Source organism: Lysinibacillus sp. FSL M8-0134, assembly GCF_038069745.1.
In the GTDB taxonomy this organism is placed as follows: Bacteria; Bacillota; Bacilli; order Bacillales_A; family Planococcaceae; genus Lysinibacillus; species Lysinibacillus irui.
Map to the genome: position 1 here is coordinate 403,700 of NZ_JBBPAJ010000001.1, position 115,343 is coordinate 519,042.

Sequence of the window (115,343 nt, forward strand, 5' to 3'; positions counted from 1 at the left end):
GCAAGCTAAAGTCGCGATCAATCAGGGTGTTGAGGTAGATTTAGCTACCGGATTAAAAATTGAATCACTTGCATATAGTGCATTGATCCCAACAGAAGACCGATTAGAGGGCTTGCTGGCTTTCCAAGAAAAGCGAACACCACAATATTCAGGGAAATAAAGCACTAAAACATATTTCGGTGTAATTGATTGGGCAAAGGGAGGAATAAACATGAGCAATATCTCGACTGAAAATACACCACCTACAATGAAAGACAAAATTTTAACAGGTGGTTTACCAAAATATCATGATAAAAATGCACAACAAGGCAAGCTATTTGTACGTGAACGTCTTGAACTATTACTAGACGATGGTCTTCAATCAGAGGATGGACTTTATGCAAACTGTTTGGCAGGAGATTTGCCGGCAGATGGTGTTGTTACTGGTATTGGTAAAATACATGGACGCACAGTTTGTGTGTTAGCCAATGATTCTACTATTAAAGCAGGCTCTTGGGGAAAACGCACTGTTGAAAAAATGATTCGCATTCAAGAAACTGCTGAAAAGCTAAATTGTCCATTATTATATTTAGTTGATTCAGCAGGTGCACGTATTACAGATCAGTTAGAAATGTTCCCAGGACGTAGAGGCGCGGGGCGCATTTTCTACAACCAAGTAAAGCTGTCAGGAAAAGTTCCGCAAATTTGCTTATTGTTTGGACCTTCTGCAGCAGGTGGTGCTTATATTCCTGCATTTTGTGATATTGTTGTCATGGTGGAAGGCAATGCTTCAATGTATTTAGGCTCTCCTCGAATGGCTGAAATGGTGATCGGTGAGAAAGTAGATTTAGAAACAATGGGTGGCGCAAAAATGCACTGTTCAGTCTCGGGCTGTGGAGATGTGCTTGTCAAAACAGAACAAGAGGCTATTGCTTATGCTCGAAAATACTTAGGCTATTTCCCTAATAACTACGCAGAACGAAGCAAAGTAGAGGTACCTAAACCACCCGCTTCATTTGATAAATCTATTGAGGAATTAATCCCTGAAAATCAAAATGTTCCTTTCGATATGTATAAATTAATTGATCGAATTATCGATCAAGATTCGTTTTGTGAGGTAAAGAAATTATTTGCACCTGAACTAATTACAGGTCTTGCACGAATTAATGGGCAATCAGTAGGCATAATCGCTAACCAACCTCGCGTTAAGGGAGGCGTGCTATTCCATGACTCGGCTGATAAAGCAGCAAAATTCATCTCACTTTGTGACGCATTTAATATTCCCCTGTTATTCCTAGCAGACGTTCCTGGCTTCATGATAGGTACACAGGTAGAGAAAGCAGGAATTATCCGTCATGGTGCAAAAATGATTTTTGCTATGAGTGAAGCAACTGTTCCTAAGCTAACGGTCATTGTTCGTAAAGCATATGGGGCAGGTTTATACGCAATGGCAGGTCCAGCATTTGAACCAGATTGCTGTATTGCATTATCTAATGCGCAAATTGCCGTAATGGGGCCAGAAGCAGCGGTCAATGCTGTTTATGCTAATAAAATCGCAGAGCTTCCGAAAGAAGAGCAAGCAAGCTTTATTGCCGAAAAGCGTAAAGAGTACCAAGAGGAAATAGATGTGTATCGTTTAGCATCAGAGCTCATTATCGATGATGTAATTGAGCCGAATGATTTACGCAAAGTACTAGAAAATCGCTTAGAGCTTTATATGTCAAAATACTTATTATTCTCACAGCGTAAGCATGGGGTAAATCCAGTATAACCATATACTTAATTGAAGGGCTGTCTCCGCTATTAGGGGCAGCTTTTTCAATGTTAATTTTTTCAGCTACTTGCATGGTGTAGAGTAGCATATTAAAATATGAAAAGGAATAAAGGGAAGTGGGTGTTAAGCTTGTCTAAAAACAACATAACGGATGTTCAGGGTAATGCTAAGCTCCCATTACCATATCGAGATGTCATTGATACATATTATTTGCCATTAAAGGTCACGGGTTGGATTTTATTTAGTATTTATTCATTTATAGCTTTTTATAAGTTAGTCATTGATCGCTTAGTAAATGTCGTAGTTGTTTTATTTAAGGGTGATTATTCTATAGGTGATTTAGGCTTGTTTGATTATAGTAGCTGGCGATTAACTACGAATTTTGTTCCCTTTGAAACGATTCTCCGCTATATAAACTATTCTCAATATTTTAATTGGGATATCATAATCGTAAATCTTCTTGGTAACTTATTAATTTTTACTCCAATGGGCTTTTTATTGCCATTATTATCGAAGAAATTTCGAAAAGCATGGGTCATTATTTGTTTGGGCTTTTTCGCAAGTCTATCAGTAGAAACCATACAATTTATTTTTACGGTTGGCTCTGCTGATATTGATGATTTAATTTTGAATACAATTGGTGCATGGTTTGGTTATTTAGCTTATAAGGGCATATTGATTAGACCAAAAAAGTGAGAAAAACAGTCCTGTTTTAAGGGCTGTTTTTTATATTGGTGAAAACTTTACTGAAATAGAAATGAAAATTGTCAATGAATAAAGGTCTTTATACCTAATGAAAAAAATAATTAATATCTCTTTAGGTGGTTAGTAGTCATTTCTACTTGAATTTAATAATGAAAATTCCGATAATGAGTGTACAGAAACTGTTCAGATGGTATAGATATAGTGTTAGAAGATATGTTCATATCTAGTATCTTATTGGCATATGAAAATAGAAGGGCGAGGTGAAAACTATGAAAATATTGAATTCTATGGAGCAAGACAGAGTTTCATCGCAATATAATCGTAAAAAGATCTTGCAACGAAAAGAGGCTGGAGACGCCTATCGAAAAAATGCCATGTATTTTCAGCCAAAGAAAAATCCATTATTGCTGGAGCTTGAAAATTTACTTTTAGGGCGTACAGATCAAGACTTATATGAGCAACAACAAGAAAAGGCAAAAGAAGTAACGCCTCAACAGCAAGCAATAATGGAAGATTTACAACAAACCGAAGCTTATGTACGTGCACATGAGCATGCCTATAAAGCAGGGGCTACTGATAACATTGATTCTTCTGCTGTATCCAATCTAGAGCAAAATGACACATTACAAATTTTAGAGCAGGTACGACATGCAGCATTAGCACCGACAGAGCCTTCACCGCAAGATTTACGTGTGGTACAAAGTGTCAACGCGCAAATACAGCAAATGTTAAATAATTCGCATTCTGCAGATGACATAATAGAAGAAGGTGAGCCATCTTTTGTACGTGACATGATTGAGGTAAAGGTTCCTGAACGTTTCTCCAAGGAATTGAATTTGGACCCATTTGCAGATACAATTTTCGGTAAGAACTATGAGATTGCATTTAAGTTGAGAACATTCAAACAGGCCTCAGAAAAATATGTAGCTCACGTTCAAATGACGAAAAATGGCTATCGTCCAGATAAGGATCCTATGTTCTCTTTGATAGCCTGATGCTGTAGATAGGAGATTATTGACATGGCAAAGGCAAAGCATGCGAAAACAAACGCAATTCGATTATTAGAACAACAAAAAATCCATTTCGATGTGATTGAATATGAAATTGGAGACGGTCAGGTTGATGGTGTCTCTGTTGCTGAGAAAATTGGTCAGCCTGTTGCTCGTGTGTTTAAAACACTAGTAGCAAAGGCAAGCGCACAAAAGCTTTTTGTATTTGTCATTCCAGTGGCTGAAGAGCTGGATTTAAAAGCTGCTGCAAAGGTAGTTGGGGAAAAGAAAATCGAAATGCTCGCAGTAAAAGATTTACTTGGCTATACCGGCTATGTTCGTGGTGGATGTTCCCCAGTAGGAATGAAGAAATTATACCCAACAGTCATTGACGATTCCGCACAAGAGCAAGGTAGTATTATTGTGAGTGCAGGGAAAATAGGCATGCAAATCCATGTTCAGTTAGAGGATTTAATAACTGTTACAAAGGCGCAGCTTGCTCCAATTACAACTACCCATGCGTAAGAAAATGGGTAGTTATTTTTATGTATGATTAATACTACAGCATAAGCAAGAACTCTCTATTTTCATAGAAAATATGATACAGTAGTGCAATATCATACATAGAGAGAAGGGTACGAAATGCGGAAAATAATGGGGTGGCGTTGGGCATTCTTTATTGGAGGCTTAATTGTAATGTCACTTGGCATCACAATGTCCATAAAAGGGAAAATTGTTGGTACAAGCCCTTGGGATGTCTTGCATGTTGGATTATTTCAAAACTTTGGGCTAAGTATTGGGACATGGTCAATTTTAACAGGGCTTTTTATAGTTGCTTCAACATCTATTGTGTTGCGCGAATGGCCCAAAATAGGCACTTGGTTAAATATGCTGTTAATTGGCTCATTTATTGATGTATTTAACTGGCTATTGCCGTCAACAGATGTTTACAGTCTTCAGATTACATATTTTATCATTGGTTTATTTGTTTTAAGCTTCGGCTGTGGTATGTATATTGCGCCAAATATGGGGGCAGGTCCACGTGATACCTTAATGATGATCCTTGTTGAAAAGTTTGGTGGATCCATTAAAACAGCTAGAATGGGTATCGAGGTTTTGGTGACAATTGTAGGCTGGCTTCTAGGTGGGCCGGTAGGAGTGGGCACGGTATTAATTGCTTTAACTTCAGGCTATATTGTGCAGTATTCATTACCATATTGTCGTAAGCTTTTAATGAAATGTATTGGGAATATAGAGGGTATGAAGCCATTCTATTAAATTAAGAAGCTACTTTTATCTGTCAGGGAGAAGAGTAGCTTTTCATCTTTTTTAGCGTTCTTTCATATAATGCAGGGCAGAAGCTAAAGGAGGAACGACATTTGAATGGAAATGTAACATATTATTTTGGACACGCATTGACTGGGCAAGGTGTGAAACATTTATATAAAGAGATGATGGAAGAAGCGGAGCTTGTTTATTTTTTGCAAGGCGCGCCAACTTTTAAAGGGTCAGAACTGTTAAAAGAGCTAGGTTATTTTTATGTTAAACAAGGCTTTGCAGTCGAGTGGTTTAAGCACGCTTTATTAGAGGAGGTTGTTGAAGCCGTTTATGTAAAGGGCTGTAATAGACTTTTTGTATGGGCCTCTGAATGGAACATTGAGCCAACGCTGCTCGGTACAAAGCATCGTGTATTATCCTTTTATGATTGTTTAGAGGATGTGCAGCTTGAAAAGGTTGGTGAACAGCTAGCTACGGCAATGGAGGAGCGAGCAACATGGCGTGATAAATGTATTGCAAAGCTAAATCATGCAATCAAGCTTCATGATGATTGGGAGGTTGTCACGCAAAGCTGTATGAATTGGCAGGCATTGAATGAACAAGTGGAAAATTTAAAGACAGAGGTATTCCAATCCATTGTCTTAAATAAAACAGGCATGAGGACACATCGTTTACTTGGAACATTAACTCCTAGAGGTGCCGAAAATACAGTTGAAAGTATTACAAAGGGCATCACGACTAGATTGATGATTAAAGGCAAGCCTGGTACAGGTAAATCTTCATTAATGAAGAGCTTAGCTGATGAAGCGAATGCGAGGGGACTTGATGCACAAATCGTCTGGTGTGGTTTGGATGCAGGATCAGTAGATATGGTCATTATTCCAGAATTGAATTTTTGTATCTTTGATAGTACAGAGCCCCATGTCTTTAATCCAGAGGATGGTCGATTAGGGGATAAAATCTTTGATATTGGGCAACATTGTGCACTTTCTGATGAGGCTGAAACGGCCATTGATTTAGTACGTACCCAATATAAAGAAGCGATACAGGATGCGATGGGGCATTCAAAGCGGTATGCAGAAGCAGAATATACTGTTCGCCGGCTATTTGATAATTGTCTATCAGCATCATTATGGCGTGAGAGAACAGCGCCACTATTCGAAAGATTAACAAAGTAATTTAGCTAATGGCTTGCATGTGCTAAACTAGGAGCTAGAACAGTTTTCCTAGGAAAGGATGATACGCTTGTCAAAAGTATTGAATGCATTTTTAGATGAAAACCTACAAGCCTTACATGAACAAGGCTTATACAATGAAATTGATCCAGTAGAGGGCGCAAATGGCCCAATTATTCAGGTTCGTGGCAAAAATCTTGTTAACTTATCCTCTAACAACTATCTTGGATTAGCAACTAATGAAGAATTAAAGCGTATTGCCAAAGAGACAATTGAACAATACGGTGTTGGAGCAGGTGCTGTTCGTACAATCAACGGGACACTTGATCTACACGTTAAATTAGAAGAAAAGCTTGCTGAATTTAAAGGAACAGAAGCGGCTATTTCCTATCAATCAGGCTTTAATTGTAATATGGCAGCCATTTCAGCTGTCATGGATAAAAATGATGCAATTCTTTCTGATCAATTAAACCATGCATCTATTATCGATGGTTGTCGCTTATCAAAGGCAAAAATCATCGCGTTTAATCACTCTGATATGGATGATTTACGTGCTAAGGCAAAAGCGGCGAAAGAATCAGGATTATACAATAAGATTATGGTCATTACAGATGGTGTCTTCTCAATGGATGGTGATATTGCTAAATTACCTGAAATTGTGGAAATTGCTAAGGAATTTGATTTAATTACGTATGTCGATGATGCCCACGGTTCAGGTGTAACAGGAAAAGGGAAAGGAACTGTGAAGCATTTTGGATTAGAAAAAGAAATCGACTTCCAAATTGGTACACTGTCAAAAGCCATTGGTGTTGTGGGTGGCTATGTTGCGGGTAAGAAAAATTTAATTGATTGGTTAAAAGTACGCTCACGTCCATTTTTATTTTCTACAGCATTACCGCCAGGCGATGTAGCAGCGATTACAGCAGCTGTACAAATGCTAATTGATTCCACTGAGCTTCACGATAAGCTTTGGGATAATGGTAACTATTTAAAGGCCGGTTTAGAGAAGCTTGGCTTTAATATCGGTGAGTCTGAAACACCAATTACACCTTGTATCATTGGGGATGAAAAGCTGACACAGGAGTTTTCAAAACGTTTATTCGAAGAGGGCGTTTATGCAAAATCAATTGTCTTCCCAACTGTTCCTAAAGGTACAGGACGTGTTCGTAATATGCCAACAGCTGCACATACAAAAGAAATGCTTGATGATGCGATTGCAATATATGAAAAAGTTGGTCGTGAGTTAGGCGTTATTCAATAAGAAAAAGGCTTCCTCTGAGATGGGGAAGCCTTTTTTTATCAGTTTAACTGGACAGATGGTAAAAATGAGAAATCACTTTATTTCGAGCCAATAATTTTTGCTGCTCTTAACTGTTGCATGTCTTCATCGGTAATATTCAAAGCTCGTAATATTTCTTCATTATGTTGTCCTAAAGTAGGAGCTGCACTTGTTAGCTGACCAGGTGTTTGTGAGAACTTAGCTGGGAAGCCTAATGTACGCATTGGTCCTGCAGTTGGATGGTCATAGGACAAGACCATGCCTCGCTCTAAAATATGTGGATCATTCAATGTTTGATCATAGGAGTAGATAGGACTTGAAGGTACACCATGTTTATCTAAAAGTGCTAGCCAGTAAGTCGCTTTATGCTTCACTAATTCGCTCTCAATTTCTTTCTCTAGTACTTTCACATGTTGAGCACGAGAATAGTTAGTAGCAAAGAGAGGATTGTTTAACCAATCAGGTCGGTTGACAACCTTAGTCGCAAAAATCTCCCACAGCTTTTGATTACCTGCACCTACTAAAATATAGTCATCCTGTGTTTTGAAGCCTTGATAAGGAGCCGAAACACGATGAGCAGTGCCTGTCCGTTCGGGTAACACGCCTTGTCCAAAGTAAGCAGCCGCCTCCCAAACAGTCCATGCAAGTCCGGACTCTACTAAAGAGACATCTATATATTGCCCCTCACCACTGCGCAGCTTATAAATATAAGCCATCAAAATCGATTGTAATGCTGTTTGAGCAGCAGCAATATCATTGACGGCAAAGCCTACTTTTACAGGTCGGCCTTCCGCTTCGCCAGTCATATGCATTAAGCCACTTAATCCTTGGGCCATAATGTCATAGCCACCTTTTTGGCTATAAGGACCTGTTTGACCATAACCTGAAATGGAGCAATAAATAAGGCCAGGGTTGATGTTCTTTAAAGTGTCATAATCAATGCCAAGCTTTTTCGTGACACCAGGTCGATAGTTTTCTACAAGGACATCTACAGATTGAATAAGCTCTTTGAATAATGCTAGTCCCTCAGCCGTTTTTAAATTGATACAAACGCCTTTTTTATTGCGATTGACCATCATATACATATGGCTTTCTTCACTAATAAAAGGACCCATTGTACGTGTATCGTCGCCATTAGGATATTTTTCGATTTTGATTACTTCCGCGCCCATATCTGCTAGGACCATTGTGCAATAAGGACCAGCTAATACTTGGGATAAATCAACAACTCTTATTCCCTTTAATGCCTGTTTCATTTATCTTCAGTCCCATCAATTTTGACTAATGTGATGTTACGTAACCCCTTGACTGAGGTCACACCAGCTAACGCGATGGAAACCTTTAGCTCATCATAAAGATTGGTCATCACTTTCTCGACACCTTGTTGTCCATTAAGAGCTAGTCCATAAACAAATGGACGTCCAATCGCAACAGCATCTGCACCTAAAGCAAGTGCTTTTAGTGCGTCCATACCACGGTACACACCGCTATCTAAAATAATCGGAATTTGTCCATTTACTGTCTCCACAATAGCAGGAAGGGCATCCAGAGAACCGATCACACCATCTAGTTGACGACCACCATGGTTGGAAACAATGATGCCATCGATGCCATTGTCGATTGCTAACCTTGCATCTTCAGCATGTAAAATTCCTTTCAATAATATTGGAAGATTAGTGCGTCGCTTTAACTCTCGAACATGTTCCCAATTGAGTGTGGGGTGGAAGACATTTTGCAGAACCCCCTGTACATAGGACTCAAATGAATCATCAGGCAATGAGGCAGTAAAAACAGGATCATTCATATAATTTCCTTTTGCATAGCCTAGCTTTAGTGGTGAAAATTGGTTGCGCACATCTTCTTCTCGCCAGCCAAGCATTACCGTATCAATCGTTAAAACGATTGCTTCAAATCCAGCTGCCTCTGCTCGTGCAGCCATACTATACGCAATTGCCTCATTTGTAGACCAATACAATTGGAACCATTTTGTTGCTGTTGGAGCAGCTTCGGCAACTTCCTCAAGCGCATAAGTGGAAACTGTACTTTGAATATATGGAATATTTAAATGTTGGGCAGCACGGACAACGGCAAGCTCTCCCTCATCGTGAACCATACCATTCATGCCAACTGGAGCAAAAAGCAATGGAGTTGGATAGGTTTTACCAAACAAATGAATCGACGTATCAACATTAGAGACATCATTTAAAAAGCGGGGTACAATGGAGTATTTTTTAAACGCTGCACGATTGTTGTGTAAAGTTTGTTCACCCCCAGCACCTGAACGTATATAGCCGAAGGGTCCAGCTGCTATTTTTTCTGCAACAGCCTTTTCTAGGTCAGCAAAGCAAATGGGAAAGGGGGCTTGTGCAGTAATATTCTTTAACAGTAGATCGCCATCAGTCGTGTTTGTCATCGTAACTACCTCACTTATTTATTGAAAATAGGCTTTCTTTTGTGTAAAAAGGCTTGAATGCCTTCGTTATAATCGTCTGAACTAAATGAATTAAGAACGGTTTGGGCCAGCTCTTCGTTCTCTTCGTTTTCACCATCTACAATCGCCTGAATGATTTTTTTAATGCCTGCATTTGCAACGGATGATTTACTTAATAGATGCTCTGCAAAATGCAATGTGGCATTTTCAATATCCTCTGGCTCATGTAAGGCTGTGATTAAACCAATGCTTTTTCCTTCTTCCGCTGTAAATATGTTGGCTGTATATAAAATTTCCTTTGCCTTGGCGACACCCACAATATTGATTAAGCGTTTAGTGCTTTCAAGATTATAGACAATACCAATATTAGCTGCCGTAATACCAAGCTTACTATTCGGTGTGGCCAATCTAAAATCACATGCGTTTGCTAACTCTAAGCCACCGCCAATCGCTAAGCCCTGAATCATTGCAATGGTAGGGTGCGGAAATTTATAAAGGGCATCAATGGCTTTTAAAGCTATCTCGTTATAGGCTTTGGCATTGTCAGCAGCATAACGAATATCTAAAAACTCACTAATATCTGCACCTGATGAAAAGGCAACTTCATTGATACCGCGAACAATTAATAGCTTAATAGAAGGATCTGTACGTAACTGCTCAAGCTGGTCTACTATGGCCTGAAACATCGCCCTCGATAAAGAATTACGTTTATCAGGGCGATTTAACACTAACGTTGCGATATAGCCGTTTTTTTCTACGTAAATTTCAGTTGTCATCGTCATTCTCCTAGTCTTTCTTTAATTTCGCAGCAAAGCGGTTGCCGATGGATTGTATGCTTTGAACAAGGATGATTAAGATAAAGACAGTGGCATACATAACATCAACCTCATAGCGTAAATGACCATAACGGTAGGCAAGGTCACCTAATCCCCCTGCCCCCACCATTCCAGCCATTGCCGTAGCGCCAATTAAGCCAATTGTGGCAATCGTTAAGCCTAAAATAATCGATGGGCGTGCTTCACGTAATAGGACATGCCAAATAATATGGCGACGTTTTATGCCCATTGCTGTATAAGCTTCTACCACACCTGAATCCACCTCTAAAAGAGCAGATTCCATTAAGCGTGCAATATAAGGAGCTGTATAAACAACTAGTGGGACTATAACACCTTTAACACCAATCGTTGTACCAACAATTAATTTGGTAAATGGTAAGATGAAGAATAATAAAATGATAAATGGAACAGAACGAATAATATTGATGATGAGATTAAAAAGCTGATAGATAATTTTATTTTCAAAGGATTGACCTGGTCGTGTTAAAACGATTAATAGCCCTAAGGGAATACCAATTAGAATGGAGAAGAGTAGCGAAATTCCGACCATTTGGAATGTTTCGATAATTGATTTTCCAATGACATCTGACCAATCTGAAAAGAAGCTTTGAATACTACTCATTGAATTCGCCTCCTAATTCTTCTACCGCAACACCATTTTCTGTAAAATAGGTTAGGGCCTTTTGGACGATATGGGTTTCTCCATGTAAATGCACCACGATATTCCCAACAATGCCGTTTTTTAATTCAATAATATTAGCTGTTAAAATATTCGGTTGCACATCGTACACCTTCGTGACTTCTGCTAGTAATGGCTTACCCGTACTATCACCAAGGAATGTTAAACGAATGACACTTCCAGAAACGTTTAACTGCTCAATGAGTGAAGGGGATAAATTACGCTGAGAAATTGTATTTAAAAACTTTCTAGTAGTAAGGTGCTTCGGTTTTGCAAAAAGCTTAATAGCAGTACCAAACTCCACGACCTTACCTGATTCGAGAACAGATACCTCATCACATATTTTCTGAATGACATTCATTTCATGTGTGATGAGTAGGATCGTAATGCCTAACTCGCGGTTAATTTTTAACAACAATTCAAGGATGGCCTCGGTCGTTTCAGGATCGAGTGCACTTGTTGCCTCGTCACTAAGTAAAATCTCTGGCTCTTGTGCTAAGGCACGTGCAATAGCAACTCGTTGCTTTTGCCCACCAGAAAGTTGATTAGGATAGCTATCCAGTTTCTCTGTTAATCCTACAATTTCGGCGTATTTTGCTACACGGTTTTTTACTTCCTTGTCGTTATAGCCTAGTAGTTTTAAAGGCACAGCAATATTGTTGTAAACTGTTGCAGTTTTTAATAGATTAAAATGTTGGAAAATCATTCCTATTTTTTGTCGTGTTTGACGTAATTCATTTAGCGAAAGGGCTGTAATGTCCACATTGTCTATCAGTACTTTTCCCGAAGTAGGACGTTCCAGTAAATTGACACATCGAATAAGTGTACTTTTACCAGCACCACTATAGCCGATAACCCCATGAATTTGTCCCTTTTTCACATGAAGATTGATTCCATCCACAGCTTTAATGATCCCTTTTTTCGTCTTAAATTCTTTCGATATATTTTGTAATTGAATCATACGATATTGCTCCTTTCTCGTCCTTCTAAAAGTGAGAATCTGCTCATTTTCTCATGAGGAATACGGCAGATTCTTCTGCTAATAGAAGCATATTACCAGCTAGGAATCACAGAACCTTTGAATTCTTCTTCAATGAATTGACGTACTTCCTCAGATTGGTAAGCCTCAACAAACTTTTTAATGGTTGGGTCGTTTTCATTTTCAGCACGTACTACAATGTAATTCACGTATGGTGAGTCAGTAGATTCTAATAGAATAGAGTCTTCTTTAGGATTAATGCCGGCTTCTAGTGCGAAGTTTGTATTAATGGCTGCTACATCTACTTCACTAAGCTGTTTAGGAATTTGAGCCGCCTCTAGTTCAATGAACTGTAAATTCTTTTTATTTTCTTCAACGTCACGGATAGAGGCTGTTAAGTCTGCACCATCCTTTAGCTTAATATAGCCAGCTTCTTGTAAAACAAAGAGGGCACGGGCCCCATTTGTTGGGTCGTTCGGTAAGCCAAATGTGGCACCATCAGGAATATCATCAAATGATTTATATTTTTCAGAGTAAATACCCATTGGATTTAAAATAGTTTTGCCTACTGGTACTAAATCTGTATCGTGATCTTTATTAAATGTGTCCAAGAAAGGCTCATGTTGGTAGCTGTTTGCATCGAGATCGCCTTCAGCTAACGATGTATTTGGTAAAACATAATCAGAAAACGACTTTAGCTCAACTTCTAAGCCTTTTTCTTTTGCTACTTTAGCTGCTACTTCTGCAATTTGCTCGTGTGGGCCAGAAGTGACACCAACGACGATTTTATTTTCATCGATTGCCTCAGCTTGACCTTTACTATCTTCTTTAGAGCCACAGCCGGCTAGAGCTGCTACTAATGTAAGACTTGCTAAACCTACTAAAAATTTATTTTTCTTTTTCATGAAAATGACCTCCAAAATGTTTTTATCGGTTTTTTGAAAATAAAAAAACTCTCTTACAAACTAAGAGAGGCTCATGAAAAAGATGTCCTCTCTTATCTATCAAACGAAATTCGTTTGCAGGATTTAGCACCTTCCTTTTAAAAAGGAGGTTGCCGAGCTTCATAGGGCCAGTCCCTCAGCTACTCTTGATAAGAGATTTATAATATTTTTTTGTAATTCCGATAGAACTAATATAATTTATGGGGTATAGTAAGTCAATAAATATTTTTAAAATTTTTTATATTATTATAATTTTTTGTTATGAAAGAGGGAGAACAATGTCTGTAAGAGTAAATTATGGAATTGGTTCATTTGGCAAGGTTATTAGTGCTCGTATTCTAATGGGAACAGACATCATGGAAGGAATTGAGGCGCTCTGTGAGGAGAATCATATAGAGTCTGCTACAATTGTAAGTTGTATTGGGAGCTTCCAAAAAAGTAGCTTTGTTTATTTAGTACCTGATGAAACATCGCACATTAAAGTCCGTTTTAGTGAAGTCATTGAAAAAGAGGGACCACTCGAATTTATTCAAGGATCTGGTGTTGTCTGTAAACGAGATGGAGGATATGAAACACATTTCCATGGTTCGATGAGTGATCAATGGGGTGTAGTATCAGGGGGACACTTTCTGAAAGGTAGAAATCCCGTTATTACAGCGGACATTGTACTGGCTGAGATTCAAGACGTTCAGCATATTCGTAGATTGGATGAAGAAACAGGACATATACAATTTTATCCGCTAGAGCAAGGTTTAGAGCTACCAAGAAAAATCGAAAAATAGCATGCCCTGTAGAGAATGTATGCTACAGGACATAGTAGTATTAAGCGGTAAATAATTGTAATTGTTCAATTCTGTGAATGGCTTCACGTAAGCGTTCCTCGCTGACAAGTAAGCCAACACGTATATACCCTTCGCCATATTGACCGAAGCCATTGCCTGCGGCTACTGCAATATCAGCTTTTTCTAGCAATAAATCAGCAAATTGTTCACTAGTGTAGCCTACAGGTACAGGAAGCCAAGCAAAAAAGGAGCCCTTCGGAGCCGTAACTTGCCAGCCAATTCTTTGAGCTTCTTCAATTAATACATTTCGACGACGCTCATAAGTAGCCCTTAGTTCATCTGCACATTCTTGAGAAGCTGTTAGTGCCGCTGCTGCTGCTTGCTGAATTGCAGGGAATTGACTACAAAACAAATGATCTTGAATGAGATTAATAGCCGCAATAATATCGGCGTTACCAACGGCGAAGCCTATACGCCAGCCAGCCATATTAAAGGTTTTCGAAAGTGTATACATTTCAATACCAATGTCTTTTGCACCCTCTGCCTGTAGGAAGCTAATAGGTTTATTGCCATCAAATCCTATTGCTCCATAAGCAAAATCATGTGATACGATAATATTATGTTCCTTGGCAAAGCGAACAGTCTCTTCGAAAAATGCCAGTGTTGCTGTACCACCTGTAGGGTTATTCGGGTAATTTAAATAAAGTAGCTTGGCTTTTTCTTTCACTTCATTAGGTAATGCATGATAATCAGGTAAGAAATTATTTTCAGCAAAAAGTGGCATAACCTCAAAATTTACATCACCTAATACTACACCTGATAAGTAGTCTGGATAGCCTGGGTCCGGTAATAGCATGGTATCACCAGGGTTTAATACGGCTAGAGGTAGCTCAACAAGACCTATTTTTGTTCCGCCAAGAATTGCTACCTCCGTGTCGGGATTTATATCAACATTATATTCCCGTTTGTAAAAATTGGCAGCTGCCTGGCGTAATTCGGCGATACCACGAAACGGCGAATATTTGTGATTTTGAGGATTGTCTGCTGCTTCCTGTAATGCTTGAATGATGTGAGGTGGCGTCGGTTGGTCGGGATTACCTTGCCCGAGATTGATGACATCACGTCCCTCCTCTAGGGCACTGTTTACTTTTTGGACGAGTGCCGCAAAAAATTGGGGAGGTAGTTGCTGTAGTTTTTTAGAGAATTCCATGCATGATCACCTTTTTCAGAATATAATAATTATTATTGAAGAATATGAAGCAAATAGTATTACTTTTTCTGTTAATTGTCTAGAGGAGGAATAGATATGAAAATAGGTTGTATTCAATTAAACGTTGGCTTTGGCAAAGTAGAAGAAAATTTTGCACGAGCAGAAAACAAGATTCGAGAAGCGGCACAACAAGGTGCAGAAATCATTGTGCTACCTGAAATGTGGAATACAGGCTATGCACTAGAGAAATTGCCTGACTTAGCAGATGTCAATGGTGAGCGAACAAAAGCCTTTTTGGCACACTTAGCGAAGGAACTTGGTGTACATATTGTAGGTGGCTCCGTATCAATAAAAAAAGGCGATAAATTTTATAATACGATGTATACATTTGATTGCCAAGGAGAGCTTGTAGGGGAATATAGTAAGGCCCATCTTTTCCGTTTAATGGACGAGCATCTTTATTTAGAAGCAGGGGATGAAATGAATCGTTTTGCTTTAGGAGATATTGAGGCTGCTGGTGTCATTTGCTATGATATTCGTTTCCCTGAATGGTTACGTGCCCACGCCTTACAAGGAGCAAAGGTATTATTTGTACCAGCACAGTGGCCGACACCAAGGATTGATCATTGGAAAACGCTACTACAGGCTCGTGCGATTGAGAACCAATGTTTTGTCATCGCAGTTAATCGTATTTCAAAAAAGGTAGAAAACTTTAATGGGCAATCTATGATTATTCAGCCTTGGGGTGAAGTACTTTGGATTGGTGCTGAAGATGAAGAAGTAGCGGTCATTGATGTAGACTTTTCTATTGTCGATGAAGTACGCGGAAGAATCCCAGTTTATGACGATCGTAGACCTGGACTATATCAGGATGTTGTTGTGAAAGGGTAGTGAAGAGGTACGCTCAAAAGGAAAGACAACCTGCTGAGCGTGCCTACTTTTTTAGACCTTCTCCTCAATTAATGAATTTGCCAATAGCATAAACTCAAGTGTGATGCGGTTATGTCCTTTCATAAAATTTTTACCTAATAAACCTTCAAGCTTTTTTAATCGGTGATAGAGGGTTTGACGAACAATAAACAACTGATTGGCTGTTTGTTGTTTGGAGCCATTTGTTTGTAAATACACCTGTAATGTTTCGAGTAGCTTACTATTATATTTTTTATCGTACTCAATCACTGGCTGAAGATAGTCGTAAATTACTTCCTGTAAATTCACCTGCATTTGTAGCTTATAAATTAAATGATATAAATGCAGATCATCATAAAAAAAGGAGGAAGTTTGTACTTTACGGCAAATATATAAGGTTTCTATGGCTGTTTGATAGCTTTTTGGAATTTCCTCTACGTTACAAACGACTTTCCCAACGGCTACTTGAAAGCCTTGTGTCTGTTGCTTCTTATAAAAATCAGTTTTAGGAAGTGTAGAAAAGATGTTATTTAATATGTCACGAGTTGCTTTGCTGTCTTTTGTATGAAGTAAAATAAAAATAACATAGCTCTTTCTTTCAAATAAAAATGGGATGAAGCCATGCTGTTCAAAGAGATTTCGATAATAGAGTTTACTATAGACGATATCTTCCTGTGCTTTCGGCAATGTATGGGGAGAGGCTAAAATAAAAACAGTTCCACTAGATTGTTGATAGCTTGAGTAATGTGTATCAATAAATTTAAAGATTTCCTCCTTAGAAAGTTTTTGATCAATCCAATCTGCTAAAATGGTTGCATCCTCTATATTCTTCTTTTCCTCGATATAGAATTCCCGCATTAATAGTTGCGCTAATGCCGTTGCTGTACGATCTAATATTAATAATTCAAATTCTGAGAATAGCCCATCTTCTCTATAGAGTGTTAGGTCTGCATAATGTTCATCAAAGATGAAAATAGGCTCATGTTTAAATTGTGGTGCAGATTTGTGCAATGTTTCTAATTGCTGCCGTTTTTTGTGTCCCATATTAGGATAAAAGATAGGCTCTCGCTCTTTAATAGCAAACATGATTTGTGTCTTTAATTCGTTATACATATTTTGCAAAATATCGTCTGTGTTCTGTCCTAAGACTGCATTTTTGTTCAATGCCTGTGAGTAAGATTCTAGCGAAGAAATGAGTAAATATTGCTTATTGATAATTTGGCTATGTAAATCCTGTGTAATGCGAACAAAAGGAACTGCCTCATGAAAAACAATAATGGGAAACTGATGATAGTTAGCAAGTGCTATGATTGCTTCAGGAACTGTTTGAATATAGGAGCCATACTCAATACAGAGAGCGGCACATTTTTTTTGAATAAGGGCTTCTACAAATGCCGCAAAATCCTCAATGCTATGCTGTAGACTAATTCCTGTTGTTAATACTAGTTCTTCACCGACCAAAAAATCATCAACTTGCACGATTTCAAGAACATGTACCCATTTGACAATCCTTGATAATCCCTCGTAACCTGCTACAACCTCTGCCTTTTGAAAATATTTATTTTCCAAAACATCTAGTACTTTTAGTTGAAATGGACTCAATTTAGCTCCTCCTTTTGACATGATTAAATTAAAATGATTCTCTATAATTTCTGTTTAATGTTGTATATTTTCTTATAAAATAGCAATTATTTTATTTTAAGAATATTTAGTCTATTTTACATTATGTTTAAAACATATGTATAGAATTTTACAGTTTGTCTATTACTTCAACGTTATGAAACATGTAAGATTTTTGTAAGCGATCAAGTAATCTAATAAAAGAGGTGACAGATATGGAGCAACAAACGCATTTACAAAGAGGGTTAAAAAAGCGGCATATGACGATGATTGCTATTGCCGGAGTAATCGGTGCAGGACTGTTTATGGGAAGTGGCTCGGTTATTAATTTAGCTGGTCCTGGGGCAATTTTATCGTATATATTCGCAGGAATTATCGTTGTGTTAGTTATGCGTATGCTGGGTGAGATGGCGGCTGTCAATCCAACGAGTGGGTCGTTTGCACACTATGCACATGAAGCCATTGGTCCATGGGCAGGCTTTATGATTGGTTGGCTGTACTGGTTTTTCTGGGTTATTGCCATTGCATTAGAGGCAACAGCAGCGGCAGCAATTATTCAGTATTGGTATGATGGGATTCCTTTATGGTTATTAAGTCTGTTGTTAACCGTAGCACTTACTTTAACAAATGTTGTTTCTGTCAAAGCCTTTGGTGAATTTGAGTATTGGTTCTCTCTTATTAAGGTTGCAAGTATAGTAGTGTTCCTCGGTCTTGGAGCATTTATTATTTTTGGCATTGCACCAAACTTTAATGCAGTAGGCATGACCAATTTAGTAGGGCAAGGTGGTTTTTTACCAAATGGTTTTGGTGCTGTGTTAATGGGTGTTGTTATCGTCATTTTTTCTTTCATGGGAACAGAGATCGTGGCTATCGCTGCTGGGGAATCAGATGAACCTTTAGCGGCCGTAACGAAAGCAACCAATTCCATTACTTGGCGTATTTTAATTTTCTATGTCGGCTCTATAGCGGTTGTTGTGACACTTTTACCTTGGCATTCTTCAGATATTTTAACAAGTCCTTATGTAGCGGTTCTCGATTATATTGGGATTCCTGCTGCCGCACAAATCATGAATTTTGTTGTTTTAACAGCTGTGTTATCATGCTTAAATTCAGCGCTTTATGCAACTTCACGAATGGTATTTTCTCTAGCGGAGAAAGGGGAGGCCCCAAAAGCATTTTTAAAATTAAATAAAAAAGGTGCTCCTGTAAATGCCATTTTAGCAGCAACATTTTTCTCTTATATTGCAGTTATTATGAATTATGTTTCTCCAGATAAAGTTTTTATGTTTTTACTAAGTTCTTGTAGTGCTATAACGCTCATTCTTTATTTAATCATTGCTTTTTCACAATTAAAAATGCGACGGAAGATTGAACAGGAAAACCCGGAGCTATTAAAGGTGAAAATGTGGTTATTCCCTTATTTAACGTATTTCACAATACTAGCAACAACGGCTTTATTAATTGCGATGTTCTTTATAGAGTCTATGCGCTCGCAAATTTTATTCACATGTGTTGTCGTTGCAGTTGTGATGATTTTCTATATGCTTACGCAAAAGAAAAAGACAGTTAAACAAGCCGATGAATCAAGCTCTATTTTCAGCAAGGAAGAGTTTGATTTTGAACAATAATACGATGAAGGAGTGGTCTCATTATGACAGTTCAGCAAGAAATGAAAACGCTAACACATTTTATTAACGGTGAAGAGGTAGCCGGTACAAGTGGTCGATTCACAGAAGTGTATAACCCATCCACAGGTGAGGTCATTGCAAGAGTACCTCTTGCTTCAAAAGATGAAGTAAAGCATGCTATTCAGCTTGCAAAAGAGGCCTTCCCAGCATGGAAAAAGACATCAATAGGTAAACGAGTAGAAGTGCTACATCGTTTCCGTCAATTGTTAGTAGAAAGACAGGATAAGCTAATCAATATGATTTGTCAGGAAAGTGGTAAAACAAGGGAAGATGCAAAAGGTGAGATTGTTCGTGGTATTGAATCAGTTGATATGGCAATCAGTGCACCCCAAATGCTAAAAGGGGAGTATTCCGTCAATGTAGGTGGAAATATTAATGCTTTTTCTGCCAAATCGCCACTCGGCGTAGTAGCAACCATTGCACCATTTAATTTCCCTGTTATGGTACCACTTGCTATTACAAGTATGGCAGTTGCTGTAGGGAATGCCGTTATATTAAAGCCGTCTGAGCGCGTTCCTATTTCTGCCTTATATTTAAGCCAATTATGGAAAGAGGCAGGACTTCCAGATGGTATTTGGACAGTGGTTAATGGAGATAAAGAGGCAGTCGATGAACTATTAGAAAACAAAGAGATTCAAGCAATTTCATTTGTTGGGTCAACGCCTGTTGCTGAATATATCTATCAAACTGGAACAAAACACAATAAACGAGTTGCAGCATTTGGCGGTGGAAAGAATTTCATGATTGTTATGCCAGATGCCAACTTAGAACAAACAGCCAATGCCTTTTTAGGAGCCGCATATGGTGCAGCCTCTCAGCGCTGTATGGCTATTTCAGGTGCACTTGTTGTAGGTAAGGATACGGAACAACGTTTTACAGAAATATTGAAACATAAAATATCTCAACTTAAGGTAGGGCCATATACAGAGCAAGATGTCGACTTTGGCCCAGTCATTACTAAACAATCGAAGGAAACAATTATACGTTATATCGATGGGGCAGTCACTGAAGGAGCAAATCTTGTCATCGACGGTAGACATCCAAAAGTATGCGAAACGTCTAATGGTTTTTATCTTGGTCCAACACTACTGAACAATGTGACACCAGAAATGACGATCTTTAAAGAAGAGGTTTTTGGACCAGCGCGTATTGTAGTAGGTGTAGATACATTACAAGAAGCGATTGATCTCATAAATGACCATGAACTTGGTAATGGTGTAACCATGTTTACAAGCAGTGGAGCAGCAGCACGTAGATTCCAAGAAGAAATAGAAGTTGGCATGGTAGGGGTTAATGTACCAATACCAATTCCTGTTGGCTATCACAACTTTGGGGGATGGAAACGCTCTAAATTTGGTGAGGGGCATATGTTTGGACCAGATCAAGCGAGATTCTTTACAAAAGCAAAAACCATTTCTGAACGCTGGCCAGATGAAACTGAGGATACAACAAGTTCCTTTGCATTCCCAAGCAATAACGACGCGAAAAGCTAATGCAGTGAAAATAATAAGGAGGGGTGTTTGGCTATGACGCAGACAAATCTTAAAAGTGATGTATTAACAAAGGATGAGCAATATGTATGGCATTCAATGAAACCGTACAATCCACAAGCCACATATGTAGTGGAGAAATCTGATGGTGCCAGAATTATTGATACAGATGGTGTGGAATATATTGATGCGATGGCTGGGCTATGGTGTGTCAATGTTGGCTATGGACGTAAAGAATTAGCCGATGCTGCACATGAGCAAATGATGAAAAATGCGTATGCTCCGTTATCCCAGGGGCATTTGCCAGCAGTCGAACTAGCCGAAAAGCTAAATGACATGCTTGGTGGAGATTACGTTATTTTCTTCTCTAATAGCGGTTCAGAGGCGAATGAAACAGCTTTTAAAATTGCTCGACAATACCACCAGCAAAAGGGACAAAGCTCTCGCTATAAAATTGTCTCTCGCTACCGTGCTTATCATGGGAACTCATTCGGTGCATTAGCGGCAACAGGGCAGGCGGAGCGCAAATATAAATATGAGCCACTATCACCTGGGTTTATCCATGTTGCACCACCTGATCAATATCGCGAGTATGAAAGTGATACTATTGCCCCATTAGATTTAGCGAGTGTAAAGGCTGTAGACAAAACGATGACATGGGAGCTAGGCGATACCATTGCCGCCATGATCTTAGAGCCCATTATTACAGGTGGCGGTGTTATTATGCCACCGGAAAACTATTTAAAAGGCATTGAGGCAGTATGTAAAAAACACGGTGCTTTAATGATTGTCGATGAAGTTATTTGTGGCTTCGGTCGTACAGGGAAGCCTTTTGGATTTATGAATTATGGAGTAAAGCCAGATATTATTACGATGGCTAAAGGAATTACAAGTGCCTACTTACCACTATCTGCTACTGCGGTAAAACGCGAAATTTATGAGGCGTTTACAGGTTCTGATGCATACGGCTATTTCCGCCATGTGAATACATTTGGCGGCTCCCCAGTGGCATGTGCAGTAGCATTGAAGAATATTGAAATTCTTGAACAAGAAGCATTGTTCGAGCGATCCAAAGAAGTGGGCGCTGCCACATTACAATCTTTACAACAAGAATTGCAGCATCATTCAAATGTTGGAGATGTGCGAGGAAAAGGCTTATTGATTGGGATTGAATTAGTTGTTGATAAAGTCTCGAAAGATCCTTTACCGGTGGAAAAGGTGAATACTGTCATTGCGAAATGTAAAGAGCAAGGGGTCATCATTGGGAAAAATGGGGCAACCGTTGCAGGGTTTAATAATGTTTTAACATTATCTCCACCACTTAATATTTCAAAAGAAGATCTGGAACGCATACTTGAGGTTGTTGTGGATAGTATAAATCAGCTGTAAAGCATGTTGATAAGGTTCTGAAAGTCTTAGAATAAGGGCTTTTAGAACCTTTATTGCAAAATTTCGTAACAAGGAAGAGCATTAGACACATTATTATAGCTCAATATTAATAATTAGAAAATTTAGAAAATGATTAAAATAATGCTAGAAAAAATGTATTTTGTGGTTTATAGTTGTTAAAAATAATTAATTTTCTGATAATTATGCGTAAAAAGGATCCTGGAAGGGAATATTTTTTTGTTTACTTATTTTCAGTGGTGGAATAAATATATTTTGTTGTTTGAACTATAGTTTCTGATGAATAGCAATTGTGTATGTTGAGAAAGTAATGTCTTTCTCTAATTGAATTGTTTAATCGTAATGAAAGTATAGTTTATTTTTTTATCTATTTATTTTCATCAGTGGAGAAAATAAATGATTCTAGTAATTATATTTCTTAATTCTAATTTTAAGGAATATTTTTATATATTTTTACAAAGGGAGTAGATGAGATGAATTATGTTAAAAAATTGGTTTTTGTAATTCTATGTACGTTGCTTTTAGCAGCATGCACAGAGAAAGACAATTCTAATGCATCAAATACTGGGGACAAATCTACAACAGAATCAGGCGCAGCGAGTTCGAAAAATGAACTAATAATTGCTGTAAATGAAAACTTTATTTCCATGGATCCGCATAACACAGGAGATACAAATTCGGGTTCTGTACAAGAGACAATGTTAGAAGGTTTACTTGGCTTCGATGCTGATGGAAAAATTATTAAGGTTTTGGCTAATGATTATTCAATTAGTGAGGATGCTTTGGAGTATACATTTAAGCTACAAGAAGGAGTCACTTTCCATGATGGGGAGCAATTTAATGCAGAGGCTGCAAAAGCCAACATTGAACGAATCATGAAAGATGAAAGTTTACGTTTGTATTCACGTGGTTTTAGCTTAATCAATAAAGTTGAAATTTTAGGGGAATACGAAATTAAAGTTACATTAAAAGAACCATATGGGCCAATGATTACTCGTTTTGGAGTTGCTAAAATGATCAGTCCTAAAATGATTAAAGATAATTCTAAAGATATTCCGAAGAAGCCTGTTGGTACAGGTCCTTATAAATTTGTTGAATGGGTACAAGGAGACCATCTAACGATTGAAAAATTTGACGGCTATTGGGGTGGCGGTGATCGTGTTTCTAAAATTACGTATAAACCAGTACCAGAAAACGGGTCACGTGTGGCGATGCTAAAAGCTGGAGATGCACAGGCAATCTATCCAGTGCCAGCCCAAAATATCGATGAGCTTTCTAACAATAAAGAGCTAGAAATTAACAAGGTTCCTTCTACAATTGCTCATTATGTTTCCTTGAATACGTATAAAAAACCTTTAAATGATATTAAAGTACGACAAGCATTTAATTATGCTGTGGACAAAGATGCTTATTTAAAAGTGGTGAATGCAGGGTTGGGATTACCACTAGACTCCATTATTCCGTCCAAAACGGTTTATTATAAACAGCAAAAACTGTATGAACACAATATAGAAAAAGCAAAGGCTTTGTTGGCTGAGGCTGGCTATCCAGATGGCTTCGATATTGAAATCTGGGGAAATACGAACTCAGATACGATGAAAGGAATGCAGTTTATTCAACAACAATTAGGTCAAATTGGTGTAAAAGTTGAGATTAAATCAATGGAAGAAGGTACTTTGTCAGATGAAATCTACGGTGCACAAACACCAGATGATGCCAAATTGCAAATGTGGTATGTAAGTTGGTCAGCCTATGCTTCTGATATTACAAATGCAACAAAACCTCTTTTCCATAGCGTATCATTCCCACCAAATGGTGCAAACACAGCCTATTACAATAACACTGAGGCGGATCAATTAATGGATGAAGCGAATTCTATTTCGGATGTAGATCGCCAAGCTGAATTATATGAAAAATTACAGGAAATCGTTTACCAAGATACGCCTTGGATTTTCTTAGGGGTAGATGAGGTTGTATATGGTGTACGTTCCAATGTCAGTGGTGTGGTAGTAAACCCAACAGGTGGACTGGATGTGAAAAACGCAAAAGTTGAGTGAGGCTAAAAATAAAAGGAATTGATGTTGGTCAATTCCTTTCTTACAACAAAGAAAGGAGGAAGTCGTCGTGTGGAAATATATAGCTAGAAGAATAGTTGAAATGATACCAATATTAATAGTCATTTCAATCTTAACCTTCTTATTTATTCATTTAATACCGGGAGATCCTGCACGGTTAGTAGCGGGTAAGGATGCCACGATAGAGGATGTTGAAAATGTACGACATGAATTGGGTCTTGATAAGCCAATTCTTAAACAATATGTAGATTATATGAAAAATCTAATGACGGGTGAGCTTGGCACATCCTTAACAACTGGATTACCTGTGATAGATATGTTTAAGACAAGGTTTATGCCTTCTCTCCACCTTACGTTTCTCTCCATGTTTTGGGCTACTTTAATGGGTTTAATGATTGGCGTTTTTTCTGCCATCAATAAAAATAAATGGCCTGATTATTTTGGAATGGTGACGGCGGTTTCTGGTATTTCAATTCCTGGATTTTGGTTGGGGCTATTGTTGATTCAACTATTTTCTGTACAACTAGGCTTATTCCCGACAGGTGGATTGGATGGCTACTCTAGTTATATTTTGCCTTCCTTGACTCTAGGTGCAGGCATTATGTCGATGATCGCTCGATTTACGCGTTCTTCTATGCTTGAAACGCTACAAGCTGATTTTATAAGAACAGGGAGAGCCAAAGGCTTAAAGGAACATTCCGTGATTGTAACGCATGCTTTACGAAATTCCTTAATTTCTGTTGTGACGGTAGCAGGTTTACAATTTGGATTTCTACTAGGGGGGTCAGTGGTAGTAGAAACGGTATTTAGTTTTCCAGGAATGGGACGTCTGCTAATCGATTCTATTGCATTTCGAGACTACCCTGTCATTCAGTCAGCACTGCTGTTATTTGCATTTGAATTTATAGTTGTGAATTTAATCGTTGATGTGCTTTATACCGTGTTAAATCCAAAAATCCAATTAGATTCTTAAGGGAGGGAACAGAATGACTTCACCAACTACTGTGCAAAATAGCCAAGTGCAAAAAATACAAAGGAAATACTCTCCTCTTAAAGAATTTTGGAAGTCTTTTAAAAAACAAAAGGCCGCGTTGCTCGCAAGTGTCTTTATAGGATTATTAATTGTAATTGCTATTATTGGCCCTTATATTGCACCCTATGATCCATTTGAACCTAATTATGATGCTTTATTAGAGGGACCGAGTGCCAGTCATTTAGCGGGGACGGACGAATATGGGAGAGATATTTTTAGTCGATTATTAGTGGGGGCAAAAATATCCTTAATGGTGAGCTTTAGTGCCGTATTTTTAGGCTTAATACTAGGGACTATTTTAGGATTAATTAGCGGTTACTTTGGTGGTTGGATAGACAAAATAATCATGCGTAGCTGTGACGTATTGTTTTCATTTCCTGATTTACTATTAGCCATTGCAATTGTCGCATTACTTGGCCCTGGTATTAATAATGTCATCATTGCTGTCATGATCTTTAGTGTTCCATCCTTTGCACGATTAGTTCGAGGCGCTACATTGAATGCGAAAGAAAATGTATATGTTGAAGCAGCTCAATCCATGGGGGCTTCACATGTAAGGGTGCTGTGGAAACATATCTTCCCCGAAACAATTAGTGAATTAATCATTTTTGTCACAATGCGTATAGGAACAGCAATTTTAGCAGCTTCTGGTTTAAGTTTTTTAGGCTTGGGTGCAAGTCCAGAAATGCCAGAGTGGGGAGTAATGTTAAGTAGTGGGCGTGACTATTTAGGGACATCTTCTCATGTAGTCATCATGCCAGGGATTGCAATATTTTTAACAGTACTAGCATTTAACTTAATAGGTGATGGATTACGAGATGTATTAGATCCAAAAATTAAAAATAATTAAGGAGAATGCCTATGACAGAACATGTATTGCGAGTAAATGACTTAGAAACGTCCTTTACGCGCGATAAAACAGAAATCAAAATCTTAAGGGGTGTCAACTTTTCAATCCGTAAAGGAGAAATAGTAGGCTTAGTTGGAGAATCAGGTAGTGGCAAAAGCTTAACATCATTATCCATCATGCAATTATTCCACGGTACAACAGGTAAAATCGTGAATGGTTCTATTCATTTTAATGGAGAAGATTTAACGAAGATGTCCGAATCAGAAATACGCAAAATTCGTGGGAAGCAAATGGCGATGATTTTCCAAGAACCTATGACATCTTTAAATCCTGTTTTAAAGATTGGCAAGCAGTTAATGGAGGCAATTGAAATGCATTTGAAGCTGCCTAAAAGTGAAAGTAAACACCACGCCATTCAAATGTTAAAGAGTGTTGGCATAGGCAGAGCGGAGGAAATCATTCACGAATATCCACATCAACTATCAGGAGGAATGCGACAACGTGTAATGATAGCAATGGCAATGGCCTGTCATCCTATGCTACTTATTGCTGATGAACCAACTACTGCACTTGATGTTACGATACAAGCTCAGATTTTAGAGCTAATGAAAAAACTAAAGGAAGAAAATGAGACTGCTATTTTATTGATCACACATGATTTAGGTGTTGTTGCAGAAATGTGCGATAAAGTAGTTGTTATGTATGCGGGGCAGGTGGTAGAAGAAGCAGATGTCTTTGAGTTATTTGCTAGCCCTAAGCATCCTTATACAGAAGGATTAATTGCATCAGTTCCGAAAATTGGTGATAAAAAAGAAATATTGGATTCTATCAATGGCCAAGTGCCATCTCCGCAAAATATGCCGGAAGGTTGTAAATTTGCTCCACGATGTGATCAAGCGATGTCTATATGTCATCAAGAGAACCCACCAACTTTGAAAATTTCAGCTACACATAAATGTAGCTGTTGGTTATATGCGAAAAAGGATGTGGAAGTAAATGCCTAACAGTATTTTAAAAGTGGAAAATTTAAAAAAAAGCTTTCAGATAGCTGGTGGATTATTTCAAAAAAAACAACATGTAAATGCTGTTATAGATGTTTCATTTGAAATTGAAGAGGGTACGACATTTAGTCTCGTTGGGGAAAGTGGTTGTGGAAAATCTACTACAGGTAGGTTAATTACTCGATTGATTGCGCCGACAAGTGGAAGTATTGTCGTGGAAGGGAGAGAGGTAGCTACTGCAAAGCAATCCGACCTAAAGCATTTAAGACAAAAAGTTCAAATGATTTTTCAAGATCCTTATGCTTCTTTAAACCCGAGAATGAAGGTAAAAGAATTAGTTGGGGAGCCTTTAGAAATCCATACAAAACTTTCGAAAGTAGAGCGTGAAAAACTAGTACTCGAAATGCTAGAAGTGGTTGGATTGAATGCAGATCATGCTGATCGATACGCACATGAGTTCAGTGGTGGACAAAGACAGCGATTGGGCATTGCACGTGCTTTAATAACAAAACCAAAACTAATTATTGCTGATGAGCCTGTTTCTGCATTGGATGTGTCCATACAATCGCAAATCTTGAATCTATTAAAACAATTACAGCAAGAGTTTAATATATCGTATCTCTTTATTTCTCATGACTTAAGTGTTGTAGAACATATTAGTCATTATATTGGTGTGATGTATTTAGGAACGATTGTAGAAATTGGACGAAAAGAAACTATATTTAATGATCCTAAGCATCCTTATACACAAGCACTCATTGCTTCCGTACCAATCGCAGATCCAACAAAAAGAAAAAAGAAGAAAGTTTTAATAGGTGATATTCCAAATCCTAAAAATCCGCCAAGTGGTTGTACTTTCCATACAAGGTGCCCCTTTGCATCGGATATATGTAAACAAGCTATTCCGCAAATGAAAAAAATTAACGAAGAGCAAAGTGTTGCATGTCACTTTGTCAATTAATGGAGAGGTGTTCATAAATGAAGGTAGGATTAAGCACATACAGTATGGTAAAAAAAATGAAACAGGGAGAAATGAATGTTCTGGATGTTTTGCAATGGGTAGCTGACAACGGAGGACAGCATGTAGAATTAGTGCCTTATGAATTTACCGTTGTAGATAACTATGAACTGGCATCTAAAATTAAAGAAAAAGCAGCGGAGCTTGGTTTAGAACTGTCTGCCTATTCGTTACCTGCAAACTTTATTCATGACACAGAGGAAGCTTTTTTAGATGAAGTGGAACGCTTGAAGAAACATGTTGATGTAGTTCATCATATGGGCATTAAAATTATGCGTCATGACGTTACGCTCTTTACTTTACCAAAGGAACAGACAACCATTCATTATTACAATGAACACTTTGATGAAATGGTTAAAGGTTGTCAGTTGATTGCAGATTATGCGAAACAATTTGATATTACAACTACAATTGAAAATCATGGCTTCAATGTTCAAACAAGTGATCGTGTACAACAAATAATTCATGCGGTCAACAGAGATAACTTTAAAACAACTTTAGATATAGGGAACTTTTTATGTATTGATGAGGAACCATTAATCGGTGTTATGAAAAATATTTCCTATGCTGCTACAGTGCATTTTAAAGATTTTTATATTCGTCCTTATTATGAAAATCCAGGCGATGGTGAATGGTTCCGTACAGTTCATAACAATTACATCAGGGGAGCTATCGTGGGGCATGGGGATATAAATATTCGAGAAATTATAAAACTTGTAAAAGGCTACGGATATGATGGTTATATTACAGTGGAGTTTGAGGGTATGGAAGATTGCGAAGTTGGTTCGAAAATAGGGATGGATAATGTTTGTCGCTTATGGGATGAATGTAAGCTCTAAAGGGGGAAAAACATGGAGAAGTTAAAAGTTTGTGTAATAGGTACAGGTTCTATTTCGGATTATCATTTAGGATCCTATATGAAAAATCCATCGGTTGAGTTATATGGTGTATATGACGCTTCAATTGAACGGGGCAAAGCGAAAGCAGCTCAATTTGGAGCAACCCACGTTTTCTCTTCAAAAGAAGAATTATTTGCAGACAAAAATGTAGATGCTGTAAGTATTTGTACATGGAATAATACACATGCCGAATTGGCGATTCTTGCGTTAGAAAATGACTTACATGTTCTTATAGAAAAGCCGCTATCAATGACCTATGCTGAGGCTTTAAATATCCAAAAGGTTGCAGAAAAACATAGTAAAGTATTACAAGTCGGCTATGTAAGACGTTTTGCAACGAATAGTAAAGTGCTGAAACAGTTCATTGATGATAATAAATTGGGCGATATTTATTATGCTAAAGCTTCTTGCCTTAGAAGATTAGGCAACCCGGGGGGATGGTTTGCAGAGATTGAAAAATCTGGTGGCGGTCCATTAATTGATCTTGGAGTACATGTTATTGATATATGTTGGTATTTAATGGGCAGACCAAAGGTAAAACGTATAACAGGTCATACCTACAATCAATTAGGAAATAGAAATCATATTGAAAATTTATCCTTTTATAAGGCTGCAGATTATGATGCTACTAAAAATACAGTAGAAGATTTAGCAAATGCCCTTATTACATTTGAAAATGGGGCATCATTAATGGTTGATGTATCCTATACACTTCATTCAATAAAAGATGAAATAAGTATAAAACTTTATGGGACAAATGGTGGGGCAGAGTTAGAACCTGAATTGAAAATTGTAAGCGAAGAACATAACACCATTTTAAATATTCATCCTCAAATTAACGATTTAACCTTTGATTTTGTCACAGCTTTTCAAAATGAAATCAATACGTTTGTTGATTGCTGCCTTAATCAATATGATTCAGTTGCACCAGTGGAGGATGGGGTAGAAATTATGAAAATTTTAGAGGGTATTTATATTTCTGCAATGCAAGGAAAGGAAGTCGTTTATTAAAATGGTGAAATTGAACAATAAAATTGGAGTAATTGTAGATAGCTTTCGATTGCCTGTTCGTGATGGGTTGTTAAAAGCGAAAGAGATTGGTGCTCAAGGTGTACAGATGTATGCAGTTTCAGGGGAACTAGATCCAGATCATTTGAACGCTGAACAAAGACTAGAATTAAAGCAATACATTTTAGATTTAGGGCTTGAAATATCTGCATTATGTGGTGATTTAGGAGGACACGGCTTTCAAAATAAAGATGAGAATGTCTGGAAAATAAAAAAATCAAAGGAAATTATGCAATTAGCTAAAGATCTGGGCACGTCAATCGTAACGACCCATATCGGTATCATCCCTGAAGATGAAAATGACCCAATCTATCAAACAATGCTTGAAGCCTGTGAAGAATTAGGGCAATTTGCTACATCATTAGATGCTTACTTTGCGATTGAAACAGGACCAGAAACGAGTAAAACATTAAAAAATTTTCTAGACAAACTATCTACAGATGGTGTATCGGTCAATTTTGATCCTGCCAATATGGTAATGGTAACGAATGATGATCCTGTAGCTGGAGTTAAGCTTTTAAGGAATTACATCGTACATACACATGTGAAGGATGGTATTCAATTGCAGAAAACAAATCCAAAAGATGTGTACGGGTACTTAGGATACGATTCCGGAACATCTCATGATAAAATAGAAGAAATGGTGGAAAATGGAGAGTTTTTCCGAGAACTACCATTAGGTCATGGAGATGTCAATTTCGAGCTATATTTCTCAGCTTTACAAGAAGTAGGATACAGTGGCTATTTAACTATTGAACGAGAAGTGAAATCAAATCCCGAAAAAGACATCAGAGAAGCTGTACATTTCATAGAAAAGTTTAAATAGGGGTTGAATCTAATTTGAAGAAGCAAGATCAAGTACAAATGAGAAGACAAAATAAATATATTGTGCTTGACGCAATAAGGCAGATGGCTCCAATATCAAGAATTCAGTTATCAAAATATACAAAAATGAGTCCTACGACAATTACTCGTATTGTGCAAGAGCTAGAATCTGAAGGCTATATTCTTGAAGGGGTATCAGAAGAAACAGCAATTGGTAGACGTCCCACGTTAATTCATATGCGTGAAGATGCTTTATATACAATAGGGATAGAAATTGATTGTTTTACCATTCGAATCGGTATATTAGATTTTTTAGGGAAGCTTATTGCATTTCAGGAAGTCAAATGTAGCATCAAGCATCGATATGAAGAAGCTATATTTTTACTAAAGCGGTCCATAGCTAATATAATGACAGAATACCAGGTTCCTCAGGATAAATTATTAGGAATTGGAATAGGTATTCCAGGTGTAATCAATAACGAGGAAGGCATAATCGTTTCTTCTGAGCAATTGAAGTGGGAAAACTGTCATATAGGAGTTGATTTAAATGGAATATTTGGTTGTGAAGTCATCGTAGATAATGAATTAAAAATGCAAATCATTTCCGAAATTGGGGATATATATACTCCGAACTATTCAAATTGCATCTTAGTAGGTATTGGGTCGGGTATTGGAGCGTCCATATTACTTAATGGAGAAGTATATCGTGGGATTCAAAATAAGGCAGGGGAAATAAGTCATATAACGATTAACCCCTTTGGTGAAATGTGTCACTGTGGTAAGAGGGGATGCTTATCAATGTATATTTCTGAAGTTACCTTGCTAAAGAGAACTCCTAAAAATCTTAATATTCAATCAATTGATGAGATTTTACAGTGTGTTGATCAAGGTGAGCAATGGGCAGTAGATATTCAACAAGATGTAGCCACTTTTCTAGCCATTGCAATCAATAATTTAGTTTGCTTATACGAACCAGAGGCTGTCATCGTAAGCGGGGAAATTATTGAGCACAATATAACATTTCAAAAACTTCTTATTGAAAAATGTAAACAGTATATATGGAAAGAACTACAACCTCATTTTGATTTGCAGTTTTCAAATCAATTAAAAGAGGGGGTTGTCAAAGGAGCGGCATTACAAGCACAAAAGCAGCTTCTGTCTGTTTAAAAAGAAAGGTTGGTTGATTCGTGGCTTACTCAGAATTTTTGAAGGAGTATCGTTCAGGGTTAATGGAAAATGTGCATTATGGACAAATGAGTGCTGTGAATCTAATAAAGGAAGAATTCATTTCTATTGGTCAAGATTATGATCCTGTGTATTTTCGTTCTGCAGCAAAACCATTTCAAGCCATTCCCATTTTCATGACTGATTTTATAGAAAAGTACGAGATAACTTCCACAGAAAGTGCATTATTTTTAGCCTCGCAAAGAGGCGAAATATATCATCAAGAAGCGCTAGTCTCATTATTAGGAAAGATCCCCGTTAGTGAAAGTGACTTAATTTGTGCTCCATCATATCCATTAAATGAAGAACCAAAAACAGTTTATATTCAACAGGGACATGAGAAGAGGAAACTATTTCATAATTGTGCGGGTAAGCATTTAGGATTTTTAACTGCCTGTTTAGCAAACGGCTTTGATTTCGAGCAATACTGTCATCCGGATCATCCTTTGCAGCAAATGATTAAAAAATATATTGCTTATTTAGGTGAATATGATGAGAGTAAAATTCGTACAGGTATAGATGGTTGCGGTGCACCAATTTTTGCGATTCCACTAAAAAATATGGCTATAGCCTATTTAAAGCTAGCACGACCTGAATTAATTGAAGATCAAAAAATCCGGGAAGCGGTTGTCAAGCTTACGGCAGTAATGAATCAAGAAAATCATATCATTGCAGCACAAAATTTTATTTGTACGGCTCTATTAAAAGACCCGAATATTGTGGCGAAGGGCGGAGCACAGGGCGTATACTGTTTTGCATTGCGAAATGAAGGATTAAGTTTCGCCTTGAAAATTATGAATGGCTCAGAAAGTCCGTGGCCAAATGTAATTGCTTCGATATTGGAACAAATACAGTATAAAAATCAAGAAACCATTGAGCGTATTAAAGCATTGTCCCCTTCATTTGTGCGAAACGACGCAGGGTATCAGGTTGGAGAAATTGTTTCTACAATTAAAATTATATAGAGGTGAAGCTACTTGTATGTTTTAGCAATCGACGGTGGTGGAACAAAAACAATTGCGACCGTTTCTACATTAAAAGGGAAAGTTATGGCGCTTGCTGAAACAGGTAAAAGCAATCCCACTTCAATGACATTAGAGCAATTTACACATACCATAACAGAACTGATAAATAAATTAAAAAGTCAACAGCCTCATTATTTTCAGCAAATTTCAAAATGTCATGCTGGACTGTCTGGTGTGACAGAAAATAATAATGAGGAAACGGCACAGACTTTATTAGAATCACTCTTACCAGAAGGCTGTCAACTCTCATTGTCGAATGATGGTTTAAACGCACTGTATGCTGGGACATTGGGACAACCTGGGATTGTTCAGATTTCTGGTACAGGTGCAATTACATTAAGTATAGATTCTTCTGGAAGAATTGAACGAACGGCAGGATGGGGTTACATTTTTGATGATGAAGGCAGTGGCTATGATATTGGTATTCGTACATTAAAAGCGGTATTTAAGGCATTTGATAATAGAGGCCCTAAAACTATCCTAACAGAGGCGGTATTAGAGTATTTTCAAGTTCAATCCGTCCCAAAAATAATTGAAATTGTTTATGGGGAAGGACATCCACGAGATATAATTTCCCCTTTAAGTAAAATTGCAATTGAATGTACTGAACTTGGTGACAAAGTAGCAAATACAATAATTGATCAAGTGTGCCATGTTTTTTACAAAAGTATAGATGCTTGTTATAAAAAAAATCCGTTTTCTGCTAAACGTGTCAAAGTAGTGCTCGCTGGTGGAGTTTTTCATGAGTTGACGCTATTTACTAGAAAATTAACTGCTATTGATAAAAAGTATAGCAACCATTATGATTTCATAGGAGCTTACAGCATACCGGTGGGTGGCGCAGCATTAGCAGCATTGCAATTACCTATAAATGAAGCTAAGTTATTTATTGATCAATATAATGAAAGTATCCAGGAGTTCTTGGGCTAATGAACAAATTGTAAATCCCCCTTTAATCGAGCAAGTAGAGAGTGTAAGGATTCTCTCTCTACTTGCATTTTATTAGTTCTCCTAATCCTCTACCTTAAACATATAACCCTTATAAGATTTATGAATAATCATGACGATTCCCATAAGCATGAAATTCGATAACAATGAACTACCACCATAACTTAAAAATGGTAAGGTTACACCTGTGACAGGCAGGAGACCAATCGTCATACCAATATTTTGAGTAATTTGGAAGGCTAGTAAGCTGGAAATCCCTGCGCCCATTAAAGTCATAAAGGGGTCCTTCGCTTCTACTGTAATAAGAACAATACGGTAAATAACGAAAAATAGTAGGGCAATCACAAAGGCTCCACCCATAAAACCCAACTCCTCCGCTATGGCAGAAAATATAAAATCGGTGTGCTTTTCAGGTACATAGACATTGTTGTTGAGATAACCCTTGCCTGCTAATTCCCCAGATCCGATGGCTAAAAAGCCTTGGCGAACTTGAAAAGATGAATCTGTATATTCATAGGGCTGAAGCCATCCATAAATCCTAGAAACTTGGTGTCCTGACAAGGAACCTAAAATTTTCTCTGTAAAAAATTCATTAAATCTGACATAGAGCACTAAGATAGTACTAATTATCACTAATGGGATGGCAGTAAAAATGACAAGAAGCTTTTTTTGAATACCTGAAAAGAAGATCATTGGTAAGATCATTGCCATATACAACATTACCATTCCTGTATCGGGTTGTTTATAAACAAGAAGGGTAGGAGGAAGGACAATAAGCCCGATTTTTATGAGTAGCCATAGATCGGCTAGATAAGAGGGGCGTACATTTTTCTCTTGATGTGCAATAATGACCTTACTCACAACAATTAAAAAGGCGAACTTTAAAAATTCTGATGGCTGGAGAGAGCCTAAAAACGGTATTTGATACCAAGATTTAGCTTGATTGATGGTCCTAGCTATACTCTCTGGTGCAATGATTAGTCCAGCCGTTAATAGTACTATCAATCCATAAAATGGCCAGCCAATCCTTTTTAATTGTTCAATATCAAGTAGGGAAATTCCAAACATGATAAAAAAACCAATAAAATAAAATATAAATTGCTTAATAATGAAGGAACTAGAATATTGAGCGAAGTTGACACTACTAGAATGGACAAAAAGGCAGCTAATACCACCTAGCAGAAGAAGACTTACTATTAAACTACCGTCCAATCTCTTGAGTTGCGACAAATGTAACACCTCCATTCTCTATATACTATAAACGTTGGGAATGCATGGAAGGTTTCAGGAAGTGAATTGGTGTTATTTAGAATCAATAGTATGAAATAAAAAGTATATTAAAATGCTTATATAGAACTATCGAATGGGCAAAAACTCTTAATTCTTCGCGTAATCTTTACAAAAACATAACACTGGCTTTATATCCTCATACTATTATTATTGGTAAGAGTTGGAGAAGGAGCCAAGGATCATGCATTTTTTTCGTTTCATAAAGGTGAAGGACAAGTTACTTGTACTCATGATTGTTTGTGTATTATCGAATGTATTGCTAGGTGTGTTTAGTGTAGATTATTTGAGGAAGATGTCGTGGCATGCAAGTGAGAGTTACACACAGGGACTTGTCCCAATTAGTTTGCTAAATGAGCTTGAAGAATCACAGCGTCAACTAGACTTTATAGTAGATGCTAAGGGTGATTATCAAGAAATGACTGTCGTTTTAAAAGACATGACTATGCCTATTGAGCAACTAGATAGCCAGGAAATCGATAAAAAAATGAGTCATCAGATCAAAAAATATAAAGCTTTGTTCAAGGAGCAGGAAAATTTGATTGAGGACTATAAGCAATTGAACCAAGGAGAGCTAGAGCAGTTTTATTCGCAGACTTTTCTACCCATAAGTCAAGAAAGTCATACATTATTAGAAGAAACACAAAATTATTTAGTTGAAAGAGCTAAAGATCGACAAAAATCTTATCAGAAAGATGTGCAATTTGGATATTGGTTACTAGGGGGTGTATGTTTAACGGTTGTGATGCTTGTCATTCTGATCGGATTTATTGCAACCCAATCAGTCAATGTGCCAACGCGCCAATTAAAGTCATTATTAAAACGAGCAGAGCAAGGAGATTTCACTGCAAATGCTAGTTATGTGGCCCATGATGAGCTTGGTGAGGTAGTATTGTCGTACAATCAAATGACTACTGAGGTGAAGCGTTTACTCCATACTGTAACGGATAGTGCTTATGAAGTAGAGGAAATGACAGGTAAATTACAAGAATCCTCAGAGCAATCATCAACAACAACGTTAAAAATTGCAAAGGATGTACAATCTATTGCTGATTCAACGGCAGCTTCTACAAGCAAATTAGCTTCCAATACGGCTTCCTTAGAGGAAGTTTTACATGATGTACAGGTCATCTTAGAGAAAGTGCAGGTCGTGGAAAGCTTCGCACATCATACAGCACGAGATGCAGAAAGCGGAACAGAAATTGTACAGGCTAATTTAGCACAAATGAAGGCTATTAAGGAGGCTGTTGAAAAATCCAATACAGCGATCTTTAATTTGGTTGAGCGTGCATCATCGATTGATCAAATGATTGAGGTCATTGAAAAAATAACAGCACAAACCAACTTATTAGCGTTAAATGCATCTATCGAAGCTGCTAGAGCAGGAGAACATGGAAAGGGATTCGCGGTTGTTGCTAATGAGGTACGCAAGTTAGCAGAACAGACGGTCCAATCAACACAAACGATTACATCTATTGTCCAGAATATCCATTTAGATTCGAGCTATGCCGTACAAATGATGGAGGGCGTGTTGGTGGCAACTGAAAAAGGTGTTGCTGTAACAGGGCAAACTGCGTCAAGCTTCGATCAAATTTTAGAAAAAGTACATACTATTAAGCCTTATATGATGGAAGTAACTGCCACTGTTCAAGAGATTGCCAATCACACAAAGACAGTAAGTGAGGATGCTGTTATGTTAACAGCTTTATCGGATACGAATACCATGTCTACTAAGCATGTTGCTACACTAACAGCAGACCAATTGGCAGCACAGGAACAATTCAATAATTATATTAAAGAATTGCGCAAAGTATCAAAAGTTTTGCAAATAGCTGTAAAACGTTTTTCGATATAATTTATTCTCAAAGAAAAATGTTGAAAGGGAATCTCCTATGAGAAAGGGGATTCTTTTTTTGTTTGTTTATAAAATAGAGTTAACAACAAAATGTGTATCCTTCAGATGTACAAATGTGTTTTGTATATTTTTGTAGCACAATATTTTTTATGAGTTCATATACTGAAAGTAAGGGATTGTTTGTTCCTTTTAAGGAATATCGTTAATATAATTGTTGTATTTTCAAAACGAACACATTATAATGAATTTCATTGAAAGTGTTATTAAATCAATGTTTATCAATATATTTTTGTACTTTCCATAAGTACAATTGTTCACATGTGGAGGTTTTGAGAAATGAAAAAGATAATTGTTACTGGGGCACTTGGTCAAATAGGTTCTGAGCTTGTAGAAAAACTTCGTGGTATTTATGGAGAGGACAATATACTTGCTACAGATATTAGAAAGCTTGAACATACTAAGGGCCCATTTGAAATATTGGACGTGACAGATGGACAAAGAATGCATGATCTAGCAAAGGATTTCGGTGCAGATACGATGATGCATTTAGCGGCATTATTATCTGCTACTGCTGAAAGAAATCCATTGTTAGCTTGGAATTTAAATATGGGTGGATTAATGAATGCATTGGAAGTTTCACGAGAGTTAAATATGCAATTTTTCACGCCAAGCTCTATTGGAGCATTTGGCCCATCTACACCGAAGGAAGATACACCGCAGGATACTTTGCAACGACCAACGACAATGTATGGCGTTAATAAAGTAGCGGGTGAGTTACTATGTGATTATTATTTTAATCGTTTTGGCGTTGATACACGTGGTGTACGCTTCCCTGGATTAATTTCCTATGTAACACCTCCAGGTGGTGGTACGACTGATTATGCGGTAGAGATTTTCTATGAATCGATCGAACAGGGCAAGTATACATCTTATATCCAAGAGGGTACGTTTATGGATATGATGTACATGCCAGATGCTTTACAAGCTATTGTAGATTTGATGGAGGCAGATGGTAATAAGCTAGTTCATCGTAATGCTTTTAATATTACAGCAATGAGCTTTGAACCGTCGCAAATTGCAGCTGAAATCAAGAAACACTTACCGAATTTCACAATGGACTATCAGGTGGACCCAGTGCGTCAGGCTATAGCAGATAGCTGGCCAAACTCTTTAAATATAGAAGCAGCCCAAAAAGAATGGGGCTTTAAAGCAGAGTATGATTTAGCTAAAATGACAGTTGATATGTTAGAAAAACTGAAAATTAAGCTGCATAAAAAGGCAATTTCATAATAGTTTTAGGGGTAAGCTACAGTGTTTTAGAGGTAAATCCTAATGGCAAATAATATTACAGAAATTTACTAAAATAAAGTAAAAAGAGCGATGTCCCAAAAAGGGAGATCGCTCTTTTACAATACTATTTTGTTAACATATGGAAAACTTGTTCAACGTCTTTATCACCACGACCTGAGATATTAATAATAATGCTTTCCTCAGATGGTAAAGTTGGTGCTAATTTTAGAGCGTATGCAACTGCATGTGAGCTTTCAAGGGCAGGAATAATACCTTCGACCTTTGAAAGTACTTGAAACGCCTCTAAAACTTCTTCGTTTGTAACAGTTACATACTCCGCACGGCCAATTGTTTTCAAATGACTATGTTCTGGACCTGCTCCAGGGTAATCTAGACCAGCTGCAATTGAATATGTTGGTAGGGGATTTCCTTCATCATCTTGTAACACTAAACATTTGAAGCCATGTAGCTCCCCAGGCGTCCCTTCGTTTAATGTAGCAGCTTGATCGGGTTCGATTCCAATAAGACGAACGCTTTCATCTGCAATATAATCAGCAAATGCTCCAATGGCATTACTACCACCGCCGACACAGGCAAGGACGGCTGTTGGAAGCTTTCCTTCCTTTGCTAAAATTTGCTCACGACTTTCACGGCTAATGACAGATTGAAAATGTTTAACCATTGAAGGGAAAGGATGTGGTCCAACTGCTGAGCCTAATAAATAGAATGTTGTTTCATAGTTTTCTACTAAATCAGCGAACGCTTCATCAACCGCATCTTTTAAGCGGCCTTGTCCTTTATCAACAGCTACTACTTTCGCACCAAGAAGCTCCATACGAAACACATTTAATGCCTGACGTTTTGTATCCTCCAAGCCTATATAAATGGTGCAATCCATTCCGAACATGGCACAAGCAGTTGCCGTTGCTACACCATGTTGTCCAGCGCCTGTTTCGGCAATAACGCGATTTGCTCCCATACGTTTAGCAAGTAAAATCTGGCCTAATACATTATTGATTTTATGTGAGCCTGTATGGTTAAGATCTTCACGTTTTAAATAAATTTTTGCGCCACCTAATTGCTTTGTTAAATTTTCTGCAAAGTAAAGAGGGGATTTACGTCCAACGTATTCACGGAAATAGTAATCCAATTCTTTCTTAAAGTCTTCATCATCTTTATACTTTTGGAAATTCTCGTCTAAAATAGTTAAGACATTTTGAAGCTCCTCTGGAACAAAGCTTCCTCCAAATTCACCAAAATAACCTTTTTTCTCTACTACTGTACTCATCTTTACTCGACTCCTCTATACTATTTTTCCATAAAAAAAAGCCACTCCAATCCTCATAAAAAGGACGAGTAACCGTGGTGCCACCTTGATTCGCATTTATGCGCGCTCTTCTACTCCGATAACGGGGAGTGGGTCGGCCTTACATTTGGATAAGGCTGCTCTGAAGTCCATTCACAAGTACATACTACTGGTTTGCACCTACCACCAGCTCTCTTGAAGTTACAGTGCTTGCTACTACTCTTCTTCCTTGCATTTATTAGAAAGAATTGTAGAATATTTTCAGAATAGTGTCAAGAAAAAAAGACGAATCCTAAGACTCGTCTGTTAAATCAAATTTTTAAAGTGAAGACGTTTATTTAGTCCATACATAATAGGTGCACCAACTGCTAACACAACAAACTCACCAGCAGCCACTGTTAGCCAAGTCCAGAAGAATGGAAGCTCTAAAGCTAAGTTTAGTTCAAAGGCAATGATAAACATAGTGCATGTAAATAAAAATGTATTAATAATTAAACGTGCCCAAATATTTTTGACAAATTTACAGATTAAAATGAACAGTCCAAGTGTGATCATAGAATGACCAACACCAAACACTAAATCGTAAATGCCAAGTGGTGAAAAAAGATTGGAGATCAATACACCAATAATGATCCCTACGGCAAAGCGTGGATTAAAGGCCACTAGATGGTTAAAAATCTCGGATACGCGGAACTGTACTTCTGTAAAACCAAACGGTGCAACAAGCATTGTCACAGCAATATATAAAGCTGCAATAATACCACTTGCTGCTAAAAATTTTATCTTCATATTCATTTCTCCTTAGTTTTTTTTCGTGGGATGGTTACGAACCACGGTGCTTTCACACAAGTAAACATTTTATTATAGATATCTAGTAGAAGTCAAATGTCAGACTTTGTCCACAATGACCTAGCGTCGCAAAATTGTCATAAATATTTTTTACTATGTTAAAAAAGAAAACGAATAACTAAAACAGCGTAGTTTAGCGGTTTAAAGCGCCAAATTGAATGATTAACTAAAATATTTTGTCAAATTTAAAAGTCAGAACATTCATAATGTTGTTGACGAGGCTCAATAATAACGATAATATAGCGATACATTCACACTTTGTTTGGATAAAGTGCGATAGATATTTTAGTTATTAATCGGGGGGATTATTTGTGAAGGGCAATGTAAAAAAGCTGTCATTCCTTCTTTTTGGATTAGTGTTACTTCTTGCTGCCTGTGGTAGTGGTGGTTCTAGTTCAACGGATTCAAAAGGGAATGAATCAAACAACGCAAGTGAGAGCGGAAATGCAGATGATAAAACATATAAAATCGGCATTACTCAAATTGTTGAACATCCATCTTTAAATGCAGCAACAGAAGGCTTTAAAAAGGCAATTGAAGATGCTGGATTAAAAGTTGAATATGATCCACAAATTGCACAAGGAGATAACAGTCTTAACACAACGATTGCTAACAATCTAGTGAGTGCAAACGTAGATTTAATTTTTGCTAACTCTACACCTTCTGCTCAAGCAGCTGCTACAGCTACAAGTGATATTCCAATCATCTTCACTTCTGTAACAGATGCTGTTGGTGCACAGTTAATCGAATCAATGGAGAAACCAGGAAAAAATGTTACAGGTACAATCGATTTACATCCTGAAACGATTTCTAAAACAGTAGCATTTCTAAAAGAGCTTGGCGCAAAGAATGTGGGTATGGTCTACAATGCTGGTGAGCAAAACTCTGTAGCACAAGTTTCAGAAGTGAAAAAAGTTATGGGTGAGCAGGGCTTAACGGTTGTAGAAGCTTCGGCATCCACTTCAGCAGATGTGAAACAAGCAACAGAATCGTTAATTGGTAAAGTAGATGCTTTCTATATTATTACTGATAACACAGTGGTTTCTGCGTTAGAATCTGTTATTGATGTTGCTAACACAAATAAATTACCACTTATCGTAGGAGAGCTAGACTCTGTTGCACGAGGCGGTTTAGCTGCTTATGGTTTCGAATATTTTGATATTGGCTATGAAGCTGGACAAATGGCTGTGAAAATTTTAAAAGGTGAAGCTACACCTGCTGATACACCAGCACAATATCCACAAAATTTAAAACTACTAATCAATAAAAAGGTAGCGGATGATTTAGAAATTGAAATTAAAGATTCTTGGGGTGCAGAACTTCTAGAAAAGTAAAACGAAGCGGGGGAGAACTATCCCCGCTTTATCTTCATTTATAAGCGGTATAAATAAAAAAGAGATTTAGGAGATGATTCAACGATGTTTTTAGCATTATTTGGCGCAGTGGAGCAAGGAATCATCTATGCAATTATGGCACTTGGTGTATATTTAACATTTCGGGTGTTAGATTTTCCGGATTTAACGGTTGATGGAAGCTTTGTAACAGGGGCGGCAACTGCAGCAACAATGGTCTTGCTTGGCTACCACCCAATCTTAGCGACTTTAGTGGCAATTGTTGCTGGATTTATTGCTGGATGTATAACAGGAATTCTCCACACGAAAGGGAAGATTAATCCGCTATTATCAGGGATATTAATGATGATTGCATTGTACTCAATAAACCTACGTATTATGGGGTTAACTGCAGAAAATACGATAGGTCGCCCGAATATTCCACTGCTAAATTCAGAAACGATATTTTCAAAGTTTCAAACATTTTGGAGTAATTTAGGGATCGATGATGCTCTTAATAACCTATTAAAAGGCATGGGATTTCAGCATGTACCAGGTACATGGAGTGTGCTGATTGTCGTATTAATCATCACGATTTTAATTAAATTATTAGCAGACTGGTTCTTAAAGACTGAGGTAGGGCTTGCTATTCGAGCAACTGGTGATAATAAACGAATGATTCGTAGCTTCTCAGCAAATACAGATACACTTATCATTCTAGGTCTAGGACTTTCTAATGCACTTGTCGCATTTTCTGGAGCTTTAATCGCACAATACTCGAAGTTCTCCGATGTTAGTATGGGGATTGGTATGATTGTTATCGGTCTTGCTTCGGTTATTATTGGTGAAGCCATTTTTGGTACAAAAACAATTATTCGTACTACTTTTGCAGTCATTGCTGGCGCGATCATTTATCGTATTATTCTAGCATTAGCTTTACGTGTAGATTTCCTTGATTCAGGAGATATGAAATTAATTACAGCAATCATCGTTATTTTGGCACTTGTCTTACCGCAATTTATCAACAAGACTAAGGAGCGCAAACGAAAGGCGAAACGTGCTGCAGAACTTAAACCAGTAAAAACTGTAGAGCGAGGGGGAAAAGGCCTTGCTTAAATTACATGGCATTAATAAGGTGTTTAATGAAGGAACACCAGATGAAAAAATTGCACTTGCAGAAATTAATCTTCACTTAAAACCAGGGGATTTTGTGACAATCATCGGTAGTAATGGAGCAGGGAAGTCTACGATGATGAATATGATTTCAGGAGCTTTAACACCTGATTTTGGGACAGTGTCCATCGATGGTAATGATGTGACGAATTTACCTGAATATAAACGCTCGCAATATATTGGTCGTGTGTTCCAAGATCCAATGGCAGGTACAGCACCTGCTATGACAATTGAAGAAAACGTCGCATTAGCATACTCAAGAAATAAGAGCAGAGGCTTACGTATCGGTGTAGATAAAAAGCGCCGTGAATTTTTCAAGGAATCATTAGAGATGCTTGGTTTAAATCTTGAAAATCGACTTTCCGCAAAAGTAGGCCTACTGTCAGGTGGGGAACGCCAAGCATTGTCATTATTAATGGCTACATTCACGAAACCGTCTATTTTATTGCTGGATGAGCATACAGCTGCACTTGATCCATCTCGTGCAGAGTTAATTACTCGGATTACAAAGTATCTAGTGGAAAAAGATAATTTAACGACATTAATGGTCACGCATAATATGCAACAAGCTTTAGATTTAGGGAATCGTCTTATAATGATGGATAAAGGGCAAATCATTTTAGAGGTTGGTGAAGATCGTAAACATGAATTAACCATCCCAGATTTAATGGCTGAATTTGAACGCATACGTGGTGAAAAAATGAATTCAGATCGTGCTTTATTAGGATAATTTGGAACGCTAAAAGGAATCGAGAACTTTCACGCTCGATTCCTTTTGTTATTTTCTTAAGTTGATGACCAAATCAATTCACCTGCTAAGCAGTGAGACTCTTTATTTTAAACTAGTAAGCCAAATAGTTGAATGTCATTGTTTACTTCTTTGTATTTGAAGCCAAACTCATTCATTCGCGCTAGCAACCCTTCATAATCAGCTCGATCGCCAAGTTCAATACCGACTAAGGCAGGACCACTTTCTTTATTGTTTTTCTTAGTATATTCAAACGTAGTGATGTCATCATTTGGTCCTAGCACACTAGTGAGGAATTGGCGTAGTGCGCCTGCACGTTGAGGGAAGCTGACAATGAAGTAGTAAAGCAACCCTTCATGAATAAGCGACTTTTCCTTAATCTCCTGCATTCGTCCAATATCATTATTACCACCACTAATAATGACAACGACTGACTTACCTTTAATTTCTTCCTTATAAAAATCAAGAGCTGCAACTGACAGTGCTCCAGCAGGCTCGGCAATAATCGCATGTTTATTATATAGATCTAAGATTGTTGTACAAACTTTGCCTTCAGGTACAAGTAGTATGTCGTCTAAATAGCGACGACAAACATCATATGTGTGATGACCGACGCATTTTACTGCAGCTCCATCGACGAATTTGTCAATCCAATCAAGAGCCACCGCACCACCTTCAGCAAAAGCAGCTTTCATACTGCCCGCTCCAGCTGGTTCGACACCAATAATTTTACTAGAAGGGGAGAGGTTTTTCACGTAGGCAGAAACGCCTGACATTAAGCCACCACCGCCTATACTACCAAATACGTAGTCGATTGGTTCCTCCATGTCATTCATAATTTCAACTGCTACAGTTCCTTGACCCGCAATAACATCGAAATCATCAAATGGATGAATGAAAATTTTACCGTGTTCCTCACAGTAACTTAACGCGCTTTCGGCAGAGTCATCAAATGTATCGCCTGCTAAAATAATCTCTACATATTCACGGCCAAACATGCGGACTTGATCTATTTTTTGCTTAGGTGTTGTTTGGGGCATAAAAATGCTAGCTTGAATTTTTAATTGTGCACAGGCGTAAGCTACACCTTGTGCATGATTTCCTGCACTTGCACAGACCACACCCGCATTGCGTGCTTCATCTTCAATTTTTTTAATTTTATAATAGGCACCACGAAGTTTGAATGAGCGTACATGCTGTAAATCTTCGCGTTTAAAATAAATATTTGCTCCGTATTTCTCGGATAAATAGTCGTTTTTTTGTAGTGGCGTATGCACAACTACATCTTTTAAAAAATGATGTGCAATTAAGACATTCTCTACTTGCACGGTTCTAGTATCAGCAACTTCCATAGTATTCATCCTCCGTTATACGTTTAAAACATTCATCTATAATAGCACACTTTTTTTGCTTTTTGTGATTAATTTTTAGTAAATTCTAAATTTTCCGTGTCTATTTTAAAATGTAAGCGTTTTATCAAATAAATACAACTCTCATAACAAAAATGGTCAAGCATATACTAGATTAGCTTAGGACAAGTGGGAGGGTAAATGGTGGAGATCATTCAAGGAATTCTATCTACATATAGGCAATTTTTTGATTGGGCCATGTGGCAGGAAGTATTGACCGACCCTGTATCTTGGGGGCTAATTTCCTCATTAATTATAATAGAAGGATTGCTGTCAGCCGATAATGCACTAGTATTAGCAGTACTCGTTAAACATTTACCAGATAAACAACGTAAACGAGCGTTAATGTATGGGATGTTAGGTGCCTATTTTTTTAGATTTTTATTCATTGGTATAGGGGTATACCTTGTAGAGTTTTGGTTTATTAAAGTGTTAGGTGCTTTATATTTGGCTTGGCTCTGTGTGGCTCATTTTCTTCACATAGGGAATGAAGATAGTGTGAAAGAAGTAAAAAAATCAGGATGGATGGTACGTTTTTTTGGCACCTTTTGGGCAACGGTCATCTCTGTTGAACTAATGGACATTGCATTTTCAATCGATTCCATATTTGCTGCCTTTGCCGTATCAGATCAAGTGTGGGTGCTTTTAATTGGAGGAATGTTAGGGATTTTAATGATGAGAACGATTGCAGGTGTTTTTTTAATCATTATCGAAAAAATTCCTGAGCTCGAAGCAACAGCCTTTATAATTATTGGGGTCATTGGCTTAAAAATGTTAGTGAGTGTTGTCAATATCCATATACCACATTATTTATTCTTCTTATTCTTAGTAGTTGCTTTTCTAATCACCATGGTTGTGCATATTATGAATAAAGTAAGAGCTTCCTAATAAAAACGTTCTGTTCTCAAAGATAAAATGAGAACAGAACGTTTTTTATTTTACATATTTGTCAGGATCAACAATATAGAATTTTTCAACATTGAGCCAGCTCTCACTCATTGGTTCACCGTCATCAATGCGTTTTTCAGTTTCCTGCATCATCCAGCCCGTTTGTGATGCATGGGCTTGTAATGCTTTTAATTTGTCCATTCTCATTTCACGAATATCGTAGACAATATGCGGTTCACCATTTTTTTCAATCGTATCATTGGCAAAAGCGCATCCAAATACTTGTGGACGAGCAGCCTTTGGCATACGGCGTACAGCCTCTACAACAGCACGCGCTGTTGCTTCGTGGTCTGGATGAACTGCAAAACCAGGTAAGAATGTGAAAATTAAAGAAGGCATTAGCTCTTCAATTAGACCTTCCACTAATTTTACCATTTTCTCATCATCTTCAAATTCAATTGTTTTATCTCGCAAACCAAGCATACGTAAATCTTGAATACCCATTGCCTCTGCTGCTGCTACTAGTTCCTTACGGCGGATTTCAGGTAAGGACTCACGCGTTGCAAAGGGTGGATTACCTAAATTACGTCCCATTTCGCCTAATGTTAAACAGGCATATGTAACAGGTGTATTCATTTTCTTTGTATAGTAGGCGATTGTACCGGCAACTGAAAAAGCCTCATCATCTGGGTGAGGGTACACAATTAAAATATGACGTTGTGGTTGTAAATTCAAATAGTCGTCCCCCTTAGTAACTAAATGGCGTTTCACTAATTTCAAGTGCAATCGCCAATTTTCCAGAATAGTCTAGTCCAGCCATTAATAAACGGCCTAAATCATCTAATTCAAAATGTGTAATGCCTTGTGCATAAACCCAACCATGAGGTAATTTTAAACCAACACGATGCGGTGCATGATCTACCACTTTAGCAAGCTCATAATTAATCTTAGCATTGCGAATAAAAGCACCTGCATTAAAGAATTTTTCATCATAGTGTGCTGCATAAGAACCGTTTGTCGTCTCAAGATGAATATAAACGTCTTTGTTGGCGAAAGAATTCAGCAATTCTTGCAACGTCTCTACTTGTACTTCTTGCATCTTAACACTCCTCTCGATCATTTCTCCTTTTAGTATAGTAAAAAAAATTCGCAAAGGGAAATTGATTGCTTTGGTATTAAAAATTCATGATTTATTTACATTGAGCCTCGGAGTTATTGCTACTTACACTTTGTTTTGGAAGTAGATAAATAAACGCCAAGATTTTTTCAGACTGGCAAGTAAAATTTAGCGAGAATGTTTAACTAAACAAACTCATACATGTCTCTAATAAATCTGAGACGTCTTCAAGGTAAATGAATCATCATCTCTTAATCTATGATAAATTTTTAAGCAATATTCTTGAAAAAATTATTGTAATGTATCAATATAGGGAGTGTGAAAATAAATATGTACAAAATGTGTCGTTTTGTATTGTATCCATCTTCACATCCTAATAGATATTGCAACCATGACTTCTTCCTAAATCGTGTGTGTAGACAGCTCCAGCTGTTAGAGGGAGTATTATTTCGGTAATAACGAACTCTATCTTGGTACAATAGATGACGTTCCTTTAACAGGTATACAGGTTGCTGTGAAAAAGGAAGAAAAATGAAGCTCATTATCATAGTATAGTAAAAAACCGCGATTCTCTTTTATGACGGAGAGTCGCGGTTTTTTATTGAGTTTTTGTGTAGGCTATGTATTCGTTAGTATCGATTAAGCTTGCGCTCTATCGCATCTAAACGATTGTTCATATTTTGTAGCTGCTTATACATTTGCCTCATATAAAGATTTTGATCTTGGGTTTCAGTTGTCTTGGCTTGTGCTAATTCTTCCTCCTCCTGCAGAGCTAATATGGTGGCAAGGGTGGATAATGAGTAACCAAGTGTTAATATAATGGAAGAAATTACTTCAACTTTTGAAGAGGTGATTTCTCCTGCTAGTAATCCTGATTCTTCCGTTACGTCCTCTATCTTGTTTTTTTTCATCTTTTCCCCTCCCATACAGCTAATATATGGGATACGAAGTCCTAACGTATCTTGTCCCATTTTAACTTTAGCTGAGACGTAAACAATAAAGAATCGTTTAAAGATTGTAATATTCTGAAAATTAAATAAAACTTGAAAACAGGGGAAAGAAAGGTGGCAGCGACTGCATTATTAACCTTTGTAGCATTAGATGACAATAAAAAACCTGCGTTAGTTCCCCGTGTTATCCCCGAAACGGTGGAGGAAACGAGGTTGCATGAAACTGCTTCAGAGCGAGCAAAGGCACGTGTTGAGCGTAAAAAGGAAAGTAAGGCTTTAGCCCAATTTATTTCAATAAATGACCCATGGGATTATAGGCTTGAGATGATGGAGAAATATCTGTAAAGAAAAGGGATGTCTCAAATAACTTTTGAGGCCATCCCTTTCTTAATTAAACTTCAGTTACTGTTACTTGTGGAGCACCATAACGGGATTTTGCTCCGTGCATGACTGGACCAACATAGTCATTTAGAGCCCAGCCATGTGCGATGGCAGCTGATACAAATTCTTTTGCCTCAATAACAGCATCTTTAATAGAAAGACCGTTGGCAAGGTTTGCCGTTACAGAAGCAGCAAATGTACAGCCTGCACCATGGTTATTAGTCGAAGCAACTTTCTCGGATTCTAATAGGAAGAATGTTTCTCCATCGAAGAATAGGTCTGTTGCTTTTTCTGTTGCTAGTGCTTTTCCACCTTTGATGACAACAGCTTTTGCACCTAGTTGATGGATTTTTCGTGCTGCTGTTTTCATTTCATCTATTGTTTTGGGTGTACCTGTCCCAGCTAATTGTCCAGCCTCGAAAAGATTAGGTGTTGTGACTGCTGCTAATGGTAAAAGATGTTGTATCATAGCATCTGTGTTACCAGGGTTCAGGACTTCATCTTCTCCCTTACATACCATCACAGGATCGATGACAACATTTGTAGTGCCTGATTTTGCGATAGCCTCACCAGCAATACGAATGATTTCTTCAGTTGATAACATACCTGTTTTAATGGCATCAATACCTGTAGAAAGAGCTGTGTCAATTTGCTTTTGTAAAAGCTCTGTTGGGAGTGGAGTAACATGATGTGTCCAGCCGTTCGGATCCATTGTTACGACAACTGTTAAAGCTACCATACCATATGTACCGTGCTCTTGAAATGTTTTTAGGTCGGCTTGCATCCCAGCTCCGCCTGATGTATCTGAACCAGCAATTGTTAATGTTTTTTTTAGAGTCATGTAAAAGATCTCCTTTATCGTAATTAAATTTACCATTTAGTATAGTCTGAATCTGATTCTATAAAAATAGCCAGAATATGATATTTATATAAGGTCAGTTTGAAATGACGCTTGAATTCAAGATTAATTTTTTGTACCGTTGTAAGAAGAGAAAGGGGCTTAATGGACGATGAAACAAGTATTCCCGAATGATTGGCAAGAAATACTCGCTAAAGAGATGGAAAAACCATACTATCAACAACTACGCCAATTTATAGCAAATGAATATTCCACACAAACTATTTATCCACCAATGGATGATGTAATGAATGCATTTTATACAACAGCTTACCATGATGTAAAGGTAGTGATTTTAGGACAAGATCCTTATCATGGTCCAAATCAAGCACATGGCTTAAGCTTTTCAGTTAAGCCAGGTATTCCGCATCCACCTAGCTTACGAAACATGTTTCAAGAGCTACAAGATGATATTGGCTGTCCTATTCCTAAAAATGGAACATTAACAAAATGGGCAGAGCAAGGTGTCATGCTTTTAAATACGGTTCTTACGGTGCGAGCGGGACAGGCACATTCTCATAAAGATCAAGGGTGGGAGCAATTTACCGATGCTGTAATTGATCAATTGGCAGCTAGGGAAGAACCACTTATTTTTGTACTTTGGGGTAAACCAGCACAGCGAAAAAAACAGCTGATACGAAAATATAAAACACCTCATGTCATCCTCGAGGCGCCACATCCGAGCCCTCTAAGTGCATACCGAGGATTTTTTGGAAGTAAACCATATTCAACAATTAACCAGCAATTAGAGGAGTGGGGCAAACAACCCATTGATTGGTGTTTAGCATAGATTGGCACAAATCGTTTGCTTTATACCCTCTACAAATCATGATACAGTTATTATAGAAGAAAGTGAGGGACGATGATGAAGGTGAATTGTTTTAAGTGTCAGTTCTTTAAAGTAACCTGGGACCCACAAACCCCACGAGCTTGTGCAGCATATGGCTTTAAAACAAAGCAAATACCATCCGTTGTCGTTAAACAATCCTCAGGTATGGATTGTTTGAAATTTGTACCAAAAGTAGAAAGTGGGAGAATGTAATGATTCCTTATCAAGCCGTTATACAACAACTTGAAAAACAATTATCTGGTGCAAAAAATGCAGGGAATGATCAACAAATTCGCGAAGCTCTTATAGCCATTCGAGCATTATGTGATGTGGTGTTAGATTCTCCAAGTGATACCGCATCAATCACACCTCCTAAGCATTTACCACAAATGCTTGTGGCAGAGTCAAAACCATCAACTTTATATACTTCAAAGATTGAAGAAGATGGAGCAAATGGTGATTCCATTTTTGATTTTTAATCCATTTTAAAGGTAGGGTAACGAGAAATGAAAAGATTTATCGTGTCAGGTGCTCTTCACGGCCTATTAGCAGTGGCATTTGGTGCATTCGGTGCACATGCGTTAAAGGAAGTTTTAGATGAATATAGTCGAGGTATTTGGGAAACCGCAGTCCAATATCAAATGTTTCATGCTACGGGCTTGCTAGTTATTGGCCTACTAATGAGCTCTAAACTATTTGGTGAAGTGAAACAATTAAATGTGGCAGGTATTTTCTTTAACCTTGGGATTGTTTTCTTTTCAGGTAGCTTATATGTATTAGCAATAAGTGGTATAAAAGTGTTGGGTGCCATTACACCGATTGGTGGCGTCCTATTTTTAATAGGATGGTTACTCATTATTTTATCTGCTCTAAAACATGCTCGCTAATGAATTATGTCTCTCTTGCACTATGTGTAGGAGAGTTTTCTTTGTTATAAACAATTACTCTCAATGTAAATCGTATTCATTTAACAAGTTATTATAGTACACTACTATTACTTGTAATATTTTGAAAATATAAAAAGTGAGGTTGTGGAAGCATGGAAAAACTATTTACATTCATAGATCGTTACTATGATGAGATGGTAGGAATTCGTCGGCACTTACACGAATACCCTGAATTATCCTTTGAGGAAGAGAAGACGCCAGCTTATATAGCTGCTTTTCATAGAGAATTGGGCCATGAGGTTCGTGAAGGTGTAGGGGGGCGTGGTGTAGTAGCCATATTACACGGTAATAAACCTGGCAAAACAGTAGCATTGCGAGCTGATTTTGACGCTTTAGCTATACAAGAGGAAAATGATGTTCCCTATAAATCTAAAGTACCTGGAATAATGCATGCTTGTGGGCATGATGGTCATACAGCCACATTGCTCGGGTTAGCTAAGGCACTTAATGCGATGAAGGACGACATAGCAGGCAATGTAGTTTTTATTCATCAGCATGCTGAAGAAGTGGCACCAGGTGGAGCAAAGCCAATGATAGAGGACGGATGTTTAGATGGGGTAGATGTTATTTTTGGTACACATCTATGGGCACCTACACCATTAGGAGAAATTTTAGTGAAAGATGGCGCAATTATGGCTGCCGCTGATAAAGTAGAAATTGCGATCCAAGGAAAGGGTGGTCATGGTGCAGAGCCACATCACTCCATTGATGCTGTAACCCTTGCCTCACAATTTGTCATTAATGCTCAACAGCTTGTTTCAAGACGTATTGATCCATTAAAATCAGCTGTGTTAACAATCGGTCATTTCGAGGCAATTAATCCGTTTAATGTTATTGCTGACCGAGTGGTACTGGCGGGAACAATTCGTACATTTGAAGAAGAGGTGCGGACACAAATAGAGCGAGAGCTAGAAGCAGTATTGAATGCAACTTGCCTTGCATTCGGGGCAAGCTATGAGTATCGCTACTCAAGAGGCTATCCACCTGTTTATAATCATCAGAAAGAAACCGATTTCGTGACTGAGCTAGCTTCAACTGTACCAGGTGTAGCGCACGTAAGAACATGTCCACCGTTTATGGTTGGGGAGGATTTTGCTTATTATTTAGAAAAAGTACCGGGTACATTCTTCTTCACCGGTGCTAAAAAGCCAGAGTGGGAAACGGCCTATCCTCATCATCATGCCCGCTTTGATTTTGATGAACGTGCCATGCTGATTGCTGCAAAAACTTTAGGTAAAGCAACATTAGCGTATTTAAAAGGAAATGAAATCGAGTAAACGATAAAAAATCCGCATACGCTCATTGACCATTTGTCAGTGAGCGTATTGCGGATTTTTACACTAGAAAATACAATTATGGATTCTGATTAAAATAAGCCATTTCTTCATCATACTCAGCGAAATCAAAATAAATCATAGGGAATAGGAAACGATGATTGGATTTAAGTTCACGGATAATGACATGATCCCGTCCAGCGGCTTCCACTACACCACGCACAGTTTTTGTGTTTTTTCCCTGTTCTACTGCATGCTCAAAAGAAAAATGGAAGGTAGCTGGTTTTCCTCGATTCAATCTTAAAATATTTTCTATATAGGACTCTTCGCGACCAGGTGGTCTTCCGCTTGGAAGTGTCACTGGAGGAGGAGTCATTTGTTGTTGCGTTGTTGGTGTCCAATAATAAGGCATCATCAATTATCGACCTACTTTCTTTTTAAATTTGAGGACAATCTTGTTCAGTTGGCGAGAAAAAGCAATGAGATTTGAATCTGCCAGTATTCCACTGGCCATACCATTGTGCAGGACATTCACCTGCAGGCATGAAAAACCATAAGGAGCGGGTCGCTGGATGAAATCGTTCGCCTTGAATCACCCGTTTTGCTAACCGAATATCTTGATCACGTGCTCGTTGATAAAAATAACTTTTTTGAGTCGCTTCAAAGCCTCCTGGACGTTGATAAACCATCTGCTCAATTGTTCTAATATCACCAAAGTCTAAACAATCACCCCTTACACGATTAACACCAACATTCCCAACCATTAACATGCCTAGCTCTCCTTCACCTTCTGCTTCGGCACGCATAAGTCTTGCTAGTAGGGCTGTTTGTGCATCATTCGTCTTGATAACAGCGATTTTCATACCTCCTCGCAGACAGTATATGCACGAGGGTATTGTAGACATGTTCAATTTTGATAAGAAAGACAATCACACATCAAAGTTAGTATGCATATAGTAGTAATAACGACAAATGCCCATAAATTAATTGATAATCCTACAAGTTCCATAGTTTTTTAGATAAAACGGGTAAATAGAAAAAGATAGAAATAGGGGAACGTGAAATGAATTGCATGTGTATTCCATACATGTGAGGTGATGGGTAATGGAAATTGGGGTTTGGTTCGGGATTTTATTAAGTGCAGTATTAGCCTTTCTACTAGGAGAGTTTTATGGACAGCCACTCCATTGGTACCTCTTTATATTAATTATTGTGATTGGCTTTTTTATTCAAACGGTTATTTTAATTTTAAAGGTAAAGGATGAAAGCTCTTAAGGAAGTATGTGGAGGTTAAAATCTACTGGATAAGAAAGTGTCATCGTAGAGGGATGGCGCTTTTTTATCTTGGATCTGGCGAAGCGTTATAAGAATATATCCTCAAAAAAGATGAATCTTGCCTAGACGTAAAACTTTTACGTAGCAAGTATAGTAACTATTAACCGAGACATACTAAAGATGAAATAATATATGCATTTATGAAGGAGCGTATCCATGCGTATTTTTAGTATGTTTGTAGCCATTATTATCAGTGCTTTTTTGGCAGTAGCAATAGCAGAATACTACAATCAACCATATAATGGGTATTTGATTTTTCTGATGATTCTTACTGGATTTTTTATTCATATCATTATTTTAATATTTGAATCCGAGAATGCTGAAGAAAACGAAATTTAAAAATGCGAGTCCATAGCAGGGACTCGCATTTTTAATTGGTATTAAACAGTTAAGAATTTAACCAGTTTATCTTTATCCAGTAGGTTTCCGACGAAGAATTCACCGAACTCGCCGTAGCGTGCAGATACTTCATCGAAGCGCATTTCATATACTAATTTTTTGAATTGTAGCACATCATCAGCAAATAATGTTACGCCCCATTCGTGATCATCAAAGCCCACAGAACCTGTAATAATTTGCTTAACTTTACCAGCATAACCTCGGCCAATCATTCCGTGAGAACGCATTAATGATTTACGCTCATCCATTGATAGCATGTACCAGTTATCGTTCCCTTGACGGCGTTTATCCATCGGGTAGAAGCATACATATTTAGCACGTGGAAGTTCAGGATATAAACGTGCACGTACATGTGGATTTTGGTACGGATCTTCATTTGATTCGCCGGCTAAATAGTTAGAAAGCTCCACAACAGATACATAAGAGTATGTAGGAATTGTAAAATCAGCTATCGCTAATTTATTAAATTCTGCTTCAAGCTCTTGTAGCTCATCCATTGTTTCACGCAATGTCATAATCATAAAGTCAGCTTTTTGGCCAACGATTGCATAAAATGCATGTGCACCTGTTTTTGCGATATCAGCTTCGTTTAGCTTTTCTAAATAAGCAATAAATTCTTCTACTGCTGCCTGACGTTCTTCAGCAGAAACAAGTTTCCAAGAAGCCCAGTCGATTGAGCGGAAGTCATGTAAAGCATACCATCCATCTAATGTAATTGCTGCTTCATTCATTATTGAAAACACTCCTTTATAAGTGAATACCATTCAAAAATTAGTTTATCATAGTTTGTACAAAATCCCTAAATTCATGATAGTAGTTCACGAATTTGACACCAACTAGAGATAATGTATGCTAAGAGAAGAGATGTAGATAGAGGAGTACCAATATGAAAAGTATGTTACAACAGCCAATTTGGCGTTTTTATGATCAATCGATTAGTGCAAAGCAAAGATCACCGTTAGAATCATTTGCGACAGATGATACGTTGTGTCAATTAGTTGGGCAATTAACTTCGCCGCCAACAATTCGTACCTGGGTTCATGAGGCTTCGGTTGTACTTGGTATTCAAGATCATCGTTTACCTTATGTTCAACAAGGTATGGAATTACTAGAGTCTAGAGGCTATCATCCTATCGTTCGTAACTCGGGTGGATTAGCGGTAGTGCTAGATGAAGGAGTTCTCAATATTTCTATTATATTGTCTGAACAAACTCAGTCACTTAGCATTAATGATGGCTATGATGTAATGGTAGATCTTGTGAAGGGGTTGTTCCCAGAAGTAGCTACTAAAATTGAGGCTTATGAAATAGTAGGCTCTTATTGTCCAGGATCTTATGATTTAAGTATTGAAGGGAAAAAATTTGCAGGCATTTCACAAAGACGTCTACGCCAAGGAGTAGCTGTTCAAATCTATTTATGTATTGAAGGAAGCGGCTCACAACGTGCTGCACTTATTCGTGACTTTTATGAGGAAAGTTTGCAACAGGCAGAGACAAAGTTTGTGTATCCTCAAATTGTGCCTGAAGTCATGGCTTCGCTTTCAGAACTTGTCGATCCAAATTTAACAGTAGAGGCGGTTGTCATTCGTCTTCAGCAACTACTTCATCATTTAGCTGAGGAAGTTCGTCCTCAATCTTTCGATAATGAGGAATTAAAGCTATACGGTTTTTATTTACAGCGTGTTTTCGAGCGCAATGCCAAAATGCTTGAACGAAAGTCATAGACTCATTATATGAAACATAAAAAAGGCGATGCTGCTAATTAAGCGCATCGCCATTTTCTGATTGATAAATAGAGCTGCTTGTTACAAGGTTGCCGTTTTTCTCCATTTTGAAAACAGGCGCAATTCGCTCTTCCTCTTCATCTAATGTAACAAGTCGTCTAGCGCGATTCATAATTTGAACAAATTGCTCGTAATCCTTGCGAATCGCTCGATTTTCTTCTTCTAGTTTTGTAATAGTTTTCTCTAGCTTTTTATTTTTCTCAGATGTTACATGTACAAGCTGTCTCCATTTTGAAGATTCATTTCCTACTTCACCAGAATGCTGTAAACGTAGTAAATAGGCTATAACAATATCAAGAGAAAGAGCAGATAGTGGAATTGATTTTCCTTCTGCTGCACTACTATTTACTGTAAACATACTAGAAGCACGTCGTCTTGCTGGTGCTCCCAACACTCGCATTCTCTCTTTTCTTTCCTTCTTTGCTTCTGCTAATTGTTCCTCGTATTCTTTACGAACAACCGCATTCCAACGAAAACCACAGGCTGCAGCAGTACGGTTCAATGCATCACCAGCTTCTTCAAAGGCATTGAGCTGTGTGCTACCTTCCGTTACATGTCGAATAACCGCCTCTGCTAATAATTCATCGTTTTCTTTTAACCAAGCATCTTGTCTTACTTTACTCATTTTTTAAATCCTCCCACCTTTATTGGTAACTTGTTATTTAAGACTAGCATGACCAATCTTTTAACCTTTTATTCATCTATGTAGAAGGAAATATGCTTGAATAGAAGGGGAAAAATGCGATACAATACCCGATGTAGGTTTGTACGTATGCTGCATACTTAAATATGTGAAGGTCATGCGTTCAATAGAGCGATATTTTTGTTTAAAAATACTATATAGAAAGGGTTGTTGACAAAATGGCAAACGAATTTAAAGTTTGCGATGAATGTCAGGCCGTTAACTTAAAAACGTTAATTCCAAAATTAAAGGAAATCGATCCTGATGCAACCATCGAAATAGGCTGTCATTCTTACTGTGGTCCAGGACGCAAAAAAACATTTACCTTTGTAAATAGCCGACCTGTTGCTGCCTTAACAGAAGAAGAACTTATGGAAAAGGTTTTAGCAAAATTAAAGAAATAAGTAAAACATCATGCTATCTCTACTTGTTAGGGATAGCTTTTGTTTTTGTTTATTTTTAGATGGCTTTAAATATTAGACCAATAGAATTTGGGGTAAATTGGATTATAGCTGAAAAAGGTTGTTAGTATCTATAGAAAAAAGGTAATAAGTATGCTAGTCCTAGATTTATCGCATATAATAGAACTATAACAAAATGGGGGTGCTATCCAAATGACATATGCAGACGCTAAATTGCAAGAAGAGAAAGTATTTAAAGACCCTGTTCACCGGTATGTACATGTTCGAGATCAAGTGATATGGGATTTAGTGGGTACAAGAGAATTTCAGCGTTTACGCAGAATTCGTCAGTTAGGTACCACATTTTTAGTATTTCATGGAGCGGAACACAGTCGCTTTAGCCATTCTCTTGGTGTTTACGAAATTGTCCGACGTATTGTAGACGATATTTTCGTAGGTCGCCCTGATTGGGATGAAGGTGAGCGACTATTAGTATTATGTGCAGCCCTTTTACATGATTTAGGACATGGACCATTTTCACATGCCTTTGAAAATGTCTTTGAGCTGGATCATGAATACTATACAAGGCAAATACTATTGGGCGATACGGAAGTAAATGCAGTATTAAAAAAAGTAGCAGATGATTTTCCTGAAAAGGTCTCGCAAGTAATTGAAAAGACATATCCAAATAAGCAAGTGATCAGTTTAATTTCAAGTCAAATCGATGCGGATCGTATGGATTACTTGCAGCGTGATGCTTATTTTACAGGTGTTAGCTATGGTCACTTTGATATGGAGCGGATTTTAAGAGTAATGCGCCCACGTAAAAACCAAGTGGTAATAAAAGCAACAGGTATGCATGCAGTGGAAGATTATATTATGAGTCGATATCAGATGTATTTACAAATTTATTTCCACCCAGTGTCCCGTAGCGCAGAAGTGATTTTAAATAATATTCTTAAACGAGTAAAACAATTAAGCTTAGCAGGTTATACATTTAAGCATGAACCTACACACTTTCTAGCATTTTTCCGTAATGCTATCACACTAGAGGATTATCTTGCGTTAGACGAGAGTATACTTTTTACATATTTTCAGCTATGGATGCAAGAGGATGATGCTATTCTAAGTGATTTAAGTCGCCGCTTTGTTAACCGTAAGCTATTTCAGTACATTGATTTAGACCCTGGAGTCGAGTTAGATAAATATCAAAGACTCCAAGAGCTTTTCAAACAGGCTGACTTGAACCCAGATTATTATCTTGTGCACGATACAACGGCAGATTTGCCATATGATTTTTACAGACCTGGAGAGGAAGAAGTACGTGTACCGATATTCTTAGAAATGAAAAATGGTGAGCTACGGGAGCTTTCGCGAGAATCGATTATAGTTGATTCTATTTCAGGACGTATGAAGCGAGATCATAAAATCTATTTTCCATTAGATTTTTTAGAGGATACTACTACACATTCCGTTGTAAAAGAAGAAATACTAGCCTTGTTGAAAGGTCAAAAATAAAAATTAAATGTATAAAAATTTGTATATAAAAAAATAAATTTTCTGAATTATTGTGAAGAAACAGTAAAAGAACTCAATTTGAGTTTTCTTTTACTGTTTTTATTTATGTATAAATATAAATCAAATGGAAAATATTTAATTTTTAATAAGTAAATAAGCCTTAATTGTTTAGAATTTGTTCAGTTATCACTAATACAATATAATTCTATAATCCTAGGGGTGGTGAAGAATGTCGATTATGTGAATCTAAAGTAATGGGCGATGACATAATTATTTATATTATATTCTTGGATAATCGTTATTGCCTATTTAATGTGCTTTTTTGCAAGGTAATCAACTTTGACGACAATCAAAATGAAGAAAAGAGGGATCGACCTATTGTTTGTAGCAATGAATATTAAAAGAATGCCTACGTCGTCAGCAAACACACAGGTATCTCTCTGAACTTAGAAAAGGAGAGAAGCATGAAAAACTTAAAAAAACTAAACATAGCAATAATTTTATTGCTACTCGTATTCCAAACAGTACTTTCGCCAATTTCAGTGTTTGCAGATGAGATCGATCCTGCAACAACTGAATCAAGGGAAGGTGTTGCAACTACAAATAGTTCTAGTGATGAAGGGGAACTTTCAGCGCCAGCTACATCTGAAGAGGGTGGTAATGTCGAAAATGGTGAGCCATCTGTAACACCACCAACCGCACCAAAAGGTTCGACTGAAGATGACACTGGGTCATCTATAACACCACCAACTACATCTGAAGAGGATACTGGTGATAACAAGGAAGAGATCCTGCCGGAGAATGGAACAGAAGGAGAAAAGGTAGAGGATGTTCCAACAGGGGATAAAACAAACTTAGAAGAACAATCTCCTCTAATGGAACCCCTATTAAACACTACTCCTACAGATCTAACAGAAACGGCAAAATTAAATGTCTTTGAATTAAAAATTAATGGTACTGATGTCGTGCCACCAGAATTTACTACAGAGCTAGAGCAAGACCAAGAAGTTCAAGGAAAATTTATATTTTTAGTAGATTTACCAGATGGTGTAAAGGCAGGTGATTTTTTTACTTATCCATTACCTGCTTCATTAATTGACTTTAATAGTGCATTTAATGGTAAGAAAGGTTCAACCCCTAATTCTCCAGCATTTGAGTGGAGCACTTCAGGAAATTTAGTAACTGTGACAATAACAGAAGACCCATCTGCTGATATTGCAGGCTCAACTGATGTTGGATTTGAAATGAACTTTACAGCAGGCTTTAATCTCACAGAAAATAGCTTAGAGCAGAACTTGGTGATTCCAGCTGTAGGAGATGGAACAGACAATGTGAAGCTTACATTCCTGCCGTCTACTAGCGGGGAAAAGATGGTTTCCAAAGAAAGTAAAGGTGTAACAATCAAAAATGGTGAACGTATTATTGATTGGGAAGTATGGATCAATAGAGCAGGTAAAAAACTTGAAAACGCAAAAGTACAGGATACACCAGGTAATGGACACGAGGTTGTGCAAAATTCTGTTACTCTTGAGACATATGAGGTTGGCTTAAATGGTGTAGCGGCAACAGCTTCAGAGCCAGAGACACAATCAAATTTAAACTTCGAAGATATCACACTCAATGGTAAAAATGCGTACAAAGTCACGTATCAGACAAAAGTTAACTTACCAATTGCTGAGCAGGAGGGGCAAAAAACCTTCACGAATTCCTTCACATTAATTGAAGATAACTATAGTGATTCAGACAGTAAAATAGCGACCACTACGTATGGCAAGGCTTTAGAAAAAAGCAAGGACAGCTCAAAAACAAGTAATAACTATGTATCTTCATGGGAAGTCCGCTATAACTATAATCAGGCTGCTATTGACCAGGCAGATGCTTGGATAGAGGATACGCTGCCGACTGGTCATGTTATTGATACATCTACTATTAAAGTATATGAAATGACGGTGAATGATACGGGTACGGCAACTGGCGCTGGTACCGAAGTGAAAGCGGGAAATTATAAAGTTGATGATACAGCGACTGGCTTTAAATTAACGTTTACTAAAGATATTACTAAAGCATATCGCATCACATACGATGCAAAGCTGCCAGCTGATTTTTACAGTAATTCCTCTTCAGAGACAATGACAAACTCTGTTATCAGCGGCACTGTATCAACCGCAAAAACAGCAACACACACACTGACAGAAGGCATCTTATCAAAATCCCGAACAGTAGACACAGATAAAAAAGAGATTACATGGTCAATTACTGTAAAAGCAGACAATGGGACGAGTGCTGGAACAGATATTAAAGGTTTAACAATTGAGGATACATTTACTGAAGGATCTTACAATGCACCGCATAAATTAGTAGATACAAATAATGACGGTACAATAGATGCTGCTGATATCAAGGTAGCAAATATGACAGGGCAAACTATTTCTATTGATGCCAATGGCTTTACGCTTACAGGTGGTACAGTGGCAAAAGGACAAACAGCGGTTATTATCTATAAGACAGCGTACGAAATCCTGCCGGATGGCTCAATCTATGAGCAAGGCTACGGTAATACAGCAGCAGCCAGCTGGAGGACTGATAAACCATATTCTATTACGAAAAAAGCCCACTATCGACCAGAAAGTAACTCCGTTAATAATGGACGAAAGCAAGGGGCATATGATTACATTGAACAAGTTTTCAACTGGAATATTAAGGTCAATATTAACAAGCAAAATATTAATAATGCTATGCTAGCGGATACACTTGGAGAAGGCCATGAAATCGTGCCGGGTACCTTCGAGATAAAAGAATTCACATTAAATACACCAAATGATGATGAAATCGGGACTGAAGGTGCTGTTTTAGATTCTAGTTTGTACACATTAACTATTGCACCAGATAATAAAAGCTTTACTGTTACGTTTGCAGGTGATTTAGGGGCTGCAAACAATAAAGTATATATTATAAAATATCAAACGAAGGATTCTGACAACATCGTTGGGATTGAATCCACTACGAAAGCTGAGAAGAATCAACCGTATACTAACACGGCAATCTTTACAACAAATGTGGGTGGAAGCCCGAAAGTTTACAATTTACCTGCATCATCTGTGACACCAAGCTATACAAACCAATTAATTACAAAAGGTGTTCCAGGCAGTAGTTCCACTTCAGAAAGATTAACGTGGACTCTGGATGTCAATCGTTCACTTTCTACACTTGGTGCTACTAAAGTAAGCGATGTACCATCAGAAAATCAACTATTATTAAAAGACACAATTAAAGTAAAGAAATACAATGTAGATGCAAGTACTGGTCCATCGGTTCCAGATGGTGCCTGGTTAAATCCCGCTGATTTAGGATTTAGCGTCACATTCCCAGCAACAGGCGGATTTGAAATCGACTTTGCTGAATTGAACAAAGAGGGCTACCAAATCCAATACCAAACATTAGTGCTTGGTAAAGCGGGTGACCCTTACAATAACGAAGCGAAAATTGACTTTGGTTTTGCAACAGCTGTCAATCAAGAAAAAGAAGCAAAATATAATGGTAATTTTAGCTTCAGTGCATCAGATGCAGATTTCTCATTAACAAAAGGAACATTGAAATTTAATAAGGTTGGCTTAAATTCTTTATCAGGTGTCAAAAAACCATTACCAGGTGTAGAATTTGAATTAGTGAAAATGATAAAGGGAACACCTTATATTGTAGCAACAGCGACATCTGACACAGAAGGTAATGTCTTATTCGAAGAAGTTAACTATGCGAACTATATTGTTAGAGAAAAGGGTGCGCCAACAGGCTATGAACTCATGGCAAACTATGCAATTAAATTAGATGCTAAAACCGATACAAAGTTGGCTGACAATGCTACGAAAATCATTGAACTTGTTAATAATGAGCAGATCGATACAATAAATGCTTGCCCTGCTTTCAGATTAACAGTAAAGGATATAGATGGAAACCTATTAGCTAATGAAGCGATTAAATTAGTGGATAGCAATGGTGTTGAAATCAATGTAGGAAATACTAATAGCTTAGGACAAATCACATCGATAAAACGTCCAGGAACAAATGGTTCAGGAACAAATGTTCAAGCAGGTACGTACACAGTAAAAGATGAAGATGATAATGTGTTAGGTACAATTGTGGTAAAGTACGGACAGGATGAATGCCATAGTGAAATCCAGCCGGTAAATTCATGTCCACTATTTACAATTACTGTGAAGGATGAAAATAATAATCCACGTCCAAATGTACCAGTTACGTTAAAAGATACAAATAATAGTATTGTTGCTACTGAAACAACTGATAGTAATGGACAGTTTACAATTGATAAAACTACGCCATCAGGGAAATATAAAATATATGAAGGTACACAGTACTTAGGTGAGGTAAATGTTACGTATCAAAATGGCAATTGTCAGGATGAAGTAATCCAAGCCCCAAAATGCGAAATGTTTGAACTAACTGTCAAAGATGTTGACGGAGAATTATTTGCTAATGATACAGAAGTAACAATTAAAGATGTAGACGGTAAGACAGTAGCTATTGCCAAAACAAAAGATGGTAAGGTAGAGTTGAAAGATTTAGAGCCAGGTATTTATGGGGTATTTGATAAGGATGACAATAAAATTGGTGATTTCTCAAGCAATATAAATTGTCAGGCTATAGTTCAGCAAAAACCTGCGTGTGAACGTTTTACAGTCGAACTGAAAGATAATATCAACATATTAATAAAAGCTGGTAGTGACGTTGTCATTAAAGATAAATCAGGTAATGTAATTCCAACGGTGATAGAAGCCGATGGTAGTATTACATTTGTTTCTGAAAATGTACCAGCAGGTAAGTACGAGGTGTATGACAATAAAGTTTATTTAGGTGAAATTGAAGTATCCTATAAACAAACTTGTAAAGCTGAGTTAATCATTACACCAGCTTGCCCAGATTTCACATTAACAATAAATAATATGTATGGTCAGCCACGTGCTGGTGTAAAAGTCACTATTATAGGTGAAGATGGTTTAGTGGTAGAAAATAATGGTTCAACAGAATTCACTTCAGATAATAATGGTCAGATTACAATTAGTAACTTATTGGTAAAACCAGGTAAGTATACTATTAGAGAAAACGGAAAGACGATTATTGGCACTATTATAGTGGGGAATACATGTGAGTCAAAAATTCAGCCTACGCCACCTATAACACCTCCTATAACTGATCCTAATAATCCAACACCAGAACCTGAGCAGCCTGTTGATCCAAGCCCAAATCCGGACCCAGATAAACCAGTCGATCCAAACAAACCAAATCCAGACCCAGATAAACCAGTCGATCCAAACAAACCAAATCCAGACCCAGATAAACCAGTCGATCCAAATAAACCAAATCAGGACCCAGATAAACCGGTAGATCCAAACAAACCAAATCCAGACCCAAATAAACCGGTAGATCCAAACGAACCAAATCCGGACCCAAATAAACCAGTAGATCCAAACAAACCAAATCCGGACCCAGATAAACCGGTAGTTCCAAGTAAACCATTACCAGATCTAGAGAAACCATCAAATCCGGATAACCAGACGCCGGGACCAAATAGTCCATCGGCTTCTGATAATGATGGAACATCTGTACAAAATGTAATTGATCAAGGGAAAAACTTACCACTATATGACCCATCTACCGCATCGAAAGATACGTTAGATGCTTATAAGGATTTCCTGAATAATTATAGTAAGCTATCAAAAGATGAGCAGGCAGAGGTAGCTCGATCAATTGATATTAAAAAAATCAAAGCAGACGCAGAGCGTTTAGAAGCACAGTTGAAGGCGAAAGGTAAATTACCGCAAACAGATGGGGCTAATCAAACTGCCCTCGTTCTAATAGGTATAGTTTTCGTTCTAGGTGCATTGTTCTTATTGCGTCGCCGCAAAATGGAATTTGAATAAATAAATCGAACCCCCAAGAGGTAATAGCTTGGGGGTTCAAATTTTTAATAATGGCATATTACTAGTAAGAAATGCAATTTAGTGAGAGCTAAAGAAGTTTATACATGAGTGGGAAAGCAAATTGGAGTTTATTGGTGTTTTTAAAAGGTTTCTGCTATTTTTGCTGGGGCTTCGTTAAATGGATAATGCTTGACAAAGTCTGCCTGAATAGCTAACCGTTTTGTGCCACTTTCTGCACATGTGATAAGGGTTAGAACGGTTTTATTTGGAATATCGTTAATAACATAAACATCTGTTGCAGCGATAATATCTTTTGATGTTAATTTATATTCGTAAATATTCGTTAAATCTGTTAAATAAATCGTATCACCAATTTTTGCTTTATATAAGGGGCTAAAAAGTATGTCTTTTTCCTCGAAGTAATGGCCAGCTAAGGCGTAGTTTCCTTGTCCGAGCTTTTGATTAGGCTTCATTGTACCTGCTCCAACTGCAAGAGCAGCATTCCCAACTCCTTTTACTATAGGAAGCTGTAAATCAACGCTAGGTACAACGATACTACCGATTACAGGCATTGCATCAACTTTTGTTTGTGCTTTTAACACTTCGGCAATGGAGAGTGACTGCACTTCCTCAAAGTCAAAATCGGCATCCGTATTATTGTTATCTTTGATGTCCTCGGCACTGTATTCAGTTGTATTTAATTGTTTACTTAGATGTGTAATCATTGCATTTTGAATAGGATTAATAAAAATTAGTGCAAGGCCGATTAGTAACACACAAAGAAGAAACGTCCGTTTAAGTTTAGACATGTTATAGATCACATCCTAGATAATAAATACAAATCATAATAGCAGACATTTAGTTACTGAGTAAAAAATCCTTTAAAAGAGGTAGAGCTTGACGGCCCTCCCCCTTATTTTTTCTTATTTATCACTAAAACGTACGCCTGCAACGCCGTAATGGTTTTTAGACATTTCTTCGATAAAAACTGTTACATTTTCTGCAGGTGCATTTACCGTGCGAGAAACGGCCTCTGTTACTTCTTTGACAAGAGCACGTTTTTGTTCCTCTGTACGACCTTCAAGCATTTTCACTGTTACGTATGGCATAATATTGCCTCCTTTATAGAATAATGTTGTATAGTTAGTTTATAAGAAAGTATAAACTTCTTACTTGCGTTGAGGCATACGCGCAATGTTGAAAATAGCGTATAGTATGACAAAATAATGCGTCGATATGCTTTCCTTTATAATAGCAGAATGGAGGATATTTAAGTATGGCAAATGAAGAAAAACCAAAACAAAAAATGGGTTTTACCATTATAAAAAATGATCCAACAGATGGACATAAAGGGTTTGGAATTGGTTCACTTTCACTAGAGAATGTATCGCCCGTGATAATTGATGTAGAAGAGGGAACGGCTTCTGTTGAAATTGGTGCGATGCATGCACGTAGTGATGTAGAACGAGGTATTAAATTTACGGTAGATCGCGCTGATTCAGAGGGTGGAAAACCGTATTGGCTAGTATGGGTGACTATCGATCATAAAGAGGATGGGCCATACTATGCAGGTGTAACGGCTTGTGAAATGGTCGTTAATCGCGAAAAGCGTCGTGGTTATAAAATTTTAGCTGACCATGTAAACAAAATGGATAAATCCATGAAGCGTCAAATTATTGTAGAGCATATGGATGCACCGTCTAAAAAAGTATTAGCTACTTTCCTAGAGCAACTTAATCCTGAATTGTGGAAACGTAGTGAGGAGCAATTGCGTCAAGACTTATTTGTTGAATAGTCCAACAATGATTGAACAATCTGTGACATTTTGCAATCGCTTTCGATATTAGGTTGAAAGTGGGTTTGAAACAAAGTACACTTGATGCAGAGCTTACATTTTAGTAAGCTAGGACACTTGGTATCGCGAATGTGATGAGCGCTATGCGGCATTTGAACAACCCAAACCCAAGCCAAATGCCCCATGATGCTCATACTTCGCGAACCATAAAAAGAAAAGCTTTCTGTTCCCACGGACATGTTTCCGGGGAAGAGAAAGCTTTTCTTATTTTTCGTCTATTAGTTACTTTGTCGAGAGCCTTCATAACATAGAACGTGTAATGCTCAAAAAGGTTTCCGAATTATTGCTTATTTTTTTCATCGCCTTTGAAAAGTGAGAATGGAAGCATGTTCCAAAACTCTCCCCATGTATTACTGTCAAGAATATCGAAGTTTGTACATTTTTCAGTTGGTACATCTTTTGATTCAACATAGACAAGACGCTGTTTAGGACAAGCATCAGTCGCTAGTTTCCCTGTTTCGATATCAATGACAACGCCTTCTACACCTTTAGGTTTTTTGAAATCTTCATTTTTCGTTCCTTTGTTGACAGTTTCCATAAAGTCGATCCAAATCTGTTTTGTGGCAGCAGTGTCTTCCTTTGTTGTAAGGTTTTTACCCTGGTCGTAGCCATTCCATACACCAGCAGTTAGGCTTGGTGTGAAACCAATTAGCCATTGGTCACTATTAGTAGAGCCTGATTTGGCAGCATAAGTGTGTGTCATTCGTGAACGGATACTAATTCCTGTAGCAGGTGAATAATCACTGAACACAGGGTCGAAAATACCTGTCATCATTTCAGTTAAAATGAATGCATTTTCTTTTGAAATAGCCTTCTCAGCCTTGCTTGTAACATCTTTGTTTTCATAAATAACATCGCCATTTGCATTTTTAATGGACACAATTGTTGTTGGAATGGTTTGCTGTCCCTGCGACGCTAAAATATTATAAGCATTTGTCATTTCATATAGCGTCGTTTCAATTGTACCAAGTGCGATTGATAAATTATCTTTCGCACCAATCCCTACGCTAAAACGGTTTGCCATATCATGAAATTCCTTGAAGCCGATGTCCTCTAATGTTTTAACCGCGTATATATTATCTGAAATAGCAATTGCTTGCGCCATTGTCATATCATGATCTGCAAACTGACCATTGACGTTTTTAGGTGCATACGTTCCACGACCATTATCATAAGTAAAGGTCGTTTCACCGACATCTAAAAAAGTAAGTGGTGTGTAGCCATTTTCTAGTGCCGCCGCATACAATATCGGCTTTATAGTAGAACCTGGTTGACGTTTAGCTTGCGTTACACGGTTAAATGAGCTCACTGAATAATCACGGCCTCCAACTAATGCAGTAACAGCACCTGTTTTCGATTCCATACTAACGAATGCTGTTTGGAGATCATTCGCAGGCATATTTTTTGCAACTGCTTCTTCAGCTGCTTTTTGATGCTCCAGGTTAAGCGTCGTTTGAATCGTCCAGCCACCTTCACTAATATCGAGATTTTTCGTTTTTAAAATTTCACTGGCCTCTTGCCAAGCAACATCAAGGAAATAAGGAGCGACAGATTTTGTTGCAACCCAACTATCATTTTTTAAGACAAGCTGTTCATTTTCAGCACGTGTCTTTTCCTCTTGTGAAATAGCCCCTTGATCAGCCATAAGCTTTAAAATAACATGTTGGCGATTTGTAGCCTTTTCTAAATTGGCAATCGGCGAATAGATACTTGGTCCCTTTGGAACACCCGTTAACATGGCTGCTTCTGCAAGGGTTAAATCGCTGGCAGATTTCCCGAAGTAAAACCGGCTCGCAGCTTCCACACCATACATGCCGTGACCATAGTAGACAGTATTTAAATAACCCTCTAGTATTTCGTCCTTATCATAAAAAACTTCTAATCTATAAGCATAAAGGGCTTCATTTAACTTACGTGTCCAAGATTTTTCATGGGAAAGATAAAGGTTACGTGCATATTGCTGCGTAATTGTACTAGCTCCTTGGACCTTTCCACCAGCTTTAATATCCACTAAAATGGCACCAGCAATACGTGAATAATCAAAACCGCCATGTTTATAAAAATCTTTATCCTCAACAGCAACTACTGCTTCTTTTAAATAAGGTGACATCTCATCGAGACCAACCCAATAACGTCGTTGATTTGTAAAGTGGTCCCCAATTTGGTTCTCATTTTCATCTAAGAAGATGGAGGCTTTCGGTACGGTTAAAGGCGGTGCACCAGCCACTTGAACATAGATGCGGAGAGCGACAAATGCTACGACAATTGCAGATGCAAAGGCGACAAAAAGAGTAAGGGTTTTACGGGTGCGCTTTACACGCTTTTGCTTTCGATGATAGCTTTTTCGTTTCATCCGACTTCACCTCGTTTTCTCACAACTTCGAATTTAGCTTTAGTATGTGTTCGAACAATCATCTTTAATCGAAATTCTAACTAAAAACTATTGCACTTTATTCAAAAACATCTATACTTTTTTTGTACTACTTGAAACGCAAGCATTCGACATAAACGTCACACCTTGTAGATTTTAATCGAAATTTGCTAGACGTTCCAATAATGTATACGAGGATGAAAGGATACAGGTTTCATTACAATCCTGTAAGCCATAATAGAGGAAATTGAAGAATAGCGATGAACAAAAACATATTTTAATGATTCGGAGGGCTAGCAATGAGATTTGATGAAGCTTATTCAGGAAATGTTTTTATAAAAAGTCACCCTACTTATGAGGATGCACAAGCAGTTATTTATGGGATGCCAATGGATTGGACAGTAAGTTATCGTCCAGGATCACGCTTCGGTCCACAACGTATTCGTGAGGTATCAATTGGTCTTGAAGAGTACAGCCCATATTTAGATCGTGAGCTTGAAGAAGTTAAGTACTTCGATGCAGGTGATATTCCACTACCTTTCGGGAATGCACAGCGTTCATTAGATGAAATTGAAAAGTTCATTGAAAAATTATTAGCGGATGGCAAAGTTCCAGTTGGTATGGGAGGGGAACATTTAGTGTCTTGGCCTGTCATGAAGGCTGTTTCTGCTAAATACGATGACCTTGCGATTATTCACTTTGATGCACATACGGATTTACGTGTGGAATATGAAGGAGAGCCACTTTCTCACTCAACACCAATCCGTAAAATTGCAGAACATATCGGACCAAAGAATGTCTATTCATTTGGCATTCGTTCTGGCATGAAAGAAGAATTTGAATGGGCGAAGGAAAACGGCATGCACATTTCAAAATTTGAAGTGCTTGAACCATTAAAAGAAGTGCTACCAACATTAGCTGGACGCAATGTTTATGTAACAATCGATATTGATGTTTTAGATCCAGCCCATGCACCAGGTACTGGGACGGTTGATTGTGGTGGTATTACATCCAAAGAATTACTAGCCTCTATCCATGCTATTGCAGCAAGTGGTGTAAATGTTGTAGGCTTTGACCTTGTAGAAGTAGCACCAATCTACGACTCATCAGAAATGACAGCAAACACAGCCTCTAAATTATTACGTGAAATGATTTTAGGCTGGGTAAAATAAGTAAAATAGCGATTTGTTGGGGTTAGCTAAGGCTAGCCCCATTTTTATATTTAAGACAATAAAATTGAAACTTATTTCAATTACTTTCGTATAAGAAAAATAGAGTAAAAAGAAATAATCTAAGGACATGATTTCAATGGATAGTATCCGTACCTGAAATCATGTTTATTCCTAGCTAACGTAATAAAAATAGGGAAGGAGGAGTATGATGATTTGGTCACTTCTCATCAATGATTTATTCATCTTTGTCAGTACAATGGAATACTTTTGGCTATTAGCTTCTTTACTTTTAACTGTACTAAGTGTTCATTTGCATTTGTATTTAGTTAATAAAATAACCATTCAAGAAGTGAAGGACGAAGAGTTTGAAGTTGACTATAATATCACGAATACTTGGACTCCACCTATGTTAACGTGGTTTGTTCTTTGTATTAGAACGTCAGAAGATAATGAGGAAGAAAGTGTCTCTCCTAGTTTCATTTAAAGTTTAAACTAGGAGGAATAGCATTGTTAACATTTTTAGCACAACCTATCATTTACCTCATACATTTCATCCATTCTTTCACAGGAAGCTATGCGATTAGTGTTATTGGTATTACGATAGCGGTAAGATTAATGCTTATGCCGTTATTTATTCGATCGGCTCAACACCAAAAGCGTTCAAAAGAATTAATGACGTCAATTAAGCCTGAATTAGATGCGCTAACTGCTAAGTTTAAGAATAGTAATAACGAATCTGAAAAAATAAAGGTTCAACATCAAATTCAGGAGTTAACAGCAGGTTCTTTAAAAAGTTCGTTATTAGGTTGTTTGCCAATCATTATTCAATTACCTATATTATTTTCACTGTATTATGCGATTAAACTAGATTCAGTTATCGCAAGTGAAAATTTCCTTTGGATGAATTTAGGTACGATAGATATTGGCATTTCGATGATTGCTTGTTTGATCTATTTAATTCAAAGCTGCATTTCTTTAGAAAAAAGCCAGCCATTAAATATGAAGGTTATGGTGTTCGTTAATCCAATCATGATCCTTATTTTTAGTTTGTTCAACCCTGCGATTATTCCAATATACTGGACTGTTAGTGCTTTATTATTAATGATTCAACAATTGATTATAAAAAAAAGGTATAGATAGAATGATAAAGTCCTCTCTTAATAAAGGGAGGATTTTTAATTTTTCCATATAAACACAGCAGATGTGTTCTAGTTGACTTCTACCTTGAAAAAACATCCGTATTCATCCTATAATAAAAAGGTTATAGTAAAAGACTAAAAAGGGAGCGTCCGTTATGGCGAACGATGTAAGATCGCAAGTGAACATTAAGCTCATTTCTACAATTCATCCAAGCGATGGAGAGTCCGAAAGTTATGAAATGTGGCTTAAAGGGCAGCTACTTGAAAAAGCAGGAAGCTTGTATTTGAAATATGAAGAGGTGCAGGAGGATAAAACCATCCGCACAACGATGAAATTAGGTCAAGAGAAGGCACTCATTATGCGTGCTGGAGCGGTCAATATGCGGTTACCACTTAACATAATTGAACAACAAATGGGACATTATGAGAGTGAGTTCGGTTCCATGCCACTCGTTATAGATACGAAGAAAATGACATTTACGAAGCAGGCAGTAGGCGGAGATTTCCATGTACAGTACGATTTACTAATGGGTGGGCAATCCGTTGGCAACTATACATTAGATATTACATTTACGGAGGTACAATGATGAACGCAGTAGAACAAGTACAACAGGCTATAAAAGCAGCACTAGCTCAAGCTGTTGAAAAAGCTGGCTTAGTGGAGGCTGGCACAGAATTAACGATTCACCTGGAAACACCAAAGGATAAAGCAAATGGTGACTATGCAACTAACATTGCGATGCAATTAACGAAGCTTGCTAAAAAGCCACCACGTGCCATTGCAGAAGCTATTTTAGAAAACCTTGATACAGCTGGAACAGATATCGAAAAAATCGACATTGCTGGTCCTGGTTTCATGAATATTACCGTGCGTAAAGATTTCCTAACAGGGGTAGTTACACAGGTCCTTGAGCAAGGCGCTGACTATGGTCGTTCAAATGCTGGCGCAGGTGAAAAAATTCAAGTGGAGTTCGTTTCTGCGAACCCTACAGGGGATCTTCATTTAGGACATGCGCGTGGAGCATCTGTCGGAGATTCATTGTGTAATGTATTAGATATGGCTGGTTACAATGTCTCACGTGAGTACTATATTAATGATGCAGGAAATCAAATTAATAACCTTGCTTATTCATTAGAAGCACGCTATAAGCAAGCGTTAGGACTAGATGCTGAAATGCCAGAGGATGGCTACCATGGCCAAGATATTATTGATATCGCTGGCAAGCTTGTGAAAGAGCATGGGGATGCTATTCTTGCAAAATCAGATGAAGAGCGTTTTGCATTCTTCCGCCAGCACGGTTTGGCGTTGGAATTAGATAAATTAAAAACAGACTTAGCAAACTTCCGCGTGAACTTTGATGTTTGGTATTCAGAAACATCTCTATATGAAAACGGTAAAATTGAAGTAGCTTTAGATAAATTAAAAGCAAATGGCCATGTGTTTGAAGAGGATGGTGCCACTTGGTTCCGCTCTACAACATTTGGGGATGATAAAGACCGTGTGTTAATTAAAAATGATGGGTCTTTCACATATTTAACGCCAGATATTGCTTACCATGAGGATAAAATTGTTCGTGGCTTCGATAAGTTAATCAATATTTGGGGAGCTGACCACCACGGGTATATTCCACGTATGAAAGCAGCGATTCAAGCACTTGGCTATGATCGCGATACATTAGAAGTTGAAGTGATTCAAATGGTTCAGCTTTATAAAAACGGAGAAAAATTCAAGATGTCTAAACGTACAGGGAACGCAGTAACGATGCGTGAGCTTGTTGAAGAGGTAGGCCTTGACGCAGTTCGTTACTTCTTCGTGAAAACAGCTGGCGATTCTCATATGGACTTTGATCTTGATCTTGCTGTATCACAATCTAATGAAAACCCAGTGTACTATGCACAATATGCACATGCACGTATTTCGTCTATTTTACGTTCAGCAAATGAGCAAGGTTTTGCTGCCACAACAGAACATTTGAATCTGTTAACAGCAGAAAAAGAAATTGATTTACTGAAAAAAATCGGCGATTTCCCGAGAGTGGTTGCTGAAGCAGCGAAACACCGTACACCTCACCGTATCGCAAACTATATTCAAGAAACAGCAGCTGCATTCCATAGTTTCTATAATGCAGAAAAAGTATTAGATGCTTCAAACAAAGAATTAACAGAGGCTCGTTTAGCATTAATTACAGCTGTACGCACAACAATTGCCAACGCACTGCGTTTAATCGGCGTATCTGCACCAGAAAAAATGTAATCCTTTTTAAGCTCCTAACATGAAATGTGTTAGGGGCTTTTTTGATGGATAAAAAGCGAAAAGTGAGCGATAGATTTCTAAAAGTGACGGATAGAGCAATGAAAATGATGGATAAAGCTACAAAAGTGGTGGATAGAGCACTGAAAATGCCTGATAAACCTACAACTGAATGAAGAGAACACTAGATTATCTGCTTCACTCTTAATTTTTCTGTAAATTTCGAAAATTTTGTTGAACTTTACGTTAACGTCAATGGTATACTGTTGCCAATTAGGAGAGGGGGGATGGCTTTGATAACAATTCAGGAGGTAGCAAAGCAGTTTAATGTGTCAACACGTACTATTCGTTATTATGAGGAACTTGGCCTTCTTTGTCCCCATCGTTCATCTACCAATCAACGAACCTTTTCAAGGAAAGAATTGGCGAAGCTCAAGCTTATATTCAGAGGAAAGCGTTACGGCTTTTCGTTAGAAGAAATTAAGGAAATGGTTTTACTGTTTGATTTTGATCGTTCGGGTATTCAGCAATTGGAGCGAACAGTTGAATACGGAGAACAAAAAATTCAAGAGATAGATCACAAAATAGCCGAGCTTACACAAATGAAGCAGGAGTTACAACAAATGCATAGCATGTTTAATGAAAAATTAGCGACTTTAAAGGGAGAGATGCACGATGAATAGTTCCAATTTGTTAGCACGTAATGCCCGTAAGTATCCAAAAAAAGAAGCCGTTATTTGTCATGGCAGAAGAGTGAATTACCTTGATTTAGATGAGCAAGTGACGCGATTTAGTCATGCCTTGCTGGAGCAAGGAGTAAAGCAGGGTGATAAGATTTTAATCTTTATGCCGAACACTTTAGAGTTTGTTGTGAGTTATTTTGCCATTCAGCGTATCGGAGCTATTGTTGTTCCAGTTAATGCGAAATTTACATTGCAGGAGGTCGAATATGTGGCGCAGCATGCCGAAGCGAAAGCCATTGTCGTTCATGAGGCCATTTTTACTGCAGTCGAGCATCTAGCTATTGTCCCAATAAAAATTAAAACAGGCTCAGAAAAAGCAGGCTGGCTTCATTATGAAACGATGATACAAGATGCTAGTACACAACTGATAGATTGTCAGCTTCATGAAGATGACGCTTCGACTATTTTGTATACTTCAGGTACAACAGGTAAACCAAAGGGTGTGTTATTTAGCTATCGTAATATATTAACAGTGGCACAAATGATAGCGGTTGAAATGGAAGTTAAGCCTGAGAGTCGGATTTTGCTCATGATGCCATTAACACACTCGGCACCATTGCATTTATTTTTAATGGCAGGCTTATTAGTAGGTTCGACAAATGTGTTAACACCAACTTTTACTCCTGATCTATTTATTGATTCAATTGAACAGGAAAAAACAACGCATTTCTTTGGTGCACCTGTTGCTTATCTATTAACAGCGCAGATGCCAAGATTGAAATCAGCTGATTTGTCTTCAATGAAGTGGTGGGTCTATGGTGGTGCACCCTTATCCCAGCAAGAGGTTCGTTTCATTCAACAAGCATTTCGAACAAGTAATTTAACTTGTGTGTATGGCTTAACGGAGGCGGGACCAAGTGGCTCATTATTGTTTGGGAAGGAACATGAAACAAAGGCAGGTAGTATTGGTCAGCGGGCCCCGCTTGGTACAGAATTAAAAATTGTCAATGATAATGGAGAAGATGTAAGTGTTGGTGAAGTAGGGGAAATTGTATTACTAGGTGAGGGGAATATGCTTGGCTACTACAAGGATGAGGTAGCGACTAATGCGGCCTTTATAAATGGTTGGTTGAAAACAGGGGACTTAGCTCGAATGGATGAGGACGGCTTTATTTGGATTGTTGATCGGAAAAAAGATGTGATTATTTCGGGTGGTGTCAATATTTATCCGAAAGAAATAGAAGATTGCCTATTAGGTTATGAGGGCATATTTGAAGTGGCAGTTATTGGTGTGCCACATCCACAATGGGGAGAAACGGTGAAGGCGGTTTATTCTACTAATCAAGAAATTGATGAAGATGCTTTAAAAGAATATTTAGAGGACCATCTTGCGAAGTATAAAATCCCACGCATTTTTGAAAAAGTGAAAGCGCTACCACGAAATGCTTCAGGCAAAATTTTAAAACAATCCTTGAAGGGACAAGAGGTGAGATAGTATGAAAGTTTTACAACAGGAGAAAACGCGGCCGACGAATTTTTTTACTGATGATGAGACGCTCCAAAAAGTGATAGAAATGATGTTAGATCCAGAGTTTTTATCCTACGCAAAGCAAGAGCTAGCGGATTTCGGGGAGCTATGTGCAGGTGATATTGATGCAAGAGCGAAACATACAGATCGACAGGGGGAGCCTCGACTTCAAAGGTATGATGCTTATGGTGAAGAGATATCAGAGGTTTGGGTCAATGATGGCTACAAAAAAACAATTGAGGAGACATATAATACAGGCATTGTTGGCTACGTGCACAAGGATATTCCGCAGCTAGGGCGCAAAGGAAATTATGTCTATAGCTTTGCGCAAGGGTATTTGCTGTCCCATGCAGAGCCAGGTTTTTATTGTCCTGTGACATTAACAATGGCTACTGCCTATCTATTAGATCATTATGCTGATGACGAGGCTAAACAGCGTTTCTTACCACATGTTTGTGCAACAGGTGATACAGAGTTATATGAAGGAGCAACATTTTTAACTGAACGTCAAGGGGGCTCAGATGTAGGGGTGAATGTTGTGGAAGCGAGAAGGGAAGGCAATGAATTCCGCCTCTATGGTGAAAAATACTTCGCTTCCAATGCCGGTATGTGTGGGGTAGCAATGGTGTTGGCACGTCTAGAAGGTGCACAAGCAGGCTCTAAAGGATTAACCTTATTTGCTGTTCCTTGGCGTAAAGAAGACGGAACGGCAAATCATCTACGTATTCGACGACTAAAAGATAAGTTGGGTGTTCGGGCAGTTCCATCTGGTGAGGTTGAATTTGATGGTGCACTTGCTTATGTTGTAGGTGAACAAAGTAAGGGGATTTATTATATGCTGGAGGCACTGAATCTCTCAAGAATTTGCAATGCCGTAGCATCGATTGGGATTATGCGTCGAGGTTTCTTAGAGGCGAAGCATTATGTGACAAATCGATATGCATTTGGCAAGCCTTTAACACAATACCCAATGATTCAAGATACATTAGGGAAATTTGCAGCTAAGCTACATGTAGAAGTAGCGACCGTTTTTGATCTTATTCAATTATACGATAAAGTAACGAATGGGCATGGAACACAACAAGATGTTATTATGAATCGTTTATATATTGCCATTATGAAAAAGGAAACGGCAGAGCAAGCGGTTCATTATGCTAGTGAAGCAATTGAATTACATGGTGGCAATGGTTATATTGAGGACTTTGTGACACCGCGCTTACTGAGAGATGCTCAAGTGTTGACGGTATGGGAGGGCACGGCTAATATTCTGGCGTTAGAGCTTATTCGGTTAGTGGATAAGTATCAGGCACATGAGCTATTTGTCAGTGAGATGGAAGAACGGTTAGAAAAATTAAAAGATAGCGCTTTGGTGCAAATTGTGAGAGAGCAATTGGTGAAACTAGCTGGGATCTTACAAATTTTTAGTGCTTTAGATGATGCCACGAAAACATTTGAAGCAAAAGATGTTGCAAAGAAAATGGCGCTGTTATATGAAAGTGTCGTAGCAGTTGAATGGGCGCAAAAATTTGGTGGAAAGTATGAAAAGCTTGCGGACGTTTATTTAGAACAGGCATGGTCGTTGCGACAAATTGGAGATCAGATGAAAACCGTACAATATTTTTCTGATATTGTATAGAAGCTAGAAGTCGTCTTGAATGGGGGCGACTTTTTTTCGTTTTCATGTATAATAAAATCAACTGAATAGTATAAAGGTTCTTTACTTAAGTAAAGTGAAAAGGGAAAACGGTGTAATTCCGATGCGGTCCCGCCACTGTAAATGTGAGTTTTTTCAAAAGATGCCACTGATGATATTCGGGAAGGCTTGAAAAGACGTAATAAGCATAAGCCAGGAGACCTGCCTTTATAGTATAGACATAACAGCCTACGAGGATAGGGTGGTGGATTTTGTATCAGTTCTTTGGTGCAATGTTAACCCTTCATCATTCGTAGATGAGGGGTCTTATTTGTGTAGGAGAATTTCTGCCCAAATAAAGCACAGATCAACGAAGGAGGATTCACATGAAGAAATTTTGGAAGATAGGATTATCAGCATTTTTAACACTAGGGTTGCTAGCTGCCTGTGGCCAAGAGGAGAAAAACGACAAGTCGTCTAATGAACCGCAAACACAGCAAGAGACATCACAGGTGGACGAAGCAACTTTCCCAATGACCATAACAGATGCCATTGGCAAGGATATAACACTAGAAGCTCCTCCAGAGAAAATTGTTTCACTTATTCCAAGTAATACTGAAATATTATTTAGCCTTGGTTTAAAAGATGAAATAGTAGGGGTTACAGACAACGATGATTATCCACCAGAGGTAGCTGAAAAGGAAAAGGTTGGCGGTATGGAATACAATATTGAAAAAATTATTGCCCTCAACCCAGATATCGTTTTTTCACATGAATCTAGCATGTCTCTTTCAGAAGCAGCGATTGAACAGCTTGAGTCAGCGGGTGTAAAAGTATTTGTCGTCAATAATGCACAAGATTTTAATGAGACATACACGACGATTGAGCAGCTTGGTCGAGCTACAGGGAAATTGCCAGAGGCTGAAGAAGTTATTGCCAACATGAAGGCAAAGGTAGAAGAAGTGCTGGCCAAAGTAAAAGATGTTGAACCAAAGAAAGTGCTAGTAGAAGCATCTGATGAGCCAGATATCTATACAGCTGGGAATGGTACGTTTATGAACGCGATGCTTGAAATGATCCATGCAGAAAATGTAGCGGCAGATGCTGATGATTGGTATAAAATTGATGCAGAACAAATTATCGCTAAAAATCCAGATGTCATCGTGGTGACTTATCACTATGTACCAGATATTTTAACTAAAATACCACAGCGTGCTGGCTTCGATACAATTAATGCTGTGAAAAATAAAGCAATTGTACAAGTAGATGAAAACACAACAAGTCGTCAAGGTCCTCGTTTAGGAGAAGGTCTTGAAGAATTAGCAAAAGCGATCTATCCAGAGGTATTTAAGTGAAAAAAATAGCAGTAGCCTATTTAGTAACAGGCACGCTTCTTCTTATTAGCATCTGGTGTGGCGTAGCAATAGGCTCAGTGCATATTCCATTTGAAGTATTGTGGAATCAGGCGGTTGATGAAACAGCCGCCAATATCTTTTGGAAAATCCGCTTGCCACGTGTATTGTTAGCGGGACTAGTAGGGGCTTCTCTAGCTATTGCAGGAGCTGCCTTTCAAGGTTTGCTAAAAAATCCATTAGCAGATCCATATACACTAGGTGTTTCATCTGGTGCTTCGGTTGGTGCTGTAATGACGATCTTTTTTAGCCTATCTATTCCTATTGTAGGTTTATATGCATTACCCATTTTTAGTATGATTGGCGCTATTATCACGATGGTAGTTGTGATGAGTTTTGCTAGAATGGTAGACCGTTCATTAAAAATGGAGACATTGATATTAACAGGTGTTATTTTTAGTTCATTTTTAGGTTCACTCATTTCTTTAATGATTGCTTTATCTGGTGAAGAGCTACGCCAAGTCGTTGGTTGGTTACTTGGATCTGTATCAATGCGTGGATGGCCATATGTCCAAATGATTATCCCGTTTGTTTTGATTGGCTCACTTATGCTATGGACACAAAGAAGAGAGCTAAATGTTTTATTATATGGTGAAGAGAGAGCGAAACATCTTGGGGTTAATGTAAAGCGGAGTAAGCATTTGATTTTAGCAGGTGGGTCCATGTTAACGGGAGCGGCTGTAGCGGTTTCTGGGACAATTGGTTTTGTAGGCTTAGTTGTGCCGCATATGACAAGAATGATTTGGGGTTCTGATCATCGCCATTTATTGCCATTATCATTTTTAAATGGCGCCACATTACTGATTATTTGCGATTTAGTAGCACGAACAATTATCTTGCCCAGAGAGCTACCAATTGGTGTGATTACAGCATTTATCGGAGCACCTGTTTTCTCCTATATATTTTATAAGCAACGAAGAAGCAAGGGGGTACGGGCATGATTGTGGTCGAACATCTATCAGGTGGCTATGAAGACGTAGCAATCGTCAAGGATATAAGCTTCACTGTTGAGAAGGGGAAAATTCTAGGTATTCTAGGACCGAATGGTAGTGGGAAATCCACATTATTAAAGGTAATGAGTGGTATACTACCAGCTATTGATGGAACAATTACTATAGATGGGAAAAATATCCTTTCCTATAATGCTCGTGCTTTGGCGAAAAAGATGGCTGTACTACCTCAGCTTCATGCAAATGCTTTTTCAAACAGTGTGAGAGAGGCCGTTTCACTTGGGCGCTACCCGCATCAAACAGGTTTTTTCTCGAGTTGGTCTGAACAGGACGAACAGGCTGTACAACATGCTATGCTACAAACAGGCGTGAAGCGTTATGAGCATACTGCCATGGAATTTTTATCTGGCGGTGAACAGCAAAGAGTTTTTGTTGCACAAGCATTAGCTCAAACAGCTGAAATTTTACTGCTGGATGAACCAACGAATCATCTTGATATTGCACACCAACGTCAAATTTTAGATTTGGTTCGGCAGGAAGCTGTGGAGTGTGGTTTAACGGTAGTGATGGTCCTACACGATATGAATTTAGCCTCTCTTTATTGTGATGAATTATTGCTTATGGAAGGCGGACAAATGAGAGCACTTGGTGCACCACATGAAGTATTAGTTGCTTCCCAAATCGAAGAAGTTTATCAAGCTCGAGTGACTACCTATGCCCATCCTGAATTACCAAAACCACAAATTACAATGATGCCCTCAGCTACCGATTTTCAGGAGCGGGCTGTCATCAAAAAGGAACATTTCACCATAACAGAACATTATATTCAACTCAAGACAGAGATTCCTTTAAAAACAGTATCCTCTGCTGTTCATAATCCTGGTATCGGCTGGCATAACTGCTTATTAAATCGCTCTGTACCTAGTGATTATGTCATTAGTGATGTGAAGAGAGAAGTCAACGAGTTTTTGCGTAAGGGTAAATTTTCGCCTACAAATACGGTTGTTATGTTAACAGCAGTACCAACATCTCTAGTAGCAATGAATGAATTTTCTGCTCCTTTTGGCAGTATGATAGTAGCTGTAACAGCTGGTGTAGGGAATGCGGTTGATGTGTCACGTGTACATGAAAGACAGGATGATCCATATATTGGTACTATTAATACATGGGTCATTATCAATGGCTGTTTATCGGAGGAAGCATTTTTTCAGGCAATGATGACCGCTACTGAGGCAAAAACGAAAGCTTTACATTCAGAAAATATACGTGACGAGCGTAGTGGTACCATTGCTACAGGAACTGCTACAGACAGTCTTTTAATTGCAGCGACGCAAAAAGGAGAAGAAATGCTGTATGGTGGTCCAATTACAGAGGTTGGTAAAATGATTGCTAAAGGTGTTTATGAGACAACGGTTCAGGCAATCAGAAATTATAAAAATTCATTTTAGGAGATGAGAGAAATGAAGCTTTACACGAAAACAGGTGATACAGGGAAAACAAGTCTTATTGGAGGTCGCGTTGATAAAGATAGTTTGCGTGTTGAAACATATGGGGCGATTGATGAATTAAACTCCTTTATTGGTAAGGCTGTTAGTGAATTAGATCAAGCGCTTTTCAAGGATATTTTGACAGACCTAGAAACAATTCAGCATGAACTATTCGATGCAGGTGGGGATTTAGCCAATGTGATGAAAGAGCGCCACTATAAATTAACAGAACAACCAATTGAGGTGCTTGAAGCACGTATTGATGCATTATCCGATGAAGCACCACCGTTACAACGCTTTATATTACCAGGAGGTGCACCAGCAGCTGCTACTTTACACATTGCTCGTACAGTTGCACGTCGAGCAGAGCGTGAAATGGTAACGCTTATGAAGGAAGTTGAGGATGTGCCAAAGGTTGTTCAAAAATATTTAAATCGATTATCAGATTACTTATTTGCTGCTGCACGTGTTGTGAATGCTCGATTAAATGTAGCAGATGTAGAATATATTCGTAGCGGCAATGTCTTTAAAAAATAAAATGTAATTTAATGTTGTATCAGTGAATCTCTAGTTGTAATTGATTAGGAAAGTAAAAAATGCTACTTTGAAAAAAATTCAGGGTGGCTTTTTTTCTTGTAAAATGTAAGAATATAAAATTATCAGAAATATTTCCGTTTTATGTTGACTGAATGCTCACTCATTTATTAGAATAGGAATATAATGATAAAGTGACGTACATTTCCGTATGAACTAGCAAATTTTCCACAAAGAGAGAAAATGACGACAAACTAAAGGGGGGACCAACCATGAGTCCATTATTAATTGCTAACATTGTCTTAACAGTCGTGGTTGTGCTTTATGCAGTAGGATTGTTCTTCTATCTGTTAAAAACACGCTATAAATATGTGCAATTGGGGAAAAAGGTTGAGTTTGATGAAAGTGTTAAGGAACGACTTCGCTATATTATGGTCAATGTATTTGGTCAAAATAAGCTATTAAAGGATCCAAAAAGTGGATTAATTCACGTTATGTTTTTCTATGGGTTTTTAATGGTACAGCTAGGTGCTATTGATTTAATCTGGAAGGGGTTAGCACCAGGATCACATCTGCCATTAGGCATATTCTATGGTGTCTTTACATTCTTCCAAGAGCTTGTGGTTTTAATGATTTTAATCGCAGTAGTGTGGGCATTCTACCGACGCTATGTGGAAAAGCTAGTGCGTCTAAAGAGAGGATGGAAAAACGGTCTTGTATTAATTTTCATTGGGGGATTAATGGTATCAACATTACTTGCCAATGGTATGGGGTTAATTTGGCATGGTGAAGGATTAACGTATACAGAGCCAGTTGCTTCTAGCATCGCTGCTATTTTTGGTTTCTTACCTACATCAGTAGCTGCTGGAGTATTTTATGTCATGTGGTGGGCACACCTTTTAATTTTACTAACATTCCTTGTATACGTTCCACAATCTAAGCATTTCCATTTAATTGTAAGTCCGCTTAACGTTTACATGAATCGTTTAGATCGCACAGGTACATTAACACCAATCGATTTTGAGGCTTTAGAAGAAGCTGGTGAAAACGCTGAAAGTGAAGAGGATATGCCTTCAATTGGGGTTGGGCGCATACAGGACTTCACGCAAAAGCAAATGCTAGATTTGTATTCTTGTGTAGAATGTGGGCGCTGTACAAATATGTGTCCAGCAACAGGAACAGGAAAAATGCTATCTCCAATGGATTTAATCGTAAAACTACGCGATCATCTAACATTTACTGGTGCTGTTGTAACGAAGCAAAAGCCTTGGGTACCATATCAATTCTTTGCCAATACAAAGGGTAATCAACTTGCAATGGCTGCTGGTGCTGAAGGTGCTGTGATTGAAGATATTTACAGTCCATCTTTAATTGGCGATGTCATTACGGAAGAAGAAATTTGGGCTTGTACGACTTGTCGTAACTGTGAGGATCAATGTCCAGTAATGAATGAGCATGTTGATAAAATCATTGACCTACGTCGTTATTTAACAATGACGGAAGGGAAAGTAAACCCAGATGCGCAACGTGCTATGACAAATATCGAGCGACAAGGAAACCCTTGGGGCTTAAACCGTAAAGAGAAAGAAAACTGGCGTGACCTTGATCCAACAATCCATATTCCAACAGTAAAAGAGCTGAAAAAATCTGGTGAGGAAATGGAGTACTTATTCTGGGTTGGCTCGATGGGGGCATTCGATAACCGTTCTCAAAAAATTGCTTTGGCGTTCTGCCGCTTATTAAACGAAGCTGGTGTGAAGTTTGCAATTTTAGGTAATAAAGAGAAAAACTCTGGGGATACACCTCGACGTTTAGGCAATGAATTTTTATTCCAGGAGCTAGCTACAGCAAATATTGATGAGTTTGTTAAAAACGATGTGAAAAAAATCGTAACAATTGACCCTCATGCTTACAACATCTTTAAAAACGAATATCAAGATTTTGGCTGGAAAGGTGAAGTTTATCACCATACTGAATTATTAAATCAGTTGATTGAAGAAAATCGTCTAGCGCTAAATTATGAGGTGCATGAAACAATTGTTTTCCATGATTCTTGTTACTTAGGACGTTATAACGATGTCTATGATGCTCCGCGTGAAATCTTACGAGGTATTCCAGGCGTGAAGCTTGTAGAAATGGAACGAAACCGCGAATCAGCTATGTGCTGTGGTGCTGGTGGAGGCTTAATGTGGATGGAAGAGCATGTCGGTAACCGCATTAACGTGGCGCGTACAGAGCAGGCTCTTGCAACAAATGCATCTGTTATTTCCTCTGGATGTCCTTACTGCTTAACAATGCTAGAGGATGGCACAAAGGCAAAAGAAGTGGAAGATTCAATTGGAACATTTGATGTTGCAGAATTACTAGAGCGATCAGTGTTTGGTGAAAAAGTGAAGGCTACAGAACAATCTTCTGAAGAAGCAAAAGAAGATACACTTGAAGAAGTCGTAGCGTCAGTAGAAAACATTCAACAAGACGAGAATGTTGAAGCAAACGCAGAAAAATGATCACTATTGCAGAAATATTTTAGTTATCTGAAAAATATAAATTGCACAATAAAAAATTGTTTTGTAGAATAAGATTAAATAGAAATGGGAGTTGAAATAACAAACTCCCATTTTTTATCGATAGGAGTCGAGCGAGCGTTCAGTCAATAAAATGCTTCACTACTTCATCGAGTACGTAAAACAAAAGGGGTGTTTTACTTGAATAGAGCTGTAATTTTAGCAGGAGCAAGAACAGCATTTGGTAAATTTGGTGGTTCATTATCGCCATTACATGCAAGTGATTTAGGGGCAATTGCAATAAAAGGTGCATTAGAGAAAGCAAATATTGCATCAGAAGAAGTCAATGAAGTGATTTTAGGCTCTGTATTACAAGGGGGACAGGGGCAAATTCCTTCTCGACAGGCAGCAATAAAAGCCAATTTACCAATAGAGGTAAAAACAGAAACAATTAATAAAGTTTGTGCGTCGGGGATGCGGGCTGTAACATTCGCCGATCAATTGATTCGATTAGGGGACGAAGAAGTGATTGTTGCTGGTGGAATGGAGTCTATGTCCAATGCTCCGTACTATCTATTAAATGGTCGAAATGGTTTAAGAATGGGAGATTCCACAATGGTGGATGGCATGCTATATGATGGTCTAACTTGTGCTTTCGATAAAGCAAGACCACATATGGGGAGCTATGGCAATGCGACGGCTCAAGAGTTTTCACTAAGCCGTGAGGAGCAGGATGCTTGGTCAGTACGCAGTCATGAACGTGCTCTTGCAGCAATTGACAAAGGATATTTTGCTGAAGAAATCGTACCGGTAGAGATTCCTCAACGCAAAGGCGAGCCGCTTATTGTCGATACAGACGAAGCACCAAGAGCAGGTACATCCTTGGAGGCGCTAGCGAAGCTGAAACCAGCCTTTGATAAGGATGGCACAATTACAGCAGGTAACGCACCTGGCGTTAATGATGGTGCATGTGCTCTTGTTGTTATGAGTGAGGAACGTGCAGCACGTGAAGGCAGAGAGCCCTTGGCAGTAATCATTGGGCACGAAGAGCTAGCAATAGAGCCTGAAAATTTCCCGCAAACTCCTGGTCTTGTTATTAATAAATTGCTGAAAAAGACTAATAAATCATTAGCTGATATTGATTTGATTGAAATTAATGAAGCCTTTGCAGCAGTTGCTTTAGTTAGCAAGCAATTAGCTGATTTAGATGCAGAAAAGGTCAATGTAAATGGCGGTGCAGTTGCTTTAGGTCATCCGATTGGGGCGTCTGGAGCACGTATTATTTTAACGCTTGCACATGAATTAAAGCGCCGTGGTGGGGGTATTGGCATTGCAGCAATTTGTTCAGGCGGTGGTCAAGGAGATGCAATTATGATAGAAGTACCGAAAACAGGGGGACTGAACTAATGGGAATTCAAAAGGTAATGGTCATTGGTGCAGGGCAAATGGGCTCTGGCATTGCACAGGTTTGTGCACAAGCAGGCTATGAAGTGAAATTAAACGATATCAAACAAGAATTCTTTGAGCGTGGGATTGGGGTTATTACAAAAAATCTTTCACGTGATGTAGAAAAGGGTCGTAAAACGGAGGATGAGAAGGCGGCTATTCTAGGTCGAATTACTATGTCACTAGATTTACGGGATGCTAGTGATGTAGACATTATCATTGAGGCAGCTGTAGAAAATATGGACATTAAGCAATCCATTTTTAAGCAACTTGATGAAATTGCACCTACACATGCTATTTTAGCTACGAATACATCTTCACTGCCAATTACAGAGATTGCAGCGGTAACAAATCGTCCGGAACAAGTAATTGGGATGCACTTTATGAATCCGGTACCTGTTATGAAGCTTGTAGAAATCATTAGGGGATTAGCAACAGCGGATGAAGTGTACAAAGCTGTTGAAGAGATGACGATTAAGTTATCAAAAACACCAGTGGAAGTAAATGACTTCCCAGGTTTTATTTCAAATAGAATCTTGCTTCCGATGATTAATGAAGCAATTTATGCACTTTATGAAGGCGTAGCTACAAAGGAAGCAATTGACGATGTTATGAAGCTTGGTATGAATCATCCAATGGGACCATTAACATTAGCAGACTTCATTGGCTTAGATACTTGCCTTTACATCATGGAGATTTTACATGAGGGTCTAGGAGATAGTAAATATCGCCCTTGTCCACTGCTTCGCAAATACGTAGCAGCAGGCTGGCTAGGGAAAAAATCAGGAAGAGGCTTTTACGTATATGAATAATCCTATGGGGATGGGGTTATAGATGCAACGGACAACTTAGAGGGGTGACATTATAGATGCATTTGCAATTTACAGATGAGCAAATTATGATGCGCGATATGGTTCGTAATTTCGCTCAAGAAAAAATTCAACCATGGGTAGAGCGAATGGAGGCAGGGGAATTCCCCCGAGAGATTCTTCAACAAATGGGTGAACTAGGATTAATGGGGATTACAACACCAGAAGACTTAGGTGGATCTGGTATGGATTTTACATCGTATATTATTGCGATCAATGAACTATCGAAAGTAAGCGCTGTAATGGGGGTTATTTTATCGGTGCATACATCGGTAGGTACAAATCCTATCATTTACTTCGGGAATGAAGAACAAAAGAAACGTTATGTACCTAAGCTTGCAGCAGGGGAATATTTAGGGGCGTTTTGTTTAACAGAGCCAAGTGCAGGTTCGGATGCTGGTTCATTACAATCAAAGGCAGTAAAAGATGGCGATGAATACGTCATAAATGGCTCAAAAGTATTTATTACAAATGGTGGTGAGGCAGATGTGTATATTGTCTTCGCATCGACTAACCCTACTGATAAAACACGAGGTATTTCGGCCTTTATTGTCGAAAAAGGAACACCTGGCTTAATTATTGGAAAAGATGAACAGAAAATGGGCTTACACGGCTCACGTACTGTTCAATTAACATTTGATAATTGTCGTATTCCAGCCGACAACCTACTTGGGGAAGAGGGGGAAGGCTTCAAGATTGCGATGGCCAATTTAGATGTTGGACGCATTGGTATTGCAGCACAGGCATTAGGTATTGCTGAAGCAGCACTAGAAGCGGCCACTGCTTATGCAAAGGAACGTGTACAATTTGGCAAACCAATTGCTACACAACAAGGGGTTGGCTTTAAGCTAGCTGATATGGCAACAGCGGTTGAATCAGCAAAACTATTAGTCTATCGCGCAGCAGATTTACGTGCAAAAGGTTTACCTTGTGGAGCGGAAGCCTCAATGGCTAAACTCTTTGCATCACGAACAGCTGTACAAACTGCAATCGAAGCTGTTCAAGTATTTGGCGGCTATGGCTATACAGAAGATTATCCAGTAGAACGCTACTTCCGCGATGCAAAGGTTACAGAAATCTATGAAGGCACAAGTGAGATTCAAAGATTAGTCATTAGTAAACATTTACTGAAATAAAGCCTGATGTTAGGTTATGTTGATGAATTAATGGAGGAGAAAGTCGCTCTGTATAATGGGGAAATCGATCAAATAAGTGTGGACACCGTTCAGAAGTGAGAGAACTCCGCTTAAAGAAGGGGTAGAACCCTCTTAAGGGAGAAATGCACTCAAAGGAAGTGGAGACCCGCTCTAAAGTGTGAGGAATCCGCTCAAAGGAAGTGGAGACCCGCTCTAAGTGAGAAACCCGCTCAAAGAGTGTGGCAACCCGCTCCAAAAGGTGAGAAATCCGCTCAAAGGAAGTGGCAACCCGCTCCAAAGTGTGAGAAACCCGCTCAAAGGAAGTGGAGACCCGCTCCAAAGTGTGAGAAATCCGCTCAAAGAGTGTGGCAACCCGCTCCAAAAGGTGAGAAATCCGCTCAAAGGAAGTGGCGACCGGCTCCAAAGTGTGAGAAACCCGCTCAAAGAGTGTGGAGACCGGCTCCAAAGTGTGAGAAATCCGCTCAAAGGAAGTGGCAACCCGCTCCAAAGTGTGAGGAATCCGCTCAAAGGAAGTGGCAACCCGCTCCAAAAGGTGAGAAACCCGCTCAAAGAGTGTGGAGACCCGCTCCAAAGTGTGAGGAATCCGCTCAAAGAGTGTGGCAATCCGCTCAACGAAAGCACCGACCCGCTCCAAAAGGTGAGAAACCCGCTCAAAGCGATCGAAATCCTTCAGCCGACATAACAGCATACAGGTAGCTACAGAACAGAGTCTAATTAAAAAGGGGAAATGGACAATGAACTTTCAGTTAACAGAAGAGCATGAACAATTACGTGAAATGATTCGTGATTTTGCGATAAATGAAGTGGCGCCAACAGCGGCAGAACGTGATGAGAATGAAGAATTCGACCGTGCTATTTTCGATAAGATGGCAGAGCTTGGGTTAACGGGTATTCCGTGGCCTGAGGAATATGGTGGCGCAGGATTTGATTACCTTGCGTATGTCATTGCTGTCGAGGAATTATCACGTGTTTGTGCTTCAACAGGGGTAACGTTATCGGCACATACGTCATTGGCAGGCTGGCCACTTTACAAGTTCGGTACAGAAGAACAAAAACAAAAATATCTTCGTCCAATGGCTGAAGGAAAACATATTGGAGCTTACGGCTTAACAGAACCAGGATCAGGTTCAGATGCAGGCGGCATGAAAACATATGCAAAACGTGATGGCGATGATTATATTTTAAATGGCTCAAAAATCTTTATTACAAACGGTGGAGTGGCGGATACATATATTGTATTTGCTGTTACTGATCCAGAGGCAAAACATGGTACATCAGCATTTATCGTAGAAGCTGGATTCGAAGGTTTTTCTGTAGGTAAGAAAGAGAAGAAATTAGGGATTCGTTCATCTCCAACAACAGAAATTATTTTTGAAAACTGTCGTGTGCCAAAAGAAAATCTACTAGGTGCTGAAGGGGAAGGCTTTAAAATTGCTATGACGACACTAGACGGTGGACGTAATGGTATTGCGGCTCAAGCTGTAGGAATTGCGCAAGGAGCACTTGATGCAGCAGTTGACTACGCAAAAGAACGTGTACAATTTGGTAAACCAATCACTGCCAATCAAGGTGTATCCTTTAAATTAGCAGATATGGCTACTCAAATTGAGGCTTCTCGACTTCTTACATACCAAGCGGCTTGGTTAGAGTCTAATAACCTACCGTATGGGAAGGCATCTGCAATGGCGAAATTGATGGCTGGTGATACAGCAATGAGTGTAACGACAGAGGCGGTTCAAGTATTTGGTGGCTATGGTTATACAAAAGATTATCCGGTAGAGCGCTTTATGCGTGATGCCAAAATTACACAAATTTACGAGGGTACGCAGGAGATTCAACGTCTAGTAATCTCGCGTATGTTAACGAAATAATCGATGACTGAAAAAGATAAAAGGCCCCAAGTACAGTCAACCGTAAAAGATGAAAATTTAATCGCCATTCGTCGTGAACAAATGATTCAGGGAGCTATTAAGTTATTTAAAGAAAAAGGCTTTCACCGTGCTACGACGAGAGAAATTGCAAAAGCTGCTGGCTTTAGTATCGGTACGTTGTATGAGTACATTCGAACTAAAGAAGACGTTCTTTATCTTGTATGTGATAGTATTTATCACCATGCGATGGAGCGACTTTCGAGTTACGAGATTAAAGCGGGAACAATCGATGAGTTAAAAGAAATGATTCGAGAATATTTCCTGCAAATTGATAGCATGGTTGATGAGCTAACAATCATGTATCAAGAAACCAAATCATTATCAAAAGAAGCACAACGCTATGTATTTAGTAAAGAATTTGAAATGGTTGCTACATTTGAGCGATTGCTACAGCGTTGTGTACAGTCTGGAGAATTAACAATGACAGACAAGCAAATCCATTTAGCAGCCAATAACTTAGTTGTATCAGGACAAAGTTGGGCGTTCCGCAAATGGGCATTACATCGTCAGCATTCAATTGAAGAGTTTATTGATATGCAAATTACATTGTTTATTTCAGGCATAAAGGGGTTCTAATATTTCGTAAGGGGTTTGTCGGTAATTGCATACAGCGACATTGCAATTGCCGGCTTTTTTCAATTCATTAAGGGGAGAGAGTGAGGATTTCATATGACAAAGGTAGAAGTATATCGTCCAAAAAATCATGTACGTTTTGTGACAGCATCGAGTCTTTTTGATGGACATGATGCTTCAGTCAATATTATGCGACGCATTTTACAATCGAGCGGTGTGGAAGTAATCCATTTAGGTCATAACCGCTCGGTTGAAGAAGTCGTGAATGCTGCGATACAAGAAGATGCACAAGGTATTGCTGTTTCTTCTTATCAAGGCGGACATATGGAATACTTTAAATATATGTATGATTTACTGCGTGAAAAAGGAGCACCTCATATTAAAATTTATGGCGGTGGTGGAGGGGTAATTTTACCTCGGGAAATAAAAGAGCTTCATGCATATGGCATTGCAGGAATTTTCTCACCAGAGGATGGCCGTGTATTAGGGCTACAAGGAATGATCAATGAGCAAATTAAAGGAACAGACTTTCCTACTGCAACAGGTAACTATTTAGAGAAATTAGAGGCATTAACAACAGATACGCCAGAAATTTTAGCAAATTTAATAACAGCAGCTGAGTCAAATGATGATGAAGCTACGAAAGAAATGTTGGATGAGGCACGAAAGCGTTCTAAAGGTACACCTGTAATGGGGATTACAGGAACAGGTGGAGCAGGGAAATCTTCTTTAACAGATGAACTAATTCGCCGATTCTTAAAGGAATTCCCAGATAAACGTGTAGCCATTCTGTCCGTTGATCCAACAAAGCAAAAAACGGGTGGGGCATTACTTGGGGATCGAATTCGTATGAATGCTATCTTCAATAACCGTGTTTACATGCGTAGTTTAGCAACTCGTGGCTCACGTACGGAATTATCAGCATCGATTGGTGATGTTCTAGATGTTGTACGCGTAGCAGGCTATGATTTAATCATCGTAGAAACAAGTGGTATTGGTCAAGGTGATGCTGAAATTACAAAATACACGGATCTATCTATGTATGTGATGACAAGTGAATTTGGTGCACCAACACAGCTTGAGAAAATCGATATGATTGATTTTGCAGATGTTATTGCTATTAATAAATTTGAGCGAAAAGGCTCAGAGGATGCATTACGCCAAGTTCAAAAACAATATCAACGTTCAAGAGAGCTTTGGGAAGAATCACTTGATGCTATGCCAGTATACGGTACGATTGCTAGTCAATTTAATGATAAAGGGACCAATGCATTATTCGCAGCCTTAGTAAATATTATTAATGAGAAAACAGGCTACAATTGGGAAACGAGCTATGAGCAATTTGCTAAGACACAAAAGCAAGATGTTATCATTCCAAATGACCGTCGTTATTATTTACGGGAAATTACGGATACAGTTCGTGGCTATCATAAAAAATCAGAACAGCAGGTGGCATTTGCCCGACGTCTGTTCCAATTAGAAGGGGCCATGGCAGCAGTTAAGGAAAAGGCGCCAGATGATGCTCTTGTCGCATCGCTTGCTTCTTTAGCAGAAGGTGTTAGGGACGAATTAACAGCAGAATCCAAGCGTATATTGGATAATTGGCAAGCTTTAAAAGAAGCCTATGCTGGCGATGAGTTTGTGACAAAAGTTCGTGATAAAGAAATTCGCACAATCTTAAAAACAACCAGTCTTTCTGGTACGAAAATTCCAAAAGTAGTATTGCCAAAGTTTGAGGACTACGGTGAAATATTGCGTTGGGTTTATAAAGAAAATGTGCCTGGAGAATTCCCATATACAGCAGGAGTTTTCCAATTCAAACGTGAAGGTGAAGATCCAAAGCGTCAATTTGCTGGTGAAGGCACGCCAGAGCGAACAAATAAACGCTTCCACTATTTATCGAAGGATGATGATGCAAAGCGTTTATCTACAGCATTTGATTCTGTTACATTGTATGGGGAGGACCCAGATTACCGACCAGATATTTATGGTAAGGTCGGCGAATCAGGTGTATCAATCTGTACACTAGAAGATATGAAAAAGCTTTATGCAGGCTTTGATTTATGTGCTCCTTCTACATCTGTTTCCATGACAATTAATGGTCCAGCACCTATTATTTTAGCCATGTTCATGAATACAGCAATTGATCAACAAGTACAATTGCGTGAGAAAGAGTTAGGACGTACTTTGACAGTTGAAGAGTTTACGGAGACACGTGAGAAAACATTGCAGGTTGTGCGTGGAACAGTGCAGGCTGATATTTTAAAAGAAGATCAAGGGCAAAATACATGTATTTTCTCAACTGAATTTGCTTTACGTATGATGGGTGATATTCAGCAGTACTTCATTGATCATAAAGTGCGTAACTACTATTCAGTTTCTATTTCCGGCTACCATATTGCAGAGGCTGGAGCAAATCCTATTTCTCAATTAGCCTTTACCTTAGCAAATGGCTTTACGTATGTAGAGTATTATTTAAGTCGAGGCATGAATATTAATGACTTTGCACCAAACCTATCGTTCTTCTTCTCTAATGGATTAGATCCTGAGTATACAGTTATTGGACGTGTTGCTCGCCGTATTTGGGCAATTGTTATGCGTGATAAATATAGTGCGAATGAGCGTGCTCAAAAGCTGAAATATCATATTCAAACATCTGGTCGTAGTCTACACGCACAGGAGATTGATTTTAATGATATTCGTACAACACTACAGGCATTAATGGCTTTACAAGATAATTGTAACTCATTGCATACTAACGCCTATGATGAGGCTATTACTACGCCTACTGAGGAATCAGTGCGCCGTGCGATGGCTATACAAATGATTATTACGAAGGAACATGGTTTAGCGAAAAATGAAAATCCGCTACAAGGTGCGTTTATTGTAGAAGAATTGACAGATCTTGTAGAAGAAGCGGTCCTTGAAGAATTTGATCGTATCAATGATCGTGGTGGGGTGCTAGGTGCGATGGAGACGCAGTACCAACGAGGTAAAATTCAAGAGGAGTCCATGTACTACGAAATGCTAAAGCACTCTGGTGAGTTACCGATTATAGGTGTCAATACTTACTTAAATCCAAATCCACCTTCAGATGCAGATATAGATAATATGGAAATTGCCCGTGCCTCAACTGAAGAAAAGGAAACACAAATTCACAATTTACAAGCATTCTGGAAGGCGCATGAAGGGGAAAGTGAAGCAGCTATTGCACGTTTACAAGAAGTTGCTGTCAATAACGGCAATATTTTTGCTGAGCTGATGGAAACAGTAAAAGTAGCTAGTTTAGGACAAATTACGAAAGCCTTATATGAAGTAGGTGGACAATATCGTCGTAACATGTAATGGTAGTTCAAAACTTCATCATTTCTAATAATCTTATTTAATTTTTGTAACTCAAGCATTTAGTGTCTAGTCTTTAGATTAGGCACTTCTTTTTATTTTCGTTATAATAGAAATGTAAAAAAAAGGGGAGGCGCGGTAGAGGATGAAAGCAGTAATTCACTACATAATTATATTAGCTTTAGTATTGGGAGCCTTTTTCCTGTATAATAAGCAAATTGGCGCTATTCCTTTACTACTATTATCTGTCTATTTGTTTTATCTTGGAATAAAAAAAATGCGTAATATAAAAAACAGTAATTGAAGCTAGCAAAGGGGCTAAAACTTTGTATATAATGGGTATTATGCTTATTGTATGGAAAGTACCTTTTGCGTGGCCTTTTTTGCTGCGCTTGGAAAATAAAGCACCATGTAATTTTAATACGTCCATTGTGATGAGGGAAAGGAAGTGCACGAATTGAATTTTCGTGAAATGACAAAGGAACAATTAACAGAAGAATCGTTAATTAACTTAGCGTATGCAGTTTTAAATGAAAAACGTGCCTCAGTGTCTTTTAATGATTTGCTAAAAATAATTCAAGAACTTGTAGGCTATAGTGATGAAGAAATGAAATCCCGTCTACTACAATTTTACACAGATATCAATATAGATGGCCGTTTCTTATATAATCAAGAAACAGGTTGGGGCTTACGTGAATGGTTTAAAGTAGAGCAAATTGAAGAAGAAACAGCACCTTCAGTTAAGACTCAAAAGAAAAAATCTAAAGCTGCGTTTGATGAGGATGAGGACCTTGATGATGTAGATCTAGATGAAGAGGATATTGATTTTGACGAAGACTTCGAAGAGTTCGTTGATGAAGAAGAACTTGATGAAGAAGAAGAGGATAAAGAAGATATCGATTTTGATGATGATGAATTAGAAGACATTGATGAAGAGATCGATGAAGACTTTATTGATGAAGAAGAAGAGTTTGAGGAAGAAGAGGAAGAGATCTAATACAGTACTCTTAGAATTTTCTTTCTTTTAAGCTCAATGTAAAAAATCTTGACTTCTACCACGGTTCCGTTTAATCTTTTACTTGGGCTCCTTAAAAGAAGGAGAAAGACCGTGTATATAATACGCTCCCCCTGCAAACCTATGCAGGAGGAGCGTTTTTTTGTTTTTAACTTTTATTCAGTTTAGTTCTCCCATGCTTTTAATACAGCTATGAATATAAATGTTTTTATTTATTCATGATGTAAGTAAACGGTACTGAATAGTTGTTAGAGTTTTAAGGTTTAAAGGAAAGTGAAAAGAGATAGAACCGATTACAGCTTCGAATCGACTACGTTTTGTAGACATTCTCGGCTTTTCTTTTTTTAGGGTATTAGAATGTAAGTTGTTTTGAACCCTAAATGATTTAGTGATTTTTAAGTACATCATAAGGAGGAATTTATTCATGACGAAGTATATTTTTGTAACAGGTGGGGTTGTATCATCTCTTGGAAAAGGGATTGTTGCAGCATCTCTAGGTCGTTTATTAAAAAACCGCGGTTTAGAAGTTACGATTCAAAAATTTGACCCATATATCAATATAGACCCAGGTACAATGAGCCCTTATCAACATGGTGAAGTATTTGTAACGGATGATGGTGCTGAGGCTGACTTAGACTTAGGACACTATGAACGTTTCATTGATATTAACCTAGGAAAACATTCTACAGTAACTTCAGGCCGCGTTTATCAATCTGTTTTACAGAAAGAACGTCGTGGAGATTATAACGGTGGAACAGTTCAAGTAATTCCTCATATTACAAACGAAATCAAAGACCGTATCCAACGCGCTGGTCGTGAAACAAATGCAGACGTTGTTATTACAGAGGTTGGAGGAACAGTAGGTGATATTGAATCATTACCATTCCTTGAAGCAATCCGCCAAATGAAAACAAATTTAGGGCATAACAATGTAATGTATATTCACTGTACACTTATTCCTTATATTAAAGCAGCTGGTGAGCTTAAAACAAAACCTACACAACATTCTGTAAAAGAATTGCGCTCTTTAGGAATCCAGCCAAACATTATTGTTGTACGTACAGAACAAGAAGTACCACAAGATATGAAAGAGAAATTAGCATTATTCTGTGATGTTCAACCACATGAAATTATTGAATCTCGCGATGCTGAGCATTTATATGAAGTACCATTAAACCTTCACGCACAAGATATAGATGATATCGTTCTTGATCATTTTGGTATTGAAGCTCCAGAGGCAGATATGGAAGAATGGCGCGAACTTGTAGAAAAGGTGAAGAACTTACCAAATAAAAGAAAGGTAGCATTAGTAGGGAAATATGTAGAACTACAAGATGCTTACATTTCAGTAGTTGAGGCATTAAAGCATGCAGGTTATGTATATAATTCTGATATAGAAATTGACTGGATTAATGCAGAACACGTAGATGCAGATAATGTTGCTTCACTTTTAAAAGGTGCAGACGCAATTTTAGTACCAGGTGGCTTCGGTGATCGTGGTGTGGAAGGCAAAATTTTAGCGACACAATATGCACGTGAAAATGATGTACCTTTCTTAGGTATTTGTTTAGGTATGCAATTGGCCACAGTAGAATTTGCTCGTAATGTCCTTGGCCTAAAAGGTGCACATTCTACAGAGCTTGATGCCAATACAGAGTATCCAATTATCGATTTCTTACCTGATCAAAACGATAGTGTTGATATCGGTGGTACATTACGTTTAGGATTATATCCATGTAAATTAAAAGATGGCTCTAAAGCAAGCACAGCTTACGGCAAAGAGCTTGTTTATGAGCGTCACCGTCATCGCTATGAATTTAATAATGAATACCGTGAAGCAATGGAAGCAGCAGGTCTTGTCTTCTCAGGTACAAGCCCTGATGGCAAATTGGTTGAAATTATTGAGCTACCAGAAAACAATTTCTTTGTAGCATGTCAATTCCACCCAGAGCTAGTTTCACGTCCAAATCGTCCACAACCATTGTTCCGTGATTTTATCGGTGCAACATTTAAATAAATTAAAAAGAGTTGTCTCGTTTATTGAGACAACTCTTTTATTTTGAATAGCTTACAGTTCTTCCTCGTCAAAGCCGAGCATTTCGTCATAAGCAATTTTTACTGCCTCGTATACAAAAAGGCCAGCCATTGCATGAGGAACAACAATTCGTTGTCCTAAATCATTTGGTAACAACCCGCCTTTGACACGTGTAGAGATATACGTATAGGCCAAATCTGCAAGAGGATTTTCTGCATCGGCTAGTTCACTAGCTACAGCAGCAAAAGGAATAAAACGTTTATTTAATTCTTGGGCTAAAGCGAGTGCCTCCGGGTCTTGTGCACTACGTGTAAAAATACAAACGCGGTCGGCTTCTGTTAAGCTTGTATCCGAAGTCCATGGAGCTAGCTTGTTAAATGGTTCGACTGCTTGGAGTGCATTGAACTCTACAACTTGCATTTCACCAAAGCAGATGAAATATACGTGACCCTCACCAATGGCTGCTTGTGCAAGTAGCCTTGCTGTCTCCTCGATGGCATCCTCTTCATTTTGGGTTATTCTTTGTAATAATCCACTTAATTGTGTTGTTAGTATTTTTGACATGTTTCCACCTCTATCAATATTATAGAGGTGGAAAAGATAGAAAGCAAAAGCAGATAATTTATAATACTAGAAGGTATTAAGCTGAAAAAGGAGAATTATACATAATAACGAAAGTATTTGTGTAAGACTAAAAATAAAAAAGGGCGGAATGCGATGTGAAACGATTACTTATTGTCGATGATCAGCAGGGGATTCGTTTACTTTTAAATGAAGTGCTGAAAAAGGAAGGTTATATTACATATTTAGCGGCTAATGGTTCAGAGGCATTAAAGTATGCAGATGAGCAAAAAATGGATTGTGTTTTATTGGATATGAAAATCCCTGGTATGGACGGTATTGAAATTTTGAAGCGTTTAAAAGAAAAGTTTCCAAAGCTCCCTGTCTTTATGATGACAGCCTATGGCGAGTTAGATGTGGTAAAAGAAGCTTTAGAATTAGGAGCTATTCGTTACTTTACAAAACCATTTGATATTTTTGAAGTACGTGATGAGGTAAATAAAGCTTTACAGGTGTAAAAAGCAGGCAGTGGACACACGGCCTGTTTTTTTCTGTCAGTTGCGTTGCACTGCACTCCGGCTGACACTGCCGCTTCATTGCATTGCACTCCGCTTTCGTGTAGAAAATAATAGCCCTGCTTTTCAGGGGCTTGGCCTTCGTTTCGTTTCACTGCACTGCGGCTGACACTGACGCTACGTTGCACTCCGCTTTCGTGTAGAAAATAATAGCCCCTGCTTTTCAGGGGCTATTATTTTTGCTATGATTGAGGAGCATATTTATGTAGAAAGAATAGTCCTATGAGGAGGATTTTTAGTATGGCATTAGTATCTATGAAAGAGATGTTAATTAAAGCAAAAGCAGAGGGTTATGCTGTTGGTCAATTCAACATTAACAACCTTGAATGGACACAAGCAATTTTACAAGCAGCAGAAGAAGAAAAATCTCCAGTGATTCTTGGTGTTTCTGAAGGCGCAGGTAAATACATGGGCGGATTTGTCGCTGTTGTTCACATGGTAAAAGGTTTAATGGAATCTTACGGTACGACAGTTCCTGTAGCGATTCATCTTGACCATGGTTCTAGCTTTGCAAAATGTAAAGAAGCAATTGATGCAGGCTTTACTTCCGTGATGATTGATGCATCACATCACCCATTTGAGGAAAATGTTAAAATTACTTCAGAAGTAGTAGAATACGCACATGCTAAAGGCGTTTCTGTTGAAGCAGAATTAGGAACAGTTGGTGGGGATGAAGATGGCGTAATCGGTGGTATTATTTACGCTAATCCAGAAGAATGCCGCAAAATGGTTGAGCTAACTGATATCGACTGCTTAGCACCAGCACTTGGCTCTGTACATGGTCCTTACAAAGGAGAGCCGAACCTAGGCTTTAAAGAAATGGAAGAAATCTCTAAGCTGGCAGATCTACCACTTGTATTACACGGTGGTACAGGTATCCCAACAAAAGATATCCAACGCTCCATTTCATTAGGTACAGCTAAAATCAACGTCAATACTGAAAATCAAATTGAAGCAACAAAAGTAATCCGTGAAATTCTTGACAATGACAAAGTGGTTTACGATCCTCGTAAATTCCTTGGTCCAGCACGTGAAGCCATCAAAGCTACGGTTATTGGTAAAATTCGTGAATTTGGAAGTGCACAAAAAGCATAATTTTTGCATTTAATATGTTACAAAAGCATAGATAAATACACATAATAAGAGAAGTGTTGATGCTTTCAATCGACCTTCTCTTGTTTTTGAAATAATGAAAATTTGGAAAATAACTAATAATATAAGAAAAATGATCAGGAGGAAATATAATGAAATTTTTCATTGATACAGCAAATTTTGAAGAGATTAAAGAGGCACATGCATGGGGTATCTTATCAGGAGTTACAACAAACCCATCGTTAGTTGCTAAAGAAGAAAATGTTTCTTTCCATGATCGTCTACGTGAAATCGCTGAGCTAGTTGATGGCTCTGTGAGCGGGGAAGTTATTGCGCTTGATGCAGAAGGAATGATTAAAGAAGGTTTAGAATTAGCTGCGATTGCTCCAAACATTACAGTGAAACTACCAATGACACCAGCAGGATTAGAGGCATGTCGTTACTTTGCAAACAAAGGTATTAAAACAAATGTGACATTAATCTTTAGTGCAAACCAAGCATTAATGGCTGCGCGTGCAGGTGCTACATACGTATCACCATTTATCGGCCGTTTAGATGACATTGGTCAAAATGGTGTAGAACTAATTGAAACAATTGCTGATATTTTTACAATTCATAATATCGATACGCAAATTATTGCTGCCTCTGTTCGTCATCCACAGCACGTTACGGCTGCAGCATTAGCGGGCGCACATATTTCAACTACTCCGTTTAAAGTATTAAAACAACTTTTCCACCATCCATTAACGGAAAAAGGAATTGAAGGATTTTTAGCGGATTGGAATAAGAGAAAAGGCGAATAATAAGAATATACAGTGTGAGCGAATTGCAAAAAATACTACTTTCCAATCATGAGGGAGAACGCAAAATGGATGTTTATAAAATTACTGGCGAAAATCGTCTTCAAGGTACAATTAAAGTTAGTGGTGCAAAAAATAGTGCAGTCGCCTTAATTCCTGCATCAATTTTGGCGAACTCTCCAGTGACTATTGGAGGGATACCCGAAATTTCAGATGCATGGACATTAAAGGCTTTGTTAGAGGAAATTGGCGGGGAAGTTTCGTTTGAGAATGGTAAAATGACGATCGATCCAACCGATATGATTGCATTGCCGTTACCAAATGGTAACGTTAAAAAGCTACGCGCTTCCTATTATTTAATGGGTGCTATGCTTGGTCGTTTTAAGAAAGCAGTTATTGGATTACCTGGAGGCTGCTTTTTAGGACCACGTCCAATTGATCAACATATAAAAGGCTTTGAGGCATTGGGAGCTAAAATTACCAATGAACATGGGGCGATATATTTACGCGCAGATGAATTGATAGGGGCAAAAATTTATTTAGATGTGGCCAGTGTTGGAGCTACAATTAATATCATGTTAGCCGCAGTCCTTGCAAAGGGACGTACTGTCATTGAAAATGCTGCAAAGGAACCTGAAATTATCGATGTAGCGACACTTCTAACGAATATGGGAGCTAATATTAAAGGTGCAGGTACAAGTGTCATCCGTATTGAAGGTGTGGAAGAATTACACGGTACCGAGCATACGATTATTCCAGATCGTATTGAAGCTTCTACATTTTTAATTATGGCTGCAGCAGTTGGTGACGGTATTACTATTGATAATGTTATTCCACTGCATTTAGAAGCTATTATTGCCAAGCTTCGTGAAATGGGTGTGAAAATTGAAATCGGAGAAGAAAGCATTTATGTGCCTAAAACAGACCTCTCAACATTACAAGCGGTGGATGTCAAAACCTTGGTATATCCAGGATTCCCGACGGATATTCAGCAACCACTTGCTGTGTTAATGTCACAAGCATTCGGTTCCTCAAAAGTAACAGATACTATTTATACAGCTCGATTTAAGCATATTGATGAACTTCGACGTATGAATGCAGATGCTCGAGTAGAAGGAAACACGGCTATTATTAAAGGGCCAAGTAAATTGCATGGCTCAACCGTAACAGCTACAGATCTTCGCGCTGGTGCAGCTTTAGTATTAGCTGGTCTCCTAGCAGAAGGTGAAACAGAAATTCATGATATCTATCATATTGAACGTGGCTATAGCTCACTTATTGAGAAATTACGTGATTTAGGCGCTGATATTCGACGTGAAACCATCATGGTACGCGTAGCTGAGACAAAGGAATAATGAGAGCTAAAAGTTTTCATCCAATTATGTTACAATAGAGGTAATTTGAATGTTTTGGCACGTATAAGATGCCAATAACGGGAGGCAAAGCAACAATGGAACGTAGTTTATCGATGGAAGTAGTACGAGTAACAGAAGCAGCAGCAATCGCATCCGGGAAATGGATGGGGCGCGGTTTAAAAATTGAGGCAGATGATGCAGCAACAACAGCGATGCGCAAAATGTTCGATACAATTCCAATGCATGCTACAGTAGTAATTGGTGAAGGTGAAATGGATGAAGCACCAATGCTTTATATTGGTGAAGAACTTGGTTTACGAAATGGCGGTCCACAGGTAGATATTGCAGTGGATCCACTAGAAGGTACAAATATTGTGGCAAAAGGTACAAATGGTGCAATGACAGTACTTGCGATTGCAGATAAAGGGAATCTGTTAAATGCTCCAGACATGTACATGGAGAAAATTGCCGTTGGACCAGAAGCTGCTGGGAAAGTAGATATCAATGCTTCTGTCACTTATAACTTATTACAAGTTGCAAAAGCTAAAAATAAAGATATTTCTGATGTTGTCGCTACTCTTTTAGATCGACCACGTCACCAAGCAATTGTTGATGAAATTCGTGAAGCGGGTGCACGTATTAAATTTATTCAAGATGGCGATGTTGGTGCAGCGATTAATACTGCTTTTGATGAAACAGGTATTGATATTATGTTTGGAACAGGTGGCGCACCAGAGGGCGTTATTGCAGCTGTCGCGTTAAAATGCCTAGGTGGAGATTTCCAAGCAAAACTTGTACCAGAGGATGAGGAGCAATTAGAACGCTGCACAAAAATGGGTGTAGATGTTGAAAAAGTTCTTTATTTAGATGACCTAGTAAAAGGTGACGATGCTATTTTTGCAGCGACTGCTGTAACAGATTGCGAGCTTTTAAAGGGTGTTCAATATAAAGGTGCTTATGCCTTAACGCATTCAGTAGTTATGCGTGCTAAATCTGGTACGGTTCGTTTTGTTGAAGGCCGTCACGCTCTTGAGAAAAAACCTAGATATTAATGATATTTTCTTCTAAAATATACCTAGTACATCTATTGTGCTAGGTACCTTCTTCTTTAATTAACCATCCAATATTTTGTAAGGCGAAGTTTCGTTTTATGGTAGAAAGTGTACCAGTAGTTATTATTAAACTAAGGCACCATATAAGCGTTAACAGAGCCTATCGTAAAAACTTCAATGAAAACCCCAATAATGTATTATATTTTGAAAAAGACTGGAGTTGTGCATATGTCTGCATTGACAATCGCTCAATTAGAAAACATGACGTTAAAAGAGCTTTACGCCCTTGCACGCCAATATAAAATTTCATATTATAGCAAGCTAACGAAAAAAGAATTAATATTTGCTATTTTGAAAACGCGTTCAGAGCAAGAGGGCTATTTCTTTATGGAAGGCGTACTAGAAATTGTTTCGCAAGAGGGCTTTGGCTTCCTTCGACCAATCAACTACTCTCCAAGTAAAGAAGATATTTATATTTCTGCATCCCAAATACGTCGCTTTGATCTACGTAATGGGGACAAGGTGTCAGGAAAGGTGCGCCCACCAAAGGAAAATGAGCGCTATTATGGCCTATTACAAGTAGATGCTGTTAATGGCGAAGATCCTGAAGTGGCGAAAGAACGTGTTCATTTCCCTGCATTAACACCTTTATATCCGAATCGACAAATTAAGCTAGAAACAACACAACGTAATTTATCGACACGTATCATGGATTTAGTTGCACCTGTGGGCTTTGGCCAACGTGGTTTAATCGTTGCACCACCAAAGGCGGGGAAAACATCTTTATTAAAAGAAATCGCGAACGCCATTACAACCAATCATCCTGAAGCAGAGTTAATTGTCTTACTGATTGATGAACGTCCTGAGGAAGTTACAGATATTGAACGTTCTGTCAATGCAGATGTTGTCAGCTCAACTTTCGATGAAGTGCCAGAGAACCATGTAAAAGTGGCAGAGATTGTATTAGAACGTGCACGACGTTTAGTGGAGCATAAGCGTGATGTCATTATTCTAATGGACTCAATTACACGTTTAGCGCGCGCTTATAACCTAGTAATTCCACCAAGTGGACGTACACTTTCAGGTGGTATTGATCCGGCGGCTTTCCATAGACCGAAACGTTTCTTTGGTTCAGCTCGAAATATTGAAGAAGGCGGTAGCTTAACGATTTTAGCAACAGCTTTAGTCGATACGGGTTCACGGATGGACGAAGTAATTTATGAAGAATTTAAGGGAACAGGTAATTTAGAGCTCCATCTTGATCGTCAGCTTGCAGAGCGCCGTATTTTCCCAGCGCTTGATATTCGTCGTTCAGGTACACGTAAAGAAGAGCTTCTTCTTGAGCCAGAGCAACTTGAAAAGCTATGGGCTATCCGTAAAACGTTTTCAGATGCGCCTGATTTTGCAGAGCGCTTCCTGAAAAAAATACGTACAACAAAATCGAATGAAGAGTTTTTTGAAAAACTTAACGAAGATATGAAGAAAGCAACAAAGGGTAAGGGGCTTTTATAAAATAGCAATCATCACCATTGACAAGAAATCGTCAATGGTGATTTTTTTGTATTTTAAAAGATTGTTGATATTGATAATCATTATCAATATACTGGAGCTATAACAACTGTTGAAAGGAGACGAAGATGAACTATGATGCCTACATGCTTCTTTGGCAAAATACATTCCTTCAAGTGAAGCATATCGAATACATAAATAAAGCAGAAGTCCGAATATCAAAAGTATTAACCTATAGCACATTTCTTATTGTCACAGCAGGCGATGCACAGGTTGTTATTGATGAACAGCCTTATCATGTACAACGCTTCACTATTTTTCACATCGGAAAATCTCAATGTCTTCAGATTACTGCGCAGCATAGAGTTAGTTACTTTCTTATAGGTTATAAAGGCAGTGTCATGTACAGAGATGCTTTTTTACAGCATTTACAAATACAATACCAACCTTTTCAAACATGCTTTTCTTGTGTACCTGCGAACCCAATCATCATTCACAACATTCTTCAGGATATGTATAGTAAATGGAATTCTGGCTCTATTCAAGAGCATCTATCAGTTAAAGCTTCGATGTATGAGTTTATTTATCTTATATTTCATGAAATGGCTGATGGACAAGGCACTCCACATGAAGTGGATAAAGCTGAAGTAGCACACTTGTATATTAAACAACATCTTCATCAACCATTATCTGTGCAAACATTAGCAGATATGCTTCATATCAGTACGCGTCATCTTTTACGTATTTTTAAAGCTCGTTTTGGGGTGGGACCACAAATTTATTTACAGCAATTGAGAATAGAGCAAGCAAAAAAATACTTGCTGACCCATCATTATGGCATAAAAGAAATTGCTATTTCACTAGGTTTTGAAGATGAATACTATTTTAGTCGAGCATTTAAAAAGGCGACAAATATGGCACCCAGCAGTTTTAGGCTGAAATATGCAAGTTCTATGTCCGAAATTGCCATTACAAATGAGAATCGTTTTCAATACAATAAGAATCAGCTCGCGCAAGCAAAACGATTTGAGAATGGAGAAAATGAATTCATGAGGCAAAAGATGATTCAGCATATCAAAATATCTTTTTTATTAAGCTTGCTAGTTTTATTAGCAGCATGCAATGAAGATACTAGTCAAACTAAAGAGGAGCAACAAACACCACTTACTCCAGAGACTAGAATCGTGATGGATGATAGTGGACGCAAAGTAGAAATTCCGATGAGAGCAGAGAGAATCGTAACAGATTGGTATCTTGGTCAAATTTTAGCGTTAGATATTGTACCCGTAGGAGGAGTAACGGCTAACCTCGATTATGCTGCCTTTTTAAAGCAACATTACAAGAATGGGGAAATTACCAATATTGGTACGGATGGTAAGGTGTCATTAGAAAAGGTTTTGGAGTTAAAACCAGATTTAATCATTACATGGAATCCAGAAGATGTAGAGAAGTTCGAGAAAATTGCACCAACCCTTGTATTCGCTGAAGATGCTCATCCATCAGCAACTGAAGAAATTAAGGCGATGGGTAATTTTTTAGGAAGACAGGACGAGGCTGAAACATTTACAAAAGAATTTGAAGATCGTATAGCAAAAGCGAAGCAAAAAATTAATGATGTGATTCCAGATGGAGCAACATTTACTATTTTTGAAATGTTTCAAAAAAATGCATCAGTTGTTGGAAATGCAGGCGTATCAGGTGGTAGAGCACTCTATCAAATCTTGGAAATGAAACCTCAAGGAAAGGTGCAAGAGTTATATGATTCAAAGGAAGCGAGTGGTGGGCGTTATGAGATTTCCTATGAGGTAGTAGGAGACTTTGTAGGTGACTATAACTTCATGATTAACTTCTTTTACAAAGATAAGAAGTTACCGGCCACATGGGTAAATTTAAACATTGTAAAAAATAATCAAATACTAGAGCTTCCATCTGAATTTTATTTTGCTTCTGATCCGCTTTCTGGCTTACATCAAGCTGAGGAACTGGCTGACAAAATAGCTAACTTTACGAAGGCTCAGCAACAATAATTGTGAAAACTGGGAGCTATCTGTATAAAACAGATAGCTCGTTTATTAGATTGGGCGAATGATATCGCAAGAGGAGGCAGCAACAATGTTATTACAGCGTTTTTTTTCCTATTATAAGCCCTACAAAGGTTTATTTATTTTAGATTTTAGTTGTGCGATTTTAGTGGCATTAATCGAGCTAGCATTTCCGATTGTATTAAATAAAGTAATTGATGATATTCTCCCTGATGGAGAAATGAAGTGGATTATTATGGCAAGCTTATTGCTGTTTGCCTTATACATCTTCAACTCCATTTTACATTTTATCGTATCGTATTGGGGACATATGCTGGGAATAAATATTGAAACAGATATGAGAAAGGAATCCTTTAGTCATGTGCAAAAACTTTCCTTTAGGTATTTTGATAATAATAAAACAGGACATCTAGTTTCTCGCTTAACGAACGATTTAATGGATATTGGTGAGCTTGCTCACCATGGTCCAGAGGATATCTTTATTGCGGCAATGACGATTATTGGGACATTCGGTGTCATGTTCTATATTGATCCAACTTTTACGATTCTCATTTTCTTACTTGTACCTATCATCTTAATTTTGACGATAATTTTTGGGAAATTAATGTCTAAAGCATTCCGCCAGATGTTTGGGGATATAGCAGATTTCAATGCTCGCGTTGAAAATAATGTCAGTGGCATTCGTGTTGTACAAGCCTTTACCAACGAAGAGCATGAGATTCAACGTTTTAAAGTAAATAATGAAAGATTCCGTATGACTAAGTTGTTTTCTTATAAAGTTATGGCTTGGAATGAAGCCATTTCAGGCATTCTCACGAAGGTTTTATCATTATTTACATTATTTGTTGGAGCATTTTTTGTATTAAATGGCCATTTAACTAACGGTGATTTCATCGCATTTATTTTACTTTCAGGTATCCTTTTAGGGCCAATAAACAAAATTAATATGTTTATAGAAAGCTATCCAAAAGGCATGGCAGGATTTAGACGCTATATTGAATTCCTTGAAACAGAGCCTGAAATAGCAGATCGTCCAGAGGCAAAAGCCATCAATGAAATTGAAGGAGAAATAATATTCAAGGATGTCTCGTTTGGCTACACAGATAATTATCGTGCTTTACAGCTAATGAACTTAAGGGTTCGCCCTGGTGAAACAGTGGCACTCGTAGGACCCTCGGGTGCAGGGAAATCTACAATTTGCAGTTTATTACCTCGGTTTTATGAAGTAAATGAAGGCTCTATTAAAATTGATGGCATTGATATCCGTGATTTTAAACTGCAATCGTTGCGTTCGCATATAGGGATTGTCCAACAGGATGTCTTTTTATTTGATGGCACTATTCGTGAAAACATTGCCTATGGTAATTTACATGCGAATGAAGAAGATATTTGGAATGCAGCACAACGAGCACAGCTTACCGATGTCATCCAAACTCTTCCTGAGGGGATGGATACATTGATTGGTGAGCGTGGTGTGAAACTATCAGGCGGGCAGAAGCAAAGATTATCGATCGCTCGTATGTTTTTGAAGAACCCCAAAATTTTAATATTAGATGAAGCAACATCAGCATTGGATACAGAGACTGAACAAGCTATCCAGCAAGCGTTAAATGAGCTAGCCATTGGACGTACTACATTAGTAATTGCCCATCGTTTAGCAACGATTAAAGATGCAGACAGAATTGTAGTTGTCTCGAAAAAGGGTATTGTTGAAGAAGGTACACATGAGCAATTAATGGAACGAAAAAATGCTTACTATGGCTTGTATACAGCTCAATTTGGTTTACAAATATAAGGGTGATAGTGCGCTCGAAAAAGAAAGGAAGTTAAAAATGGCAGTGCTAGAAATAGATCGTGTTGCGATAGGTTATCCCTCAGCGCTCATCGTCAATGATTTAAGTGTGAAGATTCCTAAAGAACAAATCTCCACAATTATTGGTCCAAATGGTTGTGGTAAATCTACTTTATTAAAAGCTGTAGCCCGTGTACTTCGAACACAAAATGGAGCAATCTATTTAGATGGCAAAGCTATTCACCAATTAAAGACAAAAGAAGTAGCGAAAAGGATGGCTATTTTACCTCAAACGGCAACAGCACCAGGAGGGTTAACGGTTTTTGAGTTAGTATCATACGGTCGTTTTCCACACCAAGTAGGATTTAGGAATTTACACAAGGAAGACTATGAATATATCCATTGGGCAATTGATGCTACAGGGCTGAGAGAATATAGTGATCGACCCATTGAAGCATTGTCAGGTGGTCAGCGCCAAAGAGTATGGATTGCCATGGCATTGGCACAAGGCACAGATATTTTAGTACTAGATGAACCAACAACTTATTTAGATTTAGCACATCAGCTTGATATTTTATTGCTGCTTCAAAAGCTAAATAAAGAAGAACGACGAACAATTATCATGGTATTGCACGATTTGAATCATGCTTCCCGTTTCTCGCATTTTCTGATGGCCATGAGAGAGGGCAATTTAATCGTGAATGGCAGTCCAAAAGAAGTGATGACAAAAGAAAATTTACAAACCGTTTTCAATATCGACGCAGAAATGGCTGTTTGTCCATTTAGTAAAAATCCAATTTGCTTATCTTATCAGCTGCACGACATGAAGGTATAAAATTTGAGGAGGAAATAGAATGACTACGTCGACAGAAGTAGGGGAGCTCAACGAAATACAAAAGCTCCAGAAACGATCTCATCCGATCCGTGGAGCAGTAGCCTTAATTGTTGGAATAATTGGATTAATATTTACCATCGTTTTATCGATTTCCTTTGGTGCTGCGGATATTTCATTGGGTACTATTTGACGGCAGTTACCCAATATTCCCCTGGATTAACAACACATCAAGTTATTCATGATATTCGCTTACCTCGCGTACTTGGAGCTGCATTAGTGGGCGCGAGCTTTGCAGTAGCAGGGGCGATCATGCAAGGGATGACACGCAACCCGTTAGCAGACTCGGGATTACTAGGCTTAAATTCAGGAGCTGCCTTGATGCTAGCAATATGCTTTGTCTTTTTCCCTGGTCTACCTTATATGTATTTAATTTTATGGTCCTTTGTAGGAGCAGGTCTTGGCGTTCTCATTGTTTATGGAATTGGCTCACTGTCTAATGGTGGCTTAACACCAATGCGACTTGTTCTAGCTGGAGCTGCTGTCAGTACATTGCTTGGCGCACTAGGGGAAGGGATTGCTCTTTACTATCGCATTGGACAAAATCTAGCTTTTTGGTATGCGGGTGGGGTTTCGGGCACAAAATGGAGTCATCTACAGATTTTATCTCCATGGATACTTATCGCCATGATTGGTGCACTTACTCTATCACGTTAGATTACTGTGCTGGGCTTAGGTGAAGAAATTGCTGTTGGACTTGGGCAACGTACGGCTGCTGTAAAAGTATGGGGAATGATGATTGTTTTAATTTTAGCAGGAGCCGCAGTTTCTGTTTTAGGAGCAGTTGGTTTTGTAGGGTTAATTATCCCTCATTTAACAAGATACATAGTAGGTCATGATTATCGTTGGATTATTTCCTGCTCAATCCTATATGGGGCATTGCTTGTAGTACTAGCTGATCTTATAGCACGTATGCTCAACCCACCATACGAAGCACCTGTTGGCGCGCTTATTGCCTTTATCGGTGTACCTTTTTTCCTGTATTTAGCACGTAAGGGAGGAAAAGAACTATGAGTAATTGCTATTTAACACCAAGTCAAATTAAGTTGAGAAGAAAAAATATCTCCATTATGGTGATACTGATAGTTTTAATCTTCATTACCTTTATTATTAGTATGAATACTGGTGTCATTAAGCTAACACCTTTGGATATTTTCTGGACGCTTTTAGGACAAGGAGATGCACAACAACAAGTAATTTTATTTGAGTTCAGGTTACCTAGAATCGTCATTGCTGTATTCGTAGGGATGGGCTTAGCAATTTCAGGAGCTATTTTACAAGGTGTTTCAAAAAATGCTTTAGCAGATCCAGGGATACTAGGAATTAATGCTGGTGCAGGCCTGGCTGTCATGCTCTATGTATCATTTTTTCCTATTACAAAAGCAGCGCCTGTTTATTTACTACCAGTATTGGCTTTTATAGGGGCAGGTTTAACTGCGGTTATCATTTATACACTTTCTTATAGAAGGCATGAAGGTATTACACCGATGCGCTTAATTTTAACTGGGGTAGCAGTAGCGGCAGGGATTAGCTCTGCTATGATTGTACTAACATTACGTCTGTCACCAGAAAATTATCAATTTGTAGCAACATGGCTAGCAGGGAGCATTTGGGGTTCAAATTGGCTATTTGTGTTTTCATTGTTACCTTGGCTAGTTATTTTATTGCCTTTTGTTTTTGTAAAAGCAACGGTATTAAATGTTTTGAATTTAGGTGAATTAACAGCTGTGGGGCTTGGGGCATCCATAGAAAAAGAGCGTCGTTGGTTGTTAGTAGCTGCTGTTGGCTTAGCAGGTGCTAGTGTTTCCGTAAGTGGAGGGATTGGTTTCGTAGGACTGATCGCACCACATTTAGCTCGACAGCTTGTTGGAGCTAAGCATCAGTTTTTACTACCAACCGCAGCACTGTTAGGAGGCTTTCTAGTTTTAATGGCGGATACGGTTGGTCGTTCTATTTTAGAACCATCAGAAATTCCAACTGGGATTGTAGTAGCTGTTATAGGTGCGCCGTATTTCTTGTATTTGTTGGCAAGATTGAAGGAATAAATATGATTACACAATATCGCTTCAAAGTACGAGATGAAAAATAGTGTTAGTAGACTGTGATTATCGAGAATCTCGAGAATAGGAACAACCAGGTAATATTTTTTTCTTGAAAAGAATAATTCGACTATGCTATACTTCATAGGTATGTAACGTGTACATATATAGCTGATGTTTCGCTCATATTCGGGCTATGTAAGGTACAGTTCGATAATACTCTGTTCCAGATGGTTCAGGGCGAGAGGAGAAAACGAATATGAAACAAGGAATTCATCCAGACTACAAAGAAGCAACAGTAACTTGCTCTTGTGGGAACACTTTCAAAACTGGTTCAGTAAAAGAAAACATCGTTGTCGAGTTCTGCAACGAATGTCACCCATTCTATACTGGCCGTCAAAAATTCGCGTCTGCTGATGGTCGCGTGGATCGTTTCAACAAAAAATACGGTCTTAAAAACTAATGTTAGTTTAATACCTGCCAAGCATGCGCTTGGCAGGTATTTTTTTCAGAAAATAAACACGTTGATGCAAGTCTTTTCAAAATCCAGATTGAAATGAAGAAAGGGAGAAGACAAAATGGCACAGCTATATTTTAAACATGGTGCAATGAATAGTGGGAAATCGATAGAAATTCTAAAAGTTGCCCATAATTATGAAGAACAGCAGAAGCCTGTGATGATGTTTACTTCAGGTTTAGATACACGTGATGAGGTTGGCTTTGTTTCAAGTCGAGTAGGATTACGACAACAGGCCATTCCTGTATATGAGGATACAAACATTTTCGAACTAGTTAAAAATAATGTCGTCAAGCCATATTGTGTGCTTGTAGATGAAGTTCAATTTCTAAAAAAAGCCCATGTTTTACAACTAGCTAATATTGTGGATCAATTGGACATCCCTGTGATGGGCTTTGGATTAAAAAATGATTTTCAAAATGAGCTATTTGAAGGTAGCCAATACATGCTTACATATGCAGATAAAATTGAGGAAATGAAAACAATTTGCTGGTTCTGTCATAAAAAGGCGACAATGAATTTACGAGTAGATGAAAGCGGTAAGCCAGTCTACACAGGGGATCAAATTCAAATCGGTGGGAATGACTCGTATTATCCCGTTTGCCGAAAATGTCACGCACATCCATCACTATAAAGCATGTGACCACGCTAAGAAAAAGTAGCATACATGCGAAAATTTCCTTATACTAAGTAGTGGAAATAAGAAATGTAAATTAGCCATTACGCCTAAGCGTCATTTTGATTGTAGCTGCTTCTCCTTAAAGAAGGAGCTTCTTAAAAAACTAAATAGAGGTGAAATCCATGTTTGATCGATTACAAGCAGTGGAAGATCGCTATGAAAGGCTAACAGAGCTTTTGAGCGATCCAGATATTGTTAATGACAGTAAGAAATTACGTGAATATTCTAAAGAACAATCAGATATCCAAGAAACAGTGGATACTTATCGTGAATATAAAAGTGTTAAAGAGCAGTTAGTGGATACACGTGAAATGTTAGATAGCGAAAAAGATCCTGATATGCATGAAATGGTGAAGGAAGAATTTAACCTATTAAAAGCACAGCAGGAAGAGCTAGAAGAACGTTTACGTATTTTATTAATTCCAAAAGATCCGAATGATAATAAGAACGTTATTATGGAAATTCGTGGTGCAGCTGGTGGTGACGAAGCTAATATCTTTGCGGGTGATTTGTTCCGTATGTATTCTCGCTATGCAGAAACACAAGGCTGGAAAATTGATATTATGGAAGCTACACCGAACCCAATGGGCGGCTATAAAGAAGTAATCTTTATGATAAACGGACAAGGAGCCTATTCAAAATTCAAATTTGAAAATGGTGCCCACCGTGTACAACGCGTCCCTGCTACAGAGTCACAAGGTCGTATTCATACATCGACAGCAACAGTAGCGTGCTTACCTGAAGTTGAAGAAGTAGATGTTGAGATCCATGAAAAAGATATTCGTGTAGATACATTTGCGTCTTCAGGTGCAGGTGGTCAATCCGTAAATACAACGATGTCTGCTGTTCGTATGACCCATTTACCAACAGGTGTGGTAGTTTCAATGCAGGATGAACGTTCACAAATTAAAAACCGTGAGAAAGCGATGAAAATTCTACGTGCCCGCGTTGCAGATATGTATATGCAGGAGGCGCAAAAGGAAATTGATGCTACACGTAAATCTGCTGTTGGCTCAGGTGACCGCTCTGAGCGAATCCGCACATACAATTATCCACAAAACCGTGTAACAGACCACCGTATCGGTTTAACGATTCAAAAGCTTGATCAAATCGTTGAAGGTAGACTAGACGAAATTATCGATGCACTTATTTTAGAAGAGCAAGCATCGAAGTTAGAGCGATTAAATGATGACCTATAAAAATGTGATGGAGGCCCTTGAGTGGGCTTCTTCTTTTTTAGTGGATAACGGTCGTGAGCAAACAGCAGCGCGTATTGTCATGCAACATGTACTGGGTACTAGTTATTCAGAGGTCATGTTACATTTACAGGATGAATTAACAGCGGAGCAGCAAGAGACATTTAAAGCACTTCTAGAAGAACATGTGAGTGGGCGTCCAGTTCAATATTGTGTTGGTAGTGAGGAATTTTATGGTCGTTCCTTTTTAGTTGATGAATCGGTCCTAATTCCTCGCCCTGAAACAGAGGAATTAGTACTCGGAACAATCAATCGCTTGCCAAAACTTTTTCAACATCAAACATTGAAGCTAGCTGATATCGGTACGGGCAGTGGAGCCATTGCCATTTCAATGAAGCTAGAATGTCCAGAGTTAACGGTTATTGCCACAGATTTATCAGAGGATGCATTAGCTACCGCACAAAAAAATGCCCAGCGCTTAGATGCGGATATTGATTTCAGATTGGGCGATTTAACCGCTCCGCTTGCAGGAGAGAAATTTGATATTGTTTTATCCAATCCACCGTATATCGCCTTTGATGAAGCGCAGGAAATGTCGAGTGTTGTGCTTGAGCATGAGCCGCATAGTGCGCTATTTGCGGAGGAAGACGGTCTTATTTTATATAGAAAATTAGCTGAACAATTACCCTTTTATATGAATAGCCCAGCATTAATAGGTTTAGAAATTGGTTATACACAAGGAGAAAAAGTAGCTAAATTCTTTCAAGATAGTTTTCCACAGGCTACAGTTTCAATAGAAAAAGATATTAATGGTAAACCTCGAATGATTTTTTGTGAGATTCATGTATAAAGTTTCTTGAACTTGCCAACAATGTTGAGCAAGGAGGGATTTTTATGTTAAACGAATACAAGATTATTAGATTACCTAAACAAAATATCTTTCTAGCTTTTGCTAGATTAGTAGTAGTGGCGATTGCTTTGCAACTATGTATTTTATATATTCCATCATTAGTAGGCTTTGCAAAGGAAGCTATGAATGATGAGCAAGAAAAGGATTTTCGTATACGCATTATTGCAAACAGTAATACGACACAAGATCAGCGAGAGAAAGAGCAGCTTGCGGAAGATTTAAAGCCTTACTTTATGCAAGTTGCCACTGCTGGATTTGCAGGGAATGAGCAAATTCTTTCTTTAAAACAACAAATCGAAACAGAATTGAATGAAAATTATCCACAGATGGATACACAGGTTGTAGTTGGGGATAACTTATTTCCACCGAAAAGACAAGGTGCTGTTCTATATCCACAGAATGTGTATCATTCCATTGTCGTTAAGATTGGTGATGCGCGTGGGGATAACTGGTGGTGCAGCATCTTCCCATCCATTTGTGAGCCAGAAAAAGAAGAAGTAAAAGTGGAAGAGTCCGAAGAAAAAGAGCAAGTAACATTCTTTATATGGGAATGGATTAAAGGACTTTTTGAATGAATTGTGCACAAATTCAGATAACTTATGCACATTTTTTAATAAGTTATAAACAATTTGTGGATAATTCAGTAAAAAACAATAATTGAAGGTAGGTTGTAATCATGGAAACTGTTTGCAAGGTTGTGGACAGTAATGTGAATAGTCAGATTAATTATACACAAGCTGTGGATATCTTAAATGCAGGAGAAGTAGTAGCATTTCCGACAGAAACGGTTTATGGCCTAGGAGCAGTTGCGACAAATGATCTGGCAGTTAAAAAAATATTTGAAGCGAAAGGACGCCCTTCAGATAATCCTTTGATTGTGCATGTTGGTACAAAAGAAGAAGTAGAGATTTATATCGAGCATATTTCAGAAGTAGCTAAACAATGCATGGATTTATTTTGGCCTGGACCGTTAACGCTTGTGATGCCAGCGAAGCCCAACGTCTTAGCTAAAAGTGTCACAGCTGGATTATCAACAGTCGGCATTCGAATGCCTGATCATCCAGTAGCGCTTGCTTTATTACAACAACTTAAAAAACCTCTTGCAGCGCCAAGTGCTAATCGTAGTGGTAAACCAAGTCCTACAGAAGCAGTCCATGTTTTAGATGATTTGGGAGGGTACATACCTTATATTTTAGATGGAGGTTCTACAGGCATAGGTTTTGAATCTACTGTGCTAGATGTTACACATGAGCCACCAGTCATTTTACGTCCAGGTGGCATTACAAAGGAAATGCTTGAGGCTAAGATTGGTCCTGTTATTCAACCGAACAAAGTTGAGCAGAAGTTAGACACAACTCCTAAGGCACCAGGAATGAAATATACACATTATGCACCGAATGCTCCTGTCTATTTAATAGACTGCCAATTGGAGAAAGTTAGGGAAGCGGTTAAGCAACTGCAGCACGAAGGCCATGCCGTAGCTCTACTTGCACCAGCTAATTTTGAAAATAGTAAGGCTGATTTTTACTTCTCTATTGGAGAAATGGGCAGTAAACAAGAAATGGGAGCCGCATTATACAATGCACTAAGAGCATGTGATAAAACAACCGCTACCATTATATTAGCAACAACAACCTCAACAGAAGGCGTAGGAGCAGCCATTATGAATCGACTGGAAAAAGCCTCTGGAGGTAAATGGTATTCATCTAAATAAAAATGATTCAATTACGTTAGCGACA

General features: G+C 38.2%; 107 protein-coding genes, 1 pseudogene, 3 riboswitches and 1 other annotated feature (1 of these 112 cut by a window edge). Of the genes and pseudogenes, 84 read left to right on the forward strand and 24 right to left on the reverse strand.

What is annotated here, in order from left to right:
• The 8 genes from MKY49_RS02115 to MKY49_RS02150 all read left to right on the forward strand — a co-directional run.
• Window positions 1-160, forward strand: partial view of an enoyl-CoA hydratase gene (locus tag MKY49_RS02115; RefSeq protein ID WP_341385500.1) — the 3' end only. It extends 623 nt beyond the left edge of the window; only the last 160 of its 783 coding nucleotides appear in the window; the start codon falls outside the window, past its left edge; its stop codon occupies window positions 158-160.
• Window positions 161-211: 51 nt separating this feature from the next.
• Entirely contained in the window at window positions 212-1,750 is a 1,539-nt protein-coding gene (locus MKY49_RS02120) for an acyl-CoA carboxylase subunit beta (RefSeq protein ID WP_341385501.1), read from the forward strand.
• Window positions 1,751-1,873: 123 nt separating this feature from the next.
• A complete protein-coding gene (locus tag MKY49_RS02125; RefSeq protein WP_322611400.1) occupies window positions 1,874-2,449 on the forward strand; it encodes a VanZ family protein in 576 nt (191 codons plus the stop codon).
• A gap of 278 nt (window positions 2,450-2,727) precedes the next feature.
• Window positions 2,728-3,453: a hypothetical protein gene (locus MKY49_RS02130; RefSeq protein ID WP_341385502.1), complete on the forward strand. Its 726-nt coding sequence runs from the start codon at window positions 2,728-2,730 to the stop codon at window positions 3,451-3,453.
• Between the two features lie 24 nt (window positions 3,454-3,477).
• Window positions 3,478-3,972: a Cys-tRNA(Pro) deacylase gene (ybaK, locus tag MKY49_RS02135; protein WP_274795463.1), complete on the forward strand. Its 495-nt coding sequence runs from the start codon at window positions 3,478-3,480 to the stop codon at window positions 3,970-3,972.
• 117 nt (window positions 3,973-4,089) lie between these two features.
• A complete protein-coding gene (locus MKY49_RS02140; RefSeq protein ID WP_274795464.1) occupies window positions 4,090-4,725 on the forward strand; it encodes a YczE/YyaS/YitT family protein in 636 nt (211 codons plus the stop codon).
• A gap of 101 nt (window positions 4,726-4,826) precedes the next feature.
• Window positions 4,827-5,903 carry a nucleotide kinase gene (locus MKY49_RS02145; RefSeq protein WP_274795465.1) on the forward strand — a complete coding sequence of 359 codons (1,077 nt, stop codon included), beginning with the start codon at window positions 4,827-4,829 and terminating at the stop codon, window positions 5,901-5,903.
• A 58-nt stretch (window positions 5,904-5,961) separates the two neighbouring features.
• On the forward strand, window positions 5,962-7,161 hold the full coding sequence (locus MKY49_RS02150; protein ID WP_274795466.1) for a glycine C-acetyltransferase: 1,200 nt from the start codon (window positions 5,962-5,964) through the stop codon (window positions 7,159-7,161).
• Between the two features lie 77 nt (window positions 7,162-7,238).
• On the opposite strand, the gene MKY49_RS02155 is transcribed toward MKY49_RS02150, so the two are convergent.
• From MKY49_RS02155 to MKY49_RS02180, 6 genes are all read right to left on the reverse strand, one after another.
• Window positions 7,239-8,435, reverse strand: a complete 1,197-nt coding sequence (locus MKY49_RS02155) for a CaiB/BaiF CoA transferase family protein (protein ID WP_274795467.1) — start codon at window positions 8,433-8,435, stop codon at window positions 7,239-7,241.
• The gene (locus tag MKY49_RS02160) at window positions 8,432-9,592 is read right to left on the reverse strand and encodes an alpha-hydroxy acid oxidase (RefSeq protein WP_274795468.1); all 1,161 of its coding nucleotides are present in this window, start codon (window positions 9,590-9,592) and stop codon (window positions 8,432-8,434) included. The genes MKY49_RS02155 and MKY49_RS02160 overlap by 4 nt, the downstream gene beginning before the upstream one ends.
• Before the next feature lie 14 nt (window positions 9,593-9,606).
• The gene (locus tag MKY49_RS02165; RefSeq protein ID WP_312505034.1) at window positions 9,607-10,386 is read right to left on the reverse strand and encodes an enoyl-CoA hydratase/isomerase family protein; all 780 of its coding nucleotides are present in this window, start codon (window positions 10,384-10,386) and stop codon (window positions 9,607-9,609) included.
• Between the two features lie 10 nt (window positions 10,387-10,396).
• Window positions 10,397-11,068 carry a methionine ABC transporter permease gene (locus tag MKY49_RS02170; RefSeq protein ID WP_274795470.1) on the reverse strand — a complete coding sequence of 224 codons (672 nt, stop codon included), beginning with the start codon at window positions 11,066-11,068 and terminating at the stop codon, window positions 10,397-10,399.
• Window positions 11,061-12,086: a methionine ABC transporter ATP-binding protein gene (locus MKY49_RS02175; protein WP_341385503.1), complete on the reverse strand. Its 1,026-nt coding sequence runs from the start codon at window positions 12,084-12,086 to the stop codon at window positions 11,061-11,063. The genes MKY49_RS02170 and MKY49_RS02175 overlap by 8 nt, the downstream gene beginning before the upstream one ends.
• Window positions 12,087-12,178: 92 nt before the next feature.
• Entirely contained in the window at window positions 12,179-13,009 is an 831-nt protein-coding gene (locus tag MKY49_RS02180; protein WP_274795472.1) for a MetQ/NlpA family ABC transporter substrate-binding protein, read from the reverse strand.
• An 89-nt stretch (window positions 13,010-13,098) separates the two neighbouring features.
• Window positions 13,099-13,204, reverse strand: a riboswitch (SAM riboswitch).
• A gap of 122 nt (window positions 13,205-13,326) precedes the next feature.
• Between MKY49_RS02180 and MKY49_RS02185 the strand changes: the two genes are divergently transcribed.
• Window positions 13,327-13,830, forward strand: a complete 504-nt coding sequence (locus MKY49_RS02185; RefSeq protein WP_341385504.1) for a PPC domain-containing DNA-binding protein — start codon at window positions 13,327-13,329, stop codon at window positions 13,828-13,830.
• Window positions 13,831-13,870: 40 nt separating this feature from the next.
• Here MKY49_RS02185 and MKY49_RS02190 read toward each other — a convergent pair whose 3' ends face one another.
• Window positions 13,871-15,040 (reverse strand): pyridoxal phosphate-dependent aminotransferase, encoded by a 1,170-nt coding sequence (locus MKY49_RS02190; protein ID WP_312505026.1) that lies wholly within the window; start codon window positions 15,038-15,040, stop codon window positions 13,871-13,873.
• Between the two features lie 96 nt (window positions 15,041-15,136).
• Between MKY49_RS02190 and MKY49_RS02195 the strand changes: the two genes are divergently transcribed.
• Window positions 15,137-15,931: a carbon-nitrogen family hydrolase gene (locus tag MKY49_RS02195; RefSeq protein ID WP_322611229.1), complete on the forward strand. Its 795-nt coding sequence runs from the start codon at window positions 15,137-15,139 to the stop codon at window positions 15,929-15,931.
• Window positions 15,932-15,982: 51 nt separating this feature from the next.
• Here MKY49_RS02195 and MKY49_RS02200 read toward each other — a convergent pair whose 3' ends face one another.
• Complete coding sequence (locus MKY49_RS02200; RefSeq protein ID WP_341385505.1) at window positions 15,983-17,551, reverse strand: PucR family transcriptional regulator; 1,569 nt, start codon at window positions 17,549-17,551, stop codon at window positions 15,983-15,985.
• A gap of 233 nt (window positions 17,552-17,784) precedes the next feature.
• Between MKY49_RS02200 and MKY49_RS02205 the strand changes: the two genes are divergently transcribed.
• The 14 genes from MKY49_RS02205 to MKY49_RS02270 all read left to right on the forward strand — a co-directional run bounded on the left by MKY49_RS02205 (window position 17,785) and on the right by MKY49_RS02270 (window position 34,102).
• Window positions 17,785-19,197, forward strand: coding sequence for an amino acid permease (locus MKY49_RS02205; protein WP_274795478.1), 1,413 nt, complete (start codon window positions 17,785-17,787; stop codon window positions 19,195-19,197).
• A gap of 23 nt (window positions 19,198-19,220) precedes the next feature.
• Window positions 19,221-20,750, forward strand: a complete 1,530-nt coding sequence (locus MKY49_RS02210; protein WP_312505024.1) for a CoA-acylating methylmalonate-semialdehyde dehydrogenase — start codon at window positions 19,221-19,223, stop codon at window positions 20,748-20,750.
• A 33-nt stretch (window positions 20,751-20,783) separates the two neighbouring features.
• Entirely contained in the window at window positions 20,784-22,136 is a 1,353-nt protein-coding gene (locus MKY49_RS02215; RefSeq protein ID WP_274795480.1) for an aspartate aminotransferase family protein, read from the forward strand.
• 491 nt (window positions 22,137-22,627) lie between these two features.
• Entirely contained in the window at window positions 22,628-24,211 is a 1,584-nt protein-coding gene (locus tag MKY49_RS02220) for a glutathione ABC transporter substrate-binding protein (protein ID WP_341385506.1), read from the forward strand.
• Window positions 24,212-24,278: 67 nt separating this feature from the next.
• Window positions 24,279-25,202 carry a nickel ABC transporter permease gene (gene nikB / locus MKY49_RS02225; RefSeq protein ID WP_341385508.1) on the forward strand — a complete coding sequence of 308 codons (924 nt, stop codon included), beginning with the start codon at window positions 24,279-24,281 and terminating at the stop codon, window positions 25,200-25,202.
• Between the two features lie 13 nt (window positions 25,203-25,215).
• Window positions 25,216-26,112 (forward strand): ABC transporter permease, encoded by an 897-nt coding sequence (locus MKY49_RS02230; protein ID WP_341385509.1) that lies wholly within the window; start codon window positions 25,216-25,218, stop codon window positions 26,110-26,112.
• An 11-nt stretch (window positions 26,113-26,123) separates the two neighbouring features.
• Window positions 26,124-27,116 carry an ABC transporter ATP-binding protein gene (locus tag MKY49_RS02235; protein ID WP_341385510.1) on the forward strand — a complete coding sequence of 331 codons (993 nt, stop codon included), beginning with the start codon at window positions 26,124-26,126 and terminating at the stop codon, window positions 27,114-27,116.
• On the forward strand, window positions 27,109-28,074 hold the full coding sequence (locus MKY49_RS02240; protein ID WP_341385511.1) for an ABC transporter ATP-binding protein: 966 nt from the start codon (window positions 27,109-27,111) through the stop codon (window positions 28,072-28,074). Before MKY49_RS02235 ends, MKY49_RS02240 begins: the two co-directional genes overlap by 8 nt.
• Window positions 28,075-28,091: 17 nt before the next feature.
• The gene (locus MKY49_RS02245) at window positions 28,092-28,970 is read left to right on the forward strand and encodes a sugar phosphate isomerase/epimerase family protein (RefSeq protein WP_341385512.1); all 879 of its coding nucleotides are present in this window, start codon (window positions 28,092-28,094) and stop codon (window positions 28,968-28,970) included.
• 12 nt (window positions 28,971-28,982) lie between these two features.
• Window positions 28,983-30,041 (forward strand): Gfo/Idh/MocA family protein, encoded by a 1,059-nt coding sequence (locus MKY49_RS02250; RefSeq protein ID WP_341385513.1) that lies wholly within the window; start codon window positions 28,983-28,985, stop codon window positions 30,039-30,041.
• Between the two features lies 1 nt (window position 30,042).
• Complete coding sequence (locus tag MKY49_RS02255; protein WP_341385514.1) at window positions 30,043-30,924, forward strand: sugar phosphate isomerase/epimerase family protein; 882 nt, start codon at window positions 30,043-30,045, stop codon at window positions 30,922-30,924.
• A 14-nt stretch (window positions 30,925-30,938) separates the two neighbouring features.
• Window positions 30,939-32,090, forward strand: a complete 1,152-nt coding sequence (locus tag MKY49_RS02260) for an ROK family transcriptional regulator (protein ID WP_341385515.1) — start codon at window positions 30,939-30,941, stop codon at window positions 32,088-32,090.
• A 20-nt stretch (window positions 32,091-32,110) separates the two neighbouring features.
• Entirely contained in the window at window positions 32,111-33,112 is a 1,002-nt protein-coding gene (locus MKY49_RS02265; RefSeq protein ID WP_341385517.1) for an asparaginase, read from the forward strand.
• A 12-nt stretch (window positions 33,113-33,124) separates the two neighbouring features.
• Window positions 33,125-34,102 carry an N-acetylglucosamine kinase gene (locus tag MKY49_RS02270; RefSeq protein WP_341385518.1) on the forward strand — a complete coding sequence of 326 codons (978 nt, stop codon included), beginning with the start codon at window positions 33,125-33,127 and terminating at the stop codon, window positions 34,100-34,102.
• 81 nt (window positions 34,103-34,183) lie between these two features.
• Here the strand turns inward: MKY49_RS02270 and MKY49_RS02275 are convergent, their stop codons facing one another.
• Window positions 34,184-35,350: an FtsW/RodA/SpoVE family cell cycle protein gene (locus tag MKY49_RS02275; RefSeq protein WP_341385519.1), complete on the reverse strand. Its 1,167-nt coding sequence runs from the start codon at window positions 35,348-35,350 to the stop codon at window positions 34,184-34,186.
• A 241-nt stretch (window positions 35,351-35,591) separates the two neighbouring features.
• Between MKY49_RS02275 and MKY49_RS02280 the strand changes: the two genes are divergently transcribed.
• Together MKY49_RS02280 and MKY49_RS02285 are read left to right on the forward strand one after the other, a co-directional pair.
• Complete coding sequence (locus MKY49_RS02280) at window positions 35,592-37,262, forward strand: HAMP domain-containing methyl-accepting chemotaxis protein (protein ID WP_274795482.1); 1,671 nt, start codon at window positions 35,592-35,594, stop codon at window positions 37,260-37,262.
• 336 nt (window positions 37,263-37,598) lie between these two features.
• The gene (locus tag MKY49_RS02285) at window positions 37,599-38,552 is read left to right on the forward strand and encodes an L-threonine 3-dehydrogenase (protein WP_341385521.1); all 954 of its coding nucleotides are present in this window, start codon (window positions 37,599-37,601) and stop codon (window positions 38,550-38,552) included.
• A gap of 124 nt (window positions 38,553-38,676) precedes the next feature.
• On the opposite strand, the gene trpB is transcribed toward MKY49_RS02285, so the two are convergent.
• The gene (gene trpB / locus MKY49_RS02290) at window positions 38,677-39,840 is read right to left on the reverse strand and encodes a tryptophan synthase subunit beta (protein WP_341385522.1); all 1,164 of its coding nucleotides are present in this window, start codon (window positions 39,838-39,840) and stop codon (window positions 38,677-38,679) included.
• 57 nt (window positions 39,841-39,897) lie between these two features.
• Window positions 39,898-40,097, reverse strand: a binding site (T-box leader).
• Between the two features lie 67 nt (window positions 40,098-40,164).
• Entirely contained in the window at window positions 40,165-40,647 is a 483-nt protein-coding gene (locus tag MKY49_RS02295) for a QueT transporter family protein (protein ID WP_274795485.1), read from the reverse strand.
• 6 nt (window positions 40,648-40,653) lie between these two features.
• Window positions 40,654-40,698, reverse strand: a riboswitch (PreQ1 riboswitch).
• 320 nt (window positions 40,699-41,018) lie between these two features.
• Here MKY49_RS02295 and MKY49_RS02300 point away from each other — a divergent pair.
• The 3 genes from MKY49_RS02300 to MKY49_RS02310 all read left to right on the forward strand — a co-directional run bounded on the left by MKY49_RS02300 (window position 41,019) and on the right by MKY49_RS02310 (window position 43,941).
• Window positions 41,019-42,041, forward strand: a complete 1,023-nt coding sequence (locus tag MKY49_RS02300; protein WP_322611236.1) for an ABC transporter substrate-binding protein — start codon at window positions 41,019-41,021, stop codon at window positions 42,039-42,041.
• Between the two features lie 84 nt (window positions 42,042-42,125).
• Window positions 42,126-43,154, forward strand: a complete 1,029-nt coding sequence (locus MKY49_RS02305) for an ABC transporter permease (RefSeq protein ID WP_341385523.1) — start codon at window positions 42,126-42,128, stop codon at window positions 43,152-43,154.
• Window positions 43,147-43,941: an ABC transporter ATP-binding protein gene (locus tag MKY49_RS02310; RefSeq protein WP_322611238.1), complete on the forward strand. Its 795-nt coding sequence runs from the start codon at window positions 43,147-43,149 to the stop codon at window positions 43,939-43,941. Before MKY49_RS02305 ends, MKY49_RS02310 begins: the two co-directional genes overlap by 8 nt.
• Before the next feature lie 107 nt (window positions 43,942-44,048).
• Here MKY49_RS02310 and ilvA read toward each other — a convergent pair whose 3' ends face one another.
• The gene (gene ilvA, locus MKY49_RS02315) at window positions 44,049-45,311 is read right to left on the reverse strand and encodes a threonine ammonia-lyase IlvA (RefSeq protein ID WP_322611239.1); all 1,263 of its coding nucleotides are present in this window, start codon (window positions 45,309-45,311) and stop codon (window positions 44,049-44,051) included.
• Between the two features lie 201 nt (window positions 45,312-45,512).
• On the opposite strand from ilvA, the gene MKY49_RS02320 reads away from it, so the two are divergent.
• Window positions 45,513-46,256, forward strand: a complete 744-nt coding sequence (locus tag MKY49_RS02320) for a TerC family protein (RefSeq protein WP_274797260.1) — start codon at window positions 45,513-45,515, stop codon at window positions 46,254-46,256.
• A gap of 45 nt (window positions 46,257-46,301) precedes the next feature.
• Here MKY49_RS02320 and bshB2 read toward each other — a convergent pair whose 3' ends face one another.
• The 3 genes from bshB2 to MKY49_RS02335 form a co-directional block, all read right to left on the reverse strand.
• On the reverse strand, window positions 46,302-46,991 hold the full coding sequence (gene bshB2, locus MKY49_RS02325) for a bacillithiol biosynthesis deacetylase BshB2 (RefSeq protein ID WP_274795490.1): 690 nt from the start codon (window positions 46,989-46,991) through the stop codon (window positions 46,302-46,304).
• 13 nt (window positions 46,992-47,004) lie between these two features.
• Complete coding sequence (locus tag MKY49_RS02330; RefSeq protein WP_274795491.1) at window positions 47,005-47,355, reverse strand: YojF family protein; 351 nt, start codon at window positions 47,353-47,355, stop codon at window positions 47,005-47,007.
• 647 nt (window positions 47,356-48,002) lie between these two features.
• A complete protein-coding gene (locus MKY49_RS02335; protein ID WP_274795492.1) occupies window positions 48,003-48,284 on the reverse strand; it encodes a hypothetical protein in 282 nt (93 codons plus the stop codon).
• A gap of 153 nt (window positions 48,285-48,437) precedes the next feature.
• Here MKY49_RS02335 and MKY49_RS02340 point away from each other — a divergent pair, with 153 nt between their 5' ends.
• Window positions 48,438-48,668 (forward strand): hypothetical protein, encoded by a 231-nt coding sequence (locus MKY49_RS02340; RefSeq protein ID WP_341385525.1) that lies wholly within the window; start codon window positions 48,438-48,440, stop codon window positions 48,666-48,668.
• A 46-nt stretch (window positions 48,669-48,714) separates the two neighbouring features.
• Here the strand turns inward: MKY49_RS02340 and thiD are convergent, their stop codons facing one another.
• A complete protein-coding gene (gene thiD, locus MKY49_RS02345; protein WP_322611242.1) occupies window positions 48,715-49,545 on the reverse strand; it encodes a bifunctional hydroxymethylpyrimidine kinase/phosphomethylpyrimidine kinase in 831 nt (276 codons plus the stop codon).
• 169 nt (window positions 49,546-49,714) lie between these two features.
• Between thiD and MKY49_RS02350 the strand changes: the two genes are divergently transcribed.
• The 5 genes from MKY49_RS02350 (at window position 49,715) to MKY49_RS02370 (ending at window position 52,655) form a co-directional block, all read left to right on the forward strand.
• Window positions 49,715-50,392 carry a uracil-DNA glycosylase gene (locus tag MKY49_RS02350; RefSeq protein ID WP_341385526.1) on the forward strand — a complete coding sequence of 226 codons (678 nt, stop codon included), beginning with the start codon at window positions 49,715-49,717 and terminating at the stop codon, window positions 50,390-50,392.
• Window positions 50,393-50,467: 75 nt separating this feature from the next.
• Complete coding sequence (locus MKY49_RS02355; RefSeq protein ID WP_274797261.1) at window positions 50,468-50,644, forward strand: uracil-DNA glycosylase; 177 nt, start codon at window positions 50,468-50,470, stop codon at window positions 50,642-50,644.
• Window positions 50,644-50,910 carry a YwdI family protein gene (locus MKY49_RS02360; protein WP_274795496.1) on the forward strand — a complete coding sequence of 89 codons (267 nt, stop codon included), beginning with the start codon at window positions 50,644-50,646 and terminating at the stop codon, window positions 50,908-50,910. The genes MKY49_RS02355 and MKY49_RS02360 overlap by 1 nt, the downstream gene beginning before the upstream one ends.
• A 27-nt stretch (window positions 50,911-50,937) precedes the next feature.
• Window positions 50,938-51,318 (forward strand): DUF423 domain-containing protein, encoded by a 381-nt coding sequence (locus MKY49_RS02365; protein WP_274795497.1) that lies wholly within the window; start codon window positions 50,938-50,940, stop codon window positions 51,316-51,318.
• Window positions 51,319-51,470: 152 nt separating this feature from the next.
• Entirely contained in the window at window positions 51,471-52,655 is a 1,185-nt protein-coding gene (locus MKY49_RS02370; protein WP_274795498.1) for a M20 family metallopeptidase, read from the forward strand.
• A 76-nt stretch (window positions 52,656-52,731) separates the two neighbouring features.
• On the opposite strand, the gene gerQ is transcribed toward MKY49_RS02370, so the two are convergent.
• Entirely contained in the window at window positions 52,732-53,067 is a 336-nt protein-coding gene (gerQ, locus tag MKY49_RS02375) for a spore coat protein GerQ (RefSeq protein ID WP_004227629.1), read from the reverse strand.
• Between the two features lie 22 nt (window positions 53,068-53,089).
• Window positions 53,090-53,515: a cell wall hydrolase gene (locus MKY49_RS02380; RefSeq protein ID WP_274795499.1), complete on the reverse strand. Its 426-nt coding sequence runs from the start codon at window positions 53,513-53,515 to the stop codon at window positions 53,090-53,092.
• Window positions 53,516-53,756: 241 nt separating this feature from the next.
• Between MKY49_RS02380 and MKY49_RS02385 the strand changes: the two genes are divergently transcribed.
• Window positions 53,757-53,927, forward strand: a complete 171-nt coding sequence (locus MKY49_RS02385) for a hypothetical protein (protein WP_197278966.1) — start codon at window positions 53,757-53,759, stop codon at window positions 53,925-53,927.
• Window positions 53,928-54,143: 216 nt separating this feature from the next.
• Window positions 54,144-54,326, forward strand: a complete 183-nt coding sequence (locus tag MKY49_RS02390; protein ID WP_274795500.1) for a hypothetical protein — start codon at window positions 54,144-54,146, stop codon at window positions 54,324-54,326.
• A gap of 41 nt (window positions 54,327-54,367) precedes the next feature.
• Here MKY49_RS02390 and hemQ read toward each other — a convergent pair whose 3' ends face one another.
• The gene (hemQ, locus tag MKY49_RS02395; protein ID WP_274795501.1) at window positions 54,368-55,117 is read right to left on the reverse strand and encodes a hydrogen peroxide-dependent heme synthase; all 750 of its coding nucleotides are present in this window, start codon (window positions 55,115-55,117) and stop codon (window positions 54,368-54,370) included.
• Window positions 55,118-55,272: 155 nt separating this feature from the next.
• Here hemQ and MKY49_RS02400 point away from each other — a divergent pair, with 155 nt between their 5' ends.
• Window positions 55,273-56,109 (forward strand): lipoate--protein ligase family protein, encoded by an 837-nt coding sequence (locus MKY49_RS02400; RefSeq protein ID WP_312505010.1) that lies wholly within the window; start codon window positions 55,273-55,275, stop codon window positions 56,107-56,109.
• Window positions 56,110-56,143: 34 nt separating this feature from the next.
• Here MKY49_RS02400 and MKY49_RS02405 read toward each other — a convergent pair whose 3' ends face one another.
• Window positions 56,144-56,794, reverse strand: a complete 651-nt coding sequence (locus MKY49_RS02405; RefSeq protein ID WP_274795503.1) for an RsfA family transcriptional regulator — start codon at window positions 56,792-56,794, stop codon at window positions 56,144-56,146.
• 236 nt (window positions 56,795-57,030) lie between these two features.
• Here MKY49_RS02405 and MKY49_RS02410 point away from each other — a divergent pair, with 236 nt between their 5' ends.
• The 3 genes from MKY49_RS02410 (at window position 57,031) to MKY49_RS02420 (ending at window position 64,706) form a co-directional block, all read left to right on the forward strand.
• Entirely contained in the window at window positions 57,031-57,255 is a 225-nt protein-coding gene (locus tag MKY49_RS02410) for a DUF1450 domain-containing protein (protein ID WP_049667962.1), read from the forward strand.
• Between the two features lie 210 nt (window positions 57,256-57,465).
• On the forward strand, window positions 57,466-58,770 hold the full coding sequence (locus MKY49_RS02415) for an HD domain-containing protein (RefSeq protein WP_341385535.1): 1,305 nt from the start codon (window positions 57,466-57,468) through the stop codon (window positions 58,768-58,770).
• 464 nt (window positions 58,771-59,234) lie between these two features.
• Window positions 59,235-64,706, forward strand: a complete 5,472-nt coding sequence (locus MKY49_RS02420; RefSeq protein ID WP_341385536.1) for a collagen binding domain-containing protein — start codon at window positions 59,235-59,237, stop codon at window positions 64,704-64,706.
• A 140-nt stretch (window positions 64,707-64,846) separates the two neighbouring features.
• Here MKY49_RS02420 and MKY49_RS02425 read toward each other — a convergent pair whose 3' ends face one another.
• Both MKY49_RS02425 and MKY49_RS02430 read right to left on the reverse strand, forming a co-directional pair.
• Window positions 64,847-65,515, reverse strand: a complete 669-nt coding sequence (locus tag MKY49_RS02425) for a class A sortase (RefSeq protein WP_322604807.1) — start codon at window positions 65,513-65,515, stop codon at window positions 64,847-64,849.
• Window positions 65,516-65,629: 114 nt separating this feature from the next.
• Entirely contained in the window at window positions 65,630-65,815 is a 186-nt protein-coding gene (locus tag MKY49_RS02430; RefSeq protein ID WP_004231516.1) for a 2-hydroxymuconate tautomerase, read from the reverse strand.
• 167 nt (window positions 65,816-65,982) lie between these two features.
• On the opposite strand from MKY49_RS02430, the gene MKY49_RS02435 reads away from it, so the two are divergent.
• Entirely contained in the window at window positions 65,983-66,501 is a 519-nt protein-coding gene (locus tag MKY49_RS02435; RefSeq protein ID WP_274795507.1) for a YwhD family protein, read from the forward strand.
• Between the two features lie 340 nt (window positions 66,502-66,841).
• Here the strand turns inward: MKY49_RS02435 and MKY49_RS02440 are convergent, their stop codons facing one another.
• Window positions 66,842-68,914, reverse strand: a complete 2,073-nt coding sequence (locus tag MKY49_RS02440; protein ID WP_322604806.1) for a transglycosylase domain-containing protein — start codon at window positions 68,912-68,914, stop codon at window positions 66,842-66,844.
• Between the two features lie 317 nt (window positions 68,915-69,231).
• Here MKY49_RS02440 and speB point away from each other — a divergent pair, with 317 nt between their 5' ends.
• The 24 genes from speB (at window position 69,232) to MKY49_RS02560 (ending at window position 96,575) form a co-directional block, all read left to right on the forward strand.
• Window positions 69,232-70,104, forward strand: coding sequence for an agmatinase (gene speB / locus MKY49_RS02445; protein WP_274795509.1), 873 nt, complete (start codon window positions 69,232-69,234; stop codon window positions 70,102-70,104).
• Window positions 70,105-70,312: 208 nt separating this feature from the next.
• Window positions 70,313-70,588 (forward strand): hypothetical protein, encoded by a 276-nt coding sequence (locus MKY49_RS02450; RefSeq protein ID WP_312504997.1) that lies wholly within the window; start codon window positions 70,313-70,315, stop codon window positions 70,586-70,588.
• A gap of 23 nt (window positions 70,589-70,611) precedes the next feature.
• A complete protein-coding gene (yidC, locus tag MKY49_RS02455) occupies window positions 70,612-71,244 on the forward strand; it encodes a membrane protein insertase YidC (RefSeq protein ID WP_274795511.1) in 633 nt (210 codons plus the stop codon).
• Window positions 71,245-71,398: 154 nt separating this feature from the next.
• The gene (locus MKY49_RS02460; RefSeq protein WP_274795512.1) at window positions 71,399-71,830 is read left to right on the forward strand and encodes a DUF1934 domain-containing protein; all 432 of its coding nucleotides are present in this window, start codon (window positions 71,399-71,401) and stop codon (window positions 71,828-71,830) included.
• Window positions 71,830-73,497 carry an arginine--tRNA ligase gene (gene argS, locus MKY49_RS02465; RefSeq protein ID WP_274797263.1) on the forward strand — a complete coding sequence of 556 codons (1,668 nt, stop codon included), beginning with the start codon at window positions 71,830-71,832 and terminating at the stop codon, window positions 73,495-73,497. Before MKY49_RS02460 ends, argS begins: the two co-directional genes overlap by 1 nt.
• A 44-nt stretch (window positions 73,498-73,541) precedes the next feature.
• Window positions 73,542-73,670 carry a hypothetical protein gene (locus tag MKY49_RS02470; protein ID WP_341385539.1) on the forward strand — a complete coding sequence of 43 codons (129 nt, stop codon included), beginning with the start codon at window positions 73,542-73,544 and terminating at the stop codon, window positions 73,668-73,670.
• 117 nt (window positions 73,671-73,787) lie between these two features.
• Window positions 73,788-74,177 carry a MerR family transcriptional regulator gene (locus MKY49_RS02475; RefSeq protein WP_274795514.1) on the forward strand — a complete coding sequence of 130 codons (390 nt, stop codon included), beginning with the start codon at window positions 73,788-73,790 and terminating at the stop codon, window positions 74,175-74,177.
• Window positions 74,170-75,672, forward strand: a complete 1,503-nt coding sequence (locus MKY49_RS02480; protein WP_341385540.1) for a class I adenylate-forming enzyme family protein — start codon at window positions 74,170-74,172, stop codon at window positions 75,670-75,672. Before MKY49_RS02475 ends, MKY49_RS02480 begins: the two co-directional genes overlap by 8 nt.
• A gap of 1 nt (window position 75,673) precedes the next feature.
• Window positions 75,674-77,341, forward strand: coding sequence for an acyl-CoA dehydrogenase family protein (locus tag MKY49_RS02485; protein WP_341385541.1), 1,668 nt, complete (start codon window positions 75,674-75,676; stop codon window positions 77,339-77,341).
• 57 nt (window positions 77,342-77,398) lie between these two features.
• Window positions 77,399-77,582, forward strand: a riboswitch (cobalamin riboswitch).
• Window positions 77,583-77,724: 142 nt separating this feature from the next.
• Complete coding sequence (locus tag MKY49_RS02490) at window positions 77,725-78,693, forward strand: ABC transporter substrate-binding protein (protein WP_274795517.1); 969 nt, start codon at window positions 77,725-77,727, stop codon at window positions 78,691-78,693.
• Window positions 78,690-79,691 carry a FecCD family ABC transporter permease gene (locus tag MKY49_RS02495; protein ID WP_274795518.1) on the forward strand — a complete coding sequence of 334 codons (1,002 nt, stop codon included), beginning with the start codon at window positions 78,690-78,692 and terminating at the stop codon, window positions 79,689-79,691. The genes MKY49_RS02490 and MKY49_RS02495 overlap by 4 nt, the downstream gene beginning before the upstream one ends.
• On the forward strand, window positions 79,688-81,148 hold the full coding sequence (locus MKY49_RS02500) for an adenosylcobinamide amidohydrolase (protein ID WP_341385542.1): 1,461 nt from the start codon (window positions 79,688-79,690) through the stop codon (window positions 81,146-81,148). The genes MKY49_RS02495 and MKY49_RS02500 overlap by 4 nt, the downstream gene beginning before the upstream one ends.
• A gap of 12 nt (window positions 81,149-81,160) precedes the next feature.
• Window positions 81,161-81,724, forward strand: a complete 564-nt coding sequence (locus tag MKY49_RS02505) for a cob(I)yrinic acid a,c-diamide adenosyltransferase (protein ID WP_004231536.1) — start codon at window positions 81,161-81,163, stop codon at window positions 81,722-81,724.
• Window positions 81,725-81,993: 269 nt separating this feature from the next.
• Complete coding sequence (locus MKY49_RS02510; protein ID WP_313471553.1) at window positions 81,994-84,228, forward strand: heterodisulfide reductase-related iron-sulfur binding cluster; 2,235 nt, start codon at window positions 81,994-81,996, stop codon at window positions 84,226-84,228.
• Between the two features lie 198 nt (window positions 84,229-84,426).
• On the forward strand, window positions 84,427-85,632 hold the full coding sequence (locus MKY49_RS02515; RefSeq protein ID WP_341385544.1) for an acetyl-CoA C-acetyltransferase: 1,206 nt from the start codon (window positions 84,427-84,429) through the stop codon (window positions 85,630-85,632).
• Complete coding sequence (locus tag MKY49_RS02520) at window positions 85,632-86,483, forward strand: 3-hydroxybutyryl-CoA dehydrogenase (RefSeq protein ID WP_341385545.1); 852 nt, start codon at window positions 85,632-85,634, stop codon at window positions 86,481-86,483. Before MKY49_RS02515 ends, MKY49_RS02520 begins: the two co-directional genes overlap by 1 nt.
• A gap of 56 nt (window positions 86,484-86,539) precedes the next feature.
• Window positions 86,540-87,676, forward strand: coding sequence for an acyl-CoA dehydrogenase (locus MKY49_RS02525; RefSeq protein ID WP_274795523.1), 1,137 nt, complete (start codon window positions 86,540-86,542; stop codon window positions 87,674-87,676).
• Window positions 87,677-87,893: 217 nt separating this feature from the next.
• Window positions 87,894-88,379 (forward strand): hypothetical protein, encoded by a 486-nt coding sequence (locus tag MKY49_RS02530; protein WP_341385546.1) that lies wholly within the window; start codon window positions 87,894-87,896, stop codon window positions 88,377-88,379.
• Between the two features lie 52 nt (window positions 88,380-88,431).
• On the forward strand, window positions 88,432-89,568 hold the full coding sequence (locus MKY49_RS02535; RefSeq protein WP_274795525.1) for an acyl-CoA dehydrogenase: 1,137 nt from the start codon (window positions 88,432-88,434) through the stop codon (window positions 89,566-89,568).
• A gap of 3 nt (window positions 89,569-89,571) precedes the next feature.
• Entirely contained in the window at window positions 89,572-90,204 is a 633-nt protein-coding gene (locus MKY49_RS02540; protein WP_274795526.1) for a TetR/AcrR family transcriptional regulator, read from the forward strand.
• A gap of 93 nt (window positions 90,205-90,297) precedes the next feature.
• Entirely contained in the window at window positions 90,298-93,546 is a 3,249-nt protein-coding gene (gene icmF / locus MKY49_RS02545) for a fused isobutyryl-CoA mutase/GTPase IcmF (protein ID WP_274795527.1), read from the forward strand.
• A 142-nt stretch (window positions 93,547-93,688) separates the two neighbouring features.
• Entirely contained in the window at window positions 93,689-93,847 is a 159-nt protein-coding gene (locus tag MKY49_RS02550) for a hypothetical protein (RefSeq protein ID WP_274795528.1), read from the forward strand.
• Between the two features lie 153 nt (window positions 93,848-94,000).
• Window positions 94,001-94,540 carry a DNA-directed RNA polymerase subunit delta gene (gene rpoE, locus MKY49_RS02555; protein WP_274795529.1) on the forward strand — a complete coding sequence of 180 codons (540 nt, stop codon included), beginning with the start codon at window positions 94,001-94,003 and terminating at the stop codon, window positions 94,538-94,540.
• A 442-nt stretch (window positions 94,541-94,982) separates the two neighbouring features.
• A complete protein-coding gene (locus MKY49_RS02560) occupies window positions 94,983-96,575 on the forward strand; it encodes a CTP synthase (RefSeq protein ID WP_274795530.1) in 1,593 nt (530 codons plus the stop codon).
• 51 nt (window positions 96,576-96,626) lie between these two features.
• On the opposite strand, the gene MKY49_RS02565 is transcribed toward MKY49_RS02560, so the two are convergent.
• Window positions 96,627-97,157: a DUF2529 family protein gene (locus tag MKY49_RS02565; RefSeq protein WP_274795531.1), complete on the reverse strand. Its 531-nt coding sequence runs from the start codon at window positions 97,155-97,157 to the stop codon at window positions 96,627-96,629.
• Between the two features lie 155 nt (window positions 97,158-97,312).
• On the opposite strand from MKY49_RS02565, the gene MKY49_RS02570 reads away from it, so the two are divergent.
• From MKY49_RS02570 to MKY49_RS02650, 17 genes and pseudogenes are all read left to right on the forward strand, one after another.
• Window positions 97,313-97,672, forward strand: a complete 360-nt coding sequence (locus tag MKY49_RS02570) for a response regulator (RefSeq protein ID WP_274795532.1) — start codon at window positions 97,313-97,315, stop codon at window positions 97,670-97,672.
• 297 nt (window positions 97,673-97,969) lie between these two features.
• Window positions 97,970-98,824, forward strand: coding sequence for a class II fructose-bisphosphate aldolase (locus MKY49_RS02575; protein ID WP_274795533.1), 855 nt, complete (start codon window positions 97,970-97,972; stop codon window positions 98,822-98,824).
• A gap of 149 nt (window positions 98,825-98,973) precedes the next feature.
• Window positions 98,974-99,624, forward strand: coding sequence for a fructose-6-phosphate aldolase (gene fsa, locus MKY49_RS02580; protein WP_274795534.1), 651 nt, complete (start codon window positions 98,974-98,976; stop codon window positions 99,622-99,624).
• Between the two features lie 65 nt (window positions 99,625-99,689).
• Window positions 99,690-100,976 (forward strand): UDP-N-acetylglucosamine 1-carboxyvinyltransferase, encoded by a 1,287-nt coding sequence (locus MKY49_RS02585; protein WP_341385548.1) that lies wholly within the window; start codon window positions 99,690-99,692, stop codon window positions 100,974-100,976.
• Between the two features lie 95 nt (window positions 100,977-101,071).
• Window positions 101,072-102,028 carry a class II fructose-bisphosphatase gene (gene glpX / locus MKY49_RS02590; protein ID WP_274795536.1) on the forward strand — a complete coding sequence of 319 codons (957 nt, stop codon included), beginning with the start codon at window positions 101,072-101,074 and terminating at the stop codon, window positions 102,026-102,028.
• A 228-nt stretch (window positions 102,029-102,256) separates the two neighbouring features.
• Window positions 102,257-103,540, forward strand: coding sequence for a transcription termination factor Rho (gene rho / locus MKY49_RS02595; RefSeq protein ID WP_274795537.1), 1,284 nt, complete (start codon window positions 102,257-102,259; stop codon window positions 103,538-103,540).
• Between the two features lie 125 nt (window positions 103,541-103,665).
• The gene (locus MKY49_RS02600; protein WP_341385550.1) at window positions 103,666-105,564 is read left to right on the forward strand and encodes an AraC family transcriptional regulator; all 1,899 of its coding nucleotides are present in this window, start codon (window positions 103,666-103,668) and stop codon (window positions 105,562-105,564) included.
• 85 nt (window positions 105,565-105,649) lie between these two features.
• Window positions 105,650-107,374 (forward strand): ABC transporter ATP-binding protein, encoded by a 1,725-nt coding sequence (locus MKY49_RS02605; RefSeq protein ID WP_322604793.1) that lies wholly within the window; start codon window positions 105,650-105,652, stop codon window positions 107,372-107,374.
• A gap of 37 nt (window positions 107,375-107,411) precedes the next feature.
• Window positions 107,412-108,206: an ABC transporter ATP-binding protein gene (locus MKY49_RS02610; RefSeq protein ID WP_274795541.1), complete on the forward strand. Its 795-nt coding sequence runs from the start codon at window positions 107,412-107,414 to the stop codon at window positions 108,204-108,206.
• Window positions 108,207-108,225: 19 nt separating this feature from the next.
• Window positions 108,226-109,277: pseudogene (locus tag MKY49_RS02615) on the forward strand (FecCD family ABC transporter permease).
• The gene (locus MKY49_RS02620) at window positions 109,274-110,308 is read left to right on the forward strand and encodes a FecCD family ABC transporter permease (RefSeq protein WP_341385552.1); all 1,035 of its coding nucleotides are present in this window, start codon (window positions 109,274-109,276) and stop codon (window positions 110,306-110,308) included. Before MKY49_RS02615 ends, MKY49_RS02620 begins: the two are co-directional and overlap by 4 nt.
• A 253-nt stretch (window positions 110,309-110,561) precedes the next feature.
• Window positions 110,562-110,765, forward strand: coding sequence for a 50S ribosomal protein L31 (rpmE, locus tag MKY49_RS02625; protein WP_004269457.1), 204 nt, complete (start codon window positions 110,562-110,564; stop codon window positions 110,763-110,765).
• 115 nt (window positions 110,766-110,880) lie between these two features.
• Window positions 110,881-111,453, forward strand: a complete 573-nt coding sequence (locus MKY49_RS02630; RefSeq protein WP_274795545.1) for a thymidine kinase — start codon at window positions 110,881-110,883, stop codon at window positions 111,451-111,453.
• Between the two features lie 167 nt (window positions 111,454-111,620).
• Entirely contained in the window at window positions 111,621-112,697 is a 1,077-nt protein-coding gene (gene prfA / locus MKY49_RS02635; protein ID WP_004269459.1) for a peptide chain release factor 1, read from the forward strand.
• Window positions 112,684-113,544, forward strand: coding sequence for a peptide chain release factor N(5)-glutamine methyltransferase (gene prmC / locus MKY49_RS02640; RefSeq protein ID WP_341385553.1), 861 nt, complete (start codon window positions 112,684-112,686; stop codon window positions 113,542-113,544). The genes prfA and prmC overlap by 14 nt, the downstream gene beginning before the upstream one ends.
• Before the next feature lie 44 nt (window positions 113,545-113,588).
• Window positions 113,589-114,179 carry a stage II sporulation protein R gene (locus tag MKY49_RS02645; protein ID WP_274795547.1) on the forward strand — a complete coding sequence of 197 codons (591 nt, stop codon included), beginning with the start codon at window positions 113,589-113,591 and terminating at the stop codon, window positions 114,177-114,179.
• Between the two features lie 101 nt (window positions 114,180-114,280).
• On the forward strand, window positions 114,281-115,318 hold the full coding sequence (locus MKY49_RS02650; RefSeq protein WP_341385554.1) for an L-threonylcarbamoyladenylate synthase: 1,038 nt from the start codon (window positions 114,281-114,283) through the stop codon (window positions 115,316-115,318).
• The last annotated feature ends 25 nt before the right edge of the window (window positions 115,319-115,343 follow it).

Excerpts from the sequence above, each read along its gene's own strand:
- MKY49_RS02120 (WP_341385501.1), top strand. The coding sequence starts at position 212 with ATGAGCAATATCTCGACTGAAAATACACCACCTACAATGAAAGACAAA.
- MKY49_RS02130 (WP_341385502.1), top strand. The coding sequence starts at position 2,728 with ATGAAAATATTGAATTCTATGGAGCAAGACAGAGTTTCATCGCAATAT.
- ybaK (WP_274795463.1), top strand. The coding sequence starts at position 3,478 with ATGGCAAAGGCAAAGCATGCGAAAACAAACGCAATTCGATTATTAGAA.
- MKY49_RS02140 (WP_274795464.1), top strand. The coding sequence starts at position 4,090 with ATGCGGAAAATAATGGGGTGGCGTTGGGCATTCTTTATTGGAGGCTTA.
- MKY49_RS02150 (WP_274795466.1), top strand. The coding sequence starts at position 5,962 with ATGATACGCTTGTCAAAAGTATTGAATGCATTTTTAGATGAAAACCTA.
- MKY49_RS02155 (WP_274795467.1), bottom strand. The coding sequence starts at position 8,435 with ATGAAACAGGCATTAAAGGGAATAAGAGTTGTTGATTTATCCCAAGTA.
- MKY49_RS02160 (WP_274795468.1), bottom strand. The coding sequence starts at position 9,592 with ATGACAAACACGACTGATGGCGATCTACTGTTAAAGAATATTACTGCA.
- MKY49_RS02165 (WP_312505034.1), bottom strand. The coding sequence starts at position 10,386 with ATGACAACTGAAATTTACGTAGAAAAAAACGGCTATATCGCAACGTTA.
- MKY49_RS02170 (WP_274795470.1), bottom strand. The coding sequence starts at position 11,068 with ATGAGTAGTATTCAAAGCTTCTTTTCAGATTGGTCAGATGTCATTGGA.
- MKY49_RS02175 (WP_341385503.1), bottom strand. The coding sequence starts at position 12,086 with ATGATTCAATTACAAAATATATCGAAAGAATTTAAGACGAAAAAAGGG.
- MKY49_RS02180 (WP_274795472.1), bottom strand. The coding sequence starts at position 13,009 with ATGAAAAAGAAAAATAAATTTTTAGTAGGTTTAGCAAGTCTTACATTA.
- MKY49_RS02185 (WP_341385504.1), top strand. The coding sequence starts at position 13,327 with ATGTCTGTAAGAGTAAATTATGGAATTGGTTCATTTGGCAAGGTTATT.
- MKY49_RS02190 (WP_312505026.1), bottom strand. The coding sequence starts at position 15,040 with ATGGAATTCTCTAAAAAACTACAGCAACTACCTCCCCAATTTTTTGCG.
- MKY49_RS02195 (WP_322611229.1), top strand. The coding sequence starts at position 15,137 with ATGAAAATAGGTTGTATTCAATTAAACGTTGGCTTTGGCAAAGTAGAA.
- MKY49_RS02205 (WP_274795478.1), top strand. The coding sequence starts at position 17,785 with ATGGAGCAACAAACGCATTTACAAAGAGGGTTAAAAAAGCGGCATATG.
- MKY49_RS02210 (WP_312505024.1), top strand. The coding sequence starts at position 19,221 with ATGACAGTTCAGCAAGAAATGAAAACGCTAACACATTTTATTAACGGT.
- MKY49_RS02215 (WP_274795480.1), top strand. The coding sequence starts at position 20,784 with ATGACGCAGACAAATCTTAAAAGTGATGTATTAACAAAGGATGAGCAA.
- MKY49_RS02220 (WP_341385506.1), top strand. The coding sequence starts at position 22,628 with ATGAATTATGTTAAAAAATTGGTTTTTGTAATTCTATGTACGTTGCTT.
- MKY49_RS02230 (WP_341385509.1), top strand. The coding sequence starts at position 25,216 with ATGACTTCACCAACTACTGTGCAAAATAGCCAAGTGCAAAAAATACAA.
- MKY49_RS02235 (WP_341385510.1), top strand. The coding sequence starts at position 26,124 with ATGACAGAACATGTATTGCGAGTAAATGACTTAGAAACGTCCTTTACG.
- MKY49_RS02240 (WP_341385511.1), top strand. The coding sequence starts at position 27,109 with ATGCCTAACAGTATTTTAAAAGTGGAAAATTTAAAAAAAAGCTTTCAG.
- MKY49_RS02245 (WP_341385512.1), top strand. The coding sequence starts at position 28,092 with ATGAAGGTAGGATTAAGCACATACAGTATGGTAAAAAAAATGAAACAG.
- MKY49_RS02250 (WP_341385513.1), top strand. The coding sequence starts at position 28,983 with ATGGAGAAGTTAAAAGTTTGTGTAATAGGTACAGGTTCTATTTCGGAT.
- MKY49_RS02255 (WP_341385514.1), top strand. The coding sequence starts at position 30,043 with ATGGTGAAATTGAACAATAAAATTGGAGTAATTGTAGATAGCTTTCGA.
- MKY49_RS02280 (WP_274795482.1), top strand. The coding sequence starts at position 35,592 with ATGCATTTTTTTCGTTTCATAAAGGTGAAGGACAAGTTACTTGTACTC.
- MKY49_RS02285 (WP_341385521.1), top strand. The coding sequence starts at position 37,599 with ATGAAAAAGATAATTGTTACTGGGGCACTTGGTCAAATAGGTTCTGAG.
- trpB (WP_341385522.1), bottom strand. The coding sequence starts at position 39,840 with ATGAGTACAGTAGTAGAGAAAAAAGGTTATTTTGGTGAATTTGGAGGA.
- MKY49_RS02295 (WP_274795485.1), bottom strand. The coding sequence starts at position 40,647 with ATGAAGATAAAATTTTTAGCAGCAAGTGGTATTATTGCAGCTTTATAT.
- MKY49_RS02305 (WP_341385523.1), top strand. The coding sequence starts at position 42,126 with ATGTTTTTAGCATTATTTGGCGCAGTGGAGCAAGGAATCATCTATGCA.
- ilvA (WP_322611239.1), bottom strand. The coding sequence starts at position 45,311 with ATGGAAGTTGCTGATACTAGAACCGTGCAAGTAGAGAATGTCTTAATT.
- MKY49_RS02330 (WP_274795491.1), bottom strand. The coding sequence starts at position 47,355 with ATGCAAGAAGTACAAGTAGAGACGTTGCAAGAATTGCTGAATTCTTTC.
- MKY49_RS02335 (WP_274795492.1), bottom strand. The coding sequence starts at position 48,284 with ATGAAAAAAAACAAGATAGAGGACGTAACGGAAGAATCAGGATTACTA.
- thiD (WP_322611242.1), bottom strand. The coding sequence starts at position 49,545 with ATGACTCTAAAAAAAACATTAACAATTGCTGGTTCAGATACATCAGGC.
- MKY49_RS02350 (WP_341385526.1), top strand. The coding sequence starts at position 49,715 with ATGAAACAAGTATTCCCGAATGATTGGCAAGAAATACTCGCTAAAGAG.
- MKY49_RS02355 (WP_274797261.1), top strand. The coding sequence starts at position 50,468 with ATGAAGGTGAATTGTTTTAAGTGTCAGTTCTTTAAAGTAACCTGGGAC.
- MKY49_RS02360 (WP_274795496.1), top strand. The coding sequence starts at position 50,644 with ATGATTCCTTATCAAGCCGTTATACAACAACTTGAAAAACAATTATCT.
- MKY49_RS02365 (WP_274795497.1), top strand. The coding sequence starts at position 50,938 with ATGAAAAGATTTATCGTGTCAGGTGCTCTTCACGGCCTATTAGCAGTG.
- MKY49_RS02370 (WP_274795498.1), top strand. The coding sequence starts at position 51,471 with ATGGAAAAACTATTTACATTCATAGATCGTTACTATGATGAGATGGTA.
- gerQ (WP_004227629.1), bottom strand. The coding sequence starts at position 53,067 with ATGATGCCTTATTATTGGACACCAACAACGCAACAACAAATGACTCCT.
- MKY49_RS02380 (WP_274795499.1), bottom strand. The coding sequence starts at position 53,515 with ATGAAAATCGCTGTTATCAAGACGAATGATGCACAAACAGCCCTACTA.
- MKY49_RS02385 (WP_197278966.1), top strand. The coding sequence starts at position 53,757 with ATGGAAATTGGGGTTTGGTTCGGGATTTTATTAAGTGCAGTATTAGCC.
- MKY49_RS02390 (WP_274795500.1), top strand. The coding sequence starts at position 54,144 with ATGCGTATTTTTAGTATGTTTGTAGCCATTATTATCAGTGCTTTTTTG.
- hemQ (WP_274795501.1), bottom strand. The coding sequence starts at position 55,117 with ATGAATGAAGCAGCAATTACATTAGATGGATGGTATGCTTTACATGAC.
- MKY49_RS02400 (WP_312505010.1), top strand. The coding sequence starts at position 55,273 with ATGAAAAGTATGTTACAACAGCCAATTTGGCGTTTTTATGATCAATCG.
- MKY49_RS02405 (WP_274795503.1), bottom strand. The coding sequence starts at position 56,794 with ATGAGTAAAGTAAGACAAGATGCTTGGTTAAAAGAAAACGATGAATTA.
- MKY49_RS02410 (WP_049667962.1), top strand. The coding sequence starts at position 57,031 with ATGGCAAACGAATTTAAAGTTTGCGATGAATGTCAGGCCGTTAACTTA.
- MKY49_RS02415 (WP_341385535.1), top strand. The coding sequence starts at position 57,466 with ATGACATATGCAGACGCTAAATTGCAAGAAGAGAAAGTATTTAAAGAC.
- MKY49_RS02420 (WP_341385536.1), top strand. The coding sequence starts at position 59,235 with ATGAAAAACTTAAAAAAACTAAACATAGCAATAATTTTATTGCTACTC.
- MKY49_RS02425 (WP_322604807.1), bottom strand. The coding sequence starts at position 65,515 with ATGTCTAAACTTAAACGGACGTTTCTTCTTTGTGTGTTACTAATCGGC.
- MKY49_RS02430 (WP_004231516.1), bottom strand. The coding sequence starts at position 65,815 with ATGCCATACGTAACAGTGAAAATGCTTGAAGGTCGTACAGAGGAACAA.
- MKY49_RS02435 (WP_274795507.1), top strand. The coding sequence starts at position 65,983 with ATGGCAAATGAAGAAAAACCAAAACAAAAAATGGGTTTTACCATTATA.
- MKY49_RS02440 (WP_322604806.1), bottom strand. The coding sequence starts at position 68,914 with ATGAAACGAAAAAGCTATCATCGAAAGCAAAAGCGTGTAAAGCGCACC.
- speB (WP_274795509.1), top strand. The coding sequence starts at position 69,232 with ATGAGATTTGATGAAGCTTATTCAGGAAATGTTTTTATAAAAAGTCAC.
- MKY49_RS02450 (WP_312504997.1), top strand. The coding sequence starts at position 70,313 with ATGATTTGGTCACTTCTCATCAATGATTTATTCATCTTTGTCAGTACA.
- MKY49_RS02460 (WP_274795512.1), top strand. The coding sequence starts at position 71,399 with ATGGCGAACGATGTAAGATCGCAAGTGAACATTAAGCTCATTTCTACA.
- argS (WP_274797263.1), top strand. The coding sequence starts at position 71,830 with ATGAACGCAGTAGAACAAGTACAACAGGCTATAAAAGCAGCACTAGCT.
- MKY49_RS02470 (WP_341385539.1), top strand. The coding sequence starts at position 73,542 with ATGGATAAAAAGCGAAAAGTGAGCGATAGATTTCTAAAAGTGACGGAT.
- MKY49_RS02480 (WP_341385540.1), top strand. The coding sequence starts at position 74,170 with ATGAATAGTTCCAATTTGTTAGCACGTAATGCCCGTAAGTATCCAAAA.
- MKY49_RS02485 (WP_341385541.1), top strand. The coding sequence starts at position 75,674 with ATGAAAGTTTTACAACAGGAGAAAACGCGGCCGACGAATTTTTTTACT.
- MKY49_RS02490 (WP_274795517.1), top strand. The coding sequence starts at position 77,725 with ATGAAGAAATTTTGGAAGATAGGATTATCAGCATTTTTAACACTAGGG.
- MKY49_RS02500 (WP_341385542.1), top strand. The coding sequence starts at position 79,688 with ATGATTGTGGTCGAACATCTATCAGGTGGCTATGAAGACGTAGCAATC.
- MKY49_RS02505 (WP_004231536.1), top strand. The coding sequence starts at position 81,161 with ATGAAGCTTTACACGAAAACAGGTGATACAGGGAAAACAAGTCTTATT.
- MKY49_RS02510 (WP_313471553.1), top strand. The coding sequence starts at position 81,994 with ATGAGTCCATTATTAATTGCTAACATTGTCTTAACAGTCGTGGTTGTG.
- MKY49_RS02520 (WP_341385545.1), top strand. The coding sequence starts at position 85,632 with ATGGGAATTCAAAAGGTAATGGTCATTGGTGCAGGGCAAATGGGCTCT.
- MKY49_RS02525 (WP_274795523.1), top strand. The coding sequence starts at position 86,540 with ATGCATTTGCAATTTACAGATGAGCAAATTATGATGCGCGATATGGTT.
- MKY49_RS02535 (WP_274795525.1), top strand. The coding sequence starts at position 88,432 with ATGAACTTTCAGTTAACAGAAGAGCATGAACAATTACGTGAAATGATT.
- MKY49_RS02540 (WP_274795526.1), top strand. The coding sequence starts at position 89,572 with ATGACTGAAAAAGATAAAAGGCCCCAAGTACAGTCAACCGTAAAAGAT.
- icmF (WP_274795527.1), top strand. The coding sequence starts at position 90,298 with ATGACAAAGGTAGAAGTATATCGTCCAAAAAATCATGTACGTTTTGTG.
- MKY49_RS02550 (WP_274795528.1), top strand. The coding sequence starts at position 93,689 with ATGAAAGCAGTAATTCACTACATAATTATATTAGCTTTAGTATTGGGA.
- MKY49_RS02560 (WP_274795530.1), top strand. The coding sequence starts at position 94,983 with ATGACGAAGTATATTTTTGTAACAGGTGGGGTTGTATCATCTCTTGGA.
- MKY49_RS02565 (WP_274795531.1), bottom strand. The coding sequence starts at position 97,157 with ATGTCAAAAATACTAACAACACAATTAAGTGGATTATTACAAAGAATA.
- MKY49_RS02575 (WP_274795533.1), top strand. The coding sequence starts at position 97,970 with ATGGCATTAGTATCTATGAAAGAGATGTTAATTAAAGCAAAAGCAGAG.
- fsa (WP_274795534.1), top strand. The coding sequence starts at position 98,974 with ATGAAATTTTTCATTGATACAGCAAATTTTGAAGAGATTAAAGAGGCA.
- MKY49_RS02585 (WP_341385548.1), top strand. The coding sequence starts at position 99,690 with ATGGATGTTTATAAAATTACTGGCGAAAATCGTCTTCAAGGTACAATT.
- glpX (WP_274795536.1), top strand. The coding sequence starts at position 101,072 with ATGGAACGTAGTTTATCGATGGAAGTAGTACGAGTAACAGAAGCAGCA.
- rho (WP_274795537.1), top strand. The coding sequence starts at position 102,257 with ATGTCTGCATTGACAATCGCTCAATTAGAAAACATGACGTTAAAAGAG.
- MKY49_RS02600 (WP_341385550.1), top strand. The coding sequence starts at position 103,666 with ATGAACTATGATGCCTACATGCTTCTTTGGCAAAATACATTCCTTCAA.
- MKY49_RS02605 (WP_322604793.1), top strand. The coding sequence starts at position 105,650 with ATGTTATTACAGCGTTTTTTTTCCTATTATAAGCCCTACAAAGGTTTA.
- MKY49_RS02610 (WP_274795541.1), top strand. The coding sequence starts at position 107,412 with ATGGCAGTGCTAGAAATAGATCGTGTTGCGATAGGTTATCCCTCAGCG.
- MKY49_RS02620 (WP_341385552.1), top strand. The coding sequence starts at position 109,274 with ATGAGTAATTGCTATTTAACACCAAGTCAAATTAAGTTGAGAAGAAAA.
- rpmE (WP_004269457.1), top strand. The coding sequence starts at position 110,562 with ATGAAACAAGGAATTCATCCAGACTACAAAGAAGCAACAGTAACTTGC.
- MKY49_RS02630 (WP_274795545.1), top strand. The coding sequence starts at position 110,881 with ATGGCACAGCTATATTTTAAACATGGTGCAATGAATAGTGGGAAATCG.
- prfA (WP_004269459.1), top strand. The coding sequence starts at position 111,621 with ATGTTTGATCGATTACAAGCAGTGGAAGATCGCTATGAAAGGCTAACA.
- prmC (WP_341385553.1), top strand. The coding sequence starts at position 112,684 with ATGATGACCTATAAAAATGTGATGGAGGCCCTTGAGTGGGCTTCTTCT.
- MKY49_RS02645 (WP_274795547.1), top strand. The coding sequence starts at position 113,589 with ATGTTAAACGAATACAAGATTATTAGATTACCTAAACAAAATATCTTT.
- MKY49_RS02650 (WP_341385554.1), top strand. The coding sequence starts at position 114,281 with ATGGAAACTGTTTGCAAGGTTGTGGACAGTAATGTGAATAGTCAGATT.